The organism is Neorhizobium populisoli (genome assembly GCF_019430945.1).
Taxonomy (GTDB): domain Bacteria; phylum Pseudomonadota; class Alphaproteobacteria; order Rhizobiales; family Rhizobiaceae; genus Neorhizobium; species Neorhizobium populisoli.
Genome location: NZ_JAHYCB010000004.1, coordinates 173,015 through 288,357, shown reverse-complemented (window position 1 = coordinate 288,357; position 115,343 = coordinate 173,015). Strand labels below are relative to the sequence as shown.

At 60.9% G+C, this 115,343-nt stretch carries 95 protein-coding genes and 1 pseudogene (2 of these 96 running past the window's edge); 55 read left to right on the top strand and 41 right to left on the bottom strand.

Translation table 11 applies throughout. The annotated features are described in order from the left end of the window. The 3 genes from KX729_RS12475 to KX729_RS12465 form a co-directional block, all read right to left on the bottom strand. Positions 1–243 carry the 5' portion of a (2Fe-2S)-binding protein gene (locus KX729_RS12475; RefSeq protein ID WP_219742786.1) on the bottom strand. It extends 261 nt beyond the left edge of the window, so 243 of the gene's 504 nt are visible here — the first part of the coding sequence; it begins with the start codon at positions 241–243; its stop codon lies off the left edge, out of view. Positions 244–374: 131 nt separating this feature from the next. Beyond that, the gene (locus KX729_RS12470; RefSeq protein WP_219742785.1) at positions 375–1,310 is read right to left on the bottom strand and encodes an ABC transporter substrate-binding protein; all 936 of its coding nucleotides are present in this window, start codon (positions 1,308–1,310) and stop codon (positions 375–377) included. A gap of 14 nt (positions 1,311–1,324) precedes the next feature. Continuing rightward, positions 1,325–3,757, bottom strand: a complete 2,433-nt coding sequence (locus tag KX729_RS12465) for a xanthine dehydrogenase family protein molybdopterin-binding subunit (protein WP_219742784.1) — start codon at positions 3,755–3,757, stop codon at positions 1,325–1,327. Between the two features lie 250 nt (positions 3,758–4,007). Between KX729_RS12465 and KX729_RS12460 the strand changes: the two genes are divergently transcribed. The 5 genes from KX729_RS12460 (at position 4,008) to KX729_RS12440 (ending at position 12,020) form a co-directional block, all read left to right on the top strand. Beyond that, positions 4,008–5,654 carry a UbiD family decarboxylase gene (locus KX729_RS12460; RefSeq protein WP_219742783.1) on the top strand — a complete coding sequence of 549 codons (1,647 nt, stop codon included), beginning with the start codon at positions 4,008–4,010 and terminating at the stop codon, positions 5,652–5,654. Positions 5,655–5,760: 106 nt separating this feature from the next. Further along, positions 5,761–8,073, top strand: coding sequence for a xanthine dehydrogenase family protein molybdopterin-binding subunit (locus KX729_RS12455; protein WP_246617565.1), 2,313 nt, complete (start codon positions 5,761–5,763; stop codon positions 8,071–8,073). Between the two features lie 114 nt (positions 8,074–8,187). After that, a complete protein-coding gene (locus tag KX729_RS12450; RefSeq protein WP_219742782.1) occupies positions 8,188–8,871 on the top strand; it encodes a GntR family transcriptional regulator in 684 nt (227 codons plus the stop codon). Between the two features lie 229 nt (positions 8,872–9,100). Continuing rightward, positions 9,101–10,144, top strand: coding sequence for a Bug family tripartite tricarboxylate transporter substrate binding protein (locus tag KX729_RS12445; protein WP_219742781.1), 1,044 nt, complete (start codon positions 9,101–9,103; stop codon positions 10,142–10,144). A 103-nt stretch (positions 10,145–10,247) separates the two neighbouring features. Beyond that, entirely contained in the window at positions 10,248–12,020 is a 1,773-nt protein-coding gene (locus KX729_RS12440; protein ID WP_219742780.1) for a thiamine pyrophosphate-binding protein, read from the top strand. Positions 12,021–12,091: 71 nt separating this feature from the next. Here KX729_RS12440 and KX729_RS12435 read toward each other — a convergent pair whose 3' ends face one another. The 3 genes from KX729_RS12435 to KX729_RS12425 form a co-directional block, all read right to left on the bottom strand. Continuing rightward, a complete protein-coding gene (locus KX729_RS12435) occupies positions 12,092–12,634 on the bottom strand; it encodes a chromate transporter (RefSeq protein ID WP_219742779.1) in 543 nt (180 codons plus the stop codon). Next, entirely contained in the window at positions 12,627–13,205 is a 579-nt protein-coding gene (locus tag KX729_RS12430; RefSeq protein ID WP_219742778.1) for a chromate transporter, read from the bottom strand. The genes KX729_RS12435 and KX729_RS12430 overlap by 8 nt, the downstream gene beginning before the upstream one ends. A 206-nt stretch (positions 13,206–13,411) precedes the next feature. Further along, positions 13,412–15,100: a dihydroxyacetone kinase family protein gene (locus KX729_RS12425; protein ID WP_219742777.1), complete on the bottom strand. Its 1,689-nt coding sequence runs from the start codon at positions 15,098–15,100 to the stop codon at positions 13,412–13,414. A gap of 334 nt (positions 15,101–15,434) precedes the next feature. On the opposite strand from KX729_RS12425, the gene KX729_RS12420 reads away from it, so the two are divergent. The 7 genes from KX729_RS12420 to fhuB all read left to right on the top strand — a co-directional run bounded on the left by KX729_RS12420 (position 15,435) and on the right by fhuB (position 25,635). Further along, positions 15,435–16,847: a DHA2 family efflux MFS transporter permease subunit gene (locus KX729_RS12420; protein ID WP_219742776.1), complete on the top strand. Its 1,413-nt coding sequence runs from the start codon at positions 15,435–15,437 to the stop codon at positions 16,845–16,847. A 205-nt stretch (positions 16,848–17,052) separates the two neighbouring features. Next, the gene (locus KX729_RS12415) at positions 17,053–18,255 is read left to right on the top strand and encodes a glycine C-acetyltransferase (RefSeq protein WP_219742775.1); all 1,203 of its coding nucleotides are present in this window, start codon (positions 17,053–17,055) and stop codon (positions 18,253–18,255) included. Between the two features lie 79 nt (positions 18,256–18,334). Beyond that, positions 18,335–19,363 carry an L-threonine 3-dehydrogenase gene (gene tdh / locus KX729_RS12410; RefSeq protein WP_219742774.1) on the top strand — a complete coding sequence of 343 codons (1,029 nt, stop codon included), beginning with the start codon at positions 18,335–18,337 and terminating at the stop codon, positions 19,361–19,363. Between the two features lie 101 nt (positions 19,364–19,464). Next, the gene (locus tag KX729_RS12405) at positions 19,465–20,349 is read left to right on the top strand and encodes a helix-turn-helix domain-containing protein (protein ID WP_219742773.1); all 885 of its coding nucleotides are present in this window, start codon (positions 19,465–19,467) and stop codon (positions 20,347–20,349) included. A 177-nt stretch (positions 20,350–20,526) separates the two neighbouring features. Next, positions 20,527–22,713, top strand: coding sequence for a TonB-dependent siderophore receptor (locus tag KX729_RS12400; RefSeq protein WP_246617564.1), 2,187 nt, complete (start codon positions 20,527–20,529; stop codon positions 22,711–22,713). Between the two features lie 68 nt (positions 22,714–22,781). Beyond that, the gene (locus KX729_RS12395) at positions 22,782–23,660 is read left to right on the top strand and encodes an ABC transporter substrate-binding protein (RefSeq protein WP_312990958.1); all 879 of its coding nucleotides are present in this window, start codon (positions 22,782–22,784) and stop codon (positions 23,658–23,660) included. A 28-nt stretch (positions 23,661–23,688) separates the two neighbouring features. Further along, positions 23,689–25,635, top strand: a complete 1,947-nt coding sequence (gene fhuB / locus KX729_RS12390) for a Fe(3+)-hydroxamate ABC transporter permease FhuB (RefSeq protein WP_246617589.1) — start codon at positions 23,689–23,691, stop codon at positions 25,633–25,635. 4 nt (positions 25,636–25,639) lie between these two features. Here fhuB and KX729_RS12385 read toward each other — a convergent pair whose 3' ends face one another. Both KX729_RS12385 and KX729_RS12380 read right to left on the bottom strand, forming a co-directional pair. Continuing rightward, complete coding sequence (locus KX729_RS12385; RefSeq protein WP_219742770.1) at positions 25,640–26,053, bottom strand: DUF983 domain-containing protein; 414 nt, start codon at positions 26,051–26,053, stop codon at positions 25,640–25,642. 137 nt (positions 26,054–26,190) lie between these two features. Further along, positions 26,191–27,594, bottom strand: coding sequence for an aminotransferase-like domain-containing protein (locus KX729_RS12380; protein WP_219742769.1), 1,404 nt, complete (start codon positions 27,592–27,594; stop codon positions 26,191–26,193). 309 nt (positions 27,595–27,903) lie between these two features. On the opposite strand from KX729_RS12380, the gene KX729_RS12375 reads away from it, so the two are divergent. Further along, positions 27,904–28,902 (top strand): ABC transporter substrate-binding protein, encoded by a 999-nt coding sequence (locus KX729_RS12375; protein WP_219742768.1) that lies wholly within the window; start codon positions 27,904–27,906, stop codon positions 28,900–28,902. A 71-nt stretch (positions 28,903–28,973) separates the two neighbouring features. Further along, positions 28,974–29,861: an ABC transporter permease gene (locus KX729_RS12370; protein WP_219742767.1), complete on the top strand. Its 888-nt coding sequence runs from the start codon at positions 28,974–28,976 to the stop codon at positions 29,859–29,861. Positions 29,862–29,964: 103 nt separating this feature from the next. Here KX729_RS12370 and katG read toward each other — a convergent pair whose 3' ends face one another. Then, positions 29,965–32,142 (bottom strand): catalase/peroxidase HPI, encoded by a 2,178-nt coding sequence (gene katG, locus KX729_RS12365; RefSeq protein WP_219742766.1) that lies wholly within the window; start codon positions 32,140–32,142, stop codon positions 29,965–29,967. A 181-nt stretch (positions 32,143–32,323) separates the two neighbouring features. On the opposite strand from katG, the gene KX729_RS12360 reads away from it, so the two are divergent. From KX729_RS12360 to KX729_RS12325, 8 genes and pseudogenes are all read left to right on the top strand, one after another. Then, positions 32,324–33,238: a hydrogen peroxide-inducible genes activator gene (locus KX729_RS12360; RefSeq protein WP_219742765.1), complete on the top strand. Its 915-nt coding sequence runs from the start codon at positions 32,324–32,326 to the stop codon at positions 33,236–33,238. Between the two features lie 223 nt (positions 33,239–33,461). Beyond that, positions 33,462–34,808, top strand: coding sequence for an extracellular solute-binding protein (locus KX729_RS12355; protein ID WP_219742764.1), 1,347 nt, complete (start codon positions 33,462–33,464; stop codon positions 34,806–34,808). Between the two features lie 271 nt (positions 34,809–35,079). Then, a complete protein-coding gene (locus KX729_RS12350; protein WP_219742763.1) occupies positions 35,080–36,381 on the top strand; it encodes a carbohydrate ABC transporter permease in 1,302 nt (433 codons plus the stop codon). A 2-nt stretch (positions 36,382–36,383) separates the two neighbouring features. Then, positions 36,384–37,226, top strand: a complete 843-nt coding sequence (locus KX729_RS12345; protein WP_219742762.1) for a carbohydrate ABC transporter permease — start codon at positions 36,384–36,386, stop codon at positions 37,224–37,226. Continuing rightward, complete coding sequence (locus tag KX729_RS12340) at positions 37,226–38,281, top strand: ABC transporter ATP-binding protein (protein ID WP_219742761.1); 1,056 nt, start codon at positions 37,226–37,228, stop codon at positions 38,279–38,281. Before KX729_RS12345 ends, KX729_RS12340 begins: the two co-directional genes overlap by 1 nt. Further along, positions 38,278–39,012: pseudogene (locus KX729_RS12335) on the top strand (glycerophosphodiester phosphodiesterase); the annotation flags it as partial. The gene KX729_RS12340 and the pseudogene KX729_RS12335, both read left to right, overlap by 4 nt. Further along, on the top strand, positions 39,007–40,017 hold the full coding sequence (locus KX729_RS12330; RefSeq protein WP_219743120.1) for a LacI family DNA-binding transcriptional regulator: 1,011 nt from the start codon (positions 39,007–39,009) through the stop codon (positions 40,015–40,017). The pseudogene KX729_RS12335 and the gene KX729_RS12330, both read left to right, overlap by 6 nt. Beyond that, on the top strand, positions 40,018–40,830 hold the full coding sequence (locus KX729_RS12325) for an inositol monophosphatase family protein (RefSeq protein ID WP_219742760.1): 813 nt from the start codon (positions 40,018–40,020) through the stop codon (positions 40,828–40,830). A 21-nt stretch (positions 40,831–40,851) separates the two neighbouring features. Here KX729_RS12325 and KX729_RS12320 read toward each other — a convergent pair whose 3' ends face one another. From KX729_RS12320 to KX729_RS12280, 9 genes are all read right to left on the bottom strand, one after another. After that, positions 40,852–41,802 carry a hypothetical protein gene (locus tag KX729_RS12320; RefSeq protein WP_219742759.1) on the bottom strand — a complete coding sequence of 317 codons (951 nt, stop codon included), beginning with the start codon at positions 41,800–41,802 and terminating at the stop codon, positions 40,852–40,854. 285 nt (positions 41,803–42,087) lie between these two features. Then, entirely contained in the window at positions 42,088–42,621 is a 534-nt protein-coding gene (locus KX729_RS12315) for a 2,4'-dihydroxyacetophenone dioxygenase family protein (protein ID WP_219742758.1), read from the bottom strand. 24 nt (positions 42,622–42,645) lie between these two features. Then, positions 42,646–43,404 carry an SDR family NAD(P)-dependent oxidoreductase gene (locus KX729_RS12310; protein WP_219742757.1) on the bottom strand — a complete coding sequence of 253 codons (759 nt, stop codon included), beginning with the start codon at positions 43,402–43,404 and terminating at the stop codon, positions 42,646–42,648. Positions 43,405–43,614: 210 nt separating this feature from the next. After that, positions 43,615–45,066, bottom strand: coding sequence for an aldehyde dehydrogenase (locus KX729_RS12305; RefSeq protein WP_219742756.1), 1,452 nt, complete (start codon positions 45,064–45,066; stop codon positions 43,615–43,617). A 31-nt stretch (positions 45,067–45,097) separates the two neighbouring features. Then, entirely contained in the window at positions 45,098–45,811 is a 714-nt protein-coding gene (locus KX729_RS12300; protein WP_219742755.1) for an ABC transporter ATP-binding protein, read from the bottom strand. Further along, a complete protein-coding gene (locus KX729_RS12295; protein ID WP_219742754.1) occupies positions 45,804–46,532 on the bottom strand; it encodes an ABC transporter ATP-binding protein in 729 nt (242 codons plus the stop codon). Before KX729_RS12295 ends, KX729_RS12300 begins: the two co-directional genes overlap by 8 nt. After that, positions 46,529–47,476: a branched-chain amino acid ABC transporter permease gene (locus tag KX729_RS12290; RefSeq protein WP_219742753.1), complete on the bottom strand. Its 948-nt coding sequence runs from the start codon at positions 47,474–47,476 to the stop codon at positions 46,529–46,531. The genes KX729_RS12295 and KX729_RS12290 overlap by 4 nt, the downstream gene beginning before the upstream one ends. Then, complete coding sequence (locus KX729_RS12285; RefSeq protein ID WP_219742752.1) at positions 47,473–48,345, bottom strand: branched-chain amino acid ABC transporter permease; 873 nt, start codon at positions 48,343–48,345, stop codon at positions 47,473–47,475. Before KX729_RS12285 ends, KX729_RS12290 begins: the two co-directional genes overlap by 4 nt. 270 nt (positions 48,346–48,615) lie before the next feature. After that, complete coding sequence (locus KX729_RS12280; protein WP_219742751.1) at positions 48,616–49,857, bottom strand: amino acid ABC transporter substrate-binding protein; 1,242 nt, start codon at positions 49,855–49,857, stop codon at positions 48,616–48,618. A gap of 184 nt (positions 49,858–50,041) precedes the next feature. On the opposite strand from KX729_RS12280, the gene KX729_RS12275 reads away from it, so the two are divergent. Next, positions 50,042–50,941 (top strand): helix-turn-helix domain-containing protein, encoded by a 900-nt coding sequence (locus KX729_RS12275; RefSeq protein ID WP_219742750.1) that lies wholly within the window; start codon positions 50,042–50,044, stop codon positions 50,939–50,941. A gap of 3 nt (positions 50,942–50,944) precedes the next feature. Here the strand turns inward: KX729_RS12275 and KX729_RS12270 are convergent, their stop codons facing one another. Beyond that, positions 50,945–51,874 carry an MYG1 family protein gene (locus tag KX729_RS12270; protein WP_219742749.1) on the bottom strand — a complete coding sequence of 310 codons (930 nt, stop codon included), beginning with the start codon at positions 51,872–51,874 and terminating at the stop codon, positions 50,945–50,947. A 196-nt stretch (positions 51,875–52,070) separates the two neighbouring features. On the opposite strand from KX729_RS12270, the gene KX729_RS12265 reads away from it, so the two are divergent. Further along, positions 52,071–53,603 (top strand): S10 family peptidase, encoded by a 1,533-nt coding sequence (locus tag KX729_RS12265; protein ID WP_219742748.1) that lies wholly within the window; start codon positions 52,071–52,073, stop codon positions 53,601–53,603. Between the two features lie 16 nt (positions 53,604–53,619). Here KX729_RS12265 and KX729_RS12260 read toward each other — a convergent pair whose 3' ends face one another. Together KX729_RS12260 and KX729_RS12255 are read right to left on the bottom strand one after the other, a co-directional pair. After that, positions 53,620–53,859 carry a hypothetical protein gene (locus tag KX729_RS12260; protein WP_219742747.1) on the bottom strand — a complete coding sequence of 80 codons (240 nt, stop codon included), beginning with the start codon at positions 53,857–53,859 and terminating at the stop codon, positions 53,620–53,622. Next, positions 53,859–54,134 (bottom strand): hypothetical protein, encoded by a 276-nt coding sequence (locus tag KX729_RS12255; RefSeq protein ID WP_219742746.1) that lies wholly within the window; start codon positions 54,132–54,134, stop codon positions 53,859–53,861. Before KX729_RS12255 ends, KX729_RS12260 begins: the two co-directional genes overlap by 1 nt. 163 nt (positions 54,135–54,297) lie before the next feature. On the opposite strand from KX729_RS12255, the gene KX729_RS12250 reads away from it, so the two are divergent. The 3 genes from KX729_RS12250 to recX all read left to right on the top strand — a co-directional run bounded on the left by KX729_RS12250 (position 54,298) and on the right by recX (position 57,092). Beyond that, positions 54,298–55,551, top strand: a complete 1,254-nt coding sequence (locus KX729_RS12250; protein ID WP_219742745.1) for a sensor domain-containing diguanylate cyclase — start codon at positions 54,298–54,300, stop codon at positions 55,549–55,551. 131 nt (positions 55,552–55,682) lie between these two features. Next, complete coding sequence (locus KX729_RS12245) at positions 55,683–56,411, top strand: L,D-transpeptidase (protein ID WP_219742744.1); 729 nt, start codon at positions 55,683–55,685, stop codon at positions 56,409–56,411. Between the two features lie 126 nt (positions 56,412–56,537). Beyond that, positions 56,538–57,092 (top strand): recombination regulator RecX, encoded by a 555-nt coding sequence (gene recX / locus KX729_RS12240; protein WP_219742743.1) that lies wholly within the window; start codon positions 56,538–56,540, stop codon positions 57,090–57,092. Positions 57,093–57,120: 28 nt separating this feature from the next. On the opposite strand, the gene KX729_RS12235 is transcribed toward recX, so the two are convergent. The 6 genes from KX729_RS12235 to KX729_RS12210 form a co-directional block, all read right to left on the bottom strand. Beyond that, positions 57,121–57,588 carry a group III truncated hemoglobin gene (locus KX729_RS12235; protein WP_219742742.1) on the bottom strand — a complete coding sequence of 156 codons (468 nt, stop codon included), beginning with the start codon at positions 57,586–57,588 and terminating at the stop codon, positions 57,121–57,123. A 113-nt stretch (positions 57,589–57,701) separates the two neighbouring features. Further along, positions 57,702–59,099, bottom strand: coding sequence for a CehA/McbA family metallohydrolase (locus KX729_RS12230; protein ID WP_219742741.1), 1,398 nt, complete (start codon positions 59,097–59,099; stop codon positions 57,702–57,704). Positions 59,100–59,104: 5 nt separating this feature from the next. Then, a complete protein-coding gene (locus KX729_RS12225) occupies positions 59,105–60,205 on the bottom strand; it encodes an ABC transporter ATP-binding protein (RefSeq protein WP_219742740.1) in 1,101 nt (366 codons plus the stop codon). Between the two features lie 13 nt (positions 60,206–60,218). Beyond that, entirely contained in the window at positions 60,219–61,049 is an 831-nt protein-coding gene (locus tag KX729_RS12220; protein ID WP_219742739.1) for a carbohydrate ABC transporter permease, read from the bottom strand. Then, positions 61,049–61,957 (bottom strand): carbohydrate ABC transporter permease, encoded by a 909-nt coding sequence (locus KX729_RS12215; protein ID WP_219742738.1) that lies wholly within the window; start codon positions 61,955–61,957, stop codon positions 61,049–61,051. Before KX729_RS12215 ends, KX729_RS12220 begins: the two co-directional genes overlap by 1 nt. A gap of 73 nt (positions 61,958–62,030) precedes the next feature. Continuing rightward, complete coding sequence (locus KX729_RS12210; RefSeq protein WP_219742737.1) at positions 62,031–63,395, bottom strand: extracellular solute-binding protein; 1,365 nt, start codon at positions 63,393–63,395, stop codon at positions 62,031–62,033. A 273-nt stretch (positions 63,396–63,668) separates the two neighbouring features. On the opposite strand from KX729_RS12210, the gene KX729_RS12205 reads away from it, so the two are divergent. The 9 genes from KX729_RS12205 to KX729_RS12165 all read left to right on the top strand — a co-directional run bounded on the left by KX729_RS12205 (position 63,669) and on the right by KX729_RS12165 (position 74,830). Continuing rightward, complete coding sequence (locus tag KX729_RS12205) at positions 63,669–64,706, top strand: LacI family DNA-binding transcriptional regulator (protein ID WP_219742736.1); 1,038 nt, start codon at positions 63,669–63,671, stop codon at positions 64,704–64,706. 29 nt (positions 64,707–64,735) lie between these two features. Next, positions 64,736–66,664 (top strand): DUF5054 domain-containing protein, encoded by a 1,929-nt coding sequence (locus KX729_RS12200; RefSeq protein WP_219742735.1) that lies wholly within the window; start codon positions 64,736–64,738, stop codon positions 66,662–66,664. Between the two features lie 221 nt (positions 66,665–66,885). Continuing rightward, entirely contained in the window at positions 66,886–68,022 is a 1,137-nt protein-coding gene (locus KX729_RS12195; protein WP_219742734.1) for a transporter substrate-binding protein, read from the top strand. After that, positions 68,019–68,603: an ANTAR domain-containing response regulator gene (locus tag KX729_RS12190; protein ID WP_246617563.1), complete on the top strand. Its 585-nt coding sequence runs from the start codon at positions 68,019–68,021 to the stop codon at positions 68,601–68,603. The genes KX729_RS12195 and KX729_RS12190 overlap by 4 nt, the downstream gene beginning before the upstream one ends. Continuing rightward, the gene (locus KX729_RS12185) at positions 68,603–69,451 is read left to right on the top strand and encodes an ABC transporter permease (protein WP_219742733.1); all 849 of its coding nucleotides are present in this window, start codon (positions 68,603–68,605) and stop codon (positions 69,449–69,451) included. The genes KX729_RS12190 and KX729_RS12185 overlap by 1 nt, the downstream gene beginning before the upstream one ends. After that, positions 69,451–70,371 carry an ABC transporter permease gene (locus KX729_RS12180; RefSeq protein WP_219742732.1) on the top strand — a complete coding sequence of 307 codons (921 nt, stop codon included), beginning with the start codon at positions 69,451–69,453 and terminating at the stop codon, positions 70,369–70,371. Before KX729_RS12185 ends, KX729_RS12180 begins: the two co-directional genes overlap by 1 nt. 28 nt (positions 70,372–70,399) lie before the next feature. Beyond that, a complete protein-coding gene (locus tag KX729_RS12175; protein WP_219742731.1) occupies positions 70,400–72,016 on the top strand; it encodes an ABC transporter substrate-binding protein in 1,617 nt (538 codons plus the stop codon). 193 nt (positions 72,017–72,209) lie between these two features. After that, entirely contained in the window at positions 72,210–73,154 is a 945-nt protein-coding gene (locus KX729_RS12170; protein ID WP_219742730.1) for an acetamidase/formamidase family protein, read from the top strand. Continuing rightward, positions 73,151–74,830, top strand: a complete 1,680-nt coding sequence (locus tag KX729_RS12165) for an ABC transporter ATP-binding protein (protein ID WP_219742729.1) — start codon at positions 73,151–73,153, stop codon at positions 74,828–74,830. Before KX729_RS12170 ends, KX729_RS12165 begins: the two co-directional genes overlap by 4 nt. 66 nt (positions 74,831–74,896) lie before the next feature. On the opposite strand, the gene pcaF is transcribed toward KX729_RS12165, so the two are convergent. From pcaF to KX729_RS12150, 3 genes are all read right to left on the bottom strand, one after another. Beyond that, the gene (gene pcaF / locus KX729_RS12160; protein ID WP_219742728.1) at positions 74,897–76,102 is read right to left on the bottom strand and encodes a 3-oxoadipyl-CoA thiolase; all 1,206 of its coding nucleotides are present in this window, start codon (positions 76,100–76,102) and stop codon (positions 74,897–74,899) included. A gap of 66 nt (positions 76,103–76,168) precedes the next feature. After that, positions 76,169–76,858, bottom strand: a complete 690-nt coding sequence (locus KX729_RS12155) for a 3-oxoacid CoA-transferase subunit B (protein WP_219742727.1) — start codon at positions 76,856–76,858, stop codon at positions 76,169–76,171. Beyond that, a complete protein-coding gene (locus KX729_RS12150; protein ID WP_219742726.1) occupies positions 76,855–77,586 on the bottom strand; it encodes a 3-oxoacid CoA-transferase subunit A in 732 nt (243 codons plus the stop codon). The genes KX729_RS12155 and KX729_RS12150 overlap by 4 nt, the downstream gene beginning before the upstream one ends. Positions 77,587–77,869: 283 nt before the next feature. On the opposite strand from KX729_RS12150, the gene KX729_RS12145 reads away from it, so the two are divergent. Continuing rightward, positions 77,870–78,625, top strand: coding sequence for an IclR family transcriptional regulator (locus tag KX729_RS12145; protein WP_219742725.1), 756 nt, complete (start codon positions 77,870–77,872; stop codon positions 78,623–78,625). Positions 78,626–78,761: 136 nt separating this feature from the next. Here the strand turns inward: KX729_RS12145 and KX729_RS12140 are convergent, their stop codons facing one another. The 6 genes from KX729_RS12140 to KX729_RS12115 form a co-directional block, all read right to left on the bottom strand. After that, positions 78,762–79,334 carry an SMI1/KNR4 family protein gene (locus tag KX729_RS12140; RefSeq protein ID WP_219742724.1) on the bottom strand — a complete coding sequence of 191 codons (573 nt, stop codon included), beginning with the start codon at positions 79,332–79,334 and terminating at the stop codon, positions 78,762–78,764. Positions 79,335–79,345: 11 nt separating this feature from the next. Next, positions 79,346–83,938 carry a DNA/RNA non-specific endonuclease gene (locus KX729_RS12135; protein WP_219742723.1) on the bottom strand — a complete coding sequence of 1,531 codons (4,593 nt, stop codon included), beginning with the start codon at positions 83,936–83,938 and terminating at the stop codon, positions 79,346–79,348. Positions 83,939–83,973: 35 nt separating this feature from the next. Beyond that, positions 83,974–84,384, bottom strand: a complete 411-nt coding sequence (locus tag KX729_RS12130) for a PAAR-like domain-containing protein (protein ID WP_219742722.1) — start codon at positions 84,382–84,384, stop codon at positions 83,974–83,976. Then, on the bottom strand, positions 84,381–85,589 hold the full coding sequence (locus KX729_RS12125) for a DUF2169 family type VI secretion system accessory protein (RefSeq protein ID WP_219742721.1): 1,209 nt from the start codon (positions 85,587–85,589) through the stop codon (positions 84,381–84,383). The genes KX729_RS12130 and KX729_RS12125 overlap by 4 nt, the downstream gene beginning before the upstream one ends. Before the next feature lie 7 nt (positions 85,590–85,596). Continuing rightward, positions 85,597–87,870: a type VI secretion system tip protein TssI/VgrG gene (tssI, locus tag KX729_RS12120; protein ID WP_219742720.1), complete on the bottom strand. Its 2,274-nt coding sequence runs from the start codon at positions 87,868–87,870 to the stop codon at positions 85,597–85,599. Between the two features lie 777 nt (positions 87,871–88,647). Beyond that, entirely contained in the window at positions 88,648–90,768 is a 2,121-nt protein-coding gene (locus KX729_RS12115) for a carboxy terminal-processing peptidase (protein ID WP_219742719.1), read from the bottom strand. A gap of 419 nt (positions 90,769–91,187) precedes the next feature. Between KX729_RS12115 and repA the strand changes: the two genes are divergently transcribed. The 11 genes from repA to KX729_RS12060 all read left to right on the top strand — a co-directional run bounded on the left by repA (position 91,188) and on the right by KX729_RS12060 (position 103,552). Then, complete coding sequence (gene repA, locus KX729_RS12110; RefSeq protein ID WP_219742718.1) at positions 91,188–92,447, top strand: plasmid partitioning protein RepA; 1,260 nt, start codon at positions 91,188–91,190, stop codon at positions 92,445–92,447. Positions 92,448–92,500: 53 nt separating this feature from the next. Next, the gene (repB, locus tag KX729_RS12105; RefSeq protein WP_219742717.1) at positions 92,501–93,580 is read left to right on the top strand and encodes a plasmid partitioning protein RepB; all 1,080 of its coding nucleotides are present in this window, start codon (positions 92,501–92,503) and stop codon (positions 93,578–93,580) included. A 481-nt stretch (positions 93,581–94,061) separates the two neighbouring features. Beyond that, complete coding sequence (locus tag KX729_RS12100; RefSeq protein ID WP_219742716.1) at positions 94,062–95,231, top strand: ABC transporter substrate-binding protein; 1,170 nt, start codon at positions 94,062–94,064, stop codon at positions 95,229–95,231. Between the two features lie 168 nt (positions 95,232–95,399). Continuing rightward, entirely contained in the window at positions 95,400–95,912 is a 513-nt protein-coding gene (locus KX729_RS12095) for a P-loop nucleotide/nucleoside kinase family protein (RefSeq protein WP_219742715.1), read from the top strand. Positions 95,913–95,969: 57 nt separating this feature from the next. After that, entirely contained in the window at positions 95,970–97,175 is a 1,206-nt protein-coding gene (locus KX729_RS12090; protein WP_219742714.1) for a LysR family transcriptional regulator, read from the top strand. A gap of 398 nt (positions 97,176–97,573) precedes the next feature. Beyond that, the gene (locus tag KX729_RS12085) at positions 97,574–98,752 is read left to right on the top strand and encodes an ABC transporter substrate-binding protein (RefSeq protein ID WP_219742713.1); all 1,179 of its coding nucleotides are present in this window, start codon (positions 97,574–97,576) and stop codon (positions 98,750–98,752) included. A gap of 298 nt (positions 98,753–99,050) precedes the next feature. Continuing rightward, positions 99,051–99,908: a branched-chain amino acid ABC transporter permease gene (locus tag KX729_RS12080; protein ID WP_219742712.1), complete on the top strand. Its 858-nt coding sequence runs from the start codon at positions 99,051–99,053 to the stop codon at positions 99,906–99,908. Further along, entirely contained in the window at positions 99,905–100,945 is a 1,041-nt protein-coding gene (locus KX729_RS12075) for a branched-chain amino acid ABC transporter permease (RefSeq protein ID WP_219742711.1), read from the top strand. Before KX729_RS12080 ends, KX729_RS12075 begins: the two co-directional genes overlap by 4 nt. After that, the gene (locus KX729_RS12070) at positions 100,942–101,691 is read left to right on the top strand and encodes an ABC transporter ATP-binding protein (RefSeq protein WP_219742710.1); all 750 of its coding nucleotides are present in this window, start codon (positions 100,942–100,944) and stop codon (positions 101,689–101,691) included. The genes KX729_RS12075 and KX729_RS12070 overlap by 4 nt, the downstream gene beginning before the upstream one ends. After that, the gene (locus KX729_RS12065; protein WP_219742709.1) at positions 101,688–102,404 is read left to right on the top strand and encodes an ABC transporter ATP-binding protein; all 717 of its coding nucleotides are present in this window, start codon (positions 101,688–101,690) and stop codon (positions 102,402–102,404) included. The genes KX729_RS12070 and KX729_RS12065 overlap by 4 nt, the downstream gene beginning before the upstream one ends. A gap of 95 nt (positions 102,405–102,499) precedes the next feature. Next, positions 102,500–103,552 carry a DUF1963 domain-containing protein gene (locus KX729_RS12060; RefSeq protein ID WP_219742708.1) on the top strand — a complete coding sequence of 351 codons (1,053 nt, stop codon included), beginning with the start codon at positions 102,500–102,502 and terminating at the stop codon, positions 103,550–103,552. Positions 103,553–103,570: 18 nt separating this feature from the next. Here KX729_RS12060 and KX729_RS12055 read toward each other — a convergent pair whose 3' ends face one another. Then, positions 103,571–104,470, bottom strand: coding sequence for an alpha/beta fold hydrolase (locus tag KX729_RS12055; RefSeq protein ID WP_219742707.1), 900 nt, complete (start codon positions 104,468–104,470; stop codon positions 103,571–103,573). Positions 104,471–104,864: 394 nt separating this feature from the next. Between KX729_RS12055 and KX729_RS34250 the strand changes: the two genes are divergently transcribed. Next, positions 104,865–104,999 (top strand): hypothetical protein, encoded by a 135-nt coding sequence (locus KX729_RS34250; RefSeq protein WP_281423221.1) that lies wholly within the window; start codon positions 104,865–104,867, stop codon positions 104,997–104,999. Positions 105,000–105,118: 119 nt separating this feature from the next. On the opposite strand, the gene KX729_RS12050 is transcribed toward KX729_RS34250, so the two are convergent. From KX729_RS12050 to KX729_RS12040, 3 genes are read right to left on the bottom strand one after another with little or no spacing between them, the layout of a single operon-like run. After that, entirely contained in the window at positions 105,119–106,129 is a 1,011-nt protein-coding gene (locus KX729_RS12050) for a Bug family tripartite tricarboxylate transporter substrate binding protein (protein WP_219742706.1), read from the bottom strand. Between the two features lie 26 nt (positions 106,130–106,155). Continuing rightward, positions 106,156–107,010, bottom strand: a complete 855-nt coding sequence (locus tag KX729_RS12045) for an amidohydrolase family protein (RefSeq protein WP_219742705.1) — start codon at positions 107,008–107,010, stop codon at positions 106,156–106,158. Continuing rightward, on the bottom strand, positions 107,007–107,681 hold the full coding sequence (locus KX729_RS12040; protein ID WP_219742704.1) for a TetR/AcrR family transcriptional regulator: 675 nt from the start codon (positions 107,679–107,681) through the stop codon (positions 107,007–107,009). Before KX729_RS12040 ends, KX729_RS12045 begins: the two co-directional genes overlap by 4 nt. 134 nt (positions 107,682–107,815) lie before the next feature. Between KX729_RS12040 and KX729_RS12035 the strand changes: the two genes are divergently transcribed. From KX729_RS12035 to KX729_RS12015, 5 genes are all read left to right on the top strand, one after another. Then, positions 107,816–108,976, top strand: a complete 1,161-nt coding sequence (locus KX729_RS12035; RefSeq protein WP_219742703.1) for an iron-containing alcohol dehydrogenase — start codon at positions 107,816–107,818, stop codon at positions 108,974–108,976. 324 nt (positions 108,977–109,300) lie between these two features. After that, positions 109,301–109,810 carry an invasion associated locus B family protein gene (locus KX729_RS12030; RefSeq protein ID WP_246617562.1) on the top strand — a complete coding sequence of 170 codons (510 nt, stop codon included), beginning with the start codon at positions 109,301–109,303 and terminating at the stop codon, positions 109,808–109,810. Between the two features lie 64 nt (positions 109,811–109,874). Beyond that, positions 109,875–110,126, top strand: a complete 252-nt coding sequence (locus KX729_RS12025; protein ID WP_219742702.1) for a type II toxin-antitoxin system VapB family antitoxin — start codon at positions 109,875–109,877, stop codon at positions 110,124–110,126. Next, entirely contained in the window at positions 110,114–110,524 is a 411-nt protein-coding gene (locus tag KX729_RS12020; RefSeq protein WP_312990939.1) for a type II toxin-antitoxin system VapC family toxin, read from the top strand. The genes KX729_RS12025 and KX729_RS12020 overlap by 13 nt, the downstream gene beginning before the upstream one ends. A 651-nt stretch (positions 110,525–111,175) precedes the next feature. Next, positions 111,176–113,761, top strand: coding sequence for a response regulator (locus tag KX729_RS12015; RefSeq protein WP_246617587.1), 2,586 nt, complete (start codon positions 111,176–111,178; stop codon positions 113,759–113,761). Between the two features lie 47 nt (positions 113,762–113,808). Here the strand turns inward: KX729_RS12015 and KX729_RS12010 are convergent, their stop codons facing one another. Continuing rightward, positions 113,809–114,660: an oxidoreductase gene (locus KX729_RS12010; RefSeq protein ID WP_219742700.1), complete on the bottom strand. Its 852-nt coding sequence runs from the start codon at positions 114,658–114,660 to the stop codon at positions 113,809–113,811. Between the two features lie 119 nt (positions 114,661–114,779). Between KX729_RS12010 and KX729_RS12005 the strand changes: the two genes are divergently transcribed. Continuing rightward, positions 114,780–115,343, top strand: partial view of a LysR family transcriptional regulator gene (locus KX729_RS12005; protein WP_219742699.1) — the 5' portion only. Its footprint extends 324 nt past the window's final position; only the first 564 of its 888 coding nucleotides appear in the window; its start codon is at positions 114,780–114,782; its stop codon lies off the right edge, out of view.

The following is a 115,343-nucleotide window of genomic DNA, read 5'->3' as shown; positions in this document are numbered from 1 at the left end:
GCCGTCGGCAAGTCCTTCGATCGTCATGACCTGCGAACCGTCGGCGGCGACGGCGAGCACCGTACAGCTCTTCACGGCGCGGCCATCGAGATGCACCGTACAGGCACCGCACTGGGTCGTGTCGCAGCCCACATGCGTGCCGGTCAGGCCCACATGCTCGCGGATGAACTGCACGAGAAGGGTCCGGTCTTCCACATCCCGCGTCTCGGCCTTGCCGTTGATCGTGATCGTCACTCGGGACATCGGCCCCTCCTCTAAAATTCCAAATGATCCCGGCCGGTGTCTGGAGCATCTGTCAGTCCGCCGGCCGAGATATGTCAGGTTATGATATTCGCATCAGCAAGCTTGTCATCCATTGCGGAGGGCAGACAGCGTCATTTTCCCTGCTTGACCGCCTCGAAGAACGAGAGGTCGAGATATTTTTCGATATCGGTCAGCTGCTTGCCGCCCTTGCCATAACGCGAACGCAGGTCGAGCACCGCCTTCATGCCTTCAGGCAGGATGTCGGAACCCGGCGTCAGACCGGAGCGCGGCGACAGTAGGCTTGCCATGATCGAAGGGACGGCTGCCGGCTGGATATCCGGCATCTTGGACTGCAGCAGGGCGGCAGTCGCTTCCCGGTTGGCGTCGTGCAGCGTCCAGGCGAGGCCCTTCAGGTATGCGCGGATGAAGGCTTTCACCGTTTCCGGGTTTTCAGCGGCATAGGCCCGGCGGGCAGCAATCGCCCCCCCCTGATAGCTGTGGAAATGGTTCGACGAGACGTCGAGAACGTTGAAGCCCGAACGCTTGGCAATGCTGGTGAACGGCTCGATCGCCAGCGTTGCTGCATGTTCGCCGGCTTTCACCGACTGCCAGCGCTGCGGAGTAGCGCCGACGGCTGCGAAGGTGACGTCCTCGCGCTTCAGGCCGCTCTTGGTCATCATGTCGAACAGCACAAAGGCGAAGCCGGTTGTCAGCGCGTCGAGCGCGATCGAGCGGCCCTTCAGGTCCTCGTAGGTCTTGACCTCGGGGGCGGTGACGATCGCCAGTTCCAGCTGGGTGGCGCCCATCAGCACGACGTAATCCGGGTTGACGCCCTCGGCGGTCGCGCCCTGGCCTTCGCCGTAAGCGACGACGTTGTCGAAGGCGGTGAAAACGATGTCGAACTCGCCGGCAGCGGTCTTTTCGGCCTGCGCGACCGAGCTCGGAGTCAGCGTTACATCAACCTGCAGCTCTTCTTCGGCAAAGAAGCCCTGTTCCATCGCCGCAAAGGTCGGCAGGTTCGGAGCACCCGGAAACGCGATAACGCGTACGGTTTTCAAATCGCTCATACTATAACTCCTCCTCAGGACGCCTTGCGCCCGTTATTCATGGCCCGCCACACGGTGGCAGGCGTAACCGGCATCTGGATGTCTTTCACGCCGAATTCCGAAAGCGCGTCAACCACGGCATTGACGACGGTGGCGAGCGCCGGCGTCGTACCGCCTTCGCCGCCGGCCTTGATGCCGAGCGGGTTGGTCGGCGAAAACACTTCGGCGATCTCGCAGTTGAAGGTCGGCATCGTGTCGGAGCGCGGCATGCCATAGTCCATCAGCGAGCCGGCCAACGGTTGCCCGCTGTTCGGGTCGATGGCACAGAGCTCCCACATGGCCTGGCCCACCCCTTGCGCGATGCCGCCATGGGTCTGGCCGTGGACGATCAGCGGATTGATGCAGCGGCCGACATCGTCGATCGTCGTGTAACGAACGATCTGCACATGGCCGGTGTCGCGGTCGACTTCGACCTCGCAGACGGCAGCGCCGTTCGGGAAGACCGGCGTATGCATCTCGTTGTCGCGGATGACGCGCAGTTTGCCGTGGCTCGCCCTGGTGCGACGGCCGAGTTCGAAAATATCGATCGTCTGGTTGGAATTCTTCAGCTTGAAGACCGCGCCTTCGAACTCGATCTGGTCGGGTGTCGAGCCGAACAGCTCGGCGGCCCGCTTACGGCCTTCGGCCAGAAGATCGGCGGAGGCCATCGCCATGACAGTGCCGGCATGGCGCATCGAACGGCCGGAATGCGAACCGCCGCCGACGCTGACGATGTCCGTATCGCCGATGACGATCCAGACCTTCTCGACCGGCACCTGGATCATGTCGGCGACAACCTGGGCGAAGCTCGTCTCGTGGCCCTGACCGCTCGGCTGGGTGCCGATGATCACTTCGATATTGCCGTCTTCCTTGATCTCGATTTCGGCGCGCTCCTTCGGTGTGCCGATCGAGGATTCGACGTAATTGGCGAAACCGCGGCCAAGGATTTTGCCGCGTGTGGCGGCTTCGGCCTTGCGGGCGTCGAACATGTTCCATTCGGAAATTTCGAGCGCGCGGTCCATGTTCTTTTCGTATTCGCCGCTGTCGTAAACCGAGCCGACGGCATTGGTGTAAGGCATGGAAGACGGCGGCACGAGGTTCATGCGGCGCAGTTCGAGCTTGTCGAAACCGAGCTGGTCGGCTGCAAGCTCGCACATGCGCTCGATGACGAAGGTCACTTCCGGGCGGCCGGAGCTGCGATAGGCCTGGGTACACATCGTGTTGGAGAACACGGCGCGGGCGCGCAGCACCGCAAAAGGAATGTCGTAGGAGCCGGTGATCAGGCCCGAACCCTTGCTGAGAGGCGAAAGCGACACGGCGCGACCGCCGACATTCGAGAGATTGTCGGATCGCAGCGCCAGGAATTTGCCATCCTTGTTGAGGGCGAGCTCGGCCTTCACGACCAGATCGCGGCCCTGATAATCGGTCAGGAAAGACTCGGAGCGGGTCGCGGTGAACTTCACCGGCCGACCGATTTTGCGCGATGCCCAGAGAACCAGGCCGAATTCCACATAAACACGGTTACGGGTGCCGAAATTGCCGCCGACATCGAAGGAGAGGACGCGCAGATCCTTCGGCTCGATGCCGAGAACCTTGGAAAGCTCGTTCTTCTGACGCACGGCGCCACCGCTGCCGGCATAAAGCGTGTAGCGCTTGGTTTCCGGATCGTAGGAGCCGAGCGAAGCGCGTGGTTCCATGGTGACACCGGTGACGCGGTGGATGTGAAAGTCGCCCTTCACCACATGGTCGGCCGCTTCAAAGGCTCTGTTCGTGCCCTCGATATCGCCGAAGGTCGTATCGATAAAGACGTTGTCGGGAACTTCGTCCCAGATGGTCGGCGCACCCGGTGCTGCTGCCTTGGCCGTATCGGTGACGAAAGGCAGCTCTTCCCAGTCGACCATGACCTTTTCGGCGCCGTCGGCGGCCTGGGCCGCAGTCTCGGCAACGACGATCGCGACTGCTTCACCGACATGGCGGGCCTTGTCGGCCGGCAGGAGGAAATGCGGACCGGTAAAAGCGTGGCTGCCATCCTTTGCGCGCAACTTCATGTCGAAATTAGTGGAGGGAACCGGATTGTGCGGCACATCCTTGATGCCATCCGCGAGGATATCCTCGCCCGTCAGAACCAGAAGCACGCCTTCGCTCGCCAGCGCTTCCGTCTTGTCGACGCCGTTGATGCGGGCATGCGGATAGGGCGAGCGGACGATCGCCGCATAGGTCTGGCCCGGCAGCGAGAAGTCGTCGGAGAAGCGGCCCTTGCCGGTGATCAGGCGGCCGTCTTCCTTGCGCGGGATCGGCTTGCCGACATGCTTGAAAAGAGCTTCCTGCACCAGCTTCATTTCCGGCGAAAGCTCAGCCGACGCAGATTTCGGCTGCTTCAGCGGATGCACGATCGCACCCGGCGCGGCGGTCTTGAGCGGGCTGTTCATGGAACCTCTTCTCTTTGAATTCGCAGCGGTTTCTCCCATCCGCCGGCATGCCTCTGTATGTCGGTCGAGCACAGCGAGATCCTGTTGCTCTTCGTATTAATGTATGACAATATGGCAGCATATTGCAATCGAAAAGATCGACTTTGTATGACAAGGCGATTGCCGCTTCGATGCCGATGGTGAAGAAATGGCGCGGGGGTTTGCCGTTCTCCCCGAACGGAAGCTCGCGCCGGTTTGGGAGTGAACTTACATGACGACGTTTGCGCGCAAGGCGCCGCTCGATCTGCAGGAGCATCTGCAGCGGCTGGAGGCTCTCGGCCTCCTCACCAAGATCCAGGTTCCGATCGACAAGGACAGCGAACTGCATCCGCTGGCCCGCTGGCAGTTTCAGGGCGGCCTGCCGGACGAACAGCGCCGCGGCTTCCTATTCACCGACGTAAAGGGTGCAAAGGGCGAGAAATACGATATTCCGGTCGCCGTTGGCGTGCTGGCTGCTTCGCCGGCCATTTACGCGGCTGGTCTTGGCGTTTCCGAAGACGAGATCGGCGACGTCTGGGTCAATGCCATGGAGCATCCGATCGACCCGATCACGGTCACCGAAGCGCCCTGCCAGGAAGTCGTCATCACCGGCGATGAACTGAAGCAGGAAGGCAAGGGCCTCGGTTCCCTACCGGTTCCGATCTCGACACCCGGCTTCGACAGCGCGCCCTATTTCACCGCGACGCTCTGTGTCACCCGCGATCCGGAAAACGGCATCCGCAACATGGGCACCTATCGTGCGGCCTTGAAGGCGGAAGACCGTCTCGGCGTTCGCATGGCGAGCCGCCTTTCCGGCGCCGGCGGTTACCAGCACTGGCTGAAGTATCAGAAAATGGGCAAACCGATGCCCTGCGCCATCGTCATCGGCTGCGCGCCGGCCGTGCTTTTCACCGGCCCGCAGAAACTGCCGATCGACCAGGACGAACTCGGCGTCGCCGGCGGCCTGATCGGCGAGCCGATCCGCATCGTCAAGTGCAAGACGATCGATCTCGAAGTGCCGGCCGATGCGGAAATCGTCATCGAAGGCCTGATAGACCCGGTCTTGCTCGAGCCGGAAGGCCCGTTCGGCGAAAGCCACGGCCATGTGGCGCTTGAAGACTTCAACATGTCGATGACGGTCACCGCCATCACCCGCAAGGCAAAGCCGGTTCTCGTCTCGATCGTCTCCCAGGTCACGCCGAGCGAATCGAGCGTGCTGAAGCGCGTCGCCTATGAGCCGCTGTTCCTCAATCACCTGAAGAAGGTGTTGAACATCAAGGGCATCAAGCGGGTCGTGATGCATGAGCCGCTGACCAACATCCGCAAGGTGATCTTCCTGGAATTCGACCGTTCGGCGCCGCAGTCGGAAATCTGGCGCGGCCTGCAGGGGGCTGCCACGCTTCAGGCACAGTGCGGCAAGATCGTCATCGCCGTTTCCGACGATATCGACAGCCGTAACGCCGATGCCGTGTTCTGGTCGCTCGCCTACCGCGCCAACATGATCGACGACGTGCATATCACGCCCTATCGTTCCGGCGGCCACGGGCCGAAATCCGGTTCGAAGAGCGCTGAAGGCACGATGCTGATCGATGCGACGCTGAAGGCACCGATGCCGCCGCTGGCGCTGCCTGCCGAACCCTACATGGTCCGCGCGCGGCAGATCTGGGAAGACCTGCAGCTGCCGCGCATCAACCCGCAGCCGCCATGGCATGGTTATTCGCTGGGCGACTGGAGCGACGTCTGGACACAGTTTGCCGATGCCGCCGTGGCCGGCGACTGGCGCCAGACCGGCGAAAACACGCTTGCCCGCCGCCAGGGCGGCATGAAACCCGAAACGCCGGCTCGCGATATCGAGAACCCCAAGGGCGGCAAGAAATAAGACAGATCGCGGCGCGGATGGTTTGGAGGCTATCCGCGCCGCCGACATTTTGAAATTCCATTCATACCTATTCAAAACTTTTGCATGTGATGCCTGGGGAGAGACGATGCTGAAGATCGGCCAGTCGCAACTGCGTTTCGAGGATGACGCGCTGATCACCGGCCGCGGGCGCTACATGAACGACCTCGCCAGCAAGGGCGAGGCGGTGGCCGTTTTCGTCCGCTCCCAGACGGCTTCCGGCACGATAGCTTCGATCGATACCAGCTCCGCGCTCGATATGCCCGATGTCCTCGGCATCATCACTGGCTCCGACCTGAAGGCCGCCGGCCTGCAACCGATCCAGCCGCGTGGCAAACATCCCGGCCCGGACGGCGGCGAAATGCGCATTCCGGCCTTTTATCCGCTAGCGATCGATGCCGTGCGGTATGTCGGTGATCCGATCGCTGTCGTCGTCGCCGAGACCAAGGAAGCAGCACTTGCTGCCGCCGAAGCCGTGATGGTCGAGATCGACGAAAGGCCGGTGGTGATCGATCCGTTGGAAGCGGTCTCTCCGGATGCGCCGCTGGTTTGGGAAGAATTTCCCGACAACCGCTGCTTTACGTTCGAGAAGGGCGACAAGCCGGGTGTCGATGCAGCCATTGCATCTGCCCAGACCGTCGTGCGCCAGCGCTTGAGAATTTCCCGAGTCGTTGCAGCGCCGATCGAGACGCGCGGCGCCATCACTTCTTATGACGAGGCAACCGGCATCTACCGCCTCGAACTCGGCACCCAGGCGCCGCATCGCATTTCCGGCGACGTGGCGCCGATCCTCAATGTCACGCCGGACAAGCTGCATGTCGTAGCGTCGGATTGCGGCGGATCGTTCGGCATGAAGAATGCCGGATACCCTGAATATCCTGCCCTGCTCTTCGCCGCGAAACAGACCGGCCGGATGCTGCGCTGGACTTCCGACCGGCTGGAATCCTTCCAGTCGGATGCACATGCCCGCGACATGTGGGTTGATGCGGCGCTGGCGCTCGATACGGAAGGCAAATTCCTCGCATTGGACGTTCATGTCCGTGCCAATCTCGGCGCGTATCTCGGTCCGGCAACCGTACATCCGCCGGTCGCCAATCTCGGCGGCATTGCCGGCGTTTATCGCACGCCAAAAATCTACGCCAAGGTGGACGGCGTCTTCACCAATACCCAGCAGACTGCACCCTATCGCGGCGCCGGGAGGCCGGAGGCGACCTATATCATCGAACGCATGATCGACCTTGCCGCCTACGAGACCGGCATCGATCGTGCGGAACTTCGCCGCCGCAATCTCGTGCCGAAGGAAGCCATGCCCTGGTCGAGCGGCTTCATCTTCACCTACGATTCAGGTGACTTTCCCGGCGTGCTGGACAAGGCGCTGGAAATGGCGGACTGGGCTGGCTTTGAGACCCGTCGCGCCGAGTCTAAGGCGCGCGGAAAACTACGCGGCATCGGCATAGCCAATCCGATCGAGATCGCCGGCGGCCCAGCCGGCAAGCCGAACCCGGAATTTGCGCGCATGGAAATCTCGCCGGAGGGCAAGGTGCGTATCCACGTCGGCTCGATGGACAGCGGCCAGGGCCACAGCACCGTCTTCCGCCAGATCATCGCCGACAAGCTCGGTCTCGATACGCAGGCGATGGAAATGGTGACCGGCGATACCCGAGAAATCCCGCAGGGCACCGGCACGTTCGGCTCCCGCACGCTGGCCGCCGCCGGCGGCGCGATCTGGACCGCTGCCGATACGATCGTCGAAAAGCTGAAGGACAAAGCCGCCGAACGGCTGGAAGCCGACAAGGCGGATATCGTCTTCGAAACCGGCGAATACCGAATCGCCGGCACCGACCGCACCGTTTCGTTCGCCGAGATCGTTGGCGGCGAATCAGCTCCGGTTTCGGCCGAGAATTTCATCGCCAATGAAGGCGCGACTTTCCCGAACGGCTGCCATATCTGCGAAGTCGAGATCGATCCGGAAACCGGCCTCGTCGAACTGGCATCCTATTCTGTCGTCGACGATGTCGGGCGCATGGTCAATCCGCTGCTGGTCAAGGGCCAGATCACCGGTGGCGTGGCCCAGGGGCTTGGCCAGGCACTGATGGAAAATGCCGTCTATGACGCGGATTCCGGCCAGCTTCTGTCGGCCACCTTCATGGATTACGCCATGCCGCGGGCCCATGATATGCCGGGCGTGGCGATTGCCGGCTATGCAGTGCCGACCGGCCAGAACCCGCTCGGCGTTAAGGGTGCGGGTGAAGCGGGGACCGTCGGGGCGCTGTCTTCCATCATCAGTGCTGTCTCCGACGCACTTCGTCCATTCGGAATAAATCATATAGATATGCCTGCAACCCCCGAGCGGGTCTGGCGCTGTCTCGAAATGCAACGTAAGGAAAAGCTTGAGACGTAAGGTCGATATATTCCATCGAAGATATCGCCTAACGGACAGGTGACGTGGCGCAACTTTCTTTGTATGACAAGCGTCCGATCACATTCGTTTGAACGCCTGCCTTCGAGGAGACACATGGCCCATCCGCTTGCAGAGCCTCTCAATCCACTCGTGCACGAGCCTGCGCCCTTGCGGAACAAGATCATGACCTCGCTGCGGCGGGCGATCGAGACCGGCGCGCTGGAACCCGGCACCCGGCTTGTGGAAAAAGATCTTTGCGAACGGCTGAATGTCAGCCGCACCTCGCTGCGCGAAGCGCTTCGCCAGTTGCAGGCTGAAGGCATTCTGACTGACCTCAACAATCGCGGCCTGACCGTTGCCGCCGTCTCTCGCGGGGATGCGGAAAACATCTACCGCATCCGCGGCGTGCTGGAACCGCTGATCGTTGAGCAGTTCATCGAGAACGCGCCGGAGGAAGAGGTTCAGAGCCTCAAGGCACAGAGCGAAATCCTGAAAAAGGCCTATATGGGCAGCAATGCCGAGGATATCGTCGCCGCCAAGCGCGATTTCTACGATCGCATCTGCACCGGCGCCCGTAACCCGATCGCGTTCGATCTCCTGAAGAAGCTGACGCTGCTCACCTCGCCGCTGCGCCGCCGTTCGGTCGTCCGTAAGGACCGCCAGAGCCAGAGCATCAGTGAGATCGAGGCGATCGTTTCGGCGATCGTCAAGCGCGACAAGGCGGCTGCCAAAACAGCGGCCGAGAAACATGTCGCCAATTCCGCTGTCTCGGCATTCAGGGCTGCTGACGCCGGCTAAAGCCCGCTCGACAGATACCGATTACAGCGCCTGCGTCGAATCTCGCCGCAGGCGTTTTGCGTTTGGCGATCTCTCCTATCGAAATCAGAATTGAATTTTGTCAACAATGGCAGGCGTCCCGCTTTGCCTGTTGCATGCTCAAATTCTTTGTCATACAGTAGTACCATCATAGTATGTTACCAATCGGAGTTCCATGCCGGGAGGGCTGGCTCCAAGGGAGGGAGTTTCAATGCTGAAGTCGATTCGCCTGCTGACCGTCGTGGCGGCCACGGCCTGTGCCACGCTTTTTGCGGCTGCCTCCGCACAGGCCCAGTCCGCTGCCGATTTCTACAAGGGCAAGACCGTCACCATTCTGATCGGCCATCCGCCGGGCGGCTCCTACGACCTTTACGCCCAGCTGATCGCACAGCATTTCGGCAAGCAGATTCCCGGCAATCCGACCGTGATCGTGCAGGGCATGCCGGGCGGCGGCGGCTCGCTTGCGGCGGCTCATTTCTACACCAAGGCAGCCAAGGACGGCACGATCGTCGCGCTTCTGCCGGAATCGCTTGCGCAGGACCAGGTTCTCGACCCGAAGAAGAGCCGCTGGGACGTGTCCAAGATGCGCTTTATCGGCCGTGCTGCCGACGTGACCTCGGTCATGATGGCGCGCAAGGACTCGCCGGTTAAGTCGATCGAGGACTCGCTGAAGACCGAATCCAACGTTTCCTGCTCCGGCCGCACCACGTCCAGCGCCCAGACCGGCGCGGTTCTGAAAGCCCTGATCGGCTCCAAGTTCAACATGGTCTGCGGTTATGACAGCGCGACCGCCAGCGCGCTTGCCGTCTTCCGCGGCGAAGCCGACCTCACCAGCACCGTCTGGGCCAACTGGTCGGTCAACTACGCCCAGCAGCTCGCTGCCGGCGACGTTGTTCCGGTCGTCCAGTTCGCCGAACATCGTCTTGCAGACCTGCCGAACACCCCGACCGCTCTTGAGCTGACCAATGACCCGGCCAAGAAGCAGGCGATCGAATTCTTCGGCGCCGGTGGCGATGTCGGCCGCGCGCTGATGACCCCTCCGGGCACTCCGGAAGATCGCGTCGCAGCGCTCTCGACCGCATTCGACAATCTGATGAAGGACCAGGGCTTCCTGGCCGATGCAAAGGCCCGCACCATCCCGATCGCCCCGATGACCGGCAAGGAAGTCGATGCCATCATTCAGAAGATCGTCGGCACTTCGCCGGACGTGGTTGCCACGCTCCAGAAGGCGATCGACGACGGGTTCAACAAGTAACCAGACGATCACCGCGCGGCGCCAACGCCGCGCGGTTCTTTTTTGGCCTGCGGCCACTTTTCCCCATCACACATTCCCAGTCTAAAACTGAAGGAGTCCTCCCATGGACCACCAGGGCACGAAGCGTTTCGTCCCGGTTGAAACCGGTGCGCCTCAATATGGCAGCGACCTGATCGCCGCCGCGATCCGGGAACAGGGTTTCCCGTATATCTGCCTCAACCCGGGCGCCAGCTACCGTCACCTGCATGACAGCCTGGTCAACTATCTCGGCAACGAGAACCCGAAGATCCTGCTGTGCATGCATGAAGAGCACGCAATCGGCATCGCCCAGGGCTGGGCGAAGATCACCGACAGGCCGCTGGCTGCCGCCGTGCATTCCAATGTCGGCCTGATGCATGCGACCATGGGTATCTTCGACGCCTGGTGCGACCGCGTGCCGGTCGTCGTGATCGGCGCCACCGGCCCGCTCGACGCCACCAAGCGCCGTCCGTGGATCGAATGGATCCATTGCACGATTGACCAGGGCGGCCTCGTCCGCGACTTCACCAAATGGGACGACGAGCCTGCTTCTCCGGAAGCAGCGGTGGAATCCATCCGCCGTGCGACGATGCTGTCGAGCGTCCGCCCCTGCGGTCCGACCTATGTGAACCTCGACGTTTCCGTGCAGGAAATCGAGCTCGAAAAGGTCCCGGCCCTGCATGACATCTCCCGCTTCAAGGCTCCGGCCGATCCCGAGCCGCCGCGCCGCGATCTGGAAGCCGCCGTCGAAATCCTCGCCAAGGCGAAGTGCCCCGTCATACTCTGCGGCCGCACCACGCGCAGCGAAGAAGGCTGGGCCGAGCGCATCAAGCTTGCCGAACTTTTGGGCGCCAAGATTCTGACGCATGTGAAGCTCGCCACCAGCTTCCCGACCACCCATCCGCTGTTCATCGGCGAGACCGGCTGGAAGCTGTCGAAGAACCTACTGAAGCACCTGACGGAAGCCGATGCGATCCTGTCGCTCGACTGGCTCGATCCCGCCGGCACGATCAACCAGGTCTTCCCGGCCGGCACGCCGAGCGCGCCGATCATCAGCGTTTCGAACGACTTCAACATCCATCGCGGCTGGAACATGGATTACCAGGGCCTGCCGGCCGTGGATGTCAACATTCCAACCGTGCCGGAAACCGCCGTCTCCCGCCTGCTCGAGGCGTTGACCCCGCTCCTGCCGGCCCCGAAGAAGTACGAGAAGCGCCGGCTCGACGCAGAACCTTCGAAGACCTCCGGCGAAATCAGCCTGATGGACCTCGCCAGGGTACTGAACCGCGTGACGCGCGACATGGATATCTGCTTGACCTCGCGTCCGCTGGGCTGGCCGGTCAATGCCAACGAGCTGGAACACCCGCACGACTATCTCGGCCATAACGGCGGCGGCGGCGTCGGTTCCGGCCCGAGCATCGGCATCGGCGCAGCGCTGGCTCTGCGCGACATGAAGTCCCCGCGCGTACCGATCGCGATCGTCGGCGACGGCGACTTCACCATGGGCAATACCGCCCTCTGGAGCGCCGCTTCGCAAGGCATTCCGCTGCTCTATGTCATCTCCAACAACAACTCCTACTTCAACGACGAACACCATCAGGCAGCCGTCGCCGTCCAGCGGGGGCGCCCACCGGAAAACGCCTGGGTCGGCCAGCGTCTTCAGGATCCGGCTCCGGACCTGCTGATGATGGCAAAGGCTCAGGGCATCGATGGCGAAGAAAAGCCGGTCACCGACATTGCCGACCTCGCGGCTGCGCTGAAGCGCGGCATCGAGCAGGTCAAGGCCGGCAAGCCATGGGTGATCGACGTCCGCGTGCCGCCGGAATATTGCCGCGACCCGATGGTCGAGCTCGCGTAAGCAGCCTCAATAACTTCCCAGTGACTAAGCCCCGTTCGCAAAAGCGGGGCTCTTTTTTTTGCCTTAAGCTCTCAGGCGTGAAAACCCGGGCCGGCAATCATGAAAACCACGGCGCCGGCACAGAGAAGCAGGACCGGGCTGAATTTCGGCCGATAGAGCAGGATGCCCGCGGACGCTACGGCGATGATCCACATCAGCACGCCATTGCCGGCGATCTGGCCGATTGCAAGGATGCCGGCCATGATCAGACCGACACCCACCGGCGCCAGCCCGTTTTCCAGCGCCGCATGCCACGCATGGCCGCGATAGCGGTTCCAGACCCGGGCCACGCCGTAGCAGAGGATGGAAGACGGCACGAAAAGCGCCAACGTCGCGATGAGTGCGCCCACCCAGCCGTCCAGCCTCCAGCCGATCAGAGTGACCAGCATCGAGCCCGGACCGGGGGCAGCGCGCGAAATCGCGAACATTTCCACAAATTCGCGGCTGTCGACCCAGTTCTGCACCTCGACGGCCTGATGCTGCAGCGGTGCGAAAATGCTCGGCCCGCCGCCGAAAGACGACAGCGAAAATCCGACAAGGGTCAGGACGAGTGGCCAGAGAATGCCTTCACGCATCTTTGCTTTTCCTCGGCCATGCCGCTGCAACGGAAAGAATGCCGACACCGAAGACCACCGGCACAAGCGGCCAATGCAAGATACCGATCATCACGAAAGTAGCGAGAAGGGCGAGCCCGGAAGAAATGTTGCGCACGGCGGAACGGCCTCCCTTCCACACCGTCATCAGCAGCAGGCCGATGGCCGCCGCAGTCACGCCGTCGAGCGCCGAGGTCAGCCAGCCGAGCCCTGCCACCTGATTGTAAAGAGAGAAAAGACTGATCACCGCAAAGAAGGGCACCATCAGAAGGCCGCAGACCGCAACGCTGGCGCCGATGAAACCGCGCTTCAGGCCGACGCAGACGGCGAGGTTGGTGATATTGGCGCCCGGCAAAATCTGGCTCACGGCAAGCGCCGAAAGGAATTCCTCCTCAGTCATCCACGGCCGCATCAGCACGACCTCACGATAGACCCAACCGGACAGGCCGCCGCCGAAACTGAAGGCGCCGATACGGCAGAACACCCAGAACAGCGAAAGCAGAGGCATGGATACGCCCGCCTGCTCCCGCCGGCCTTCAGACTGCACATTCATGATTGTTCTTTCCACAGGCCGACCGATTCCGGCCGTATCTTAGCGATAGCGTAGCAACGTGAGTCCGGGAATAGTTTTCAGGCTTAAAGAGTTAGCATGCACACAGCCGTGAACGCCGGGAGCTGCTGCGACCTTCCCACGTGCCTCTCCGGCCAGCGCCGGAAGCCGAAGTCTCCCCGCTTCCAGCTGCCGGCGGATAGCTTGCCTCAGGGGCTTTCGAGCATGGCCTTCATCCATACGACAACGGCACCCGCGCCGGCATCCTGGAAGCCGATCGCCCGATCACCGAGATAGGCCGCCCGGCCGAGACGTGGCCTCATCGCGGCAGTAGCTTCAGCACCTTCCTCCGCGGCCTTAACCGCCGCCGCCCATGACGTCTTCAACGGCTGCCCAGCCTCGATTGCACTGGCGAACGCGTCCGCCGCGGGCTGCAGCGCGTCCAGCATCGTGCGGTCTCCCGGCTTTGCGCCACCCAGTTCAGAGACGGAAGCCACCGCTCTTGAAAACGCACGCGCCCAGGCGGCATTTTCGGGAGACGAAACGTCGAGTTCGCGCGCCGCCCGCAGCAGCGCCACGGCATAGAACGGACCGGAACTGCCGGCGATCGCCCGTCGCAGCGCATTGCCCATGGCGGTGAAGGCGATTGCCGGGTTTGCCCAGCTCTCTTCCGGCAGGCCGCGGATGGCGGCAGCACCGCGCGCCATGCTGATGCCGAGGTCGCCGTCTCCGGTCCGGCTGTCGAGTTCCGTCAGCATCGGCTCCTGCCGTTCAAGCGCCGAAGCGACCCCGAGCGCGACGGATTTCAGCGCTGCAGCCAGCGGGCCGTCAACCGCGCTTGGTGCGGCAGGCTCGGCAACGATGGAAGTCTCCAATATCTTTCGCGGAGCGATCCTGCCACCGCCCGGCCAGGCCGGCGCTTTCGCCTCGGCATCCAGCCGTTGGAGGCGTTTGTCGTCGACGGAAAGCAGCGACAGCGACATGCCCGGCATTTCCAACGCCGTCATGAAATTGCCGCTCCAGGCCCGCTCGACGACGATGCCGTGATCGCGCAGCCGCTGGAATGCATGTCGCGCGACGATCGCCAGCTCCATCGGCGGCGTGCCGCCAAGGCCGTTGACCAGAAGCGCCACCCGGCTTCCCGACGTCAGGCCACTATCGGTAATAAGCGTTTCCAGAATGGAATCGACGATCGCATCGGCCGGCTCCAGCGGCACCCGGCGCACCCCCTGCTCGCCGTGAATGCCGAGGCCGAGTTCCATTTCATCCTCGCCAAGCGAAAAGCCCGGCTTGCCTGCGGCCGGTACAATGCATGAGCCGAGCGCCACGCCCATGGTGACGACCGAAGCGGCGGCCGCACGGGCCTCGGCGACAACCTCTGCCAGACTGCAGCCGGCCGCGGCGGCGGCACCGGCAATCTTGTGCACCAGGATCGTACCTGCAATGCCGCGCCGCCGCGCAGGCTCGACGATATCTTTCAAGGCGGCATCATCGGCAACCACCACCACCTCGGTCGGAATTCCCTGTGCGGTCGCGAGCTCTGCGGCGAGACCGAAATTCAGTCGGTCGCCGGTATAGTTCTTGACGATCAACACCGCGCCCTTCGGCCCCGCAACTGCAACGATTGCCGCCAGCACCGCATCGACGCTCGGCGACGTAAAGACATCGCCCGAAATCGCTGCCGTCAACATGCCGTGCCCGACATAACCGGCATGCGCCGGTTCATGGCCAGCGCCACCGCCCGAAAGCACCGCCACGGGACGCTCGGAAATACCAGGCAACCCCGCCTGGGCGACCACGTCCTCGCTGGAGAGAAGGACTTGTGCCGGGTTGAGATCGACCAACCCCTCCAGCATTTCACGAACGACATTGCGCGGGTTGTTGATCAGCTTTTTCATGGGGTTATTCCTTCAGGCCTGAAGTTCATCGCCGTGGTCAACTTGCACCATCGAAGGACAAAAGGCGATTGCTGCGCCTCTCGATCATCCTCCCTCCAATCCATAACATCAGGACGGCGACGATTGCCACGTGGAAGTGGCACGGATGATGGCTCGATGTCACGCCACGATATTCGCCCACTCATCGGGTCCAATTATGTCATACAATATTTTCATCATACAAAACTTGATCGGGCCGGTGCAGTAGTTATAGCAAGGTCTGCCGCCAAGCATGCAAGGCACGGACCGAGCCCCTGCAGCGGCCGGAATGAAGAACTAAAAAGAGAACGATAAATTGGATACGCGCAAGACCGTGCCGCTGATCGTCGCATCGGCCCTCATCATGCAGCAGATCGACTCGACGGCGATCGCGACCGCACTGCCTTCCATCGCCGAGGCGCTCGGTGAACCGGCAGTCGTGCTACATTCCGCAATCACCATCTATCTGCTGTCGATCGGCGTGTTCCTGCCGATCAGCGGCTGGCTGGCCGATCGTTTTGGCGCCCGTCGCGTCTTCTGCTTCGCAGTCGGGCTTTTCACTTTCGCCTCGCTGCTTTGCGCGGCCTCCACGGGTCTCGGCATGCTGATCGCGGCCCGGGCGCTGCAGGGGTTTGGCGGCGCCCTCATGCTGCCGACAGCACGCCTCATCCTCGTGCGCTCCGTACCGCGCGAAGACCTGATCTCGGCCATGGTGCTGATGAGCATGCCGGCCGTTGTCGGGCCGGCGATCGGCCCGCTTTTCGGCGGTTTCATCACCGGCATCAGCTCATGGCGCTGGATATTCTGGATCAACCTGCCGGTCGGGATCGGCGCCATCGTGCTGACGATGATGTATATCGAGAAGGTGCCTGTCGTCGGCCGAACCTCGTTCGACTTTGTGGGCTTCACTCTGTCGGGAGCCGGCATCGGTGCATTGATCTTCGGGCTGGATTCCTTCGCCCGCGATCTCAACGCCCATGCGCTGATCCTGTCGCTCGGCGGACTGGCGGCACTCATGCTTTACGTCATGCATGCCCGCAGATCTCCGACACCGATCCTCGATCTGAGACTCTTTCGGCATCCCACCTTCCGCTCCAGCCTGACAGGCGGCTCGCTTTTCCGCATCAGTTTCGGCGCACTGCCTTTCATGCTGCCGCTGCTGATGCAGGAAGTGTTCGGCTATACACCGCTGCAATCAGGCGCGATCACCTTCGTCTCAACAATCGGCGCCTTCGGCATGCGAACCATGACGAAACGTATTCTGCGCCACCTCGGGTTTCGGAAGGTGCTTCTGTGGAACGCGCTGATCGCCAGCGCCTCGATGGCCCTCTGCGCCACCTTTACAGAACATACCGCTCCCGCAATCATGGTCATCGTCATCATGCTGGGCGGCGTGTTCCGCGCCCTGCAATTCACCGCACTCAGCACGCTGTCCTTCGCCGAAGTCGAAGATGACGAAATGAGCCATGCCACCTCACTTTCGCAGATGTCGCAGCGCATCGCCCAGAGCGTCGGCGTCGCGATCTCCGCCGTGCTGCTCCAATACTATTCCGGCAGCTCGGACATCCTCACCAATTTCGCCTTCTCGGTATCCTTCATCATCGTCGCGATCATCTCGGCTTCCTCCTGCGTCTCCTTCTTCCTGCTACCCCAAACCGCGGGAGACCTGTTGGCCGGCAGGCAGAAGAAGATCGAGGTACAAGAAGCTCAGGCCGATACCGAGGAATAACCATGCGATCCAGGTTTCTGGAAACCTGAGGGGATTTCGCGCGGATAGACGATCAATTTTCCCTCCAAATCGAAAAGCTCGCCATCAATTTGCTGCGCGGAAAGGATATTGGCTGCTTTGAAACACGCGATCAGCTTGCTGGAATTCCGCTTGACAATTTTCCGATATAGTGGATTTTCCATCATGCAGGAAATGAGATGGACCGATGAACACGAGTTTTCGCCAGCATATTGCCGCAACACTGACGCAGATCGAAGCCGACGGCCTTTACAAGAAGGAACGGCTGATCGCGAGCCCGCAGGGCGGCAAGGTGCAGATCGTCTCCGGCTCCGGCACGCGCCAGGTGATCAACCTCTGCGCCAACAACTATCTCGGCCTCGCCGACCATCCGGACATCATCGCAGCCGCCAAGCAGGCGATGGACGAGTTCGGCTTCGGCATGGCTTCGGTGCGCTTCATCTGCGGCACCCAGACGCTGCATCGCGATCTCGAAAAGACCATTGCCAACTATCTCGGCAAGGATGACGCGATCCTGTTTGCCGCCTGTTTCGATGCCAATGGCGGCGTTTTCGAGCCGCTGCTCGGTGCCGAGGATGCGATCATTTCCGACAGTCTCAACCACGCCTCGATCATCGACGGCGTGCGGCTGTCCAAGGCCAAGCGCTACCGCTTTGCCAACAGCGATATGAATGAGCTGGAAGACCGGCTGAAGGAAGCCGACAAGGATGGCGCCCGCTTCAAGCTGATCGTCACCGACGGCGTCTTCTCGATGGACGGTTATATCGCCAACCTGCCGGCGATCGCCGAGTTGGCCGATCGTTATGGCGCCCTCATCATGGTCGACGATTGCCACGCCACCGGCCATCTCGGCGAAAAAGGCCGCGGCACCCCGGCCCTGACCGGCGTCGGCAACCGCATCGACATCGTTACCGGCACACTCGGCAAAAGCCTCGGCGGCTCGATGGGCGGCTTCGTTGCCGCCGATCAGGCGATCATCGACCTGCTACGTCAGCGCGCCCGCCCGTATCTCTTCTCCAACAGTCTGGCACCGGCAGTGGCCGCGGGCTCGATCAAGGCGATCGAAATCGCCGAGGCCGCCGACGAACGCCGCCGGCAGGTGATGGCGCATGCGGCCCGCTTCCGCGCCGGCATCAGCCGCGCCGGCTTCGAGCTTCTGCCCGGCGAGACGCCGATCATTCCGGTCATGCTACACGATGCGCGGCGCGCGCAGGATATGGCAGCGGCGCTCGACGAACGCGGCGTTTATGTCGCCGGTTTCTTCTTCCCCGTCGTGCCGGTCGGCAAGGCCCGTATCCGCACCCAGATGTCGGCAGCCCTCAGCGAAGCCGACGTCGATTTCGCAATCGGCGCCTTCGAGGATGCCGGCCGCGCCCTGGGGATCATCTGAGCATTTCCAGCAAAAGTGTGAAGCGGTTCTGCGTTCGGAAATGGGTTAAAACAAAACTTAGTCCTGAAAGGACAAAACCATGAGAGCACTTGTGAAGGCAGCCGCCGCGCCGGGCCTCACCCTGGAAGATCGCCCGGTACCGGAAATCGGCGCCGACGAGGTTCTGATCAAGATCAACAAGACCGGCATCTGCGGCACCGACGTGCATATCTATGCCTGGGACGAGTGGGCGCAGAAGACCATTCCCGTGCCGATGGTCGTCGGTCATGAATATGCCGGCGAGATCGTCGAGACGGGCGCCAATGTCCGCAACCTGAAGATCGGCCAGCGCGTTTCCGGCGAAGGCCATGTGATCGGCATGAACAGCCGCGCCGCCCGCGGCGGCCGTTACCATCTCGATCCGGAAACCAAGGGTATCGGCGTAAACATTCCCGGCGCATTCGCCGAATATCTCTGCCTGCCGGCCTTCAACGTCGTGCCGCTGCCGGACGATATCGACGACGAGCTCGGCGCGATCCTCGATCCGCTCGGCAATGCCGTGCATACCGCACTATCCTTCGATCTTGTCGGCGAGGATGTGCTGATCACCGGTGCCGGCCCGATCGGCATCATGAGCGCCGCCGTTGCTCGGCACGTCGGCGCTCGCCACGTGGTCATCACCGACGTCAATCCGAAGCGACTGGCGCTTGCGGGTGAAGTCGCCGATGTCGTGCCGGTGGATGTGTCGAAGGAAGACCTAGCCAGCGTCAAGGCGAAGCTCGGCATGAAGGAGAATTTCGACATCGGTCTGGAAATGAGCGGCGCGCCACAAGCCTTCAACCAGATGGTCGATAACCTCGTCATGGGCGGCAAGATCGCCATGCTCGGCATTCCGTCGAAGCCCGCTCCGGTGGACTGGACCAAGGTCGTCTTCAAGATGCTGACGATCAAGGGCATTTATGGCCGCGAGATGTTCGAGACCTGGCACAAGATGCTGGCCATGCTGCAGAGCGGCCTAGACATCCGCAAGGTCATCACCCACCGACTGCCGATGAGCGAATACAATACCGGCTTCGATGCGATGATCAGCGGCAATTCCGGTAAGGTCGTTCTGGACTGGAAGAGCTGAAGACCCGTCTTTATTTGAGGGCTGCAATCCGTATTTTCCCGAGGATTGCCGTCCGGCGATAAACTTGATAAAATAAAGCAAGTTTATCGCCGGGACCACGCATGACCTTTCAGCCGCGAATGCAGAACAAGATCGAGGGCTTTTCCGTCATCGGGGGACTGCGTCGTCGCAACTGGAACGGCATTACCGCCGATCTCTGGGACGTCGAATGCGCCGCTTACGCCGGCGGTCACTATGTGGCGCGCGATCCGCGGCTCTTCATCCTGCTCGACCAGCGCGGCCGCGGCCGGCCGTCGGTGAAGCTCGCGCCGAAATCGAACGGGGCGCCGCAGGACAGCAGCGTCAGCCCGATTTCCTATATTCCGGCAGAAATGGACCTCTGGATCGATATTACCGAGGTCCAGTATGTCCGGCACCTCGATGTCCATTTCGATGCGGATGCGGTGAGCCGCAGGCTTCAGGAAGAGATCGATCCGCACAAGCTCAAGGATCCGAAGCTCTTGTTCTTCGACCGGCGCATCATGGGCCTTGCCGAATTGATCGCCGCCGAGATCGCCAATCCCGAGCCCCTGCACGATCTTTATGGGGATGGTCTGGCGCTTGCTCTGGTTATCGACGTGCTAAAACTGATGAAGACCGAACCGCGCAGGCGCGGGGCGCTGGCGCCATGGCAGGTCAGGCGCGTGACGGACTTCATCCGGGAGAACTGCATGCGCAATATCCGCCTGCAGGAACTCGCCGACCTTGCCGGACTGTCGCAATCGCATTTCAGCCATTCGTTCAAAGCCTCGACCGGCATGGCGCCGCACGACTGGCAGATGAACGAGCGGATGGAGCGAGCCAAGGCCCTGCTGGCCTGCGATTCGCAGCCGTTGACGGAAGTGGCCGTTGAAACCGGCTTTTCCGACCAGGCGCATTTCACCCGGGTGTTTAGAAAGCATGTCGGCACGACGCCTGCCCGCTGGCGCAAGACCCGTCGCGGCTGAGTACACAGGCCAAGTGATGCATTTTTGCAAAGATTTGCCCGGCAATTCGGATTTTGCCCAAAATCGTACAATCGTCGCAGATCGTGCCAAGCCGCAATGTTAAATCTGAGTTAATTGCTCATCTTATCGCACTGCCGCATCCAGGGGGAGCGGTCGGTGGCATCGTTTGAGTGGGGCATGACAATGATCAAGCACAGGGGCTTTTCGGCAAGGCTGGTTTTGAATGGGAGCGTGGCGATCGCAGCCTTGTGCGCCGTATGGTCCGCACAGGCGCAGGACGCCGCAACAACACTGCGGCCGATCGTTCTGGACGGCCAGGGCCAGGGCGAAATCGCAACCGGCCCAGTGAAGGGTTATGTTGCGAAGAAGTCCACGACGGGCTCCAAGTCCGACACCCCGATCCAGGAAATCCCGCAAGCTGTTTCGGTGATCGGCCGCGAAGAACTGGAAGATCGCGGCGTCGTCAACAAGGTGGACGAAGCGCTACGCTATACGCCCGGCGTCTCCACCCAGCCATTCGGCACCGATCCTGACACCGACTGGTATTACATTCGCGGCTTTGACGCGAGCCAGACCGGCGTCTATCTGGATGGCCTCAACCTGTTCGCCTACGGCTTCGGCAACTTCCAGGTCGATCCGTTCATGCTGGAACGTGTCGAAGTCCTCAAGGGCCCGGCTTCGGTTCTGTACGGCGGCGCGAATGCCGGCGGTATCGTCAACATGACCAGCAAGCGGCCGACCGACGAGCCCTATTATTACACCGAGGCCGGCATCAACACGGAAGGCAACGCCTTCGGCGGCTTCGATCTTTCCGACAAGGTCAATGAAGACGGCACGATGCGCTACCGGCTGACCGGCAAGCTCGCAGGCGGCGACGGATATACAGATTACACGAACGATTTCCGTGGCTTCATCATGCCGCAGCTGACCATCTCGCCCGACGAAGACACCAAGCTCACCGTCTGGGCCTCCTATTCCGGCCTGGATCAGGTGCATACCGGCAACGGCTTCCTGCCCTATGAAGGCACGGTCATCGACCGGCCGGGCGTCGGCAAGATCTCTCGCCGCTTCTTCCCCGGTGAACCGGACATCGATACCGGCCGCTATAACCAGACGATGATCGGCGCCGAACTAGAGCATCAATTCGAAGGCGGCTGGAAGCTGACGTCGAATTTCCGCTACGGTCATCTCGAGAAATACGAACACTTCGTCTACCCGTATCTCTGGGCTGGCCCGACCACGCTGCAGCGCATCGGCTTCGAAGGTGACACCACGGCAGATACCTTGGCCTGGGACAATCGCGTCGAAAACGAATTCGAACTCGGCGGCGCGACACACAAGATTATGGCTGGTATCGACTACCGATATTATCGCATCGACAACGTGCAAAACTCGATATTCGGCGCGGGCTTCCCACCTCAGCCGGTCGATGGCAGCATCGATGTATTGAATCCGGTCTATGGTCAGCCGCAGCCGACGATGTCGCCGCTCTATAACGAAGTGGTGACGATGAACCAGGTGGGCTTCTATGCCCAGGACCAGATCCGCTTCGGCGACGGCTGGCTGATGACGCTCAATGGCCGTTATGACTTCGTCCACACGGATTTCGATAACCAGCTCGCCCCGACCGGCAGCTTCAAGGATTCGGACGGCGCCTTCAGCGGCCGCGCCGGCCTGGCCTACGAATTCGACAATGGGCTGACGCCGTATGTCAGCGCGGCGACATTCTTCAATCCGCTGGTCGGCCGCGGCGCTCAGGGGCCACTGAAGCCAGAGGAAGGCGAACAATACGAAGCCGGCATCAAATACTCGCCGGACTTCATCAACGGGTCACTCACCGCCTCCGTCTTCCACATCAACAAGCGCAACAACACCGTCGCGATCGCCGCCCCGCCATGGACGGATCAGCTCGGCGCTGTGGAATCGCGTGGCGTCGAACTGGAAGGCAAGGTCAATATCGACGACAACTGGAAGCTTCTCGCCTCCTATGCCTATACCGACACCGAAGTCACCAAGAACGATCCCAACCCGCTTCTGGTCGGCAAATCGCTCTATGTCGTGCCGGAGCATTCGGCATCCGCCTGGGTGGACTATACCGTCACCGATGGCCCGCTTGACGGCCTGAGCCTCGGCGCCGGTCTTCGCTACAAGGGCGAGTCTTGGGCTGACGAAGCGAACACGAAGAAAGTACCAAACTCCACCGTCGTGGACGCGGCCATTCGATATAAAAAGGACGACTGGACGGCATCGCTCAACGTCACCAACCTGTTCGACAAGACCTATGTCGAAGCTTGCCGTGGCGAAGGAGCCTGCGGTTATGGCGACGCCCGCACCATCACCTTCAAGATCAGCAAGGTATGGTAGGCTACCTGATCGGATAATTTAGCAGGAAGGCCCGCGCCGGGCCTTCCTTTGTTATGAGATATTTAGACGTGACGCAATTTACCCGCAGGACAATGCTTTCCGGCGCTGCCGCCTGCCTTGCCATGCCGGGCCTCCTGCGCGCCCAAAATACGCCGCCAAGAGTTGCGACGCTCGATTGGGCATTTTTGGAAACACTAATGGCAATCGGCGCCAATGTGGTGGCTGCGACCGAGCTTCGGCAGTTCCGCCAAGTCGCGGTAAAGCCGGATGTTTCAGCGGGTACAGCAGATCTCGGCCTGCGCGGCACACCGAATTTCGAGGTGCTGCAATTTGCCCGACCCGACCTGATCTTTAACTCGAATTTCTATGCTTGGGCCGATCCGCTGATGGCGCTTATCGCGCCCGTCGAAAGCCATGCGATCTATAAGCCCGGTGAAAGCCCTTATCCGCTGGCGGAGCAGGCGATGCTGGCAATGGGTAGGCGACTTCAGCTCGACCATGCCCGCCGCTTCGTCGATGAGCTTTCGGGACGGCTTGATCGATACAAGACATTCCTAGCCAATGGTGATGGGCGGCCTGTCTTGCCGATCAATCTCGGCGATGCGCGCCATTACCGTGTTTTCGGATCGGACAGCATGTTCGGCGAAGTGCTGAAACGGCTCGGGCTGCAAAATGCCTGGCAGGGCGCCACCAGTTATTCAGCCATGGCGCCGGTCGGGATCGAGACCCTGGCGAGCATGCCGGACGCCTGGATCATTTTTATCCCGCCTCACCCACAAGATGCCTTTGACGCATTAACGCAGAGCGCTTTCTGGAAGGCTTTGCCAGCGGTTCGAGACAACCGCGTGCTGACGATCGGCTCGATCAATCCTTATGGCGCGCTGCCGGCCGCAAGCCGCTTTGCCGATTTTCTGGCGGAAGGATTTGCCCGTGTCCGGAACGGCTGACGCATTCATTCATCTACGCCGGCCATCGATGCCGGTATTTTACGCTGCGGCATTCGGCGCGGCCTGTGTGATCGCCTTCATCCTTCTGCTCGCCTTGCGGCCGCATATCCCGGCCGATCCGGCAACGGCCGAGATGCTTGACCGCATCCTGCTGTGGAATAGCCTCGCCCCCCGCGCCGTCATTGCGCTCGTCGCCGGTGCAGCCCTCGGTCTTGCCGGCGCGCTGCTGCAGCGGGTGCTGCGCAACCCGATCGCCGATGCTTCGACCCTCGGCATCGCGTCAGGTGCAGAACTGGCGCTGACGCTCGGGCTGACCTTCTCGCCGGTATTGATGGGCGCATCCCGCGAAGTTGTGGCCTTCGCAGGCGGTTTTGCGGCTGTCGCCATCGTGCTCGCGCTCAGTTGGCGGCGCGGGCTCGACCCGGTCACCGTTGCGATCTCCGGCATGATTGTCAGCCTGATCGCGGCCTCACTCAGCGTCACACTGGTGCTGTCCCGCGGCGAATACGCCATGTCGATCCATATCTGGGGTGCCGGTGCGCTGAGCCAGCAGGATTGGAGCGGCGTCCTTTCGCTCTCCCCACGCCTGCTAATCGGCGCCATCGCGGCTCTTTTGCTGATGCGACCGCTCAATATGCTCGCACTGGACGATTCCAGCGCACGAAGCCTTGGCGTGGCCCTTCAGGCGACACGGTTTGGCATTCTGCTTCTGGCCGTCTGGCTTTCTGCCTCGGTTACCGCAACCGTCGGCATTATCGGCTTTCTCGGCCTCGCTGCGCCAGCGGCGGCAAGATTGTGCGGAGCACGAACGACCGGCGAGATCATGTTCACGGCGCCTCTCACGGGTGCCGCTCTGCTCTTCCTTGCAGATTGCCTGACGCAGATACTGGGCCCGGGATTTTCCGACCTCGCACCGACCGGTGCCGCGACCGCCCTGCTCGGCGGCCCGCTTTTGCTGGCCCTATTGCCGCGTGTGCATGGTTTCTCACCGGTCACCGCGGCCTCTGAAGCCATTCTTCGGCAGATCCGAAAGCCGGCTACAGTCCTTATCCTGCTGGCCATCCTGTTCGCATTTGCCTTCATTGCAACACTTGTCATCGGTCCGACTGACCATGGCTGGAGCGCTGCAACCGGCCCGCTGTTCTTCGATCTTCTGCCATTTCGCCTTCCACGGATTCTCGCCGCGGGAGGTGCAGGCGCGATGCTCGCAGCATCCGGCTTCATCATGCAGCGTGTCACCGGTAATCCGATCGCCAGCCCTGAAGTGCTCGGCGTCTCGACCGGCGGAGGCGCGGGGTTAACGGTCGCACTCTTCCTGTTCGGATTTCCGTCGCCACCTGTCATGCTCGCCAGCATGGCGCTTGGTGCGCTCGCGGCCTTCATGGTGGTAATCGCCGTTTCCGGGCGGGCCGGGCTCGTCGCGGAACGGCTGCTGCTAGCCGGCATCGCCATCACCGCGTTTTCCATGGCGATCATCAGCATGGTGCTGGCGCAGGGTGATATGCGCAGCTTCGTTCTCCTGACCTGGATTTCCGGCTCGACCAACCGGGCCGGCAATTTCGAAGCCTTGACCGCAATGATCGCGCTCGTCGTGCTGGCTGCGCCGGTTTTCGGGATGGGGCGCTGGTTGAGCATATTGCCGCTCGGCGCGACAGTATCGAAAAGCCTCGGGCTCGGCGTTGCGGCATCCCGGCTGCTTCTCGCAACGATCGCGGCCCTGATGACGGCAATCGCGTCGTTTCTGGTCGGCCCCCTCAGCCTGACCGGGCTGATCGCCCCGCATCTCGCGCGGCTGATCGGTTTCCAGCAACCCCGGCACCAACTCGCCGCCGCGATGCTGATCGGCGCGGGCGTACTGATGGCCGCCGACTGGCTGTCGCGGGTGATAATCTACCCTTATCAGGTGCCCGTCGGCCTCTTCGCCGCCTTGATCGGCGGGCCCTATCTTCTCTGGCTGCTCGGCCGCAAGGCCTGACCGCTCAGGACGCAGGCTTGGTGTCGGCAGCAGGCGATGCAACAGCTCTGCGCACCAGCTTGCCTTCTTCGGCCTTGTAGAAATACTGGCTTGCCACCAGCCAGCCCTTCAGTGGCCGCAAGGGCGGTATGCAGGTCAGGAACATGAACGGCAGGGTGACCAGCAGATGCACCCACCAGGCCGCATGAAACTGCACTTCCAGCCAGACACCCAGGAAAACGCTCGGCACACAGGCAAAGCAGATGACGAAAAAAGCCGGACCGTCCGCCGGATCGGCAAACGAGTAATCCAGCCCACAGGCCTCACAGCTCGGACGCATGGTCAGGAAACCCTTGAACAAATGCCCCTGCCCGCAGCGCGGGCAACGCCCACGAATGCCGGTTTCCGTTGGCGAAAGCGGGGGCCACTCCGTATACATGACAACTTCCTCACAACAAACACATTCAAAGCCATTATTGAATGCATTCATTTAAATAAGGCTATGCATTCAATATGTCGATTAGCCAGAATGACGCAGTCAATCCGGGCAATGCGCCATTGATGCAATCTCATGGATTAGAAGAACGAGCCGGACATTTCCGGCGGGCCTTCCAAAGCATGGCCCATGAACTCCAGTGCCGCCTTGAGCTGCGATCTCGTGACCGGACCGCCGAGGCAGATGCGCGCGGCTTCCGGTGCAACACCCTCCACCGTGAAGGCGTCGCTCGGGACAACGCCGATCCCCGCGGCACGCATATGGCTGCCGAAGGTGGACCGGGTCCAGCCGTTGGTCAGCGGTAGCCAGATATTGAAGCTCAGCGGATCGCCGCGATAGTTGCCCTCAGGCAGGATTTGAGCGACTATCGACTGACGCACAGCCGCTTCGCTGCGGATGAAATCGAGAATGCCGTCAGCCGTGCCGTCCTCGATCCAGCGGGTCGCGAGTGCTGAGGAAAGCGGCGAGGCCATGACGCAGCCGGAGCGCATGGCGCTGGCAAAAGGCCAGGCGGATTTCGTATCCGGCGCCACCACATAAGCGAGCCGCAACCCGGCGCCGATACTTTTCGAAAGCCCGCCGATATACCAGGTCAGCTCGGGTGCCGACGCCGCCAGTGGCAGAGGACCATCCTTCGGAATAAAGCCATACGCATCATCCTCGACGATCGGCAGCCCGAATTTACGGGCAATCTCGCAGATTTGCCGCCGGCGGCCTTCGGGCATCGTCAATGTCAAAGGGTTCTGAAGGGTCGGATTGAGGTAGAGAGCCTTGGGTTTTGCGGCCTTGCAGATACTCTCCAAGGCCGAGGGAAGGATGCCCTCATCGTCCATCTCGACGCCGACAAGGTTCAAACGCAATTGCGCTGCGATCGACCGGGCGCCGGGATAGGTAATCCGTTCCGAAAGGATCGTCTCGCCCGGCTTGGCCAGGATGCCGAAGATTGCCAGCAATGCCGGATGCGCACCGGGCGTGAGGAAAACCCGATCGTGAGACGGAGAAAGCCCCCGCCGGAACAGCCAGACCGCGGCGGCCTCCTTGTCCATCGCCGCGCCGCCGAAGCCTTGGTAACGCAATAGCGAAACGAGGTCCGAAGACACTGCGGAAAGGCCATCCTGCATGCGCGCCACAAGTTCCGGATCATCCGGTTCCGGCGGCATGTTCATGGAGAAATCCACGACCTGCTTTCGGCGTGGATCGACACCTGCCCCGGCTTCCCTCGAGGGAGTTTTCTCGGTGTTTCGGCCGATCACGAATGTGCCGCGCCCGACATGGCTGACCACCAGTCCGCGTTTGCGGGCTTCGACATAACCGCGCGCCACCGTGGTGAAATCGATGTCGAGCTCTCGCGCAAGCTCCCGCTGGGGCGGCAGCCTGTCACCCACGGCAAGCACGCCGCTTTTCAGGTCGAGCGCGATCACATCGGCGATCGCCATGTAGCGGGGGCCGTCGCTGCGGCTGAGATCGGGCTTCCAGGGCTTCATGGGCGTTATCCGGCGTGACGAATTGGATTGACTGTATATTGTTGCTTTTCAACCCTGTCACGTGCAAAACTGCCGCAGGCCAGAAACTGGCCGCCACGCATTGATGGCCGCAAGCGCGCTCATAGGTAGTGCCATTCTCAAGCCGATGCAGCCGCGAGCATTTTTTATACATCGGGGCAGTTGCTCCATTAGCATGACGGAAAATGGCCCATACGCGCCGTAATTGAAACAGCGCATCCAAGAGACCCTGCAAAACTGTGCCGGAGCGAAGATTGGGCTCGATAACGGCGATAAAAAGGGAACTGGGAAATGAACAAGCTACTCGCCTCAACCGTCCTGGCTATCGGGATGTTCGGATTCGGCGCTGCCGCCAACGCGGCGTGCGGGGAGGTTACCATCGCGAGCATGAACTGGCAGAGCGCCGAAGTGCTGGCCAGCCTCGACAAATTCATCCTGACCAACGGCTACGGCTGCAGCGCCAACGTCATCGTCGGCGACACCGTTCCCACCATCACCTCCATGGTCGAAAAGGGCCAGCCGGATGTCGCGCCGGAAGGCTGGGTCGATCTTCTGCCGGAAGTCGTCAGCCGTGGCATTTCCGAAGGCAAGCTGGTCGGTGCCGCGGTGGCTCTGTCCGATGGCGCGGTTCAGGGCTGGTGGATCCCGAAATACGTTGCCGACGCCCATCCCGATATCAAGACCATTCAGGATGCCCTGAAGCACCCGGAACTTTTCCCGGATCCGGAAGACAAGAGCAAGGGCGCTGTCACCAACGGCCCGCAGGGCTGGGGCGGTACGGTTGCGACCACGCAGTTCTACAAGGCCTATGGAGCCGAGAAGGCCAAGTTCACCCTGGTCGATACCGGTTCTGCCGCCGGCCTCGACGGTTCGATCGCCAAGGCCTATGAGCGCAAGCAGGGTTGGATGGGGTATTACTGGGCGCCGACCGCGCTTCTCGGCAAGTATGAGATGGTGAAGCTCGGCCATGGCGTGCCGGCGGATGCCGCCGAATGGAAGCGTTGCAACACCGTTGCCGACTGCAAAGACCCGAAGCCTAACGACTGGCCGAAAGACAAGGTGCAGACGCTGGTGACCAAGAAGTTTGCCGACAAGGCGGGCGCCGACGTCATGGGTTATCTCAACAAGCGCTCCTGGAGCAATGCCACCGTCAACAAGCTGATGGCCTGGATGACCGACAATCAGTCCACCGGCGACGATGGTGCCAAATACTTCCTGAAGAACAACGCCGATCTCTGGACGCCTTGGGTCAGCCCGGAAGCGGCCACCAAGATCAAGGCCGCGCTCTGATCTCCTGAAAAGCAGACCCAACCCTTGTGCGACACAAGGGTTGGGATTTCCGTGCATGGATGGAGCGACAGATGGACTGGCTTACACGATTTCCTACCATGAATGACGACTCGTTGAGAGACCTGAAAAAGGCGATCGACGATGGTTTCCGCGCCTTTACCCGCGCCTACGGCGACGGTATCGAAACCTTCTTTTCGCCGTTGCAATTCTTTCTCATCCAAGCCGAACGGATCATGGTGCAGACGCCCTGGCCGGTCGTGATCGCAGTCGTCGCGCTGATCGCCTGGTTTGCCAGCCGCAACTGGAAGATCGTCGTCGGCTGTGCCGTCACGCTTCTCCTGATCGGCTATTTCGGCATGTGGGAAGACACGATGAAGACCATGTCGATGATCCTCGTCTGCACGGTTCTTTCGATCATCGTCGGACTGCCGATCGGCATCCTCATGTCGCGTTCGGAAAGGCTGCAGAACATCGTCAATCCGATCCTCGACGTGATGCAGACCATGCCGAGCTTCGTCTACCTCATTCCGGTCGTCATGCTGCTCGGCATCGGCAAGGTGCCGGGGCTGATCGCGGTGGTGATCTACGCCATCCCGCCGATGATCCGCCTTACCAATCTCGGCATAAGGCTGGTGGACAAGGAAGTGCTGGAGGCGGCCGACGCCTTCGGCTCTTCAAGCTGGCAGAAGCTTCGCGACGTGCAGATGCCGCTGGCGCTGCCGACGATCATGGCCGGCATCAACCAGACGATCATGATGGCGCTGGCCATGGTGGTCATCGCCTCGATGATCGGCGTTCAGGGCCTCGGCCAGCCGGTGCTGAAGGCGATCGCCAACCAGTATTTCACCCTCGGAATATTCAACGGCATGGCCATCGTCGGCATCGCCATCGTCTTCGACCGCATCAGCCAGGCCTATGGCCGCCGCCTGCAACGGCACATGGAGGCGGTTCACGGGTGATGACGGAGTCCGCCGGGGTTTTCTCCCTGCGATAGTTCAACGAAAAAGCCGGACGGTGTATCTCACACCGTCCGGCTTTCATTTCAGTTGCCCGCGATATCGATCAGACGAGATCGAAACGGTCGGCGTTCATGACCTTGTTCCAGGCGGCGACGAAGTCCTTCACGAACTTGTGCTTGGCGTCCGACTGACCATAGACTTCGGCAATGGCGCGAAGCTGCGCGTGCGAGCCGAAGATCAGGTCGACGCGGGTGCCGGTCCACTTGGGCGTGCCCGTCTTGCGGTCGCGGCCCTGGTAGACGCCCTTTTTACCTTCGACCGGAGCCCAGACCGTGCCCATGTCGAGCAGGTTGACGAAGAAGTCGTTGGTCAGGGTTTCCGGCGCGGTCGTGAAGACACCGTGTTCCGGCTGGCCGGCATTGAGCACGCGCAGACCACCGATCAGAACCGTCATCTGCGGCGCGGTCAGGGTCAGCAGCTGGGCGCGATCGACGAGAGCTTCCTCGGCCTTCATGAACTGGTGCTTCTTGTTGTTCACATAGTTGCGGAACGCATCAGCACGCGGCTCGAGCGGAGCGAAGGAAAGCGCGTCCGTCTGTTCCTGCGAGGCATCCATGCGGCCCGGCGTGAACGGCACAGCGACATCGGTTCCGGCAGCCTTGGCGGCCTTTTCGATACCGGCAGCGCCGGCGAGCACGATCAGGTCGGCAAGCGAGATCTTCTTGGCACCGAGACCATTGAAGCCAGCCTGGATGCCCTCAAGCACGCCGAGAACCTTGGCAAGCTGTTCCGGCTGGTTGGCTTCCCAATCCTTCTGCGGGCTGAGGCGGATACGGGCGCCGTTGGCACCGCCACGCTTGTCGGAACCACGGAAGGACGAGGCGGAGGCCCAGGCTGTGGAGACCAGTTCCTGAACCGAAAGGCCGGAGGCCAGAACCTTTTCCTTCAGGTTGGCGATATCCGCGTCATCGACCAGCGGGTGGTCGACGGCCGGGATGACATCCTGCCAGATCAGGTCTTCGGCCGGCACTTCCGAACCGAGGTAACGGGCCTTCGGACCCATGTCGCGGTGGGTCAGCTTGAACCAGGCGCGGGCAAAGGCGTCGGCGAACTGGTCCGGGTTTTCCATGAAGCGGCGCGAGATCTTCTCGTAGATCGGATCGACACGCAGCGCCAGGTCGGACGTCAGCATTTTCGGCTTGTGCTTTTTCTCCGGGTCGAACGCATCCGGAACCGTCGCACCTGCGCCTACCGCGACCCACTGATGTGCGCCGGCCGGGCTCTTTTCCAGTTCGTATTCATAACCGAACAGGTTCCAGAAGAAGTTGTTGCTCCATTTGGTCGGCGTCGTCGTCCAGGTGACTTCCAGGCCGCTGCCGATCGCATCCCGGCCGACGCCTGAGTTGAACTTGCTCGACCAGCCGAGTCCCTGTGCTTCCAGTTCGCCACCTTCCGGATCGATGCCGACGAAGGATGCGTCACCTGCGCCATGCGTCTTGCCGAAGGTGTGGCCGCCGGCGATCAACGCCACGGTTTCTTCGTCGTTCATTGCCATGCGGGCAAAGGTGTCGCGGATATCGCGGGCCGAGGCCAGCGGGTCCGGCGTACCGTTCGGACCTTCCGGGTTGACGTAGATGAGGCCCATCTGGACGGCGCCGAGCGGTTCCGCCAGCTCGCGTTCGCCGCTGTAACGCTCGTCACCGAGCCACGTGCCTTCCGGACCCCAGTAGAGCTCTTCCGGCTCCCAGACGTCCGCACGGCCGCCGGCGAAACCGAATGTCTTGAAGCCCATCGATTCCAGCGCGACATTGCCGGTCAGGATCATCAGGTCAGCCCAGGAGATCTTGTTGCCGTATTTCTGCTTGATCGGCCAGAGAAGGCGACGGGCCTTGTCGAGGTTGACGTTGTCCGGCCAGCTGTTGAGCGGCGCGAAACGCTGCTGGCCCATGCCTGCACCGCCACGGCCGTCGGTGACGCGATAGGTGCCGGCGCTGTGCCATGCCATGCGGACGAAGAGACCGCCATAGTGACCGAAATCGGCCGGCCACCAATCCTGGCTGTCGGTCATCAGCGCGGTCAGGTCTTTCTTCACCGCGTCGAGGTCAAGCGTCTTGAACTCTTCAGCATAGTTGAAGCCTTCGCCCATCGGATCGGAGCGGACGGAATGCCCATGGAGAATCTGAACATCGAGCTGGTTCGGCCACCAGTCGCGGTTACCTCTGCCCTTGGGCGTGTGTGCTACCGGACATTTGCCGGCGTTATCGCTTGATTTCGCATCCATGACGTTCTCCTTAATTGCTTTAAATGATCTACCGTCCCAAGAAGGCCTGTTCCGCAGCGTCCTATCAGGAGCCGTTTCAACGACTCCCGACCAACGCTCGCCCTCCCTTTAGAATCCTTCTTATCTGAAGCCTGCAATAAATTTAAGTTGGATTTACTGATCGCCGCGATAAGCTGAGATTATGAAAAATCTTACGCTGAAACAGCTACGGTATTTTGAAGCTCTGGCGCGCGACGGCCGGTTCCGCCGCGCAGCAGAAGCCTGTGCGATTTCGCAGCCCGCACTTTCGATGCAGATCAAGGAACTGGAAGAGCAGCTTGGCGGCAGTCTTTTCGAGCGAAGCGCCCGGGAGGTGAAACTGACCGCCTTCGGCCAACTTTTTGCATCAAGGGTACGGGACATTCTGCGCGCGGTCGACGAACTCGGCGATCTCGCCCGCGCCGCCCAAGACAGGTTCCTGACGCCGTTGCGCATCGGTATCATCCCGACCATCGCGCCCTATCTGCTGCCGGCCATCATTCGCGACCTGACCCGGACATTCGACGGCATCGACATCCAGGTGCGTGAAACGCTGACCTCCAAGCTGGTACATGACCTGGCCCAGGGCGGGTTGGACATGGCGATCGTCGCCCTGCCCGTTTCGGAGCCGTTTCTCACCGAACTCAAACTGTTCGAGGAGGAATTTGTCCTGGTGCGGCATCCGGACGACGATGGCAAGCCGGTTCCCGAGCGAGAGGCGTTGCGGGAAATGCGACTGCTTCTGCTTGAGGAAGGCCATTGTTTCCGCGATCAGGCCCTATCCTTCTGTCATGTTGGCGCGGCGCGTCCCCGCGAGGTGATGGAGGGCAGTTCGCTGTCCACTCTCGTGCAGATGGTGAGTGCCGGCATCGGTGTCACTCTGATCCCGGAAATGGCCGTATCAGTGGAGACGCGCTCGGCGCCTGTGTCGATCGCCCGGTTTACAGCGCCGCGGCCCTCCAGGACGATCGGCTTGGTCTGGCGCAACTCCACGCCACTGACAAAGCAATATGCTCTCATCGCAGACGTGATCCGCCAATCAGTGGCAGCAGTGCGCAGCCCTGTAGTAAGCGAATAAACGCCTTGGCGCTCTCTTGCAGCACAGCATCTGCACGTCCTGAAACGCGGCCTTAGCTCGTCACCAGAATAAATTTTGTACACGTGTACATTTTGTCATCGGCCTGTTATAGATCGCCCATAAGAACAGTCCCGCCGTGATGATTTACACGCCTCGACACGCAAGGGACGCATGAGTGCCAATGCCGTGGGAGGCAGCAATTTCACTCAAGGGGGAGTCAAAGATGACTATTCTGCCCATTCTGAAATCCGCCGTTCTGGCGACCGTTCTTCTCGCTTCTACCGCCGTCATCGCATCCGCCAAGGATGTTACCATCTCCGTCTGGTCCGGCGGTTCCGGCCCGAACGACAACTACCGCGTCGATGCGATCGAAATCGCTGCCGACATTCTGGAGCGCGAAGCCGCCATCCGTGGCGAACAGCTCAACATCATCGTCCAGAAGACGCCGTATAACGGCTGGGACGACTTCAAGCAGGCTCTGACGCTCGCTGCCGAAGCCAAGAAGGCTCCGAACATCGTCGCCACCGGCCATGAAGACATCGGCCCCTGGGCACAGTCGGGCCTGATCGTTCCGGTCGAGAACTATCTCGATCTGGATAGCTGGCCGCTCAACGACATCTACCCGAACCTGATGGAGATCTCCTCCTTCAACGGTACGGTCTACGGCATTCCGCAGGACGCCGAATCCCGCCCGATGTTCTTCTGGAAGCCCTATATGAAGGCGATCGGCTATACCGACGCCGACATCGAAGCGCTGCCGGCCAAGGTCGAGAAGGGCGAATACACGCTCAAGAACGTTCTCGAAGACGCCAAGAAGATGCAGGACAAGGGCCTCGTCCAGGCCGGTTACGGCTTCTATCCGCGCAACAGCAACGGCCCAGACTTCTGGCAGTTCTACACGTCCTTCGGCGGCGTGATGGAAGAAGAAGGCAAGCTGGTCTTCGACAAGGCCGCCATGCAGCGCACCTACCAGTATTTCGCCGATCTGGTGAAGGCCGGCGTCACCAAGAAGAACCACATCGGCCTGCCGGGCGACCAGTGGTGGAAGGAAGTCGCAACCGGCAAGGCCGGCATCTGGCACGGCGGCACCTGGCACTATGCCCGCCTCGTCAACCAGGAAGGCCTGAAGGACTTCTTCGGCAACGTTCAGTTCACGCTGATCCCGGCCGGCGAAGGCGGCAAAGCCAATACGCTGACCCACCCGCTCGTCTACCTCCTGACTTCAGGCCATACGGAAGAAGAGACCCAGATCGCTGCCGATCTCGTCAAGATCGCTTCCGAGCCGCGCATCAACGCGCTGCACGCCATCAAGTCGGCGCATCTCGGCATCTCGCCGTCTGAAACCAAGGTCGATCTCTACTCGTCCGACCGTTGGGCATCGGAAGCCACCGAGCGCCTTCTGCCGCATGCCAACGCCATGCCGAACAACGCTGATTTCGGCAAATACTGGACGATCATGTGGAAGAACCTCGAAGCGACCTGGACCGGCGCCAAGACGGCCGATACCGCCGTCAAGGATGCCGAAACCGAGCTGAAGTCGACGCTCGGCGCTTCGATCGTCATCCGCTGATCGGGTAATGGTCAACGGAGCGGGTCTCCCGCTCCGGCTCACGCAGGCGGCGTTTCGCTCCGCCGCCTGCTCTTCATTCGCAAGGTTGAATTGCGCGTAGCCCCTCATCCGCCTGCCGGCACCTTCTCCCCGTTCTCACGGGGAGAAGGAGAGTCGCCGCACCGGTCGCCGGTCCCCTCGCCCCGTTTACGGGGAGAGGGTGCGCCGAGCATAGCGGAGGCGGGGTGAGGGGCTGCCGCATATGCCAACGCCTGCTATCTTCGAGGCTTCCATGCGCACTTCACGAACGCTCGGCATGGTGATGATCGCACCCGCGGCGATCATGATCTTCCTGTTCTACCTGATGCCGGTCGTGCTGACCGCCATCTTCGCCATGACCAATATGAGCACCGCGACGGGGATTTCCGGCGGCGCCTGGCAGGTGACGGCGAGTGCAGTGAACCGCCTGAAGACAACCCTCCCCGAGCTTGCCAACGGCATTGCCGAACCGCGTTTCGTCATCGATGAAGACGGGTTGAAGGAGCTGGAAGCCCTGAAGCTGAAGCCCGGCTTCGCGACCGAACTGCGCGCCCAGCATATTGGCGGCGTCTATCCGTCGCGTCGCGAGGCAGAGCGCGATATAAAGGCGCTGAAGGACCGGCCGAACACCCGTGAGGTCAAGCAGATCTCCGACATCTTCAACCGTTCGGTCCTCAACACCCGTTTCGAAAGCAGAGACGCGCTGATGACGAGCCTCGACAAGCTCGGCTTCAAGCTGACGCCGGAACAGCAGCAGATCGTTTCCGACGCGACCTATACCGGCTGGGTCTGGACGAGCGAGAATTTCTCGACGATCGCCAATTCGCCGGACATGCTGCAGATTCTCATCAATACCGGCATCTATGTCGCGGTGACACTGACGCTGTTCAACGTCACCTACGCGCTCTTCCTCGCCGTCACCACGCATTACATGCCGTCGAACACAGCGTCCGTCTTCCGCGCCATCTGGCTTCTGCCGCGCATCACGCCCGTCGTCATCTATATCCTGCTCTGGAAATGGATGACCTGGGACAACGGATTCATCTCGCTGTTTCTGGCGCAATTCGGCGTGCCGCCGAAGAACTATCTGCTCGACAGCGCCTATAACGCCTGGTTCTTCGTCATCCTGATCAACGGCTTCATCGGCGCTTCGATGGGCATGCTGGTCTTTTCCTCGGCGATCAAGGCGATCCCACAGACGCAGTTCCATGCGAGCGAAGTGGACGGCGCCAGCCGCTGGCAGCAGATTCGCTATATCATCCTGCCGCAGCTCAGATGGCCGATCCTGTTCGTGACCTGCTACCAGACGCTGTCGCTGCTGGCGTCCTTCCAGGAAATCCACCTCTCGACCCGAGGCGGGCCGGGGAAGTCGACCGAGGTCTGGTCGCTCGCCGCATTCCACACTGCGCTCAACAACTATACCGGCAACCTGGAATATGGCCTCGGCGCCGCCATGGCGCTGGTCCTCGTCGTGGTCGGGCTCGTCCTGTCGCTCATCTATCTGCGCGTCTTCCGTTACGACACGCTGATCTCCAAGCCGCTGATCGAGGATTGAACATGTCTGAGAAAAGCAAAGCTTCCGCGAACTTTTCGAGCATCCCCGTCATCGCACTTCTCGGCCTGCTCAGCCTGCCGCTGGTGGTGATGTACGCCTACCTGATCCTCGACACCGTCACCAATTCCGAGCCGGGTTCGCTGGTGCCGAACGAGTTCACGCTTGAGCACTGGAAGTTCCTGTGGGAGACGCGGTCGGGCAAATCAAGCATCTGGCTGGTAACGCTCAACACCTTCATCTTCACCTGCTGCATCACAGGCGTGATCCTGCTCGTCTCGTCGATGGCGGGTTATGTTCTCTCCCGGCTCAACGTGCCGGCGCGCGGCTTCTTCCTCGCCGGCGTCATGGTGCTGCACGCCTTCCCGTCGGTGACGCTGATCATCTCGATCTTCATCGTGCTCCAGTATATCGGCCTCTACAATTCGCTGATCGGCGTCATTCTGGTGAAGGCGGCGATCGACATGCCGCTCGGAATCTGGCTGATGAAAGGCTTCTATGACACCGTGCCGTGGGAGATCGAGATGGCCGGCATCGTCGACGGCGCCTCGCGCTTCACGGTCTGGCGCCGGCTCGTCCTGCCGCAGATCAAGCCGGCGATCATGGCGCTCGGCCTGTTCTCCTTCCTCACCGGTTGGAGCGAATTCATCCTGCCGCAGGTGCTGGCACCCGGATCGCAGGTGCAGGTCCTCTCGGTCTATCTGGCGAGCCTGATTGCCGACGACAACAATTTCGATTTTGCCACCTTCAAGGCCGTCGGCGTCTTCTACGTCATCCCGGTCCTGATCCTTTACGTCTTCTTCCAGAAGCATCTCATGAACATCTATGGCGGAGGCACGAAGGGCTGATGCGTATCCTTCTCGACAAATTCTCGAAAAGCTTCGGCACGACTTCGGTCATCGAAGACATGAACCTCGAAGTCGGCTCCGGCGAGATGCTGGCGCTGCTCGGCCCTTCCGGTTGCGGCAAGTCGACGACGCTGTTTGCCATCTGCGGCATCCATCGCCCGACCGCCGGCCGCATCCTGTTCGGGGACCGGGACGTGACGAACCTGCCGAGCCAGGAGCGCAATGTCGGCGTCGTCTTCCAGTCCTATGCGCTTTATCCGCATATGACCGTCGAGGAAAATATCGGTTTTCCGCTGACGGTCCGGCGCGTGGCCGCATCCGACATCAAGAAGCAGGTCGCCGGGATCGCCGCGCTCGTCCACATCGACAACCTGCTCGACCGCAAGCCATCGCAACTTTCCGGCGGCCAGCAGCAGCGCGTGGCGCTTGCCCGCGCTCTGATCCGCCGCCCGGACGTGCTGCTCCTCGATGAACCGCTCGCCAATCTCGACGCGAAACTCCGCCTCGAAATGCGCTCGGAGATCCGCCGCCTGCAGAAGGAAACCGGCATTACCGCCATCCTCGTCACCCACGACCAGGTGGAAGCGATGTCGATGTGCGACCGGATCGCCATCATGAAGTCCGGTGAGATCGTCCAGGTCGCAACGCCGTCGCAGATGTACCAGGATCCGCGCACGGCCTTCGTCGCAGGCTTCCTCGGCAACCCGCCGATCTCCTTCCTGAAGGGCAAGGCGGCGCACGGAGCCTTCGTTTCCACCGATGGTAAGTTGCAGATGACGCTACCGGCATTGTCCGGTATCGCTGACGGCACGGCGCTGACTTTGGGGATTCGCCCGGAGCATTTCGGCACCGCAGGGAACGTGCCGGTCGAAGGCAAAGTGACATTCGCGGAAACGCAGGGCCGCGAAAACCTCTATGACGTGGTCCTGCCGGACGGCTCGGTCATCCGCTCCATCCAGCCTGTGCGCGACGACGTGACGCTCGGCGATCAGGTTCGCTGGGGTATCGACAGCAAGTCGGCCTTCGTTTTCGCCGAGGATGGGACCAGACTCTGATGCGCGATTTCTCTGCCTTCTTCCAGAAATACGGCTGGCCGGAACATAAGGGCCGCCTCCCCTTCTGTGTCGGCCACCGCGGTGCCAGCGGCCACGAGCGGGAAAACACCCTCGCCTCCTTCCGCCGCGCTGCCGAACTCGGCGCCGAAATGTGGGAGCTGGACACCCAGATGACCTCGGATGGCGTGGTCGTGGTGTCTCACGACGATCACTTGCTGCGGGTCTTCCAGCAGGACATCCACATCTCAAAAATGACCTTCGCGGAACTGCGCGCTACGGTGCCGGACGTGCCGAGCTTCGAAGAAGTCGCGGCGCTCGGCCGCGAAACAGGCTGCGGGCTTTATGTCGAACTGAAGCGTCCGGGCACCGGTCCGCTCTGCTGGCAGCATCTGCAAGACATGGAACAGCGCTTCGCCTGTCTCGGCTCCTTCGACACAGCTCAGGTGCGCGAATTGCGCGACATGGGCTGCGATTATCCGCTTTCCGTCTTGATCCGCGTCGCCCATGATCCACACAGGCTCGGCGAGGAATCCGGCGCCGATGTGCTGCATCTCTGCTGGGAAAAGGCGAGCGACACGCCGCAGGAATTTGTTACCGGCGAGCTGATGGAGCGCGCCTTCGCTGACGGCAAGGAAATCGTGCTCTGGCATGAAGAACGGCCGGATGTGCTGAAGGACATCATGGTCCTGCCGGTCCTCGGCATCTGCACCGACCTGCCGGACCTGATGCGCCAAAAGGAAGGCAATGGCTCCCGCGAACAGCGCCGCGTCACCTCCTTCGACGTCGCCCGCGCCGCCGGCGTTTCCCGCGCCGCCGTGTCCCGCGCTTTCACGCCGGATGCCAGCGTTTCGGAAAAGACGCGCCAGAAGGTCTATCAGGCCGCCAAGGAACTCGGTTACCGGGTGAACTATCTCGCCCGCAGCCTCACCAACAAGCGCTCCGATTTCGTCGGTCTCGTCGCCGCCGGTCTCGACAACCCGTTCCGCACCCAGCAGCTCGACCACCTCGCCCGCGCTCTGATCGCCCGCAATTACCGGCCGATCCTGCTGCCGACCTCCAAGGAGGCGGATAGCGCGACGGTCATCGGACAATTGCTGCATTACGCGGTTTCCGGCGTGATCATCACCTCGGACGCGCCACCCTCCTATATTTTCGAGGAATGCGCAGCGGAAGGCGTGCCGGTCGTGCTGGTCAACAAGGGCGAGGATTTTCCGTTTGTCGACCGCGTCGTTTCCGACGACCGGATGTCCGGATACCTGGCCGTCGACCATCTGCTCGAATCCGGCGCCAAGAAACTCGCCGTCATCGCCGGTGCCGCGGTTTCCTATTCGTCACGCCGACGTGCCGAAGCCTTTCAGGCCCGCTGTCAGACGCTCGGCATCGAACATTCCGTCATCCCGGTTGCCATCAACGACTATGTGCACGGTCACGACTCAGCCATGACGCTTGCGGAGATGGGCATAGACGGCGTCTTTTCCGTCAACGACTACATGGCCTGCGGCGTGCTCGATGGCCTTGCCAAAGCCGGCAAGGCTTATGGATCGGTCAAGGTCATCGGCCATGACGACATCCCCCAGGCAAGCTGGAGCGCCTACGACCTCACCACATTCGTACAGCCCTGCGACGTGCAGGCCGAACAGGTTATCGACCTGTTGACCAGCCGCATGTCCGAGCCGGATGCCGTCGCCCGGGTGGAGTTCACACCCGTGACGCTGATCAAGAGAAGAAGTGCATAAATGTCCGCATCCGCATTCGATCTTTCCGCCCTCACCGCCCGTGCCCAGGCGGCAATCGCCGTCGCCCGCCAGGTGGGCCGCGAAGCTGCTGCGTTCCGCGCCGAGGCTCTGCCGGATACCCTTGGCGTCGAGAACAAGGGGCTGCAGGATTTCGTCACCGTCGCCGACAAGCGTGCCGAACAGGCGATCCACCAGGCGCTGATCGGCCGCTTTCCGAACGATTCCTTCATGGGCGAAGAGGGCGGCGGCAATTCCGATGCAGCCGGCACCTGGGTGGTCGATCCGATCGACGGTACCACCAATTTCATCCGCGGCTTCCGCCATTGGGGCGTGTCGATCGCCTTCGTCTCGGGCGGCGAAATCCTGATCGGCGTCATCTACGATGCCGCGCAGGACAGGGTTTTCCACGCGATCCGCGGTGAAGGCGCGTTCAAGGAAGGCAGCCCGATTGCGGCCGCCCGGACAACCGATCCGAACCACGCCATCATCATCCTTGGCCATTCCCGCCGCACCAGTTTCGAGGATTATCTGTCGATATCACGCCGGCTTTACGAACGCGGCATCGACTACCGCCGCATGGGTGCTGCGGCAATCGGCCTGATCCGTGTCGCGGAAGGCGTTTCCGACCTTTATTACGAGCGCCACCTTTCCGCCTGGGACATGCTGGCCGGAGCGCTGATCGCCGCGGAAGCCGGCGCCATCGTTACCATTCCGCCGCTCGAAAGCCTGCTCGCAAACGGCGGCCCGGTCATCGCCAGCGCTCCGGGTCTTGCCGAAGAGTTTTCCTTCCTCAAGGAAATGGAAAGCCTCTAAACGAGGCTTTCTCCCTCTGGCTCACTTCTTCAGCCAGGGCGAAGCGCTGCTCCAGAAAATCACGTTCGCACCGAGATAATCCTCGGCGAACTTCTGGAATTCCTCCTTGGTGAAGGGTTTCTTCGTTTCCGGGTTCTTGTAGGTGAGCGTCGGCTCCTGCACCGCCATGCCGACATAGGCGAGCTTGCCCTTGTACCGGTTGAAGAACGGATAGGAATTCTTCATCTGCGCCTTGCGGCCGGGCACGATATCCGGCCCGCCGAGCCCGACATTGTTCTTCGCCGCATAATCGAACAGCCGGCTCATGTATTTGTGGTCGTTTTCCCATTCGCAGGGCCAGAAATTGACGTATTGCACCACCTGCGACTTGGAAAACGCCTTGCGGGCAAAGGCCAGATTTTCCATCTCGCCGGCAAAATAGGCGTCGCAGGTAAAGCCCGCCGGCGGGTTCTTGGTCGAAAGATCGATCGAGGTTTCCGGCAGGTTGACGCCATAGACGCGGCCATCGAACTTTTCCGCCAGCGCCGCCAGCAGCGCCTGATAACGCTCACGCGCCGCCGGGTTCCATTGCATCGCCACCCAGCCGTAACCGACGGGCTTGTTCTCACCCGGATTGTCGAATTGCGGCGCAAGCCCGCCGCCATAAACGTGATCGGTCATCAGATAATCCGGCACGTTCTTCGCCTTCGGCTGGAAGAACCGGTCCTGCACCTGGATGAACAGCTTCTTCTTCAGGCCTTGCACGGTCGCAAGATTGTTTTCGATCGCCGAGAAATCGTATCTACCCTTCTCGGGTTCGAGCTGGCGCCAGTTATAGACGATCTGCACGCCGCCAATATCCGAACGTTCGATCACCGCCCGATTGGCGTCGAGATTGCCGGAGCTCGTGTAGAGAAAATGTTCGGCCGCGGAAGCCGATTGAAAGGACATGATAAGGGTCAGAGCCGTGATCAGGCTGGCGGATTTCGTCATGGAATATCTCTGTCTGGAAATGACAATTGCTAGGACCGCGCCTGTCTTTCCGCCAAAATGGGCAGCTTGATGGCGACGAATCTCAATAGACCTCAACCAGAAAGTGAACTGTGCCAAAGGCGCACAGCAGAATGTCGATACATTATTACAAAACGTTAATTTGACGGGAACATTGGCCGGGTCCTTAGGTTCCGGCAGCCGCCATGATGGCGGTCAGAGGCTCGCGCCGCGGCGTATATTTGCGGAATGCGAGCCTCGTCTGAAATCCTGTTAAGCGCCAGAATCTCAGCGGAACAGCGTATCGATATAGTCGCGGCCGAGGCCGACCTTTTCATAATGGTCGCGACATAGCGCGATATAATTGTGGACATCGAAGAAGCCGTTCGGCTCGCCCTTTTCGTCCAGCCAGATAAGCGGCCCCTTCACCTGGAAGAAGACCTTCATCGGCTGGTCGCTTTCATAGGCCACCAGCGTATGCCCTTCGCCCGGCGTCTCGTAGACGAAATCGCCCGCCGTTGCCGTCCAGTCGTGCTCCAGATAACCCCATTTGCCGGAGATCGTGTAGGCGAACACCTCGTGCGGATGGTAATGGCGGTTCACCAGCCCGGCTTTCTTGGCCATCAGGATGTCGCACCACTTGTTCTGGGTCGGCGAAACCCAGAGCGGGCGAGAAGAGACCGTCTCGGTGAACGGCACATAATATCGCTCATCCTCGGTCGGTGCGTTGCTGACATAGACTTCCGGCAGCGCATCCGGCTGGAACACTTTGGTGATCGGCGCGATGTCCTTCCAGAATTCATTGCTTGCGAGTTCAGGCATGGTTTCCTCCTCCTTTTGATGTTTTCAGATGCTCATGCCGCCATCGACCATCAGCGTCGTGCCGGTGACGAAGCTCGACTGATCGGAGGCGAGATAGAGCACCGAGCGGGCGACTTCCTCCGCCGTGCCATGCCGGCCAAGCGGGATCATGGCGTTGAAGAAAGCCGTGCCATCGCCGCCGATCGCCTCGCCCAGTCCCTTTTCGACATTCAGTTGAAAACCATTGTCTATCGGACCGGGATGGATGGTGTTGACCCGGATTTTTCGCGGCGCCAGTTCCTTGGCAAGGCAGCGCATCAGGCCGATCTGCGCATGTTTGGCGGTAATATAGGCATAAACACCCGGATCGCCGCGCATGCCGGCGACGGATGAGGTAATGACGATCGAACCGCCGTCGCGCATGTATGGCACAGCATATTTGGCCGCCAGGAAGGCGCCCTTCACATGTACCTGCTGGACTTGGTCGAAAATATCCTCCGGGTAGTCCTCGATCGGTGCGACCGTGCCGAAATTGCCGGCGTTGGAAAACAGGATATCGATCGGGCCGAAACGCTCGACGGTCTTCGCGACATAGGCCTCGGCATCCAGCTTTCGTGATACGTCGGCGGCGACCAACAAGACACGATCCCGCGGCAGGGTTTCGGCAGCCTGCTCCAGCGCCCGCACGGAAAGATCGACGAGCGCGACATTGGCGCCCTCATCGAGGAAGAGCTTCGCTGCGGCAAGACCGAGACTGCCGGCGCCACCGGTGATGATGCAGGTCCTGTTGTCTAGAAGAGGCATGGGGCTCCATCGCTAAAATCTATTCCGTCATAGGTTTGCCCCTCATCCGCCCTGCCGGGCACCTTCTTCCCGTTTACATCGGGCGAAGGAGACTCGCGGCACTATCCGAGATTCCGCCACGGTCGGTAATGGAGAGAGCCGGTGCCGCATGTGTCCTTCTCCCTGCGAGCGGGGAGAAGGTCGCGGCAACCGGATGAGGGGCTGTCAGGCTCAGATCGGGTAGTGGATATGCCCATCCTGAATGGTGATCCACCTGAGTTCGGTGAACTCGGCAATGCCCGCCTTGCCGCCAAACCGCCCGTAACCGGACTCCTTCACGCCGCCGAACGGCATCTGCGCCTCGTCATGCACGGTCGGGCCATTGATGTGGCAAATGCCGGATTCGATGCGGCGGGCGACGCCCATGGCGCGGTTGATGTCCTTGCCGAAAACGGCGGCCGAAAGCCCGTATTCGGTATCGTTCGCCACCCGCACCGCCTCGTCCAGCGAGCCGACGCGGATAATCGACGCGACCGGGCCAAAACTTTCTTCGCCATAGATGCGCATCGCCGGCGTCACGCGGTCGAGCAGCGTCGCCTCGACGATCGTGCCCTCGACGCCACCACCGGCGGCCAGAACCGCGCCCTTGGAAACGGCATCACGAACCAACTGGTCTATCCGCTGCGCCGCCCGGCTATCCACCACCGAGCCGAGCGGTGTGTTGCCCTTGCGCGGATCGCCGGCCTTCAGCGTCTTCACCTTTTCGGTCATCGCGGTGACGAATTGATCGGCGATTTTCTCGTCGACGATCAGCCGCTCGGTCGACATGCAGATCTGGCCCTGGTTCATGTAAGCGCCAAAGGCGGCGGCGGCGACGGCCTCGTCGATATCCGCATCGTCCAGCACAATCAGCGGCGCCTTGCCGCCGAGTTCGAGAAGCGCCGGCTTCAGATGTCGGCCGGCGGTTTCCGCAATGATGCGGCCGACGCGGGTGGAGCCGGTGAAGTTGACGCGGCGCACGGCGGGATGGGCGATCAGCGCCTCGACGATCTCGCCCGCATCTTCCGGCGCATTGGAAATGGCGTTCAATACTCCCTCGGGAAGCCCTGCCTCGTGCAGCGCATCAACAATCAGGCGATGGGTGCGCGGGCAGATTTCGGAGGTCTTCATCACAACCGTATTGCCGCAGGCAAGCGGCATGGCGATGGAGCGAACGCCGAGAATGACCGGCGCATTCCACGGCGCCATGGAGAGGATGACGCCGACCGGCTGGCGCACCGCCATGGCAAGGCTTCCGGGGCGGTTGGAAGGGATGACCTCGCCGGAAATCTGCGTCGTCATCGAGGCCGCCTCGCGCAGCATGTCGGAGGCGAGCATGACGTTGAACATCGCCCAGCCGGCCGTCGCACCGGTTTCCGACGCCATGGCATCGACGAATTCCGGCGCCTTTTCCTGCAGCTTGTCAGCCGCCGCCATCAGGACTTTCCGGCGCGCGCCGGGTCCCATCGCCGACCATGCGGGAAACGCCTTGGCGGCAGCATTGGCCGCCTGGCGGGCATCCTCGACCGATGCTGCCGCGACAGTCGAAGCGACTTCGCCGGAAATCGGGTTCAGCCGCTCGAAACGGCGACCGTCGGTCGCTTCCACTTCCGTATTGTTGATCTTCAGGCCCAGCATGTTCATGGGTTTCTCCCTTCAGTTTGATTTCGTGACTCTAATGGGTAGCGCCGAGGAAGGCGCGCTGCACGGCGGCGTCTCCCAGCAGGGCTTCTGCGGTATTGTCTCCGCTGATCCGTCCGGCTTCCGCAAGATAGCCGCGATCGGCGATCGACAGGCTCATCTTGACGTTCTGCTCGACGATCAGCAGTGCCAGCCCCCGTTCGCGGATGCGACCGAGGCTCTTGAACAGTTCGCCAACCACGACCGGCGCCAGGCCGAGGCTCGGTTCGTCGAGCATCAGCAGATCCGGCTTCGACATCAGCGCCCGCCCGATCGCCACCATCTGCTGCTCGCCGCCCGACATGGTATTGACGTATTGCGCCCGCCGCTCCTTCAACTTCGGAAAGAGGTCGTAGACGAAGTCGCGGCTCTCCTTGGCGTGGTTACGGGCGCGCTTGGCATAGGCGCCGAGTGCCAGGTTCTCCTCGACCGTGAGGTCGCCAAACACGCCCCTTCCTTCGGGCACCAGCGCGATACCGGCTTCCACCACCTCATGCGCCGGCCGGCCGACGATCGCCCGGGTTTCGAACGAGATCGTCGTGCCGCCATCCGGCCGCGTGATACCAGCGATGGATTTCAGCAGTGAGGATTTGCCGGCCCCATTGGCGCCGAGAATGACCACCGTCTCACCCTTGCCCACCTTGAGCGAAACACGATTGAGCGCCACGTGACGACCGTAGTGCAGCGAAAGATCGGCCACTTCAAGCATGGACGTCTCCGAGGTAAGCGGTGATGACCTCACGGTCGGAAAGAGCCGTGGCCGTTGGGCCATCCGCGATCTTGCGGCCGGCATTCATGACGACGCAGCGACCGCAGAGCGCCCGGATAGCATCCATGACATGTTCGACCATCAGCACCGTGACACCGCGCGTCTGGATCGAGCGGATCAGCTCAATACCGGTCTTCAGCTCGGTGGGGTTGAGGCCTGCCAGCCATTCGTCGAGCAACAGCACTTCCGGCTCGGCAGCAAGCGCCCGGGCAAGCTCCATGCGCTTCTGATCGATATAGGTGAGGTCCTGCGCACTCTGGTCCGCCCGGTGGGCAAGGCCCACCTCATCGAGCCGCTGCAGGGCCTCTTTCCGGGCCGCCTCGCCCCAGAGCTTCCGCCGCCCGAAAGCGAGCGAGGCTATGACGTTCTCCGCCACAGTCAGCGAGGGAAGCCCGCGCACCAGCTGGAAAGTGCGGCCAATCCCCTTCAAGGCAATACGGTTGGGTGCCAGTCCGGAAATCATCTGGTCGCCGAGAGCGATCGTGCCGCCGGTCGGAGGCAGATGGCCGGAGATCATGTTCATGACCGTCGTCTTGCCGGAGCCGTTCGGCCCGAGCAGGCCGACCACTTCGCCCTGCGCCACCGAGAAGGAGACCGCGTTGACCGCGGTTAGGCCGCCGAAACGCTTGGTGAGGCCGTTGATTGTCAGAAGTTCGCTCATTCGGCCACCGCCGGCAGGTTTTCGGGCGTGGTACGGCGCCAGCGCTTCCAGTTCTCTTCCGCGAAGGCGAGCACGCCTCGGGGCAGGACGAAGACGATGGCGATGAAGACGAGGCCGAGAATAATGGAATAATGGTTGGGGAAATTGGCCGACAGCCATTCGAACAGCAGGAAAAGCGGCACCGCGCCGAGGATCGGCCCCATCAGCCGGTTCGCACCACCGAGCAGCGCCATGATCAGCGTCAGGAAGGAGATGGTCGGGTTGAAGGCGATTACGGGCTCGACATAGGTCCAGCGCGGCGCCTGGATCGCGCCGACCAGGGTGATGATGACCGACGAGATGGCGAAGAGCGCCAGTTTCACCCGAGCAATGTCGATGCCGCAATGGGCCGCCACCACTTCGTCGTCGCCGATCACTTTGAGCGCCAACCCGATGCGGCTTCTGCCGATCCACCAGGAGATTAGGAAGGTGATCGTAGCGAGCGCCAGCAGCTGCCAGTAGATGCCCTCCGGCGTTACCGGCAGGAAGATATAGCGGCCGAGCGTGCCGGCCATGTTCACCTCGTACCAGGTGACGAGCTGGCGGATGAGTTCTGCCAGGCCGAAGGTGAAGATGACGAAATAGACGCCGGCGAGCCTGAGCGTCGAGAAGCCGACGACCACGGCAACGCCGAGCCCGATTGCGCCGGCCGTGACCAGCAGCAGCGGATAGGGGATGGTTTCGCTGAACACCGCGACCGTGTAGGCGCCGATGCCGAAGAAGGCGACGGTGGCGAGCGAGACATAACGCGTCGGGCCGGAGAAAAGTGCCCAGGCGGTGGCGAGCGTCACATAGCCGAGCATGCCGATGCCGAGTGTCACGCCATAACTGTCTGCCACGAAAGGCACATATGCCAGCGCGGCGACCACGGCGAGGAAGATGGCCGGAGAAAGAAGACGGATCATCGCGCCACCCTTCCGAACAGGCCGGCCGGGCGCCAGAGCAGCACGGCGAGGAAGATGCCGTAGGTGGCGGCGAGCGTCAGGCCCGGGTCGACATAGGTTGCGACGAAGGTTTCGACGAGGCCGAGGATCAGGCCGGCCGACAGCGCGCCGATGAGATTGCCCACTCCGCCCATGATCACCACGATCAGCGCCTTCATGGTGAAGACGACGCCGGTGGTGGCGGTGAAGGTCTGGTACATCGAGATGACCACGCCGCCGGCCGCGGCCAGTCCGCCGCCGATGGCGAAAGCAAGCCTTGCGGCGCGGTTGACGTCGATACCGACGAGAGGCGCTGCAGCGGGATTGACGGCGACGGCCCGCAACGCGGTGCCCCAGAGAGTCCTGGTCAGCAGCAGATAAAGCCCGCCGCCGAACACGACAGCCATAACCAGTGCCAGCACGCGATTGGCGGCCAATGTGGTGCCGAAGATCGTCACCGGGTCGTTCAGATAGCTGTAGCTGGTAAAATTGGCGCCGAACGCGACGAGCATCACTCCCTGCATGACGAACAGCAGGCCAAAGGTCGCGAGGATGGAATCAATCTCCAGGCTCGCCTTGTCGCGGGCACGCTTGACGAGCGGGCTCATCATCACGCCATAGACCGCATAGCCGAGCGCGAAACCGGCGGGCACGGCGATAAGCAGGCCGGCGACCGGGTTCAGGCCGAGGCCGGAAAACATCACATAGGCAAGAAAGGCCGCCGCGATGATCATCTCGCCATAAGCGAGGTTCATGATGCGCGAAATGCCATATTGGAGCGTCAGCCCCATGGCGACCAGCGCGTAGGTTCCCCCGAGCACCAGCCCGGACAACAGGGCAGCGACAAGCATCAGGCCTCCTCCTTTATTCTTTGCGGGGCACGTTAAGAGTGCCGCTATTTTTTTGGCAGGACGGCAGACCTGCGTTTGCCGTGATCCGCCCCTCATCCGCCTGCCGGCACCTTCTCCCCGTAAACGGGGAGAAGGAAATATGCCGCACTGCCCTCCTTCCCATTGCCGTCGCATCGGGCACGTCCCCTCTCCCCGCCTGCGAGGAGAGGGTTAGGGTGAGGGGCAAAAGACGTAGCGGCCTAGAGGTCGCGGTGGCGACCAGTCCTCGGACTACTTCTTCTTCCACTCGCCCCGCGGCAGCATCACCTTGCTCACCCCGGCACGTTCCGTCGGCATGACGCCGACAAACTGGCCGTTCTGCCATTGCCCGGTCCACCACAGCTGACGCAGCTGATTGTCTTCGAACTTCGTCTCACCGAGCACCGTCTGAAACTTACCGGAAGCCAATTCGGCCGAGACTCCCGCCTTGTCGAGGCCCTTGCGCTTGATCGCCTCCTGCAGCATCTGCAGGCTGGCATAGGTGATGACGCTGCCCCAGTAATCCGGCGCGACCCCCGTCACCGCCTCGTGGCGTTTGCGGTAATTGGCATTCATCTGGTTGTTCGGGTCGATGCCGCCGAGGCTCATGATGCCGTTGGCGTTTTCGCCATTGTTCTTGCCATAGGCCGGGAAGCCGGTGCCGACGCCGAGATAAAGAACCTTCGGGCTGAAGCTCGCCACTTGCGACTGCTGGGTGAGCGCGAAGGTTTCCGGCGGATAAGAGAAGGCCACGAAGGCATCCGCGCCACTCACCTTGGCCTCGTTGATCATCGGCGAGAAATCGGACGTACCGGCCGGATAGGTCTTGTCATAGGAGACCTCGATGCCCGCTTCCTTGAAAGCCGGGCGCGCCGCGGTGACGAGGTCGATGCCGAAGCCGTCGGCAACGGAAATCATCGCCACCTTGCCGTTCACGACGCCGCTCTTCTTGGCATCAGCGAGGATCTTGGCAAGCGCCTTGGCGTAGTCATGGCCGCCGCCGAGCATCCAAAAACTTTTCTTCCAGCGCTTGACGAAATCCGGCGCCTTGTCGGTGACGGCCGAAACCGCGAGCTGCGGATAACCATGGCGGTCAAACAGGGGAGCAACAGCGAGGTTGAAGCCGGTGCCCCAGGGCACGAGGATGAAATCGACCTTGTCCTGCGTCGCAAGGCGCTCGACGGCGCGCACCACTTCCTCCGCAGAGGAGCGGTCGTCATATTCGATCACTTCGATCGGCAGTTTCTTGCCGTCCGGCATTTCCAGGCCGCCGGCATCGTTGACGTCCTTCACCCAGAGCTTGTAGTTCGGCAGCGTGGTAATGCCCGCGCCGCCTGCATTTCCACCGGTCTTCGAGATTGCGTAGCCGATCTTGACGGACTTGCGCTCCTGCGCCGCGGCGGTGCCGGCAAATCCGGTCATGACGCCTGCTGCGAGCATCGTGGTGGCAAGCGCCATCGTTCGCAGGACGCGCCTGCGCTGAAAGCTGTTCATGATTGTCCTCCCGGTCAAGGCCCGCTCCCGCTGGGCCGTTCATGCCGGTTCATGCCGCGAGGCTTATATTTCTCCTCCGCCGCGTGCATTTGCCGACGATTTCAGAATAGGCGCACAACCACGCCGTTGAAATAGACTTTTACAGGAGATACTTGTACTTTTCATGGATTGAGGAAAATCGGGAATGCCAAGCTTCGCACCGCCACAAAATGCTGCGCCGCACTTTGACATACACGCCCCGGCGCCAACCGAAGCACGGCTGTTTCGCGGCGCGCTGGGCGCGTCGGAATGGACATTTCGCGGAAAACGCAACCGCATCTTCCTGATCGCCTCCGGTTCCGGCCATATCAGGCTCGGGCGGCGCGAGGTGCCGCTATCCGGCCCGGCGATCATCTGGGCACCGGCCGGCGAAACGGGTTCGATCTTGTTCGAGGCCGGCTCGGAGGGTGCAGCCCTTGCCGTGCCGGATGTGACACTCGGCTCGGCCATGCCGACCGGCGCGGTGTTTGCCCAGGTGCGCGAGGCAATCGCCCGGCCGATCCTCGGCAACCGCCTCCCCGCACCCGATGCAAGACGAATGCTCGGGACGATTGCCACGATCGAACAGGAGTTGAAGGCCGATCAGCCGGGTGCTCAGGAGGTGATCCGCCACCACCTCGCCCTGCTTCTCCTCGCCATCTGGCGCCTCGCCGATCCGGTCAACGAACAGCCGCAGCCCTCGCCCCGCGCCATCGTGCGAGGCTTCGTGCATTTGGTGGAATTGCATATCCGTGACCATTGGACGATCCCGGACTATGCCAATGCATTGGGGGTCACCGCCGATCGCCTGAACACAGCAATCCGCCGTGCTACCGGCCGCACGCCGCAGGAGCTGATCCATGCCCGGCTGATGACGGAAGCGACCATGCTGCTCGACGGTTCGGCCCTACAGATCGCCGAGATCGCCGAAGCTCTCGGCTTCAAGGATGCCGCCTATTTCAGCCGCTTCTTCAAACGTATCGCTGGCCTCTCGCCGCGGGCGCATCGAGAGGGTGTGGCACTGAAAAAGATCAGGCCGGAAACGAGTTACGCGGCGTGGCCATGAGGGTCAGATGGATCGCCTTTCAGCGTCCACGACTGCCAAGCCGGCCAAAGCGAGCGCCGCATCCCGGGTTTTCGCGGCTGCGATAAAACGGCCATTGTGACAGAAACTGGCACCTTCGATCCCCGTTACCGTCTCGAGTTCACGCCCGCTCAACCCCGCCCAGGCAGCGGGAAGATCGGCGCGCAGCTCAAAACCCTCTTCCGCCCGCCGAATTCCTGTGAGGCACCAGTCGGTTTCACGGGGATGGACGACGAATAGCAGATGATCGGCGCCCGCTTTGACGATCGCCGCTCTGAACGGCATGCCGGTCGGCAGTTCGAGAACACGCCCGTCGCCAACGGAGGCTATCGCCGTCAACACCAATGCCTCCGCCCGCCTTTTTGCATGGATCACGCCGATCTTCGCTTCGACGAAGCTGCGGGCGATCCCCACTGCGGCATGGAATGCCCGGTCGGTCGCCTCGGGATCCTTCTCATCGAACACCGGCTTCAAGGTCTCGAGAAGGGATGGCAGGGTCAGGCCGGCCAACAAGCCGGCGCTGTCCGGGCTCAACGCGCCGTTGTCGACCAGGTCGATGGGCAACACGAAGCCGGCATCGAAAGCTGCATGCACGGGTTCCATGAATTCCGCCGGTACGGACAGAGCCGCCAGATAATCGCGACCGAAATGCTTCCAGACCAATCCGAACGAGCTGTAAGGCTGGCCATCGTCGCGCTGCGGCGCTCCGCGCTGATGATGATCGAAGATTCCCGAAGCCACGTCGTAAGTTCCGCCGACATCGTAGACGATGCGGTCGGCGCCTGCGGTGATCCACTCAGGCGCCCTGCTACGAACCAGTTGCGCTTCCGGGAAAAGCTGCATGAGGATGACGCTGGACAGGACTTCATCCGCATGAAAACCGCCGGAATGCGTAACGAGAAATTTCGGGCTCATGCCTGACCTTTTTGTTCGAAGATTCTTCAGCCGGCTGATAGCCAGTTTTGCATGTCTTCTCAATCCGCTCGATCACCCGACATGTCGCTTCCGCAATCAGCGTACGTCTTCGATCAACAGGACTTGAATTTTGCGGATCGGCTGGTCGCCCTACATAGGGTCTCAAGAGCTTGAGCTCGTCAGGGAGGAATCCGGTTTGTCGTTTCACAAAACCATCGCGTCTTTCGCCGTGCTGCTTGCACTTTCCGCCCCCGCCGTGGCGCAGCAGCGGGGCGGCGATGAAGGACGGGAGCGGCAGCGGCAACAGCCGTCCGAGCAAGCGGCTTCCGGCGGGCTTTTCAGCCTTATTCCGGCGGATTCGGCAACCGATCACGTCTTCAGATCGCAATCCGGCGACATGCCTTATACGGCAACTGCCGGTACGCTCGATCTTTTCGGGCAGGACGGCAATCGCACGGCAAAGATTTTCTATACCGCCTATATCGCCAAGGAGCGCAAGCCGGGGCGGCCGCTGACCTTTGCGTTCAACGGCGGACCGGGAGCGGCTTCCGCCTATCTGCATCTCGGCCTCGTCGGCCCGAAAATTCTCGAATTCGGCGCAAGCGGCGACAACGGCACGATGCCGGTGCTGAAGGACAATCCGGAAAGCTGGCTCGCATTCACCGATCTGATATTGATCGATCCGGTCGGCACCGGCTGGAGCCGGGCGGCCAGTAATGACGCTGCAGCAAGTTTCTACGGCGTTCGGCAGGATGCCGAGAGCCTTGCCAAGGCGATCGCGCTTTATGTTCAGAAGAACAACCGGCTGGATGCGCCAAAATACCTGCTGGGCGAAAGTTATGGCGGGTTCCGCGCCGCCAAGGTCGCGGTATCGATGAAGAATACGCAGGGCATGATCCCATCCGGGATCATCATGCTGTCGCCTTTGGTCGAAGGAAAGTTTCTCGCCAATTCCGACGATCCGGTCAGCGCCGCGTTGCAATTTTCGTCGCTCGCGGCTGCCGAGCTGGAGCGCAGGAATGCTTTCACGCCGGAGAAGCTGGCCGAGGCCGAACGATTCGCGATGACGGACTATCTCACCACGCTCGCCGGCCCTTCCCCGGCCGGGCAGGCGGCAGAGGGATTCTATACCCGGATTTCCGAACTGACCGGTATTCCCAAGGATGTCGTCGCCCGCACCCGCGGCTTCGTCGGCGACGTTTACGCCAAGCAGATGGCCGGCAAAGGCCGGGTTGTCAGCCCCTATGACGCATCTTATTCCGTTCCGGATGCCTATCCGGAAGATGCTTTCAACCGGAATGACGATCCGATCCTCGAAGGTTATACCCGCGCCTACGGCGCGGCCTTCGCGGCTTACGCCCGCAACGAGCTGAAATTCTCCAGTGACATGACCTATTCACTGCTGAATGAAGAGGTGAACCGGCGCTGGGAATGGAACGGCAGCCGTGGCGGGGATTCGCGCGCACTCGCCAGTGCCTCAACCGATATCCGCGACCTGCTCTCGGTCATTCCCGCCTTCCAGCTGATGATCGCCCATGGATACAGCGATGCGCTGACGCCCTACGGCGCGAGCCGTTACGTCATCGACCACCTGCCGCCGGAGCTTGCGGCTGGCCGGGCAGAGCTCAAGACCTATCGCGGCGGGCATATGTTCTACACCCGACCGGAATCTCGCCAGGGCTTTGCTGCGGATGTGAAGGCGTTCTACGAAAAGTCCGTCGCGGATTGAAGCCGATGGCTACCGACTACATCCGGTAAATCGCCGCAAGCTTTGAGAGGTCGGCGATTTTCAGCTCGGTTGCTTCCACATCTTCCCTCGGCGGCTTGAACCAGGTGCCGGCCTCGCGAATAGCGCTGGCATGTGGCTCCGGATAGCCTCCAAGCCCCAGCACCCACTGGCGCACGATTTCTCGTTCCATGCGGCCCGCAGCATAGCGGTCATGCATGGTCTTCGCCGAACTGATCAGGTCTTCAAGCCGCTTCATCAGTGTACCGAAGGCTCTTCGGCGGTCTCGCTGAAGAACGAACGAATGCCATCGCGCTCGACTGTCGCCAGGAATTCGTCGAAGGCTTCCCGATCCGTCGCGAAGGGCTCATCCCAGGTCGTGAGATCGTCTTCCTCGGTGACGACTTCCAGATTCCAGTCACCCTGTGTGCCGGCTGGGCGAAAGATATCGACAAGCACGGTCACGCCGTCATCTGTAAATTCGCCGGAAAGTTCGGAATGCTCGGTTTTCGGGACGTTGGTCTTCTTGGGCATCGGGTTTCCAGGTTGTCAGCGGCGACTCGAAGGCAACATTATCGACTTCAGATACACACATTTTATTCGAAAAGAGAGACAAGCAGACGACCTTTCAGTCGGAAGTTAATTTTTCGTCAAAGTCTTCCAAGCATCATTCGGCCTATTCCGGGAGGTAGCAGATATGACGATTGCACGCGTATTCGGCAAGCTTTCACCCGAGCAGATCATGCGGGAGGCGGAAAGGCTTGCCGCGCTTGAAAGCCTTGACATGCTGGACACGCCCCAGGACGAGGGCTTCGAGCGCTTTGTTCGGCTGATCCAGGAGATCTTCACCGTCGAGATCGGTCTCATCTCTTTCATGGACGCCCATCGGCAATGGTATAAATCCTGCGCCGGCTTCTCCATCAGCGAAGTACCGCGTGAGGAAACCTTCTGCCAGTATGTTGTGGCGTCCGAAGAGCCGATGATTGTGCAGGATGCCACGAAGGATCCGATATTTTCGCAGCATCCCGCCGTAACCGGCGATGCCCATGTCCGCTTTTATGCCGGGGTGCCGCTGAAGACGGCGGAAGGTCATGTTGTCGGCACCGTCTGCGCAATCGACAGGCGCGCCCGGTCGTTCAGCGCCCGCGACCTTAAAATCCTGGAGGAGCTCAGCGGCGCGGTCATGGATCGCCTGCTGCTGATGCAGTCCGCCGCAACAGACGGCCTCACGGGAGCGATGACGCGGCGTGCCTTTCGCGATGAAGCCGATCGCCAGCTTTCGATTGCGGCGCGTAATGCGCAAGGCCTGTCGTGCATCGTCCTCGATGTCGATCACTTCAAGCGGGTGAACGACACGAGCGGCCACGCGGCTGGCGATGTGGTCTTGAAAGCGGTCGCCGAGATCTGCCGGAAGAACCTGCGGACCGAAGACCTGTTCGGCCGGCTTGGAGGCGAGGAATTCGCACTCATCCTGCCCAAGATTGACCGTGAGGCCGCAATCGCGATCGCAGAAAGGCTGAGGGCGGCGCTGGAGGCCGAGACCATCATCATCGAGGACAAACCGCTCAAGGTGACAGCGAGTTTCGGCATCTCCGCGATCTCGATCGTCGGCAAGGACATCGAGACACTGCTCGCCCAGGCGGACGCCGCCATGTATCACGCCAAGAATGGCGGCCGGAATCGCTGTGTCTGCTGGACATCGGTCCAGTCGGAAAACACCGCCGGCACGCGCCGTCGCGTTCTGAAGGCAGGCTCGATCATCTTCAACAACCGCTGCTCGACGATCGATTGCACAATCAAGTCGCTTGGGGCAGACAGCGCCGCTCTGGTTCTTTCGAACTCTGCCGGCGTACCGCCGGAATTTGTTCTGGCGATCAAGGGCGAGGGTTTCGAGACGACGTGCAAGGTGATCGCCCAGGACCGCCAGAACCTTGAAGTGGTGTTCAAATAGCAACGCTCACGCGGCAAGAAACGACAATGCCGGTTATGTGATCCTGCGTGTGCCGCCCAGGACTTGCACGTGCTCCTGGTCGGTCGCTACATCCACCCTGCATTGATTTTCCAGAAAGATTCTGTCGCAAGATGACCAGCGAACATAAATTGTCGCGGCGCGCTTTCGTTTTGGGTTCGGTCTCGATGACCGCAGCCCTGGCGGGTTGCGCCACCACTTCCACCAAACCAGAGAACGTTCCCGTTCCCGCCCAGGTGAGCCGTCCGATCGTGCCGGCGTCCGAAGCCGAACTGCAGGCGCGCTACGCCGCGGTCGAAGACGCCGGCCATCTGATCCCGGCCGTGCCCTACGAGAAGATGGACCCGAAATATTACCGCCAGCGCGTCACCGACCCGACCGGCGAACTGCCGGGCACCGTCGTTGTCGATACGCCCGGCCGCTTCCTTTATGTCGTCGAGCCCGGCGGCACTGCGATGCGTTACGGCGTCGGCATCGGCCGTGACGGCTTTGCCTGGCAGGGCGAAGGCGTCATCCATTGGCGCCAGCCCTGGCCTCGCTGGAAGCCACCGTCGGACATGATCGCGCGGCAGCCTAACCTCGCGCGGTTTTCCGTCGAGAACGGCGGCATGGAGCCGGGCGTCAAGAACCCGCTCGGCGCCCGCGCGCTTTACATCTTCCAGAACGGCCAGGACACGCTTTACCGCCTGCACGGCTCGCCGGAATGGGCTTCGATCGGCAAGGCGACGTCCTCCGGCTGCGTGCGTCTGGTCAATCAGGATGTCATCGACCTCTATTCTCGGGTGCCCTACCACGCCCGCATCGTCGTGCATCAGGATGCGTTGAGGTCGGTTTCAGCATAAGAACCTCATGACGGCGTCGCTGGCCCGCCCGGCGATGCTGTCTTCCCGACTTCGTCTCTTGTAATGAAACCGAACGCCGCACCGAGCGAATCGGGCGAGGATTGGAGCCGAAGGATTACGCTCGACTTGGAAGACGAAACGCCGACATCTGATACGCCGACGCCGCGCATGTTTTCCTGGGCCCGCAATTCGGCGATCTACCGCCTGGAGCGGCGGATGCACACCGAAAAACAGCTATACGACGCGATTGCCCGCAAGGCCCGGCAGAAATTCGAAGGCATCAGCGACCTGCAGGTCAAGGCGCTTGCCGATTTCGCGGTGAAATTCGCCTATGACATCAAGGTGCTGGACGACGTCGCCTTTGCCGAAATCAGCACGCGCTCCGGCGTGCGTGGCGGCAAATCCAAACGGATGATCGCCCAGAAACTGTCGCAGAAGGGCATTGCCGTCGTCACTGTCGCAGAGGCCGTTGCCGATGCGGACGATTTCTATGCCGCCGTCGTCCTTGCCCGCAAGCGTGCCTTCGGCCCGTTTCGCAAAGTCGAGCTCGATGAAAAGCGGAAAGTGAAAGAGCTTTCAGCCTTTGCCCGCGCCGGCTTCGGCTTCCAGATCGGCAAGCGGGTTTTCGATATGACGCTGGAAGACGCCGAAGAGGCGCTCGATGCCGGCCGCCATCTTTGAACCCGCATTCGACGGTCAGCCGGACCCGTCAGGCCTGTTTTAATGCCGGATCGTCCATTGCCGGATTGTAGAAGAGCGACAGTGTCAGGCTTCGTGCAATCCGTTCCGCCGTGGCCATGAACCAGTCTTTCGCTTCCCGGCTTGGGGCGATGTCGTCCAGCGTTGCGGCAAACAGTTCCAGCCATTTTGGGAAAAGCTCGGCGGTCAGGTTGGAGACGCCGTGATGCGCCTGCACGGGCTTGCCGCCATAGGCGCCATTGCGGAAAGCGACAGCCGACCAGAAGCTCTTCATCTTTTCCATATGCTCCGGCCAGCGGCCGGAAAGCCGGGCGTCGAACACGGGACCGAGTTCGACATGCGCAAGCACGCGGCCGTAAAACGTCTCGACCAGAGTGCTTATGAAGGCCTGATCGATACCGATCGCCTTCATCTCGGCCTCAGCCCCTTCGCGTATCGCCGCAATATGGGCGGCGCGGCCCTGCAATTCAGTGTCCATCTCGAAACCCCGGTTCGACCGCATCAGCGGCCATACCCGATATAGGCCTCTCGGAAGCGTCTCCAAAGAACGAACTGCAGGTTGCGACGATGTGTCAGCACTGCTGCGAAGAACTAGTCGAGGTAGATCGGATTGCTGATCGCTCGCCGCAGCGGCTGGTTGGCCATGTCGACACCCTGCAATTGCCAGGGCAAAGAACGCCCTTGCAGCGCTGCCGAAAATTCCGCCATCAGCCGCTCGCGGCTCGCCGCTGCAATGATCTCGGCACGCAAAAAAGTCTTCGGACAGCCGGTGAACCGGCCCGTCCAGTCTTCCGCGCCGATCGTTTCAGTCGCAAGCACGCCGGTAGCGTCGATCCAGGCGAGCGTGTCGCCCTCCGCCCGCTTGGTCTGTGCCTCGGCGATCACCTCGCCCCGTGTCGTCGAGCCCATCGGCTCGCCGTTGGCGGTGAGAGCAAGATGCGGCCCGTTCGGGCTTTCCGTCACGTAACCGCGCCCGGCCTTCATCGCCGCAAGGATCGCATCTTCCGAAAGTTCGTAGAGCCATAGCACCGTCGTGGGGCGGGCGAGAACCAGCGGCCCTTCCGGCATCAGCCGCGCCGGCTGGTGGAAATCGCTGCCGCCAATGGCCGAAATCTTCAGGCCCGACGCAAGCCGCTCCTGATAGCGGCCGAGAGACACCCAGTTCCATGCCATCCAGTGCGATTGCCAGACTTCCATGCAGTCGATCTGCGGCAGGTCGTAATCCCACTGGATCGTCGGCTTGTCGTGATTGATCGAGAGCAGGCCGCCATGTTCGCGCACCAGCCGCGACAGCGTGTGGGCGTGTTCCGCCTTGGTCATGCGGAAATCGATCCAGTCATCGACGCCATAGACATTGGCGTGACCGACGGCGGTGGTCACCTCCATCGCCCGCACGAAAACCAGTTCCGGTGAGGAATGCGGATGGAAATAACGCCGCTGGGTGATCGTATTGTGATCGGCGATGGCGAGGAAATCGAGCCCCGCCTGTTTGGCCGCCGCATGCAGCAGTTCCGGCGAGCCTGCCGCGTCCGAATGGAATGTGTGGCAATGCAGATCGCCGCGATACCAGCCGGCACCGTGACGCACTGGGAAGGTGCGAGCCGGTGGGGGCAAGAGTTCGCGCGGCGCACTGTTGAAGACGACCGTGACCAGAACATCGGCACCGGATGACGGGACCTTGTAAAGGCCAAGCATGACCTTCCATATGCCGGCCTGGATTTCACCATGGATATAACCCGGCGTCGCGTCATCGGTCGCGACGAAGAAGCGGTCGCGCGCGCCACCGCTCCAGCCGCGAAAACCGGCCGCGGTCGGATAGTCGGTGGCGCGAGGATCGAGCATGCCGAGGTCGATGATGCAATCATCGGCCTTCGGATAACTCATCGCCACATCAATGCGCGTGGTGCCAGCTGGGATATCGACCGGCACGTAGAAATACGGATCGGCCGCCTGATCGGCGCGAGTCACGTGGACGTTGATCTCGACCATGCGTATTACTCGCCGATCTCAGGGATGCGCGCGCCGGTGTCATCGAACAGCGTTACATGGCGCGTATCGAAGGCGAGGGTCACGTGATCATCAGTGCGGATTTCATCGTCCGTGAAGATACGCGCAGTGACGCGGCCGCCATCGGCGCGTTCCATCGTAACGAGACTTTCCGGCCCCATGTTCTCGTTGGCGAACAACTTGCCGGTAATCGTGTTGGCATCGCCAGCCTCGGCCATCCGCAGATGCTCCGGGCGGACACCGAGCGTCATTTTGCCCTTGGCCGCAGCCTTGGCGATGTCATCCGACAAGGGAAGTCCCGTCAGCGTCAGCCCATCGGCACGCAACCGCAACTGCCCGCCATCGACCATTGCTTCCACCGGCACGAGGTTCATTGGCGGGTTGCCGACGAAATTCGCGACGAAGGTCGTGGCGGGACGCCGATAGATTTCGATCGGCGGCGCGAACTGCACGATGCGGCCCTTGTCCATCACTGCGATACGGGTCGCAAGCGCCATGGCCTCCGCCTGATCGTGGGTCACGTAGACGGCGGTCATCCCCATGTCGCGCTGCAGGTGGTTGAGAAAGCCGCGCGCTTCGAGGCGCAGCTTGGCGTCGAGGTTCGAAAGCGGCTCATCGAAGAGATAAACCTGGCTCGGATAGACCAGCGCGCGGGCAAGCGAGGTGCGCTGCTGCTGGCCGCCGGAAATCTGGCTCGGCAGGCGCTTCATCAGGTCGCCGATCTTCAGCACGTCCGCCACTTCCTTGGCGCGGGCATGGCGTTTGTCCTCGGCCTCGCCGCGCACCTTCAGCGGATAGGCGATGTTGTCGGCAAGATTCATATGCGGATAGAGCGCATAGTCCTGAAAGACCATGGAGATCTGCCGGTCCTTGGGGTGCAGATAGGTGACGTCCTTGCCACCAATCAGCACCTTGCCGCCGGAGGGCGTTTCCAGCCCGGCGATCATCCGCAGGCTGGTCGTCTTGCCGCAACCGGACGGGCCGAGCAGGCAGACGAACTCGCCATCGGCGATCGAGAAGCTGATATCCGGCACCGCGGTGAACGAGCCGAAGGTTTTGGAGACGTTCTGGAATTCAACTGAAGCCATGAGAAAAGTCCAATTACGACTTGATGCCGCCGAAGAACCGGAAGCCGAACTTCCAGTTCACGAACAGGTAAAGCACGATGACGGGCAGCGAGTAGATGAGCGAATAGGCGGCAAGCAGCGTGACGATCGGCGTGCCGGCCTCCGAATAGAAGGAGTAGATGGCGACTGAGGCCGGCATCAGCGTATCTTTGCGGAGCAGAATGAACGGGATCAGGAAGCTGCCCCAGATGTTCACGAAGGCCCAGACGACGACGACCACGATGCCCGGCCGGATCACCGGCAGCGCCACATCGAAGAAGGTCTGGATCGGCGAGGCGCCGGCCACCATCGCGCTTTCCTCGTAGGACTTCGGGATGGCGTCGATGAAATCGCGCAGGATGAACATCGCGGTCGGCAGCAGCCCGCCGGCAAAGACCAGGATGACGGCGAGATGCGTATCGATCAGGCCTATCGCCGAAATGATCAGGAAGATCGGCACCATGGCCGCCGAGCCGGACACGACGGAAGAAAAGAGCAACAGGATATAGGTAACCGCACGCTTGCCCGGAATGGAGGAGCGCGACAGCGCATAGGCAGCCAGCGTCGCCGCACCGCCGACGAGAATGACGCCACCGAAGGCCTGAATCAGGCTGTTCAACAGCGCGTGCATGGCAAAGCTGTTCTGGAACACCGTCACGAAGTTCGACAGCGTGAACGGCGATGGAATGGCAAGGCCGAGTTCCGCGCGCGCATTGAACGGCGCAAAAATGAACCAGACCAGCGGCAGCGCGAAGACCACGCCGACCAGCGAGGCGGCGACCGAGAAGATTGCGCGACGCATATAGATGCTGCGGGAGATCTGCATCACTCGGCCTCCGCTTTCTTCTTCTTGGCGATCTGCAGGTAGATGAGCGCGAAGGCGAGGTTGATCAGCATGATGACGACACCGACCGCCGCACCGCGACCGAATTCGAAATCCTTGAAGGCGACCCGATAGGTGTAGATCGACAGGAGCTCGGTTCGGTAAGACGGCCCGCCGTTGGTCAGGAGGAACGGCGTGAAGACGTTGAATGTCCACATGGTGATGAGGATGAGGTCCGTCACTACATGGCCGCGGATCAAAGGCAGCGCGATATCGCGGAGCTTCTGCCACGAACTCGCGCCGGCAACATCCGCCGCCTGGAAATAGCTTGGCGGGATGGACTGGAAGGCGGAGTTGAACAGCATCATCGAGAAGGCGGCGCCGCGCCAGGTGTTGAAGATCACGATCACCCAGAACGGCTGCTGCAGCAGCCAGTCGCCGGGCGGCAGGCCGAGCGAGCGCATGATCATGTTGAGCGTGCCGTTGTCGTAGTCGAGGAAAGCGAACCAGGCGAAGCCGATCACCACTTCCGGCAGGATCCAAGCGGCGATGACCGCCGTCTGCAGGAAATTCTTGAGCGTCGGCGAAACGGACTGGCTGAGCCAGGCGAGGATCAGCCCTAGCAATGCCTGCCCGATCAGCGCCGAAAAGATCACGAACTGCACCGTAAGGATCAGCGAAAAGCCGAACTGGCCGCGCGTGAAGAAGGTCGCGGGATTGAACAGGGTGAAATAGTTCTGCAGCCCGACGAAATCGGGATCGACGGCCGTGCGGCCGAGCAGCGTTCTGTTGGTGAAGGAAACGACGATCACCCAGAAGAACGGGATGATGACGAAAACGCCGACCAGCGCGGCGGCGGGAGCGAGAAACACCGCGCCCGCGCGCGTGGAAAGCAGAGAGAATTTTTTCATGCGCGATTACCCCGTGGCAGCGCCTGCCGCGACGCGGAGGCCGACTTCGCCGGCCTCCATTTGATGCTGACGATCAGAGACGGCTGATCGTGTTCTTTTCTCCGACGATCGCGGTGACCGCTTCCTTGTACTGCTTCATCGCAGCTTCCGGCGTCAGTTCGCCGGAAACGACGGCCTCGGTCATGCGCTGGATTTCGGCGGAGACCTTGTTGTAGTTGGCATCGTTCGGGCGAGCCGTCGTGAACGGCAGCAGCGTCTTGGCGGTCTCGGTCAGGAAAGGCGAGTTCGGGATCGCCACGTCATTGCGGATACGGATGGCCGGTTGGATTTCTTGGAAGGCGGTCAGCTGTTCCTGGCTGTTCATGAAGGAGAGCAGAGCCCAGGCCTCTTTCGGAGCGTCCGTGTGAGGATTGATGACGAAACCGGTACCGCCGGAGATCGTCACGAAATCCTGACCGCGCAGACCACGGCCCGGCTTTTCGGACGGCATCTTCTTCCAGGTCATGGTGTTGTCGCGGTCGGCTACCGCAAATTCCGCGCCCGGACGGGTGACGGAGCGGTAGAACCAGTCGCTTTCGATCAGCATCGCCGTCTTGCCATCGCGGAAGTTCGCGAAGGTGCGATTGCGACCGTCGCCCAGCATCTGAGCGCGCTGGTCACCCAGCTTGTCGTCGACATAAACCGTCTTGTAGAGCTTCAGCGTATCGAGAATGCCCTGGCTGGAAACGATATATTTGCCGCTTTCGTCGGTGACCTGTTCGCCGGTGCCGAGCAGTGCCATCCAGTAGCCCTGCATTGTAGTCGCCTCACCCATCGAGACGCCGGCATTGAGCTGCAGGGGGAAGCTTGCCGGATCGGCGGCTTTCAGCTTGCGGGCGGCATCGAGCAGTTCCGCCCAGGACTTCGGCTGCCAGCTGTCGGCATCGAGGCCGGCCTTCTTGAACAGGTCCTTGCGCACAAAAATCATGCGGGCATCGGTGCCGAGCGCGATGCCATAAGGCTTGCCCTGATAGCTCATCAGCGCCTTGGTGCCGTCGGAAATATGGCTCCAGCCATCCCACTTGGCGACGTCGGGACCGCCGATCTCATCGAGCGGCTTCAGAAGGCCACCTTGCACAAAGCTGGGGATCAGGAAGCCGTCGAAGCCCGAAACGTCAGCACCAGCACCGCTGGAAAAGTCCAGCGCGAGCTGCTGGGTCAGCTGTTCGTCAGCGCCGCCGAACTGCGTCAGCTTGACGGCAACGTCCTTGCCCTCGGCCTTCATCTTGGCAGTGAAGGCGGGAATAACCTTCTTCTCGATCCACTCCGCCATGCCGCTGTTGACGCCGCCGATGACGCAGCGGCAGGTGATGTTGAGTTCGGTCGCCGCCATGGCCTGGCTCGACAGCGCGATCGCCGCCGAGGCGCCCAGCAACAGAGAACGTATGCTCTTGCGCATGTGAATTCCTCCCAAAATTGGTCCGTGCCCGGACACGCTGGTGCGGTGCATCGCGGCTGCCGGAACCCTCCTCCAGACATGCCTCACCTCATCCAGCCCTTAGAGTGAACACGTTTTCATTTTTGTCAACTCCACTTGAGGGAGGCAAAACCGAATTTGACTCAAGAATGCGCAAATAATGCCTATATCCGCATATTCGCGCGGGCAATGCTTGACGCCTTTTCTTTATGGCCTCATTGTAAGTGAACACGTTTTCATTTTGATGATACAATCATGAGCGAACGAAACGACAGGAAAAGCGCCCGCGCCACAGCCGATCTCGTGGCACGCGAAGCGAATGTCTCACGCGTCGCAGTCTCGCGCGCCTTCAATCCGAATGCTTCGCTGAAGCCGGAAAAGCGCGACCGCATCCTGCAGATCGCCCGCGAACTGAACTATACGCCGGATATGGCGGCCCGCTCGCTCGTCACCCGCCGCTCACATCTGGTCGGCATGATCGTGCCGGATGTCTGTTCGCCCTGGGAGAGCCAGGAGATCGACACACTGACCACGGCGCTGCAGGCCGAAGGTTTCGCCACCCTGCTGTTCAAGGCAAAAGCCGATTTCAGCATGGACCATACGCTGCTCACCTATATGCGCGGTTTCAACCCGGACTCGGTCATCGCCTTCACCGAGAATGTCGAACCTGACGTGCTGACCGGTTTTCTAGACCGTGCCGTGCCGATCTACGTCATCTATGACGACGGCGCGCAATTCGCGGACAAGTCCTCCAGTCTCTACGACCGTCTGCTGGTGCGCCAGCGGGATGGCATCGAACAGGCGATCGCGCTGTTGCAGGGCTATGGCGTGCGCCGCGTCGCCTATCTCGGCGGCAAGCGGCAGTCGCTCGCCAACCGGGAGCGCGAGCGGATGATCACCGAAATCCTCGCCGAACGCGGCATGCAGCCCCCGACCGTCATCGACAGCGACTATACCTATGACACCGCCTATAGGGCTACGCTCGATCTCTTTCGGGTCGAGGATGGCGCCGATGCGATCTTCGCCGCCAACGACGTCGGCGCCTTCGGGGCGATTGATGCCTTGCGCCACGATCTTGGCCTTTCGGTACCGGGCGACGTCAAGGTCGTCGGCTTCGACGACATCCCACAGTCGCACTGGAAGGCCTACAATCTCACCACTGTCCGGATCGATCTCGAGGACCGCGTACGCGCCCTCGTGCGCCTCATCCTCCGGCGCCTCAGGAACCCCGAAGACGGCCCGTTGACGGAGACGCTCGGGACGCGGCTCGTCGTGCGCGGCACGGTGGGTTGAATGGAATTGATCGGCTGATTGAAATGGAAATGACAGAAAAACGCGTACATCTGGTCTTCAAGACCCATCTCGATATCGGGTTTACGGATCACGCAGAGAAGATCCGCAAACAATATCACGAGCGGTTCATTCCGCAGGCGATCGAGACCGGCGCGCATTTCTTCGCCGAGAACCCTGTCGAGCCGCGCTTCATCTGGACGACCGGCGCCTGGTTGATCTGGGATCACCTCAATTCGCGCTCGCCGGACGAGGTCAAACGCCTGGAACAGGCGATCGAGCGCGGCCTGATCCGCTGGCACGGCCTGCCCTATACGACCCATACGGAACTGATGTCGCCCGCACTTCTGCGCGCTGGCCTGTCCTATTCGCAGGAACTCGACCGCCGTTTCGGCAAGACGACGATCGCAGCCAAGATGACCGATGTGCCGGGCCATACGCTCGGTATGGTGCCGCTCTTGGCCGAAGCCGGCATCCGCTTCCTGCATCTCGGCGTCAATACCGCATCTCCGCCGCCGAATGTGCCGGATGTATTCCGCTGGCGGGCTCCGGATGGTGAGGAAATCGTCGTCATGTACCAGCGCTCCTATGGCGAGACCTATTTCCCGGACGGGATGAGCGACGCGCTGAGCTTTGCCCATACGAGCGACAATATCGGCCCGCAGAGCGTGGCGCAGACCGCCGACGTCTATCGCGAGATGCGCCACCTGGCGCCGGGAGCGGCCATCCGCGCTGCAACGCTGGAAGACTATGGCCAGCTTCTCTGGGATGCTCGCGAACGTTTCCCGGTCCTTGACATCGAGCTCGGGGACAGTTGGATTCACGGCAGCGCTACGGACCCGCAGAAGACAGCGCGTTTCCTTGCGCTTCAGCGCCTCTACGACAGGTTCGCAGCGGAGGACCTGACCCCAAACCGCCTCGCTTTCGGCCGTGGACTTGCCATGGTTGCCGAACATACATGCGGCGTGGACATCAAAACCTATCTGCGGGACGACAAGGCATGGTCGCGCAAGGATTTCGAGGCGGCCCGCGCAACGGATTATCGGTTCGCCTATTCTGAGGCCTCCTGGGCGGAACAGCGGGCCTATATCGATCAGGCTGTTTCGGCACTGGAAGGGGCAGATCGCAAGGCCGCAGATGAAGCCGTGGCCGCTCTGACGGTACCTGCTTCTCTCAAAATCAGCCGAAATTCCAAGACACTAACCGTGGGGGCATGGTCCGCCGATCTCGACCCCAAGACCGGCGACATAACCGCCATCGTCACTCCGACAGGCCGGAAGATCGCCGGTCACGACAGCTCCTTGATCGGTTACCGCTATGAAAGCTACGACGCCGCCGATATGGCCCGTCATATGGATACCTACCTGACACACCGGCAGGAATGGGCGATCCTCGACCACGACAAGCCGGGCCTTGAAGCATCCGGCGCAGGACTTTCGAAAATCTTTACGCCCTCTCTGGACGCAGCGGAAGGGGCAGCCGCAATCCTTTCGCTCCCCGATGAGGCGAGCACCCTCTTGGGAGCCGCGCCACTGGTTTCCCTGCGCTTGGCGGAAGATGGCGACGCGCTGCTTCTGACGCTCGTCATGCACGGCAAACCCGCCAACCGCATGCCGGAAGCGAGCTTCCTATCCTTTACTCCAGCTGAAACTTCGGACTGGAGCTTGAAGAAGATGGACCTGTGGCACGCCTCGGATCGAATCGCTGAAAGCGGCGGCGCCCAGCTTCAGGCCGTGAGCGCCGTAAAGGGTACATCGGCAGACGGCGTGTTGACGATCGAGCCGCTGGATACACCCCTTGTCGCGCCGCAGAGCTGCGATTTCATGACCTTCTGCACGACACGCCCGAGCTTCGCCAAAGGCATCCGCTTCAACCTGCACAATAATAAATGGGGCACCAATTTCCCGATGTGGTGCGAGGGAGATATCGTGGCCCGGTTCAGGATCGCCTATTCAGCATAAGCTTTAAAAGCAACGCCTGTTTGCCTCCCTAACCGATTGCAACCATATTCATATCTTGAGAGCAGGCTTGACAAGCCCCTCCTGCCTGTATTTTATTCAAGCACGCGGATTAGGCATTCCGCATTAAATGACTCCTATAGTCGCCGGGCAGTTTCGCCCCATGATGCCCCGCCCTTGCGGCGGGACCGCGTCATGGGGTTTTTGGTTTTTTGGGTATTCGAATGATTGAGCCGCTGAAAATCGGCATTCTTTATTCCAGGACAGGTCCTTACGGCGCGCTCGGACGCGACGCCTGGGATGCAGCGGAATTTGCCCTTTCGGAATATCGCGCCAATGGCGGCCGGCAGATCGAGTTCTGCTTTTTTGACCCACGCGCCGATCTTTCCGCCTATCTGGAAGGCGCCCGCAGCCTGATCCGCGACCAGGGTTGCCGTCACATCATCGGCACGATCACATCCTCGGCCCGCAAAGAAGTCATCCCGCTGGTGGAGAAACACGACGGGCTGCTATGGTATATGTGCCCGTTCGAAGGCTTCGAGGCGAACGAAAACGTCATTTATCTCGGCAGCTGCCCGAACCAGCATCTCATCCCGCTGTTCGATTACCTGATCCCGCGTCACGGCGCCCGGCCTTATCTCGCCGGTGCCAACTATGTCTGGGGCTGGGAAATGAACCGGCTGGCCCGCGAGCTCGTCGCCAATGCCGGCGGTGAAGTGCTCGGCGAACGTTATCTGCCGCTCGAAGAGACGGCGGTGGAACGCATCGTCGCCGACATTGCCGAGAAGCGACCGAGTTTCATCCTCAACAATTTCATCGGCCCGTCCAGCTATGCCTTCCTCGCCGCCATGCATGAATTGGGAAAGCGCGATCCGGCCTTCCTGCCGGAAAATTGCCCTATCGCCAGCTGCGACCTGACCGAATGCGAGCTGGATGATATCAAGGCCGGTGTAGCGATCGGCCAGCTTTCGGCTTTGCCCTATTTCGACAGCCTGAGCTCGGCCGAGAACCGCGCCTTCCAAGCCCGCCTGCGCACATGGCAGCCTGAGCCACGCAAAGTCTCCAGCATTTTCGCCAGCGCCTATGCCGCCGTCACGCTTTGCATTGCAGCAATCGAGGCTAGCGGCAGCGATGAGCCGGCGGCGGTTCGGCGGGAAATCGTCTCCCGCATCTGGCCGTCTGTGCTCGGCAATATTGCCTTCGATCCGGCCACCAATCACGCCGCCCTGCCCTTCCATCTCGGCCGGATCAATGCCGAAAACGGGTTTGACGTGATCGCCTCACGGCCGGCAATCGTTGCCGACCCTTATCTCGCCCGCGGCACCCAGAAGCCTACGCCGCATCTGAGGGTGGTGTCATGATCAGCCACACGCCCAATTTCACCGGCTGGAGCGCCGCCATCCTGCACCGGGAAGACAGCAATACCGAGCGACTGATGCGCCAGTTCGGCCTGCTCGGCATTCGCGCCACCCAGCAATGGTTGCCGCTCGCGGCCGCCGACTTGCCGGATATCGTTCTGGTCGATGCGGACCAGGGGTTCGACGATCTTCTGCCCTGGGAAAAGGAAAATCCGCCGAAGCCGGTCGTGGCACTGCTCGGCTCGGAAGCACCGGGCCGTATCGCCTGGGCGCTTGGCTGCGGCGCAGGCGCCATCATCGCCAAGCCGATCGCCACTTCCGCCGTTTATCCGGCACTGGTCATGGCGCTTTCGATCCACGAAGAGCGAAAAGCCGTCGCTGACAAGCTTCAGCATCTGGAAGAACGTGTCCGCCTTCGCCCCCTCGTGCATGCCGCCGTCGAGAAGTTGATGGCAGCCCGTAAGCTTGACGAGGAGGGCGCCTACCGCCTGTTGCGCGACTGCGCCATGCGTCGCCGCTTGCCGATGGAACAGATCGCCGCCTTTATTCTCGGCGGTGCTGAGCCTCTGCCGGAGGCAATCTGATGCATGTGTTGAAGTCACTCGTCCGCCAGCCCACCGCGCTGTTCGGGCTTGTCATCGTGCTGGCAGTCATCGTGCTGGCCGTTGCTGCCCCATGGATCGCGCCGTTCGATCCCGATAATCAGATGTTCGATGGCCTGTCGCTGGAAGGCGCGCCGCTGCCGCCCGGCGGTGATTTCCTGCTCGGCACTGATACGCTCGGCCGCGACCTCTTCTCCCGTTTGTTGTTCGGTGCACGCACATCGCTGATCATCGGCCTCGTGGCAAACGGAATCGCGGTCGGCATCGGCCTCCTCGTCGGCATCGTCGCCGGTTACCTGCGCGGTTTCCTCGGCACACTTCTGATGCGCTTCACCGACCTTATGATGGCCTTTCCGGCGCTGCTACTGGCGATCGTTCTCGCAGCACTCCTGAGGCCGAGCCTCTGGATCGTCGCGATGGTGATCGCCATGGTCAACTGGGTGCAGATCGCCCGCATCGTCTATACGGAGACGCGCGGCCTGGTGGAGCGGGATTTCATCATGGCCGAGCGTTCGCTCGGCGCCGGCCATGGTCGCATCCTGTTCCTGCACATCCTGCCGCATCTGATCCCGACGGCGATCGTCTGGGGCACGCTCGGCATCGCCACGACCGTGCTGCTCGAAGCGACGCTGTCCTTCCTCGGTATCGGCGTGCAGCCGCCGCAGCCGTCCTGGGGCAATATCATCTTCGAAAGCCAGAGCTACTTTCAGGCGGCACCCTGGCTGGTCTTTTTCCCCGGCGCGATCATCCTGCTCACCGCCCTTTCCTTCAATCTGGTCGGTGATGCGCTGCGCGACATTCTTGATCCGACACAGCGGGGGAGAGGCTGATGGCATTTCTCTTTTTCCGGCGTCTCGTGCAGATAGCGTTGATCCTGCTCGGCGTGGCCGCGATCACCTTCCTGCTGCTTTACGCGCTGCCGGCCGATCCGGCGCGAATGATCGCGGGCCGCAGCGCGACCGCGCAGACTGTCGCAAATATCCGCCGCGAACTTGGCCTCGACCAGCCGTTCCTCGTGCAGTTCTGGACCTACCTTACCAATCTGCTACAAGGCAATCTCGGCCGTTCCTACGCCCAGAAGACCGATGTTGCGACGCTGATTGTCGCCCGCCTGCCGGCGACGCTGACGCTGATGCTGGCCGGCATCGTCGTGGAAGTCATGCTCGGCCTTCTGCTCGGCACCATTGCCGCCGTTCGCCGCGGCGGAATAGTCGACCGGCTGGTGATGATGGCCTCCTTTGTCGGCGTTTCCGCACCGCAATTCGTCGTCGCACTGCTGCTTCTTTATGTCTTTGCAGCCACGCTCGGCTGGTTCCCGATGAGCGGTTACGGCACGTTCGCGCATGTGGTCCTGCCCGCATTGACGCTCGGCGTGCTCGGTGCCGGCTGGTATGCCCGCATGGTGCGCTCGGCGATGATCGACGTGCTGAACCAGGATTATGTGCGCACCGCCCGCGCCAAGGGGCTTTCCGCCCGCCGCATCATCTTCCGCCACGCGCTGCCGAACGCCATTCTGCCGATCATCGCCATGATCGGCATCGATATCGGCCAGTTCATGGGCGGTGTCGTGGTCGTCGAAGCCGTCTACGGCTGGCCGGGCATCGGCCAGCTGGCCTGGCAGGCGATCCAGCAGGTGGACATTCCGATCATCATGGGCGTGACGCTGACGTCTGCGCTCGCCATTGTTCTCGGCAACCTGCTTGCCGATCTCATTGCGCCGGTCATCGACCCGCGTATCCGCACCCGTTGACCGCAAACCAGAGAGAAGGGGAACTAAAATGTTCAAACGCTGGCTTCGACAGACGACTGTCGCGACCATGGTCGCGCTTGCACCGATGGCCGCCATGGCCCAATCCGTCACCCAGGGCGGCGATGTCGTCGTCACCTTCAAGGATGACGTCACCACGCTCGACCCGGCGATCGGTTACGACTGGAACAACTGGTCGATGATCAAGAGCCTCTTTTCCCGCCTGATGGACTATGAGCCGGGCACGTCCAAGCTCGTTCCGTCGCTGGCGGAAAGTTTTACCGTTTCGCCGGACGGCCTGACCTATACGTTCAAGCTCCGCAAGGGTGTAAAATTTTCGAACGGCCGCGAAATGGTCGCTTCCGACGTGAAATACTCTATCGAGCGCGCCGTCGATCCGAAGACGCAAGGACCGGGCGCCGGCTTCTTCGGTGCGATCAAGGGACATGAGGACCTGACGGCCGGCAAGGCAACCGGTCTCGAAGGCATTACCACGCCGGATGCCGGCACCGTCGTCTTCACCCTGTCGCGCCCCGACGCGACCTTCCTGCATGTGATGGCGATCAACTTCGCCTCCGTCGTGCCGAAGGAAGCGGTCGAGGCGGCCGGCGGCGATTTCGGCAAGAAGCCGGTCGGTTCGGGCACGTTCACGCTCAAGGAATGGACGATCGGCCAGCGGCTGGTGTTCGAGAAGAACCCGAACTACTACGTCAAGGACATGCCGCATGTCGACAAGTTCACCGTCGAAGTCGGCCAGGAGCCGCTGGTGGCGCTGCTGCGCCTGCAGAAGGGCGAGGTCGATATCGCCGGCGACGGCATTCCGCCGGCAAAGTTTCTGGAAATCAAGAACTCCGCCGACGGCGCCAAGATGATCGTCGACGGCGAGCAGCTGCACACCGGTTATGTGACGCTCAACACCAAGGTGAAGCCCTTCGACAACGTCAAGGTTCGCCAGGCGATGAACATGGCGATCAACAAGGATCGCATCACCCGTATCCTGAATGGCCGCGCAACGCCCGCCAACCAGCCGCTGCCGCCGGCAATGCCGGGTTACGACAAGGGCTTCAAGGGTTATGCCTATGACGTCGCGAAGGCTAAAGCCCTGCTTGCCGAAGCCGGCTTCCCGAACGGCTTCGAAACCGTGCTCTATTCGACCAATACCGATCCGCAGCCGCGTATCGCCCAGGCGATCCAGCAGGATCTTGCGGCAGTCGGCGTGAAGGCGGAAGTCCGGGCGCTCGCACAGGCGAACGTCATCGCGGCCGGCGGCACCGAAGGTGAAGCGCCGATGATCTGGTCGGGCGGCATGGCCTGGATCGCCGACTTCCCGGATGCGTCAAACTTCTACGGCCCGATCCTCGGCTGCGCCGGCGCGGTGCCGGGCGGCTGGAACTGGTCGTGGTACTGCAACAAGGACCTCGACGCCCGCGCGGTTGCGGCCGACTCGATGTCCGACCCGGCCAAGGGTGCGGAGCGCACCGCCGCCTGGGGCAAGGTCTTCACCGACATCATGGCCGATGCACCGTGGATCCCGGTCATCAACGAACGCCGCGTCGTGGCCAAGTCGATGCGCATGGGCGGTGGTGACAACATCTACATCGACCCGACCCGCGTCATCAATTACGACGCGATTTATGTGACGAAGTAAGCATTCCATTGGCGGCGGCCCCTCATACGGCTGCCGCCACCTTCTCCCCGCGCGCGGGGAGAAGGGATATGCCGCACCCATTACTTCCACCTCAACGTTGCGGAGATCACTAGTACCCTCTCCCCGCATGCGAGGAGAGGGGACTAGGGTGAGGGGCAGCAAACCGCAAGAACAGAAAACGAGGGAGACACCCATGTGCATCGCCTGCAGCCATACTATCCACCGCGCCCAGCATAATTTCGGCTGGAACCGCGATTTCGCGCCGGCCATTATCGCCAAGCCGGGCGAGACGATCCATTTCGAATGCCTCGATTCCTCCGGCGGCCAGCTCGGCCGTGATGCGACGCTTGACACGCTGAACAATCTCGATTTCGGCAAGATCAACCCGGTGTCCGGCCCTGTGTATGTCGAGGGCGCCATGCCGGGCGACGCATTGAAGGTGACGCTGCGCAAGTTCATTCCGTCCGGCATGGGCTGGACTGCCAATATTCCGGGCTTCGGCCTGCTGGCCGACCAGTTCAAGGACCCGGCGCTGCATGTCTGGTCCTATGATGCCAATAGCATGGTTCCGGCGCTTTTCGGCCCTGGCGGCCGCGTGCCGCTGAAGCCGTTTGCCGGCACGATCGGCTGCGCTCCGGCCGAACCCGGCACTCACTCCGTCGTGCCGCCGCGCCGCGTCGGTGGTAACATGGATATTCGCGACCTGACGGCCGGCGTGACGCTCTATCTGCCGATCGAGGTGGAGGGCGCGCTGTTTTCGATCGGCGATACCCACGCGGCCCAGGGCGACGGCGAAGTGTGCGGCACGGCGATCGAGAGCCAGATGAATGTCGAGGCGACGATCGATCTCGTGAAGGGTGCCAACCTGCAGACGCCGCGCTTTACCACGACGGAGCCGGTTACCCGCCATCTCGACGGCATGGGCTACGAAGTGACCACCGGTATCGGCCCGGACCTAATGACCGGAGCGCGCGAAAGCGTCATGCGGATGATCGATCTCTTGACCGCCGAACATGGCTTGAGCCCGGTCGATGCCTATATGCTCTGCTCGGTCTGCGGTGATCTTCGCATCAGCGAGATCGTCGACATGCCGAACTGGGTCGTGTCCTTCTACTTCCCTCGGATCGTTTTCGCGTGACCGGTCCTGTCGCCATCTCTCCGCCCATCCTCAGTGTCCGCGACCTCAATGTCGACGCGCGGACGCCCGAGGGGCGCAAGCCGGTGCTGCAGAACGTCTCCTTCGACCTTGCGGGCGGAGAGACGCTCTGTATCGCCGGTGAATCCGGGTCGGGCAAATCCGTCACGTCGCTGTCGATCATGGGACTGCTGCCGAAGGCATCGCTGAAGATCGCCTCTGGCAGCATCCTGCTCGGCGACCGCGACCTGACGAAATTCTCCGACCGGGCGATGCGCAGCGTGCGCGGCGGTGAGATCGCGATGATCTTCCAGGAACCGATGACCTCGCTCAACCCGGTCATCTCAATCGGCACGCAGCTGACCGAGGCGATCCGCGAGCATCAGGGGCGTGAAAACGCCGAGGCGGTCGCGCTGCAGATGCTGGATGCCGTCCACATCACCGAGCCGGCACGGCGGATGAAGCAGTTCCCGCACGAGCTTTCCGGCGGCATGCGGCAGCGGGTGATGATCGCCATGGCACTCTCCTGCCGGCCGAAAGTGTTGATCGCCGACGAGCCGACCACGGCGTTGGACGTGACAGTTCAGGCGCAGACGTTGAAGCTGATGCGGGAGCTGAAAAGCGAATTCGACACGTCTATTATCCTCATCACCCATGACATGGGCGTGGTGGCGGAAATGGCCGATCGCGTCGTGATCATGCAGAACGGCCGGATCGTCGAACAGGGCGATGCTGTCGAAATCTTCGCCCGGCCGAAGGAGAGCTATACGCAGCAGCTACTGGCAGCCGTTCCCCGCCTTGGTGCCCATGCGGGCACCAGCGGGCCGCCACGGATCACGCCGGTATCAAACGAGACCGCTGCGGCCGACCGTTCACCGATCCTGAACGTCCGCGGGCTGAATGTCAGCTACGGCAGCACGGCCGGAAAACTCTTCAAGGGCAAACCGCCGGTCAGCGCCGTGAAGAACGTGTCCTTCGACATCGCACCCGGCGAGACGCTGGGCCTTGTCGGAGAAAGCGGATCGGGCAAATCGACGACCGGCAAGGCGGTGCTCGGCCTCATTCCCTTCACCGGTCACGTGATGATCGACGGCCAGAAAATCGGGTCGCTCAGCCAACGGGAAATGCAGCCGGTGCGGCGTTCGGCACAGATGATCTTTCAGGATCCCTACGCTTCGCTCGATCCACGCATGGCGGTCGGCCGGGCGATTGCGGAACCGATGGTCATCCATGGCATTGCCGACCGGAGCGAGCGGGAAGACCGTGTGGCCGAACTGTTGCGCCGTGTCGGGTTGACGCCCGATGCCGCAACCCGTTATCCGCACGAATTTTCCGGCGGCCAGCGGCAGCGTATCTGCATCGCCCGCGCTTTGGCCCTCCATCCGAAACTGATCGTTGCGGATGAAAGCGTTGCGGCGCTTGACGTTTCGGTGCGGGCACGGGTGCTGGATCTGCTGCTCGAACTGCAGGAGACGATGAGGCTTTCCTACCTCTTCATCTCTCACGACATGGCCGTAGTTGAAAAGATGTCCCACAAGGTCGCGGTCATGCGCGACGGCTCGATCGTCGAAAGCGGCACGCGCCGGGAAATCTTCGAAAATCCGCAGCACAACTACACACGGGCGCTAATGGCTGCCGTTCCGATCCCTGATCCGCAAGTGCACCGACGGCTCGCGTGACTAAGAGCTCAAAAAGAAAGGCTCCCGATCGGGAGCCTTTCTTGGTTTCGCGAATAGACGATCGGATCAGACCCGTTCGAAGGCAACCGCAATGCCCTGGCCGACGCCGATGCACATCGTGGCAAGCGCATACTTGCCCTTGCCGAGCGACAGTTCGAGCGCCGCCGTACCGGAGATACGAGCACCGGACATGCCGAGCGGATGGCCGAGCGCAATCGCGCCGCCGTTGATGTTGACGCGGGCATCGTCATCGGCGATGCCGAGTTCGCGCAGCGTCGCGAGCCCCTGGGAGGCGAAGGCCTCGTTGAGCTCGACGACGTCCAGCTGGCTGACATTGAGGCCGACCATCGCGAGCAGCTTCTTCGAAGCCGGTGCCGGGCCGATACCCATGATGCGCGGCGGAACGCCGGCGGTCGCGCCGCCCATGACGCGGGCGATCGGGGTGAGGCCGTATTTCTTTGCCGCTGCTTCCGAGGCGATGATCAGGGCCGCAGCACCGTCGTTCACGCCCGATGCGTTGCCGGCGGTGACGGTGGCACCTTCCATCCTGTTGATGACGTTGAGCTTGGCGAGCGCTTCCATGCTGGTTGCGCGCGGATGCTCGTCCTTGCCAACCACGATCGGATCGCCCTTGCGCTGCGGAATGGTAACGGAGGTGATTTCCTTGTCCAGACGGCCGTTTGCCTGGGCAGCAGCGGCCTTGGCCTGACTGCGGACGGCGAAGGCGTCCTGGTCTTCTCGGGAAACCTTGTAGTCGATCGCAACATTGTCGCCGGTTTCCGGCATGGAATCGACGCCGTACTGCTTCTTCATCAACGGATTGATGAAGCGCCAGCCAATCGTCGTGTCGTGGATTTCGGCATTGCGCGAAAACGCGGTTTCCGCCTTCGGCATCACGAAAGGCGCCCGGCTCATGCTTTCGACACCACCGGCGATCATCAGCTCCGCCTCTCCGGCCTTGATGGCGCGGGCGGCAGTGATGACGGCATCCATGCCCGAACCGCAAAGGCGGTTCATGGTCGTGCCGGTGACAGAAACCGGCAGACCGGAGAGGAGGGCTGCCATGCGGGCGACGTTGCGGTTGTCTTCGCCGGCCTGGTTGGCGCAGCCGTAGATCACGTCGCTGACGGCTTCCCAATCGACATTGCTGTTGCGGGCCATCAGCGCCTTCAGCGGGATAGCGCCGAGATCGTCGGCACGGACGGAGGAAAGCGAACCGCCGAAACGGCCGATCGGGGTGCGGATGTAATCGCAGATGAATGCTTCGGTCATCTTATGTCTCTCACAAGCAATTCCAGGAAAAGTGTTTCACGGTTTTCCGTCCGGAATTGCGCCAAACTAAAGTGTCGGAACGACGAGATCGGCCACTGGGCCATCGACATGCAGTTTCGCACCGGTCATGGCCTGCAACTCGTCGATCGTCATCCCGGCCAGCTTTTCGCGCAGGACGAAATGCCTGTCCTTGATGTCGACCACCGCATGACTGGTGTAGATGCGAGTGATACAGCCAACGCCTGTCAGCGGAAAGGTACAAGCTTCAACTAATTTCGGGTCGCCGTTCTTGGTGACGTGTTCGGTGATGACGAAGACCTGCTTTGCGCCATGCACGAGGTCCATCGCACCGCCGACAGCCGGCACGCCCTTCGAGCCAACGCGCCAGTTGGCGAGGTCGCCGTTTTCCGCCACCTGCAGCGCACCGAGGATGGCGACATCCAGATGACCGCCGCGCACCATGGCAAAGCTATCCGCATGGTGGAAGAAGGCGGAGCCCGGCAGAAGCGTCACGGCCTTCTTGCCGGCATTGATCAGATCCCAGTCTTCTTCACCTGCCTTCGGAGATTCGCCGAAATTCAGGATGCCATTTTCGGTGTGAAAGATCGCCTGCCGGCCCGGCGGCTGGTAACGCGCCACCATTTCCGGAAAGCCGATGCCGAGGTTCACATAGGCGCCATCGACGATGTCCTGCGCCGCGCGCCAGGCGATCTGGGCGTTGGAAAGCTTGATGTCTTCGCGGGTATCGACGGTCATGCGTTTACTCCCTCATCGGCCGGAGCATAGGCGACACCCGCCCGGATGAGTTCTTCTTCCTGCTGCGGATTGGAAACCTGCACGACGCGATCGACGAAAATGCCGGGCGTCACGACCTGTTCCGGATCGATCTCGCCAGCCTTCACGATCTTCGAAACCTGCACGATCGTCTTGGCCGCGGCCATGCACATCAGCGGGTTAAAGTTACGAGCAGCCTTGTTGTAGGTGAGGTTGCCATAATTATCGCCGAGATGCGCCTTGACGATAGCGAAATCCGCCTTCAGCCAGCGTTCCTGTACGTATTTACGACCGTCGAATTCGCCGATCGCTTTTCCTTCGGCAAGCTCGGTTCCGTATGCGGTTGGCGTGTAGAAGGCCGGAATGCCGGCGCCGCCGGCGCGAATGCGCTCGGCAAGCGTGCCCTGCGGCACCAGTTCCAGCTCGATCTCGCCGGCCAGATATTTATCCGTGAAGGCGCGCGGATCGGACGACTTCGGGAAGGAGCAGATCATCTTTTTGACCATGCCTGCATCGATCATCGCCGCAATGCCAATACGGCCGTTGCCGGCATTGTTGTTGATGACGGTGAGGTTCTTCACCTTCCTGTCGATCAAAGCGTGAATGAGCTCGATCGGCGCGCCGGAGCCGCCAAAGCCGCCGATCATGACGGTGGCGCCGTCACCGATTTCGGAGACGGCTTCCGCCAGGCTCCCGATTGTCTTGTCCATAGGGGATTTCTCCTTCGTTCGATGCAACCGATATCTCTACAGAACGATCGCGCCTCCGACGAAATTGATAGATGGCCGGTAAGGCAACGGCAAGGCGATTGTGCGATATTTGACATTTGTTCGTATATCGCACAATATACTCTCATTGAAAGCTGATCCATGGAGCCCCCTCACCCGACCTCCGCTGCGCTCGGCCCTCCCTTCTCCCGTCGGGAAGAAGGTGGTTCGAAGGACCGGATGAGGGGGTCGCACGGATCGAACGTCACGACAATCAAGGGCCAACATGCAGGAAACAGATTTCGTCAGCGGCTTTGCAAGAGGCCTCAAGGTCATCGAGGCCTTCGGTGAAACCACGCCGAAGCTTGCGATTGCCGATGTGGCCAAGCTTACCGGCCTTGACCGGGCAACCGCCCGGCGCTGCCTGCTGACGCTCGCTGAGCTGGGGTATGCGGACTACGACGGCAAGTTCTTCGTGCTGACACCGAAGATCCTGCGTCTCGGACACGCCTATCTCTCTGCCACCCCCCTGCCCCATGTCGTGCAGCCTTTCCTCGACAAACTGTCGGAGGAGGTGCACCAGAGTGCATCAGCCAGCGTGCTGGACGGCACCGAAGTGGTCTATATCGCCCGCGCTTCACAGAAACGGGTCATGTCCATCAACCTGATGCCGGGAAGCCGCCTGCCGGCCTATTGCGCCTCAATGGGCCGGGTGCTGCTCGCCGCCATGCCGGAGGACGAGGCACGCACGCTTCTCAAGCAGTCCGTGCTGAAGGCATTTACGCCAGGCACAAAAACCGATCCTGCACTGCTGATGGAGGAGTTGTCACGCGTCCGGGAGCAGGGTTACGCAGTGATCGACCAGGAACTGGAACTCGGCCTGTGCTCGATCGCCGTTCCATTGGAGAATGACCGCGGCCGGGTGGTCGCAGCACTCAACATTGGCGCGCCGGCCGCAAGCGTTCCCGCCAGCGAGATGGCAGAACGCTATCTGGACCCCCTGAAAGGCGTCGCCCGGCTTTTGAAATCGCTGCTGCGTTGATTTCTGTCTACTCCAATCAGGCATGCGTGCCCGACTTATCGCACATCTTTCTCGTTATAGAGAAATGACGCAAATCATCGAGCGGACGCACTTTGAGGAGATACACCTGCGCTCCGAGGATCCGATAATGTAGCACTCATCCCTCCGCGGTCGCGCCTTCGAAGGTGCGTGGCAGCTTTTCATATCCCGAGCCGAGCAAGGTCTTGACATCGTCGGTCTGCGTTCTGCGGATGAACTCGATCAGGCTCGTTCCGGCGAAACGGATTGAGAGGCAGGCACGGTCGATGACGTAGAATTTAAACGCGCCGTCCTTGTCGCGTCGCCAGCACAGGTATTCGCCATTGATGCTGTTGCCGTAGAAACGCAGGTCGTCGAAAAAGCTGGCGACGTCCTGGCTTTCTTCGTCATAAGGCTCGAGGCAATCGAGATCGCCAACCTCGGCGCCGTCTTCCCGAAGTTGATCGACCAGCCAGTGAACCTGTTCGTGGAGAGCGTCTCCGCGAACGACAAGCCCGCCATGGCCGAACATGTTGAACGGCATTTCGATGACGAAAAGGCCGTTGGTCGTGCCATAACCGAATGTCTCGGCGAAAGTCTTGTAGGACGGCGGCAGCGCGCCGATCTCCGCCTCGACGGCGGAAATTTCCTCAGCCGTCGCCTTGCGGCTCACGTTCGAACGATCGAAAAGCTGGGTGACATCGTCGCTCATTTAGGGTCCTTTTACTTTCTGTTTTGGCGCAGACCATTCGGTACGAAGGTCGAAACCAGCATTTCGCCGGCAGAGGTTCTGGCGGTGATCGCCACCCCGGTCGGCGTCAGATTGCTACCATTATACATCGGTATCGCGACATAGGTGACGCTGCAATTCGGATTCTCGCGCAGGAACTTGCGAATCTTCCCTTCAATCCGACTCATCCCAGGATGGTTCGAGCCGTCCGTCAGCGTCACGAGATTGCGTGCGTCGCTGCCGGATCCGCCCAGCGTATCGGCCAGAAGGTGGCTTCGCTGCTGGAAATGAGGATCCCTACCGGAAAGGAATCCCGGTGGATCGAATGTCGGCGGCGACGATCCGGTGGGCCTGAGGTCTTTACTCGTCAGCGTGGCCCAGACCCCGGTCGGCCGGCCATGGCCGTCGAGCGGTCCGTAGAATGGCGAAAGACCCGCGGGGTCGACTTCGTTCAGCGGATTGTCGACATAGCCGTGCGGCCGTGGCCCACCGCGAATTCCCAGCGGATCCGGCGTTACATAGCAGGCGGCGAGGTTATCGTAATATCGGTACCTGTTGTAGGTCAGGCCCGCTTCATCGTCTTCCCACTGGCCCTGGAACCGGATCGGGCAGAACTGCGTCGCATCCAGCGTTTCCGGGTCCTCGACCTTCAGCGCGAGATTGCCTTGCGTGAACCAGCGGCCCGGCGCGTCGCCCGGCCCTGCTGTCCCTCCCGATGGTCCACGGTCGGATGCCAGCCACAGGGACGCGTCGCCGCCACCCGGCCGGTTGTCGTTGGCCACATGACCGGCCCATAGCCTGCGTATGCTGCCCCAGGTCGTATATTCGGCCGCCCAAAGCGCGATGCCGCTCTCGCTGAAAAGCTCGCGAGGCGAGCCGACGTGATCCGTAACCACATAGGACAGGCGATCGTCGCGGATCGAAACCGAGGGTTCAGCGAGGGAAAGCCCCTCCTCCGATCCGGCGGCCGCTTCCGGGTCAAGTTCCTGCCGAGCAAGCGGGCGGAACCCGCCCGGCTCGTAATGCCAATGGATCGCCCCGAGCGGCGCTCCGTCAGTGCCCAGAGGAATTTCCTCGGCAATATTATCGCCGTCCCAGAGATAAAGCGTTCCACCCGAGCGCGGCGACCGGACGTGCATGCGCTTGCTTTCGGATGTGGACAGGGTGCCTTCGCCGGTGGCAATCCGCTTCCATAGCCGCCGCCCAAACGGATCGTAGCCATATTGCCACCGCAGCCCCTCCGGCGTCTCGCATTCGACGAGCCTGTCTGCCCCGTCCCACCGATAGCGCCAGAGGCGTGGCCGGAAGCCGTTGCGCTCGACACGCCGCTCGATGACGCGACCGCGGACGTCCCAGCGAAACGACACCCGCTCACCATTCGGCCCGCGCGCCTCTTCCGGCCTTCCGCCCTTTGCCGTCAACCACTGCAGGAAGCCGGCGGAGGCCGGATCTTGTCCGCCGGTTCCGCCGGATGCCACAAGGTTCTGCGCCTTGTCGTACGTGAAGTCCTCGGCCCCGCCATCGCCGAACCGTGACTGGATGACCTGGCCATTGCCATCGTAATCGTAACGGGTTTCGCCCCATGTCACGTCCAGAACGGCAACCGGCTCGTAGCCCTGGCTCCACTGATAGGCCCTCGCGACCGCCGGCGTGAAGCCGAGTGCTGCTTCGTGCGGGGTCGGCGGCGACAAAGCCTGCTTGAGCGACGAACCAGCAATCTGACGGGTGACCTGCCCCATCCTGTCCCAGGCCTGATGCAGCACGAAGCCCGCTGTGCTTCGCCGTTCCATTTCCTGGCCGATCTGATCGCGGCGGAAATCCAGCGGCAGATGGTTGTCGATCGCAATCTGGGAAAGCGCTCCCATCGGGTCGTAAGCATAGGAGACCAGGCGCTCGCCGATCCGACGTTCGGTCCGGTTGCCGCAGCAGTCGTAAGCGCTGTCGATGCGCCGGCCATTGACAGTCTCAGCTGTGATACGGCCGAGCCCGTCTCGCTCGAAAGCAACCCCCGCCTGATGGTTCTGGGCGCCGACGATCAGGCCTCGCGAATCGTAGCGATAGGTCGATATCTGCGGCGTGGACGCACCCGGTTCAAAAACGGCCTCAGTGGTGCGCAGGCCGGTTCCGTCGAATTCGTACGCCGTGCGAGTGCCGTCAGCGAATTTTGCCTCAACCACCCGGTCAGCCGCGTCATGGGTATAGTTGATGACAAGGCCGCTGAAATCGGTTTCGCGGATAACGCGTCCAGCGCCGTCGCGCTCGAACGTCCACTTGAGACCCTTCTGGTTCTCGATGGCGATCAGCTGTGCGAGACCATCGTAGAAAAAGTGCAGCTTTCCGCCCTGCGGGTCTTCCATCTCGGTCAGGAGATTGCCGGGACCGTAACCATAGCGATAGACGACCGTTCGGCCGGCGCTGTCGGTGATGCGCGTCTCTGCCGTATCCCGGTCGATGTGCAGCGTGTGCGCCGCGCCGTCCGGGCGCACGATACGGCTCGGTCTCCAGAAATCATGGCCAGGCTGGTCGGGATATTCCAGCTTCGTCACTTCGCCAAGCGCATTGGTGATCGCGGTGATGCGATTGAACGTGTCATAGGAAAATTGTGTCTTGGCGCCGCGGAAATCCGTCTGCGCGATGAGATTGCCTCGGTCGTCATATTCACGAGTTTCGCGCAGGCCGTCATGTCGCATGATGCCGACCGGCTGGCCGCGGTCATTGTTGCTGATGTCGGTGCGTTGCGCTAACGCATCGACGATGCTGACGAGATTGCCTTTCTCGTCGTATTCATAGTCCCAGCTGCCACCGTCGTCGTCGATTGTGATCTCGAGATTGCCGTCTTCGTCCCAGTACAGGAACGTCTCACGACCGGCGGCATCGGTGATGGTCTTGATGTGGCCGTCGGGATCGTAGCGATATGCAGTGCGATTACCCTCGGCGTCGATCTCGGCGGCGACATAGCCGATATCGTCATATTCGGTGCGCTTGATATGGCCGAGCGCATTGGCCTCGGCGAAAACCGTGCCTTCATCATCAATATAGAATTTCTCGAGCTTGTCGGCGTCGCCACCAGGAAGATAAGTGGTGATGCGCAGCGCGTCGTCATAGGTGAAGCGATCGCCGTTGAACGGGCCGTTGGTCTCGACCGCGACGACACGACCGAGGTCGTCGTAGCTATGTCTGGCGCTGTAGCCGTGGCTGTAATCCTGCCGGACCTTCCTTCCGCGCGCGTCATAGGCGTAGATAACGGAGGTGCCGTAGACCGCGTCAGCCAGAATCATGTTGCCCGCGGTGTCGTAATTCCAGCGGGCGACCGTACGGGCATCCCCGCTCGCGCCCTCCAGGCTCGCCGCGATCCTCAGGTCGGCGGCGTTATAGCGAAACGAGACGCGCAGGCCCTCCGACGTGGCGATCGCTTCCAGCCTCCCATCGCCGTTGCGCGTAAACTCGACCTTGCTGCCGCCACGGGTTTCGATATGGGCGATCCGCCACCTGCCGTCTTCATATTTGTCGAAGTGGGTAAAAAGCCGTTCCTCCTTAAGGACGAGCTTGCGGTTTTCGCCAGCTGACAACTTGAGGGAGCGCACCGTATCTCCCTCCTCCCAATGGCTGGGCTTTGCGATCGGCCGGTCGAAATTGACGGGAAAGGCTTCTTCGTCGCGGTAACACAGACGCCCGTCCGCAAGCTGCACGATCGTCGCGTCCAGATTGCTGGCGCGCATGCGACCGAAAGGACCTTCCTCTTTCACCTCGAGTGAATAAACACTGCCTATGACGAGTGGGATGGCGCCGGGCAGAATAAAGGACGGATCGACATGCGCGGGAAAGCCGGTGGCGACCGAGATCGGATTGCCGCGCTTTGCGCAGCGTCCGTTGCGCCGCCGCTTTCGTCGTTCCCGTCGCTTGACGCGCTCTTCCTTCTTGGCCTGTTTCAGCCTGCGCAGCCGCTCCCTCAGCTTGCGCATGCGTTGCAGCCGTTTGCGCCATTTGAGGATCTTGCCGATGGGAATGATATCGACGACCGAGCCCGGGGCTAAAAACTCGCCGGTATCGACGACGCCGTCATTGATGGAATTGAGGATGCCACGGCTTTTGCCCGCCTCGAGGTCAGCAAGTCGTGACTTTAAATTGGTTATATATTCCGGACGCATAGTATGATTGCGGGCGATCTGCACCGGATCGTAGGTATTCTGCTTGAGGATGGCCTCCTCTCCCCGGATCTCCTCGCGCAGCATCTCCTTCTGCAGTTCCAACTCCTGGAACTGTTCTGGCGTGCCGTCGAAGTTGGAAAGCGAGTTGAGTTCCGACTGCGTTTCCGCAAGGTCCTGGTTAACCTCGTTCAGCTCGTTCTGCAGTTGCTGCTTTTCAGCGGGATCGGTCTCGTTGCGGATGGCCTGCTCAAGTTCGCGCTTCTCGGCTTCAAGATCCTTCTTTTCCTGCTGGGCTTCCTTCAGCAGCTGGTCGAGATCGACCCGCACTTTCGCGGGGGCATTAGCCACCTCTTCGCCTGTGGAACTGCCGTCCCGCGAGTTGACGTAGACCCGCCGGCCCATTCTCCAGGCAATCTGCGTTTCGCCACCATCAGGCATCTAAAGGCTCCAATACGAGAAGAACTACCGTTTGATTAGTAATATTCTTCGCCGTGGGTCTCTTTCGACCGAGGCGTTTCGACCCGGCCGGGACCCGGCCGGTTGATCTGTGCCGGATCACCGTGGCGAACCACCGCCCACCCTTCGGAAAAGACTGTCGGCGCACCGCGCTTGACCACGGCATGGCTCTTGTAACCCTTGACCACGACGCCCTTGCCGACGCCCGGCTCGTGACCCCAGACCATGCTGGTGCGCGTATTGACCTGAAAATCCTTCAGGCTGTTGTTGCGGACGGTGCGCGAGGTGCGCACTGCCGTATCGAGAAAGGCGATGGTGTTATAACCCACCGGCACCATTGCCGATCCCATTGGTGTCAAGCAGACATCCGGGGCGATCGAATGGATGAAATACGTCCCTTCCTTGCGCGCTGAAATTGGTACGCTCACGTTTCTCTCTCCAATTCCTTACAGTAGACGCCGCACGCGTCCGGGTGCGGCGCTTTCCTGACCGCGCCCGCAAGCGCCGCGAGTTCGGCCGTGTCAGTCTTGTCCGGAACGGCAAGCAGGATGGCTTCGGTAGTGTCCGGGTTGAACGGCATGCGCCAGGTCAGCTGAACCCGGCAATCAAACAGCTTTGCGGATGAAACAGACAGAAAGATCGTATCGAGATTCGGACGGATCGTCGCGATGTCGTAATCCCCAGCGTCGACCAGCATGGTGATCATCGGATCCGGCAAGGTTAGGGTAAACCGGGGCGTTCCCGGCCGCAGGTTCTCCAGGACGATCGTCAGATCGCCGGTCGGGAACTCGTTAAGGATAAGGCCTTCCGCGGCGGAATTGTTATAGGCGAAATCGTAGTCGGCAGGCCATTTCGGCGCCACAGTATCCAACCATTGCTGATCGAATGTGCCGCCGAGCTTGCGGCGCGGCAACCAAGCCGGCGGGATTGGCCCAAAACCCTCCGGCTTATAGTGGTGGGCGGCATCACGGATCGGATCGTTCAACGCCTCAATCTGCGGGGCAGGATAGCTGCCGGTCAGATCGCCTTGCTCCGGATCGAACCAGCCGCTGCCGACCGGGTTCTCTTCGAACGCTTCGATGATTGGATTGCCATGTTCGTCGAGACCCCGATCCTGTAGGCCGCCATAAGCCAGTTCATAGCGGATTGGCACTGACAGGGTTTCCTCCGGCTCTGACAGTTTCCAGCCCTTGAAAAACTTGCGGTGCGCCTGCCAATTCTTCTTCTGGTTCTCCGAAAGCCAACTTGGCCAGACCGGCATCCAGCGACGCGGTCCGGTGACGCGCAGCTGTTTCGATGCCAGCAGCCTTTCGCCTGAAAGCACGCTGACACCAGCCGTCCAACTGGAGCTTGCACGACCTTCGGGCGCAAAGGCGGTGGCGTCGACGATAATGTCGGCTCCTGGCTTGTAGGAGACGAGATCTGAAGGCTGCCTCAGCGAACTGACATTCACGTCGCCGTGACAGCGGTCGGTGAAACATAAGGGCTCCTGGTCGTCAGAGATTTTGCATCGTCCATCATCGTCGATATCGAATGCAGCCTTGACCAGGATCACGCCGAACTCCCGACCCTGATTGTCAGAGTTCGAGAAGGCGAGATGAGGGAATACCGTGGTGTTATAGAGTTCCGTCATGGCTCGCTCAGTTCAAATCGATAACTTTACCAATCTGCTGGAACGGGCCTTCGGCCTCGAAATGGAACTTCACACCCTTGATGATCACCGTCCCATCCTTCTTCATGATCATCGTCGATCTGCCAACTTCGATGACATATTCCTCCCCCACCACGAGCTTCTTGACCTTGCCGACATTCTCGATGGCCGTCTGTCCCACATTGGACACCTTGGTGGTGCCGATCTGCTCAACTTTTGCGACCCCGACCGTCGTGGACTGGAAGGATCCGACGATCGTGTTCATGATGCCCGAAAGCGGGAAAAGACTTGATGCGTCATTGCCGACGCCGCTTCCGGAGCCCGCAAGCCCCGTGCCGGCATCCGCGCGGGGACTTGGACCACCGACTACTCCTTGCCGGCTGCCTAGACCGCCGGCTCCGAGGAACCCGAGCGCCGACGACGCCAGCGTGCCGGCGAACGCTGCCAAGCCTGGACCGGCGCCAGCGCCCCCGGCAATTTGACCTGCTTGAGCGAGAAGCCCGGCTGTCTGTCCCGATAATCCCTGCACCGCGCCCATCAGCAATTGCGCCATCGGTCCGGTGCCGCCGACCACCGTATTCACCGATCCGCCGATCTCATGCTTCTGGTTGCCGGAGACTTCGACGGCCCGGTTGCCGCCGACCGCTGCAACCTCATGACGATCAACCCGCTTGACGCGATCGTTCAACACCCGCGTAGTCTGATCCTTCTGGGCGTGGAAGAACTGGTTCTCCTTGCCGGCCTCGTCCTCGAAGGTCATTTCGTTGAAGCCCTGCCCCTTGTGGGTGTTGGAGCGCAGCACCATGCGGGTCTTGTTCGCCGGGAGATCATAAGGAACAATGTTGGACGGGTTGTTGACCACGCCAGTTACCAGTGGCCGGTCCGGATCGCCATCGACATAGGCGACCATGACTTCCATGCCGATGCGCGGAATGATCTGCGCCCCCCAGGTGCCACCGCCCCAGGCTTGGCTGACCCGCACCCAGCACGTGTCCGTGCCATCCTTCTTGGCCTTGCGGTCCCAGGGAAACCACAGTTTGATGCGGCCATACTTGTCCGGGTGGATTTCTTCGCCGGCGGGACCTGCGACGATAGCTACCTGCGTTCCTTCGATGCGCGGCCGCTTCGTCTCCCGGTGCGGCGTCATCGGCACGCGCGAGGGAACCGCTTCGAACTCGTTGCTATATTCTGGCTCGTTCGAATTGGTCTCGTAGGAGCGGTCGACCACTGTCTGGGTCATCTTAATGACCACATGCTCCTCGTAGAAATGATCGGGATGTGCCACTTCGTAAGGGGTAAAGCGGCGGCCTGCTTCCAGAATGCGCGAGTTGGAAGCGCCGAAGACCCGGTCGTGATCAGCTTCGGACGCCTGCATGCGAAGCTTCTCGGCGCGTTCCGCTTCTTCCACCGACGATATGCGGGCGGGATATTCGTAAAGCTCGCGCTTGACCGCTTCCGGCATTTGCACAAGCGACGGCGTCATCGTGCCCGGCACCATCGACGGCGTCTCGAAGTTCCAGTCGGCGCCAGCCCGCTGTCCCGGCACATACGAGAAGAGCCGCTGCCAGTCGTTGATATGGTTGCGGTCGGAGGAGCCCTGCGCTAACCGGATCTTGCCCTCGCCTTGCGCCGAGGGCGACACTCCAAGCCATCCATTGGCCGTATCCGCGACGTGTAGCTTGTGCTTGCCGTCATCGTGGGAGAACCAGAAGAACAACCCATCTTCCTCGAAGCGTCTCAAAACATAGGCTAAATCGGTCTCGTTCCATTGCACGCTATAATGTTGTGCGGCGGGCGGTGTGATAACACCGGATGTATCGGGTGTCGGCAGGCCGTGCTCGGAGAACAGCATCTCGACGATTTGGATCGAAGTCTTGTCCATCCAGATGCGGCAGTCTGAGCGGCGCGATAGGAGCCACATCTGAGGCCGCAATACCATGGAATAGGATCTCAGCCCGCGGGTGATCGGCGGCCCTTCCTTGAGTTCCGTCACCAGCCCGTTGAATGGCCGGCGAACGGCCGATCCCTCTTCGCCGTTGCCCTGTTGCACCTCGACCGAGACATCCATCAGCCGGCCGATCAACTCCTCCGGCTTGACCACCGGCTGCTTGGAGCGGGCCGAAAGGCGAATCTCGAACAGCGACGAGACGCCTTCTTCGATTACCACTCTCTCCGGCAGTAACTGGTCCTCACCCAAGGGCGAGACGATCTTCAGGATTCGGCTTGCCTGGATAAAATCGGCGGCGGCGGAAGCATTATCCATGAGAGCCTCAATCTTTTAATCAAGAAGGGCACCAAAGGAACCGCTTGGGCGGAAACCGACTGGTGCGGGAAAATGGACGTCATGTTCGCGTCGGGAGATAGGTCCCTCACGCTGATGGTCAACCCTTAAGATCAGCGGTTGCTCGATCACTTCGCTCCTGCTTGGACCGATTGCGCCATGTTGTCAGCAAGCAAAGTATTTAAGGACGGCGCGATACGGTCGGTAGGGACGAACCTACTGTCACCTGCCAGCGAAACCATGAGACTCATCCTCCCAGCTAGATTCCGGTTTCACCATTTGATCGGTTCAGCCCGATCAGTGGCTACCTTGCGGTCACAGCGTATTTCAGCTTGCATCCGCGGCGGATTTGGCGATGGCATCAGCCACGTCAGGATACATAGAATGTCGGATTTTCATGACAATCAAATGTACGCGATAAGCCGGTGGAGACGGAGCGGCATGGTCGGGACGCGTGGCTAGTGCAGCGTTCGGCAATCCGGTCCAACGGGAAATCAACCCTGGACTTGCGATTCTTGATTGCAGCCAAAGCGAAAAGGACACAACTATAAATATGTTTTCGGCGCATCAAATGTGAGATGCGCCAATACCCACAACAATAAAGGAAACATAAGGCAGGAAGTACCAGGTGCAGCAACCGAAAGAGACAAGCTTCGCGGAAATGGGCAGACTTTGCAGCCAATACCATCCCCGCGAAGAAGGCTCCGCTACAAGAGCGGAATCTTTCCCGTATTCCTCTGGGCCTTTACCGATAGAAGACTATTCTCCCATCGTATTCTTTGACCGCTTTACGGTTGGGTTTGCGGTTCCCTGCAGCAAATCCGACTGATCCGCAACGATGGCCGCGGCCTCGTTGCGCAAGACGTCTTTAGCGTTCTTGCGGGCATTTTCCAGGGCGATATCGGCGCTCAAGCTGCGCTCGTCCGATTGCAGTCCGTCGTCATCTCCGCGAGAGGCATCGTCGTTGGCCTGCTCGCGCGCCTTGAGACGGCTGGTCATAGCGGCCATTTCGGCTTTGCGTTCAGCTTCGTTGAGTGAAATCGTGCGCTTCTCGCGCTGAGCCTTGAGTTCATTGGCATTTTCGACGAAGCGCCGGAAATCCGGATCACTGCCGGCTCGAACATCGTGACGGCTCTGCAATTGCGGGAGTGAGGCGGCGAGATTACCGGCAACCTTATATTTTGCGGGATTTATCTGCGTCCAGGGCAGCGCGTTGTCGAAGCTTGCCTCACCAAAGGTTTTCGGATCGGAGAGCGCCGGCAAGGAGATATCGGGCGTCACGCCGCGCAACTGTGTCGTGCCGCCATTGACGCGGAAAAACTGCGCGATGGTCAACTTCAGCTGGCCGAACTTCGGCTCGAGATTTTGAGCAATACGATCGAGGTTGACCACGGTCTGTACGCTACCCTTGCCAAAGCTCGGCTCCCCGATGATCACGCCCCGGCCATAGTCCTGTATGGCAGCAGCAAAAATCTCGGAAGCCGAGGCTGAGCCACGGTTGATGAGGACACCAACCGGCCCCTGCCAGGCCGGTTCGGGCAGATCGTCGCTTTCCACCTCGACCTTGCCTTCGCTGTTGCGTTGCTGAACTACCGGGCCTTTGCCGACAAAGAGGCCGGTCATGTCGATCGCTTCTGCAAGCGAGCCGCCGCCATTGTCGCGCAGATCGATGAGGACACCATCGACGTTCTCCTGCTTCAACTCACCGAGGAGTTTGGCAACGTCACGGCTCGCGCCCTTGTAGTCCTTGTCGCCCTTCTGGCGCGCCTCGAAATCCTCATAAAAAGCCGGAAGGGTGATCACGCCGATCTTGCGCGTGGCATCACCGTCTTTCACCGGAATGATGCTTTTCTTGGCCGCCTGCTTTTCAAGACTGACCTTATCCCGGACTAGGCGAATGACGCGGTGAGTTCCATTCTCCCCGGCGTCTGCCGGCAGGATATCCAGTCGGACGACGGAATCCTTCGCCCCGCGGATCATCTGAACGACCTCGTCCAGCCGGGTACCCAGCACTTCCTTGACGGCACCGTCATCACCTTGGGCGACACCGATAATACGGTCGCCGACGGCAAGCTTGCCGGATACTTGCGCCGGTCCACCCGGGACAAGTTCGCGGATGGTCGTATAGCCGTCGCGGTCCTGCAGCACCGCGCCGATACCGACGAGCGAAAGCTTCATCGAGATATCGAACTCGGCCGAAGCGGCGGCACCGAAATAGTCCGTGTGCGGATCGACGGAGGTCGTATAGGCCGCCATGAATGCCTGGAAGACGTCGTTGCTTTTGTAGGAATAAACCCGGTCGAGGATGGTCTGGTAGCGCTTGTCGAGCGTCTCCCGGATAGCTGCATCAGCCTTGCCTGCCAGCTTCAAGCGGAGCCAGTCGCTCTTGACGCGCTTGCGCCACAGCTCATTGCTTTCAGCCTCCGACTTCGCCCAAGGAGCGTCCTCGCGCACCACCGTATAATCTTCCTTCACGCTGAAATCGAAACTCTGCTTCAGTAGACCCTTCGCGTAAGTCATGCGGTCGACGATGCGCTGCGTATTGACATTGAAAATCGAGAACGGGATTTTAAGGTCTTCGCCGGCAATCGCGTCATCGATCTTCGTTCTATTGGCCATGAACTTGTCAATGTCGGACTGCATGAACAGCATCCGGTCCGGATCCAGGGACTTGATGAACCGGTCCATGACCTTGGCCGAAATCGCATCGTTGAGCGGTACCGGCTTGTAGGCATACCGCCCCAGAAACTGCGCGCTCAGATGCGCGGCCTGCCCCTGGGGCTGCTGCGGCGCCAGGACCGGGAGCGTCTTCGGCTCCTGAGCGTGCGCGGGCAATGCAACCGAGAGAATTAAGCCGAGGAAAGCATATTTTAGGCGCATTGAGCTTCGATCCCTTTGCCGCGCGAATGTTGTAACGTTAAACGTTGATCGACAATTATGGTATTTTGGCAGCCTGTTGGAAGAGTTGAACTCTTCTCCTCCTCATGATTTTACCGGAAGCTCACCCAATTCCGGCAAAAGGCTGTATTTTCTATGAGGGGCCTGCATCGAGCCTACATAAAACTGCCCGGGGGAAAGCAGTCGGAGGCGCTTCGGCTCTCGAAAGCGTCTTGACGTAATCGGCGAAATGCCGCGTCCTGTTTACGCAGGTCGGCATCCGATCGTTTGGCGAACGTTACCGGCCGCATCTTCTGTAAATTCGATTGAACAGCGTAAAAAGCGGCTCGCATCGCCCGATCGGTCAAGCCGGCTTCACATCGGACCTCTATTCTCTCTGTGAATGATCACAGGAGAACGGCATGCGCGACCTGGGGGACAAGAAAGGCATGACCGCTACAACACGCGACGGACGCGTTCTGGCGGAGGAGACGATCGCCCGCGATGCCCAGGCGCTCTCGGAGCAGCTGAAGGCAATGCGTGACCGGCTCTTTCCGCCGTCGTCGATGAAGTCTTTGCGCAGCTTTTCTTCGGGAGAGGCGGCGAAGCTGATCGGAGTATCGGATGGATATCTGCGGCAGCTTTCGCTGGCAGGAGAAGGGCCGCAACCGGAAACGGGTGTTGCCGGTCGACGCCTGTATTCACTGAAAGACATCAATGCCCTGCGCCAGCATCTTGCCGAACAGGCGTTTGCAAAAGGCAACCTTGCCAAGGCCCGTGCCTACCTGCCGCATCGGAATGCGGACATAGGCGAGCATCTGCAGGTCATCTCTGTAACCAACTTCAAAGGCGGTTCCGGCAAGACCACGTCGGCCGTGCACCTTGCCCAATATCTTGCCTTGACCGGCCACCGTGTCCTCGCCGTGGATCTCGATCCACAGGCGTCACTTTCCGCCCTGTTCGGCTATCAGCCGGAGCTCGATCTGGTCGGCAACGACACCCTATACGGCGCGATCCGTTACGATGCGGAGCAGCGGCCGCTTTCGGACATTATTCGCGGCACCTATTTTCCGGGCGTCGATCTTGTGCCCGGCAATATCGAGCTGCAGGAGTTCGAACATGTGACACCACAGGCGCTGGCGCGCCGGGAAAACGGAGAGGATTCCGGTCCTCTATTCTTCTCCCGCATTCAGGCGGCACTTCAATCCGTCGAATATGGCTATGATGTCATCGTCATCGATTGCCCACCGCAACTTGGCTATCTGACGCTTTCGGCGCTCTGTGCCTCGACATCGGTCATTGTCACTATTCATCCGCAGATGCTCGACGTTGCCTCGATGAACCAGTTCCTGTTCATGACGTCGGACCTGCTTTCCGTCGTGCGCGAGGCAGGCGGCACCCTGAACTTCGATTTCCTTCGTTATCTTGCAACCCGCTATGAACCGAATGACGGGCCGCAGGCGCAGATCGTCGGCTTCATGCGCTCTCTATTCGGGGAAAGGGTGCTGACGGCACCGATGCTGAAATCGACCGCCGTTTCCGATGCCGGGCTCACCAAGCAGACGCTTTATGAGGTCGGCCGAGAGAACTTTACCCGCTCCACCTATGATCGCGCCGTCGAGGCTATGAATGCGGTCAATGGAGAAATCGAAAAATTGATCCAAGTAGCGTGGGGTCGCTGATACGCTATACGCTGAAGATGTTTAATCGGCGGATGACAGGAAGGTTTTGAGCCATGGCCGGCAACCGGAAGAACGAATTGAAGGCACTCTTTGCGGGCGGACTTGCGCCTGCCGAGCCGGCCCGTGCCCCGGAAACGAAGGCGTCACCCGATACCGAGACAACAGAGCCGGTGCCTGCCGGAGACACTGGCGTCCTTCACCGCAATCCATCGGGCGCAGTCAAGGCTATGGGCCTTTCACTCGGCGCGATGACCCGCGAAGTGGAAGAGGCACGGGTGCTTCGCCAATCGATCAACGAAGGCGAACGCATCGTCAACATCCATCCGGATAAGATCGACGCTTCGTTCATCGAAGACCGCCTTCGGCTGGACAATCGCGACGACGAGGATTTTGCCGCGCTGATCGACAGTATTCGCGAAAACGGCCAGCAGGTGCCGGCACTTTTGCGGCCGCATCCGGACAAGAACGGTCGCTACGAGACGGCCTACGGTCATCGTCGCGTGCGCGCAGCGGCCCGTCTCGGCATTGAGGTAAGGGCAATCGTGCGCAACCTGTCCGACGACGAACTCGTGCTGGCACAGGGCAAGGAAAATACCGAGCGCCGCAATCTCACATTCATCGAGCGCGGACTTTTTGCAAAGAACCTGTCCCGACGCGGGTTCGACCGCAAGATCATCGGCGATGCGCTTGCCGTGCAGAAGAGCGAGCTTTCGCGCCTGATGGCGGTGGTCGAAAGCATCCCCGAAACGGTCATCCGCATGATCGGCCCGGCTCCCAAGGTCGGTCGTGACCGGTGGATGAAACTCGGCCAGATGCTTCAGAAGAAAAATGCCGAAGCGATTGCCAATGACGAGATGCACTACCAGCGCTTTCAGGCCGCAGCCACGGACCGGCGCTTCCAGCTTGTCTTCGATCGCCTGCTGCGCCGGGAAAAACCCGACACGCCGAAGCCGCTCGACCTGAGAGACAGCAGCGGCAGAATGTTCGCGCGCATCACCCGCGATCCGGAAGGACGCCCACGGAAGATCGAATTCGCAAAGCATGTCGATGCGGGCTTCATCGACGACACCATCTCATTGCTTGCGGATCGCTATGCCGCCTTTCTGGACGACAAGCAGCCCGGAAAGGAGTGATCCTACCGGCACAAGACCCAATGTATGCGGAGAACGGGTACGTGCAGCGCCGAGTGCTGCCAAAGGCGAATATTGACAGTATATGTATACAGATTTAAGCATGAGTGGGTGGTATCGGGGAGGCTGGGACAGCGGCGATTGGAAGGAGCATGTACGGTAATCGCCTTTTTACGAATACCTTTTTTCATTTCGGCAGACCGTCAGCGCGAAGGATTGCAATCAACATCGAGCAGTCCGAATATGTATACACGAATTCGTGAATCCAACATTTTCGGCCCGCCGGTATCGGACCGGTCCTGCAATCCGGGAACCGCCGTTAACGAAGGTATAAGATACCGGGATATCCAAGCGCTTCTACTGATTGACTGAAGGTGTGACTGTCTTCGATATAACCCTAAGGCTGTGATGGACCTTAACCGCACGGAGGAAGCGGTTCCGTCACGGGGAATTTAACCAATTCGTCTCTGGAGGAGGAAAGAGAATGATTACCAGAAGAACATTGATGGCGACCGCGGCGGTGGCATTCGGCACGCTTGCAGCCTTTTCGGCCGCAGCGCAGGAGACCGTGAAAATCGGTCTCGTACTGCCGATGACCGGCCCCTTCGCCTCGACCGGCCGGCAGGTGGAAGCCGGCGTCAAGGCCTATATGGCGCTTAACGGCGATACGGTCGCCGGCAAGAAGATCGAGATCGTGCTGCGCGATGACGCGAGCGTCGCCGATCAGACGCGCCGTATCGCCCAGGAACTCGTCGTCAACGATGGCGTCAAGATGCTGATGGGCTTCGGCCTCACCCCGCTCGCCATGTCGGTGGCGCCGGTTCTCAACCAGGCAAAGATTCCGGCAATCATCACATCGGCCACCACGTCCGCGATCATGCCGCAGTCGCCCTATTACGTCCGCACGTCGATGGGCGGGCCGCAGTCCGCCGTTCCGGTCGCCACATGGGCGGTACAGAACAACGTCAAGCGCGTCGTGACGCTGGTCTCCGACTATGGTCCAGGCATCGACATCGAGCAGGGCTTCACCAACCAATTCAAGAAGGAAGGCGGTACGATCGTCGAGGCCGTCCGCGTTCCGCTGGCAAATCCGGACTTCGCGCCGTTCCTGCAGCGCGTGCGTGACTCCAAGCCGGATGCGGTCTTCGTGTTCGTTCCGTCGGGCGTTGGTTCGCTGTTCATGAAGCAGTTCATCGAGCGCGGTCTCGCGGACGCCGGCATCAAGCTGATCGGCACCGGCGACATCACTGACGACGACCTCTTGAACGGCATCGGCCCGGCAGCCAAGGGCGTCATCACCGGTCACTTCTATTCGGCCCTACACGACAGCCCGGAAAACAAGGCTTTCGTCGCGCAGGTCAAGAAGGCCAGCAACAACATGCGCCCGAACTTCATGTCGGTCGGCGGTTATGATGCCATGACGCTCGCCTATATGGCGCTGAAGAAAACCAATGGCGATACCGACGGCACCAAGCTAGTCGAAGCCATGAAGGGTGCCTCCTGGACAAGCCCTCGCGGCCCGATCGCCATCGACCCGGCCACCCGCGACATCGTGCAGGACATCTATATGCGCGAAGTCAAGGAAGTAAACGGCGAACTCTACAACGTCGAATTCGCGACCTATCCGAAGATCAGGGATCCGAACGCGAAGTAAGCTCTGACAGGCACGCTTCTTCGGACTGATACAAGACCGTCGCAAAAGCCGGCTATTCAAGTCGGTGTTTGCGACGGTCTATTGATTCAGGGCCTTCTTCCGGCCTGTCATAATTCGGCGGCGGTTTGTAATTTGCCGCAAGCCTCCAATGTGTGGAAAGGCCAAGCGATGCTGATCATTCTCGGAGGCCTGCCCGGCAGCGGCAAGACGACCCTCGCAAGAGGGCTGGCTGCACGGATCGGCGCCGTACATGTCAAGGTCGATACGATAGAGCAGGCGATCCGCAATTCCGGCATCGGCGATGTCGGTCCAGCGGGTTATGTCGTGGCATACGCCATTGCAGCGGACAATCTCGCCGCCAACCGGGTCGTCGTGGCGGATTCGGTCAATGCTATCGAAATCAGCCGCAAGGCCTGGCAGGCGGTTGCGGCACGTAATGGCGTGAGGGCAATCCAGGTCGAAGTTACATGTTCCGATCCCAGGGAGCACCGCTTCAGGGTGGAGACCCGCGAGACCGATGTCGAAGGCCTGATCAAACCAAGCTGGCAAGCCGTGACCAACCGGACCTGGGAAGACTGGGACGACAGTACCGTTGTCATAGACACCGCAGGCAAGAACGTCTCCGAAGTTGTCGAGGAAGTTCTGATGGCGCTGCAGGATCATTTTCCCGGCCGGTTTTGATCGGCTTATAGATCGGGACAGTACAAGGGCGAGCCGGTATGTTAGGATCGCCACATCATGAATTCCCGGCCTGACGATCCCACCCCGACCATCCTTCACCACAGCCTGCGCCACCTGCGGGCCTTTCTCGCGGTTGTCGAAAGCGGTTCAGTCACGCGCGCCGCAGAAATATGTTTCGTTTCCCAGCCTGCCGTCACGCAAGCTCTTTCCAAGATCGAGAAAACCGCTGGACTGCCGCTTTTTTCCCGCACGCCGCAGAAGATATTCGCGAATGCCGCAGGCGAAACACTTGCCCGGCGCGTCACTCGCGCTTTCGGTTATCTCGATCCGGCACTCGCCGAACTTTCACCGCGGCTGACGATAACGGCAACAACTGCGCAACTGAAATCGCTGATCGCGGTGCGGGAGACCGAAAGCTTCACGCTTGCCGCCAGAAAGCTTGGCCTCAGTCAGCCGGCAGTCTATCGCGCCGTGGGGCAACTGGAAGAAGAGGCGGCGCGGCCTCTGTTCGAACGCACCTCTTACGGCATTGTCGCGACCCGTCCCGCGCAGGCACTGGCGCAGGCCGCCAAACTGGCCTTTCTTGAACTGGAGCAGGCTGACGCCGACATGGCAGAACTGACATCGGCCGAAATCGGCCGGATCGTCATCGGGGCGACACCGCTTGCGAAATCCTATGTGCTGCCGAAGGCGATTGCTGCCTTCCGCAAGCAGCGTCCCAACCTGCCACTGCAGATCAACGAAGGCCCGTATCCGGATCTGCTGCTAGCGCTCCGCCGCGGCGAGATCGACTTCCTGCTCGGCGCGCTGCGGGTCCCTGCGCCCGTCAGCGATGTGGAGCAGCGGGTATTGTTCTACGACACGATCGTTCTCGTCGCCGGCAATAACCACCCGCTGGCGGCACGGGCGAAGATTACCGGAGAGGAACTTGCCGCCTATCCATGGGTGGTCGCACATGCCGGTACGCCGATCCGCCGGTATTTCGAAAGCGTATTTGGGGATGCCGGCACTTCAGCGCCGAAGAGCATCGTCGAAACCGGTTCGCTCATCCTGATGCGCGAGCTTCTCGACAGCAGCGATCATCTGGGCTGCACGTCACGCCTGCAGGCGGAGGCGGAAATCGCCCGTGGGCTTATGGCGGCCCTTCCCTTCGATCTCTCCCATACCTCGCGGCCGATCGGTGTAACTTCACGCAAGGACTGGTTGCCGACAGCCGCGCAGCAGGCTTTTATCGATCTTCTGCCCACCCGCCCAGATGGCTGAGCTGGAACTATATTATAACCAGAACTTATGCCTCCGGCAGACGAACTGATAAACGTTCGTCGAAACTGCGGTTTATAGGAGAGAACAGAGATCGACGTCGGCGGGAGGCATATCGTCCGGAAACGGGAAACGGTGATATGTCCGGGCCACGGGAGTTGAGGCACGGATGAAGCGGCAGCGTTTCGCCATATCGCCAAGAAAACCGGAAATGGCGAAGATCACGGAAACTGACGAAAAAATGAAGATAGTGGGAGACCAAACTATCTCGTACCGTTGACTGTCGTGTATACATTCTGGATATAGCTTACCTATCGTGACGGGTCCAGGAGGCGGCGTCATCACGACGCGTCGACGGGAACGGCTCATAATAAATTCGTACCCTTGAGGAGGAGACAGACATGCTCAAGAGAAGAACCCTGATCGCAGCGGCGAGCGTTGCCCTTTGCGGCCTCGCAGCCATTCCGGCTTATGCCCAGGAAACCATCAAGGTCGGCCTCATCCTGCCGATGACCGGCCCATTCGCATCGACCGGCCGCCAGGTTTCGGCAGGCGCCAAGACTTTTATCGCCACGCATGGCGATACCGTCGCAGGCAAGAAGATCGAACTCGTCATTCGCGACGACGCCGGCACTGCCGACCAGACCCGCCGCATCGCCCAGGAACTCGTCGTCAATGACGGCGCCAAGGTGCTCGCCGGCTTCGGCCTCACCCCGCTCGCCATGGCCGTCGGCCCGGTTGCGACGCAGGCGAAGATCCCGACCGTCGTCATGGCTGCCGGCACCGCCTCGATTACCAAGGCGTCTGAATACATCACCCGCACCTCCGGCACCCTGCCGCAGTATTCGCTGCCGGTCGGCACCTGGGCTGCCCAGAACGGCATCAAGAAGGTCGTGACCCTGGTTTCCGACTACGGTCCGGGCATCGACGCCGAGAAGTGGTTCTCCAAGGAATTCAAGGCGAAGGGTGGCGAGATCACCGAAGCCGTTCGCGTGCCGCTGGCAAACCCCGATTTCGCGCCCTTCCTGCAGCGCGTCCGTGACGCCAAGCCGGATGCCGTCTTCGTGTTCCTGCCTTCGGGCGCCGGCGCGCTGTTCATGAAGCAGTTCGCCGATCGCGGCCTGACCGAGGCCGGCGTCAAGCTGATCGCCACCGGCGACGTGACCGATGACGATATCCTGAACTCGATGGGCAAGCCGGCTCTCGGCACCATCACCGGCCACTTCTACGCCACGGCGCATGACAGCCCGGAAAACAAGGCTTATGTCGCCGCCTTCAAGAAGGGCAACCCGGACATGCGCCCGAACTTCATGTCGGTCGGCGGTTACGACGGCATGGCGCTGATCTACGCCGCTCTGGAAAAGACCAAGGGCGACCCGACCGGCCCGGCCTTCATGGCTGCCGTCAAGGGCCTTTCCTGGGTCAGCCCGCGCGGCCCGGTCTCCATCGATCCGGAAACCCGCGACATCATCCAGAACATCTATATGCGCGAAGTGAAGGATGTTGGCGGCGAGCTGCACAATGTCGAGTTCGCGACCTTCAAGGATCTGAAGGATCCGGAGAAGGCGGAAGCGAAGTAAAGAACGGTCGGGCGGCAAAATCTAAGCTCGCCTTTCAGTGAGCCTCGAAGTCTGCCGCCCCCTCACCCGGCCTCCGCTTTGCTCGGCCACCCTCTCCCCAAGGGGAGAGGAGGAACGGAAGCGTTGCCGCGTCCTTCCCTTCTCCCCAGCGGGGAGAAAGTGCCCGAAGGGCGGATGAGGGGGTTCCGGGCGAGAGGCATCATCAAGATGTGTTGCCCCTTGAGCCCATCCCCATTCCCGGCGACAATACCCTCGTGATCGTAACCGCTTGAAACTCAGGCCCTAGAGAAGACCACGCATGCTGACCATCCTCTTCGACGGCATAGCTTACGGCATGTTGCTGTTCATCCTGGCCTGCGGGCTGACGGTGACGCTCGGCCTGATGAACTTCATCAACCTGGCGCATGGCGCCTTCGCGATGGCCGGCGGGTATGTCACCGTCATCATGATGAACCGTTACGGCATCTCGTTCTACTGGTGTCTGCCGGCGGCCTTCCTTGTGTCGGCTGCAATCGGCCTTATTCTTGAGCGCACGCTTTATCAGTGGCTTTATCAGGCGCCGCATCTGGACCAGGTCCTGTTCTCGATCGGCATCGTCTTCATGGCGATCGCCGCGACTGACTATTTCATGGGCGGCCAGCAGCAGCTGATCAATCTGCCGCCGGAGCTTTCCGGCCGGATGGATGTGTTCGGCGTCGGCGTCGGCCGCTACCGGCTGTTCACGATCATCCTCTGCGCGATACTCGCTGTCGTCCTGCAGCTCATCCTGTCAAAAACCCGGTTCGGCAGCCGGCTGCGTGCTGCGGTCGATGACCGCCGCGTCGCCATAGGTCTGGGGATCAATGTGCCGGTCGTCTTCGCGCTGACATTCGCCTTCGGCTCCGGCCTTGCCGGTCTCGGCGGTGCGATGGGTGCGGAAATCCTCGGCCTCGACCCGAATTTTCCGTTGAAGTTCATGATCTACTTCCTGATCGTCGTTTCGGTCGGCGGCACGTCGACCGTTTCCGGCCCGTTCCTTGCCGCCATGCTGCTCGGCATCGCCGACGTGGCGGGCAAATATTACGTGCCGGCGATCGGTCCCTTCGTCATCTACGGCCTGATGATCATCATGCTGATCCTGCGTCCGAACGGACTTTTCACGAGGGGCGGACGATGAGTGCAGTTCAACAGGATACCAACGTGACGGCCCCCTCTTCCACCGCCACTGCAGAGGCTCGCGCCGCCAAGCTAATGAAACGCCGCAGCCGGATTCGCTTCTTCGAGATCATCGTCTGGATCGCTGCGATCGCCGCCTATTTCGTGCTGCCGTCGAAAATGCTGATCCTGACGGAAATCGCCATCCTGGCGCTGTTTGCCGTCTCGCTCGATCTGGTGCTCGGTTTTGCCGGCATCGTCTCGCTCGGCCACACCGCCTTTTTTGGCCTCGGAGCCTATGTCGCCGGCCTGATGGCCATGCATTTCGTCGCCGAACCGGTGACGGGCCTGATTGTTGCCGGCATAGTTTCCGGCGTGCTCGGCTTGTTGACCAGCTTCCTCATCCTGCGCGGCTCGGACCTGACGCGCCTGATGACGACGCTCGGCATCGGCCTGATGATGGCAGAAGTGGCAAACCAGATGGCCTGGCTGACCGGCGGCGCAGATGGCCTCTCCGGCTTCTCGCCGGGGCCTGTTCTCGGCCTCTTCGAATTCGACCTGTTCGGCAAAGTGGGTTACGTCTACTGCATCGCCGTGCTGTTCGTCTCGACGATGATCATGCGCCGCATCGCCTTCTCGCCTTTCGGCATGTCGCTGAAGGCGATCAAGGGCAATGCGATGCGTTCCGCGATGATCGCCGTGCCGGCCCGAAAGCGTATCGTTACGGTCTACACGATCGCTGCAGTCTTCGCCGGTGTGGCGGGTGCGCTGCTTACCCAGACCACCAGCTTCGTCTCACCCGACGTGCTCGCCTTCCACCGTTCGGCCGACGTGCTGCTCGTGCTCGTCATCGGCGGTACCGGTTATCTTTATGGCGGTATTTTCGGCGCGGTGTTCTTCACGCTGATCAAGGACTGGCTGTCGGTGATCACCCCGCAATACTGGATGTTCTATATCGGCATGCTGCTGGTCATCCTGGTGCTGATCGGCCGCGAGCGGCTGGCCCGCTGGGTGGAATACCTGCCGGAACGCTTCTCGAAGAAGGAGGACGGGCAATGAGCGAAATCGTTCTCGAAACCAAAAACCTGAAGCGCCGCTTCGGTGCCTTCCTTGCCACCAACGATGTCAGCATCAAGGTAGAACGCGGTGCCCGCCACGCGCTGATCGGCCCGAATGGCGCCGGCAAAACGACGCTGATCAACCTCCTGACCGGCGTCCTGCCGCCCTCCGAAGGTCAGGTCTTCCTGGAAGGCGAGGACATTACCTCGCTCGCCGCCTTCAAGCGCGTCAAACGCGGCCTGACCCGCACCTTCCAGATCAACCAGCTGTTCAACGATTTCACGCCGCTGGAAACCGTGGCGCTGGCGATCGCCGAGCGGGAGGGCGTCGGCCACAATCTCTGGAAGTCCGTCGCAGGTTACGACCAGATCGTCAATGAAGCGGCCGCTCTGCTCGCCCGCTTCGGCCTCGCATCCGCAATGGGCGAGCGCACGGTGATCCTCCCCTATGGCAAGCAGCGCCTGCTGGAAATCGCCGTTGCCTTTGCCGCCAAGCCCCGCGTGCTGCTGCTCGACGAACCGGCCGCCGGCGTGCCGGAAGATGAAAGGCATGAAGTTCTGCAGATCGTTTCCGACCTGCCTGCAGACGTGACGGTGCTGCTGATCGAGCACGACATGGATCTCGTCTTCTCCTTCGCCAACCGCATCTCGGTCCTCGTCGCCGGTGCGCTCTTCGTCGAAGGCACGGTGGCGGAAATCTCCACCGACCCGCGTGTCAAAGCCGTCTATCTCGGAGAAAATGCATGACCCCGGTATTGCAGACCGAGAAACTGGTGGCCGGTTATGGCGAGGCAAGCGTGCTGGCCGGCATCAGCCTGACCATTCCGGAAGGCCGCACGCTGGCATTGCTCGGCCGCAATGGCACGGGCAAGACGACCTTCGTCAATACGCTCGCCGGCGTCACCACCCACCATTCGGGCTCGATCCACCTGATGGGCAAGGACGTGACCAAGCTTCGCCCCGACCGCCGCGCCGCGTCCGGCATCGGCTGGGTGCCGCAGGAGCGCAACATATTCAAATCGCTGACGGTGGAGGAAAACCTCACCGCCATCGCCCGCCCGGGTGTGTGGACCGTCGAGCGCGTCTACGGCATGTTCCCGCGCCTCAAGGAACGCCGCAAGAACCTCGGCAACCAGCTTTCCGGCGGCGAACAGCAGATGCTGGCCGTCGGCCGCGCTCTGATGGTCAATCCGAAGCTGTTGCTGCTCGACGAGCCGACCGAGGGCCTTGCGCCCATTATCGTCGATGAACTGCTGATCGCCATCCAGCGGATCACCCAGGGCGAAGGCATGTCGGCGATCATCATCGAGCAAAAGGCCAAGAAGGTCCTGCCGCTCACCGACGATGCCGTCATCCTCGATCGCGGTGCCGTGGTCTGGCAGGGCGCGAGTGCCGATCTTTTGGCGGACGAAAGCATCATCGGCCAGCACCTGACGGTGGAGAAAGGTGCGCGGCATTAGGCCGCTTGCTCGCCCCGCCCGGCAAGTCAGACGGCCCTTGCCTCCCGCCGCCGCCACAATAAATCCCTCATGTCCGATATGATACGAGGGATTTGATGTTCGATACGCCGTTGGAAGCACGCGAGTTCATCGAGGAACGCGTTGATGCCGATCAGGTCGATATGCTGGTGGCTAGCCTAAAGCCGGTCATCTCGTTTTCGCGGAAGGATGTGGACAGAAAGGGTGGAAGCCGCATCGGCGGGGCGCCCGATCTGCCGCCGGGCATGGCATGGCCGCGCCGCCCATTGCCGTCCAATCTGGACGAGATCGCCAATCGCGGTAATGCCGAGGCTGCCGTCGAAGTCAAAGCTCACCTCGCAGCAGGCATGCCCTATGCGTTTTTCGTGCAAGTCGATCTTGCCGAGGCCGGCGCACTCGGATCGGTCGCAGTTCCCTTGCCGGATCACGGCCGGTTGCTGTTCTTCTATGACCTGATAGCAGGCCCTTACGACACGGGTGCTGAGTCGGCGCGGGTGATTTGGGACGAAAGTCCTGCCGAGACGCTTATCGGACAAGAGATGCCGGACGATCTGAGGGCCGCAACCACCGATCATCGTAGGGAAATGAACGAAATCCATGCCCGATATGGCCAGGGTCCGGAAACACGCGACACGAATGCGCCAGAGCCCGGAACGCCCTATGGCGGCCCCACCCAGCCCGTAGCGCCCAAGACCGCTTTACAACTTTTGCCGCCGTTCAGCCTCGAATTCGAGACGACAGGCGCGCTGGCTACCACTTATACGGCCTCGTCGTCGGAGAATTCCGACGACGAAGAGTTCAAGATGGCCTATGATGAACTTTTTTATGACCTGCCGGACGGCAATCCACCGAACCAGCTTCTAGGAGCGCCGGTACCCGTGCAGGACGACCCGCGTTACGATGCGGTTGTCGTAACCGAATTCGGCAAGCAGCATTTATCGCGCGACGAATGGCAGAAAAACCGGGCGGCAGTTTTCAAGAAGGCCCGGGACTGGCAGTTGCTGTTGCAGATCGACATTCCCAAGTGGATGCAGGAGAATGGCGAAGGAACCGTCTATTTCCTCATCCGCAGGAGCGATCTCGAAAAGCGCGACTTCAGCCGCGTCGTCGCAGTCTATCAGCAGACGTAAACCGGGGCCGCACCGGCTTCAGGCGATGGCGCCGCGTTGCGCCGTTCGATCGATGGTGTCGATAACCCTACCATAAAGGGCGGCCGGCAAATCGTGCCCCATTCCCTCGACCAGCATAAGTTCGGCGCCTGAAATTGACGAAGCCGTATCCTCCCCGCAGGTTGGCAGGATCAACGGATCGTCCTTCCCGTGGATGACGAGTGTCGGCGCGGTAATCGTTACAAGCCGCGCGCGGCGGTCGCCGGCGACCGCCATAGCGGCGATCTGGCGGGCCGTGCCTGCGGGGTCATAAGCCCGCCTCGCCTCTTCCAGGACGAGCGCGCGATGCGCCTCCTCGTCGAAGGCAAACCCCGGGCCGGCGATGCGGCGGGCGAAGGCGAGGCTGCTTGCCAGAAAGCCCATCTCGTCGTCGCGCGGATCGGGGGAAGGCCGCATCATCAGGCCCATGACATCCGGCCCGGCTTGCGGCAGCGCCGGATTGCCGGTGCTCGACATGATGGATGTCAGCGACAGGATCCGGTCAGGGTATTCGCTCGTCATGATCTGGGCGATCATCCCGCCCATCGAGCGGCCGACCACGTGAGCGCGATCGATCGACAACGCATCGAGGAGACCGACCGCATCCGCCGCCATGTCGTCGAGCGTATAGGGCACTTCCGGCCGCTGCCCGGACATGAGAGTAGCAACCAAGGCACCGAAATCCGGCGGCACCAGTTGTGCAAGATGAGTCGATAGGCCGGCATCACGATTGTCGAAACGGATGACGCGATATCCGCGCGATGCGAGCTCGATGCAGAACGGATCGGTCCAGCGGATCATCTGCGTGCCGAAACCGGCAATCAGGAGAATTGCCGGATCACCTTCTCGTCCAAAGGCTTCATGGGCGATCTGTATGCCGTTCACATCTGCGATATTCATGGCCGAACACCACAAGGGCTGAAATCTGGACGCGCAATCATAAAAATGACTTCCGAAATGTCGGGTAAAATTTCCAGCCTCCGGGTATCACATTCAAACTCAAAACCATATGACGATGAAAGGTGCCAACCTGAGGCCGGCAGGCACCGGATACTCGAACTCATCTCATATTATCATTGCTGCGTCGCAAATTACTCCTCGCGCTGCAATATTTATTTGCTGCAGCACAGCAACGCCGTCAGCCAGCTGACAGATGTCAAGTTAGCCGAACAATTCGCAGACAAGATGATTTACGCAATTATCTCTTCGATAAGGCTCGTTATTCTCAGAAATTTAGACTTTTGCGCCTAATCTCTGACTGTAGAACGGGCAAGGCCTCCTCAAGGAGAGAGATATGGCAAAAGTTCTGAACACCACTTCATCGGTCACCAGTTCTGTCTGGCATCTGTTCGCCGACAGTATCGGCCGCGCAATGACCAATCTTTCGGAGAATATTCGCGAACTCCAGGACTATAAGTTCGAAGAATAAGATTGACCGCCGCCTCTGTGAAGGGTCCGATAATCCTCGGCAGCAAAGCTGCGCCATGATAGGCGCGCCTCACAACAGGCGGCAGTTACCCGCCGCCCGTCTTTCCTTTGATTGCGTCCTTACTGCTTTGGAATTCCGGCCTTCTCAATCACCGCCGACCACTTGGTGATGTCGTCGGCCAGTCGCTTGCCGATTTCCTCAGGCGTGCTGGAACGCGCCTCGACGCCAAGATCGGCAAAGCGCTTCTTGAGCGCCGGATCGGCCAGGACCTCGACAAGCGCGGCGTTCAACACCTTGATTGCTTCCGGCGGTGTACCCTTGGGCGCAAAGATCGCATTCCACGATGTTACGTCAAAATCCTTGACGCCGGCCTCCGTGGCGGTCGGCACATTCGGCAGCAGGCTGGAGCGAACCGGGCCTGACGCGGCAATCGCAATCGCCTGGTTCTGCTGTAGCGCAGCATTGAGGGCCGTCTGACTGTCAACAATGACATCGAGTTCGCCACCGAGCAGGGCCACCTGCAGATCCGGCGTCGCCTTGTAAGGCACGATGGTGAAATCGACGCCCGAGGCCGATTTGAACAGTTCTGCCGCAAGGTTCTGCGTGCTGCCGACATTGATCGTACCGACATTCAGTGCGCCGGGCTTGGCCTTGGCGGCCTCCAGCACGTCCTTCAGCGTTTTGAACTTGCCGCCAGCCTTGGTGACGAAGACGAAATCGAAATAGGCAAGGCTCGAGACCGGCACGAATTCCTTGACCGGATCAAACTGCAGCTTCTTGAACAGCGGCACGCTGATTGCCGTGCCATTGGAGAAGAGAGCCAGAGTATAGCCGTCCGCTTCAGCATTCAGTGCAGCACGCGCCGCAGTGGCGCCACCGGCGCCCGGCTGGTTCATTATGACGATCTGCCGGCCCAGTTTCTTACCGAGAGAGTCGGCCACGACACGGGCAGTGATATCGGCAATGCCGCCCGGTCCGAACGGCAGGACGAGGGTGATATCGCGTGACGGATATTTGTCCTGCGCGCCGGCGGCACCCGGTAAAGCGAGCGCCAAAGCGATGGCGACCGAAGCCACAAGCGCTCCCCGACGGCGGATGGGGCCCGCCGCCTTAAATATGTTGAACCTCATGTTCTCCTCCTCCTTGAGAGTTATGACTAATTGTTGAAACCGTAGAGACGGGCAGGATTTTTCACGAGCAGGCATTGCTGCTCTTCCGCCGTCAGCGAAAAACGGGCGACGAGATCGACCAGATCGGCCTCATCTACCGGTTCTTTCAGGTTGGGATGCGGGAAATCCGTGCCCCAAAGCGTCCGTTCAGGGCTCGTTTCGACGAGCGCTCGCGCAAACGGAACCGCCGCATCAAACGGAAAGCTGGAAATGCGCTCCGAACCACAAACCTTGACCCAGCCGTTTTCGAGCCGGGCCAGATCGAGCAATGTCTGAAAGGCCGGCTGGTCTGTGCCAAGCTTGGTGTCTATTCGCCCCATATGGTCGATGACGAATGGAAGCGGCAAACCGCGCACGATATCCGCCATTGGCATGATATCCGCCGCGTCGAAATGCAGGACCACATGCCAACCGCGCCCCCTGATGCGATCGATGACGCGGTTGAACGCGTCCATATCCGGCGCGCCGCCGAGATGCCGGACGAAGTTGAAACGAACACCTCTGACGCCGCCGTCATCGAGCTCCTGGAAGGCGCGATCGTCGAACGTATCGTCTACCACTGCGACGCCGCGATAGTTCTGCGGACGCCAGGCGATCGCATCCAGCATGGCGCGGTTATCGGTGCCATGGCAGCTCGCCTGGACGATCACCGCCCGATCAATACCGAGACGCTCATGCAGAGCAGCAAGAGCCTCCTTCGGCGCGTCTTCAGGCGTATAGCGGCGGCTCGGCGCATAAGGAAAGACGCTGCCCGGACCAAAGACATGGCAATGGGCATCGCAACTGCCGGCCGGCAGGACGAAAGCCGGCTTGCGGCGATGGGTGGGGCTCTGATCGTTCATGCTGTCTTTTCCTGTTTGATCATGTCAGCGGCAGCCCCGGTATCGGCAGCAAGGCTTCTGAAACTGGCGTAGCTCGCCTCCACCAGCTGGCCGACGGCTGCTTCTCGGTCTTCACCATTGACCGCGCCGCCGGAAAGGCGGCTGACCCGTTCCGGATTGATAAGGGCGTAATAAAGCCCGCCGAGCAGAAACTGGCTGCGCCAGACAAGCCCTTCGCGCGAAGCGCCGGGCACGCATTCGGCAATGGCCTCGATGAAGGCCCGGCTGGTCTCATCGAAGGCATCGGCGATGATCGCCTGCGCATCCGGATTGCCCTCTGCGGAGAGAACGGCACGCATGCGCGTGAATTCGGCACCGCCACCATCACTTTCCGAAGACGAGATGAAAGCCGGCACGATATAGGCCCGGATGATCGCCATCAGGCGCTCGTCCGGATTGCTGATGCGGCGCGCCTCGCCGAGCAACTCGCGACGGCGCGCATTCATCGGCTGGGTATGCCGTTCGTATATTTCCTTGAGAAGGTTGGCCTTGGAGCCGAAATGATAGGTGAGGCTACCGACATTGGCTTCCGCGGCCTTGGCGATGTCGCGCAGGGACACGGCGTGATAACCGCGGCCCGCAAACAGGGTGACGGCGTTTTTCAGCAGGGCTTCGCGGATGCTCGGTCGCATAGGATGTATGTTCAATTGTTATTACTATTTGTACAAATGTACAAATTGATCCTGTGAGTCAACCGCGGTTTGCAGAAATCACTCAAGCGGCCCAAGAATGTAATTCACATCCATCCGAGGGAGGCCGGCCGCGTATGCAGGATTTCGTATTCAATACAACACCTTCAGTGATCTTTCGGGCTGGTGCTGCAAGAGAATTGGCAAAACACGCCAGCGCAAAGCTTGGTCCCTCCGTGTTATTCGTCACCGACCCCGGCCTTCGGAAACTCGGGCTTGCCGATGCCGCGCTGGCTTCGCTTCAGGACGCCGGCATCAAGACAACCGTCTATGCGGAGGTCGAAGCAGATCCGTCTCTTGCAACGCTCGAGAAAGCGGTCGAGGCAGGCCGGGCAGCAGGTGCAACGGGTGTCGTCGGTTTCGGCGGTGGTTCATCGCTCGACGTGGCAAAGCTGGCGGCGCTGCTGATCGAATCCGATGAAGACATCGAAACCATTTGGGGTATTGGCAATGCGAAAGGCCCTCGCCTGCCATTGGTCCTCATTCCGACAACCGCCGGCACCGGGTCGGAAGTGACGCCCATTTCGATCATCACCGTCGGCGAGGAGGAAAAGCGCGGGATATCATCGCCATTCAACCTTCCGGACATTGCCCTGCTCGATCCCGAGCTGACGATCGGCCTGCCTCCAGCCATCACGGCAGCGACCGGCATAGATGCGATGGTACACGCGATCGAGGCCTATGCCTCGAAAAACGCCAACAACAATCCGCTCTCGAAAATGCTGGCAAAACAGGCGCTTCAGCTGCTCGGTGCGAATATCGAGACGGTGGTATCCGATGGTGGCAATATCGAAGCACGCGGCTCCATGCTGCTCGGTTCCATGCTGGCGGGGCAGGCTTTCGCCAATTCCCCTGTTGCAGCCGTCCACGCTCTTGCCTACCCGATCGGCGGCACATTTCACGTGCCGCACGGGCTTTCCAATGCTCTGGTCCTGCCGCATGTGCTGCGTTTCAATGCTCCTTTCGCCGGGCAGCTCTATACGGAAATCGCGGCGGATACGTTTCCGCATCTGGCAGGCAATGGCGGAAGCCAGGCTTTAACAGCAGCGTTCATCGATGAACTGGCCGCACTCGCCGCTAGGCTCGGCCTGCCTCTGCGTTTACGCGATGTCGGCATTCCGGAAAGCGCCCTGCCGAAACTTGCTGCCGATGCGATGAAGCAGCAACGGCTGCTGGTCAACAACCCGCGCGAGCTGTCGGAAGCAGATGCACTCGCCATCTATCGCACTGCGTGGTGAAACGGCGCAGCACTTACCCGATCGAATAAGAGATCGAAAATCGGCGTCAACGACGCTTCATGACCACAATTACGGCAACCTGACATGATTGTGACCGACCTGTGAGCGTGACGGTATCGGAAGCGTCATTCGCCCGATAGGACAAGCCGAAGGCGCTCACAACGGTTCACGGCACCGCCTCATTTCGGTCCGACCGGTGTCCCGTTCCGACGCAAATGTGTTTCGAATTAACTTTACCGTAACCGGCAAATTTTCCAATGGGACTATCTTCGTGGCCGGTTTGACGGCCGCACTCCCTCGCCAGTTCTGACCTAGGAGGCAAGATTGTCCACCAAGCTTTTAGCCCTGTCCGTTTTCACTCTATCCGCATTGACCGTTCCAGCCCTTGCTCAGCCGAGCCCAAGTCCGGCAATGGTACGCAAGTTCAACGACTGGGGTCTCTATTCCTACAAGGCGAGCGGCGCGACAAACTGCTATGTGCTCACAACCCCGCAACAGGCAAGGCCTGCAGAAGTCAGCCATGGCGACAACTATTTTCTCGTCGCGCCCAACCCCTCCGGCTCCGGGTATTATCCCCAGGCGATAATGGGCTATGATCTCAGAAGCGGTTCGCAGATGGTCGTCACCATCGATGGCCGGAACTTCATCATGATGCCGAAGGGCAATTCTGGCTGGACGGCAGAGGCAAGCAGCGATGCGGCCATGATCAACGCCATGAAGTCCGGCAGCAACATGACGCTGCAGGCGACATCCCAACGCGGCACCGAAACGAGCTATACCTTCTCCCTTTCGGGCATCACCGCCGCACTCGATCAAGCCGGCAGTTGCAACTGAGCCGTTTTCCTCGCTTTGTCATGACAGGCATGTTATCTGTCATGACAATATGGAGGCCAAGACCATGAACTTGCAGATACGCGATCCCCGTGCTCGCAAGCTTGCCGAGCAGCTGGCAGCAGAATTGAATATCACGATGACCGAAGCTGTTGTGGAGGCGCTTGAGGAGAAAATGCAGCGCCTTGAGAAACAGCGGGCCACAAAAACACCTTTGGCTGAACGGCACTCAGATTTCGCGGCCCGTTTCCAAGCTCTAGGCCAAGGCGAAGGCAGGGTGATGAGCAAGGATGAAATCGATGAAATGTGGGGGCACTAGTGTTCATCGACACATCGGCTATCGTGGCCATCCTTGCGTCAGAGGTCGACGGCCCCGAATTTTCCAGGCGTATGCAGGAGGCTGAGACGCTCGTGACCAGTCCTCTGGTCGTACTTGAGGCCACGATGGTTCTATCGACCCGTCGAATTGCGGACCCGCTGGCAACCGAGCGGCTGATCTTGGATTTCCTCGCAGATAGCAATGTCGCCATCATCCCGATCGAAGAAGCTGATGGCCGGATTGCCGTTCAGGCGTTCCGCCATTTCGGCAAGGGCCGGGGCCATCCGGCACAGCTCAACCTCGCCGATTGCCTCTCTTATGCCTGTGCGAAAAACCGCGGCCTGCCCCTGCTCTACAAGGGCAATGATTTCGCCCATACGGACTTTGCCAACCGATAAAATACCCACCCTCACCTATGGCTTTTTTGCGGCAGCGCCCTAGTTGACGATTGTCAAAAACGGCTGTCCCAGGTGAATGTTCTCATGTAAGACGGCATACATGAGCTTGTCGCCGCCGAAAGCCCGATGATGAATAATCCGACTGCCGAGACCGCCTTTCTTTCTCATTCCGGCGAAATGGCGCGTCTCATTGCGACCTTTGATTGGGCGGCGACTTCGCTTGGCCCGATTGGCGGCTGGCAGCAAAGCTTGAAAACCTCGATCTCGCTGATGCTGCAATCGCCGGTGCCGATCGTTTCGCTGTGGCTTGATGACGGCGTGATGATTTACAACGACGCCTATTCGGAATTTGCCGGGCGGCGTCATCCGGGCATTTTGGGTTCCAAGGTCCGTGAAGGCTGGCCCGAAGTCGCCGACTTCAACGACAATGTCATGAAGGTCTGCTTCGCGGGCGGCACTCTCGATTACTACGATCAGGAAATGATCCTCGACCGTTCCGGCGTGCCGGATTCGGCCTTTATGAACCTCTATTATTCGCCCGTTTATAACGAGGCCGGCCAGGCTTTCGGCGTGATGGCGATCGTCGTCGAGAACACCGCCAAGGTGCGCGCGGAACGGCGCCTGCAGGGTGAACGCGAACGGCTGGGCCAGATGTTCGAGCAGGCGCCTGGCTTCATGGCCATGGTCAGCGGCCCCGATCATGTGTTCGAGATGGCCAATGGCGCCTATATGCGCCTCGTCGGCAGGCGCGACCTGGTCGGGCGCTCGATACGCGAAGCACTTCCTGAAGTCGTGGAGCAGGGCTTTGCCGACATCCTTGACGGGGTCCGCACCGGAGGCGAGTCCTATGTCGGACAAGCCACGCCGGTATTGCTTGCCCGCCGCCCCGGCCTTCCCCCGGAAGAGCGCTTCGTCGATTATATCTTTCAGCCGATCTTCGATGAAGCCCGGCGCACAGCTGGCATCTTTATCCAAGGTAACGACGTCACCGACCAGAAGCGCGCCGAGCTCGCGCTCCTGAAGGAAACGCGACATCTCGAAGTGCTGAACCGGCTGGGTGCCGATCTCTCGGCAGAACTCGATCTCGAAAAGGTGGTACAGATGACCACCGATGCCGGGGTAGAGCTGACGGGCGCCCAGTTCGGCGCGTTCTTCTACAATGTCGAAAACGATGCGGGCGAGAGCTATATGCTCTACGCACTCTCAGGCGTTCCACGCTCCGCTTTCGAAAACTTTCCGATGCCCCGCAATACGGCAGTGTTTTCACCGACTTTTGCCGGCCACGGCGTGATCCGCTCGAACGACATTCTGGTCGATCCGCGTTATGGCAAGAGCGAACCGCATTTCGGCATGCCGGCCGGACATCTTCCCGTGCGCAGCTATCTCGCCGTGCCTGTAACGTCGCGCTCCGGCGAGGTCATCGGCGGTCTTTTCTTCGGCCATGCGCAGCCCGGCCAGTTCCGCGAGGAGCATGAACGGCTGGTGGTCGGTGCGGCTGGCCAGGTAGCAATCGCCATCGACAACGCCCGGCTTTTCCGATCCGCAGAAAACGAGATCGGCGAACGCCAACGTGCGGAAGAAGCCCTGCAGACACTGAATGCCGGGCTGGAGCAGCGTATTGGCACCGAAATCTCCGAGCGCATGAAAACGGAGGAAGCCCTCCGCCAGTCCCAGAAAATGGAAGCGCTCGGCCAGCTGACAGGTGGTGTTGCGCATGACTTCAACAACCTGCTGCAGGTCATTTCCGGCAATCTGCAGCTGCTTGCCAAGGATGTCTCGGTCAATCCGCGTGCCAGCCGCCGCGTCGATAATGCACTGGCAGGCGTGCAGCGAGGGTCGAAGCTCGCAAGCCAGTTGCTCGCTTTTGGCCGCCGCCAGCCGCTGGAACCGAAAGTCGTCAATATCGGCCGCTTCCTGACGGGCATGGAAGAGTTGCTGCGACGCACGCTCGGCGAAGACATCGAAATCGAAACGATCCGCTCCGGTGGATTGTGGAATGTACTGGTCGATCCGACCCAGATCGAAAACGCTCTTCTCAACCTCGCCATCAACGCCCGCGACGCGATGGAAGGTGGCGGCAAGCTGACGATCGAAGCCGGTAACGCGTTTCTCGACGACAACTACGTGCGCCAGCACGCCGACGTTCCCGCCGGCCAATACGTCATGCTCGCTGTGACCGATACCGGTACCGGCATGCCGACGGATGTGATCGAACAGGTGTTCGAGCCATTCTTCTCGACCAAACCGGTTGGCAAGGGCACAGGCCTTGGCCTCTCCATGGTCTATGGTTTCGTCAAGCAGTCTGGCGGACACATCAAGATCTATAGCGAGGTGGGCCAGGGCACGACGGTAAAGATCTATTTCCCGCGCGTTCAACGCAGCGAAGATCTGGTCACCGATGCTGATTTCGGCCCTGTCACCGGCGGCTCCGAAACCATTCTGGTCGCGGAGGACGACGAGCAGGTCCGGGCAACTGTCGTCGAAATGCTCGGCGACCTTGGTTATGCTGTCCTGAAGGCGAAGGATGCTGCGGGAGCACTGAGCGTCATCGAGAGCGGCGTGCCTGTCGACCTTCTGTTCACTGACGTCGTGATGCCCGGCACGCTGAAAAGCACCGAACTTGCGCGCCACGCTCGGGAACGTCTGCCTGATATCGCCGTGCTCTTCACCTCAGGCTATACGGAAAACTCGATCGTGCATGGCGGCCGGCTCGATCCCGGCGTCGAGCTTCTCTCGAAACCTTATACGCGCGAGGCACTGGCCAGAAAAATACGCCATGTGCTCAACAACCAGCAGCACCGCAATCGCGTGCGGGCGTCGCTCGCAGCCAAACCTGTTTTGGCAGTTCAGGGCGAAGACCGGTCTTCACGGCAAATCTACGAGGTTCTGCTGGTAGAGGACGATTTCCTCATCCGCATGAGCACCGCTGATTTGCTGACGGAGCTTGGACATGCCGTTTCAGAAGCAGCAACGGCCGAGGAAGCGCTGGTCATGATGCAGCAGCGCCGTTTTGAGGTCGTCGTTACCGATCTTGGACTTCCCGGCCTCTCCGGCGGCGAATTCGCGCATGAGGCGCGAAGGATCGCGCCGGATATCGGCATCGTCTTCGCGACCGGCAACGACCGCATTCCGGACGACGCAGCAATCGAAGGCGGCATCCTGCTCAAAAAACCCTATGGCAGTGAGGAAATCGCTGCCGCATTTCAGGCGATTACGGCACAGAGGGCAGCAAGGTAATCGACGGAATGGCCGGGAACAGGATATCCCGGCCATTCCGTATCGGGTCATTCGGCAGTTGCGTTCGCTTCGGCCGGGAAATCGGTGGAAACGGCCAGTTCCCGCCATGCGGCAAGCTCCTCGGCCACAAAAGCATTCTTCGCTTCGATCGCCTCCACCGTATCGGATCCGAACGGCATACGCAGTGGCGGGTTGGCTGCATCGGCAACCACCATCAGCGCCTTGGCAAGACGTCGCGGGTCGCCCGGCTGATTGTGGTTCATCGTGACCATCGCCTCCCGCAAAGCGCCAGTCGTCTCGGCATAGTCCTCGATAATCGTCGGGCTGGTCGACAGCGAATTCTGATCCAGGAAATCGGTCCGGAAATACCCTGGCTCGACGATAGTCACCTTGATACCGAGCGGTTCGACCTCCATGGCGAGCCCCTCTGAAATGCCTTCGACCGCAAACTTGGTCGAGGCATAGACACCCCAGCCCATATAGCTCCGATATCCACCGATCGAAGATATGTTGATGATATGACCAGCACGCTGGCGGCGAAGATGCGGCAGCACGGCACGGGTAACGGCGAGCAGGCCAAAGACGTTGGTGCGATAAACGGCTTCGACCTCGCGGCCGGAGATTTCTTCGGTCGCACCGAGAACGCCGAAGCCCGCGTTATTGACCAGAATATCGATCCGGCCGAAATGCTCGACGGCCTGCTTTGCCGCTTCAACGGCCTGCGCCTCGTCGGTGACGTCGAGCGCGACGGCCAGCAGGTTCGGGCGGTCGCCGAGAACGTCGATAACTGCCTTCGGCTTTCGCGCCGTTGCAACGACATTATCGCCACGCTCAAGGGCCTGCTTCGCGATAAGGGCACCAAAGCCGCGCGACGCCCCGGTAATGAACCACGTTTTCATGACGGTATTCCTTTCTTTAATGGCATGCCCCAGTGGCTTGCCCTGAAAAGAAACCTAATCCGCATTATCTGATGAAAAAATCTCTGGTTTTTTGATAAACTGATGAGTAATTTTCAGTAATGAACAATGTCAAACCGACCGATTTGTCCAGCTTTCTCGTCGTCGCCCGTCAGGCGAGTTTCCGACGCGCAGCCGATGAACTCGGAGTAACACCCTCCGCGCTCAGCCACACGATCCGGAATATTGAGGAGCGCCTTGGGCTGCGTCTTCTCAATCGGACGACACGCAGCGTTGCGCTGACCGAAGCAGGCCAGCGATTGTTCGATCGCCTGCAGCCGGCATTTCGCGATATCGACGACGCGCTTGACGATCTCAACGCGCTGCGCGGACGACCTGTGGGATCGTTGCGCCTCAATGCCTCGCGAATTTCCGCGCAGTTGCTCCTCCTGCCTGTCGTCACCGAATTTCTTCGGGAGAACCCAGAGGTCCAGGTGGAGATCGTTGTCGATGACGGTTTCGTCGACATGGTCTCCGGCGGCTTCGATGCCGGTATTCGTTTCGGCGAGTCCGTTGCCAAGGACATGATCGCGGTGCCGATCGGGCCGCGGCAGCGCTCCGCCGTCATCGCCTCACCCGCATTCTTCGAAAAATATCCTAAGCCTCAGGTTCCGGGTGATCTAATC

Coding starts and splice junctions, on each gene's coding strand:
- KX729_RS12210 (WP_219742737.1), bottom strand. CDS start 63,395: ATGCGCAAGAGCATACGTTCTCTGTTGCTGGGCGCCTCGGCGGCGATC.
- KX729_RS12190 (WP_246617563.1), top strand. CDS start 68,019: ATGATCAGCCACACGCCCAATTTCACCGGCTGGAGCGCCGCCATCCTG.
- KX729_RS12430 (WP_219742778.1), bottom strand. CDS start 13,205: ATGAATGTGCAGTCTGAAGGCCGGCGGGAGCAGGCGGGCGTATCCATG.
- KX729_RS12035 (WP_219742703.1), top strand. CDS start 107,816: ATGCAGGATTTCGTATTCAATACAACACCTTCAGTGATCTTTCGGGCT.
- KX729_RS12195 (WP_219742734.1), top strand. CDS start 66,886: ATGATTGAGCCGCTGAAAATCGGCATTCTTTATTCCAGGACAGGTCCT.
- KX729_RS12250 (WP_219742745.1), top strand. CDS start 54,298: ATGACGATTGCACGCGTATTCGGCAAGCTTTCACCCGAGCAGATCATG.
- KX729_RS34250 (WP_281423221.1), top strand. CDS start 104,865: ATGGCAAAAGTTCTGAACACCACTTCATCGGTCACCAGTTCTGTCTGG.
- KX729_RS12275 (WP_219742750.1), top strand. CDS start 50,042: ATGCCAAGCTTCGCACCGCCACAAAATGCTGCGCCGCACTTTGACATA.
- KX729_RS12230 (WP_219742741.1), bottom strand. CDS start 59,099: ATGGTCGAGATCAACGTCCACGTGACTCGCGCCGATCAGGCGGCCGAT.
- KX729_RS12460 (WP_219742783.1), top strand. CDS start 4,008: ATGACGACGTTTGCGCGCAAGGCGCCGCTCGATCTGCAGGAGCATCTG.
- KX729_RS12425 (WP_219742777.1), bottom strand. CDS start 15,100: ATGAAAAAGCTGATCAACAACCCGCGCAATGTCGTTCGTGAAATGCTG.
- KX729_RS12300 (WP_219742755.1), bottom strand. CDS start 45,811: ATGCTTGAAGTGGCCGATCTTTCGCTGCACTACGGTCGTCACGTGGCG.
- KX729_RS12125 (WP_219742721.1), bottom strand. CDS start 85,589: ATGACGGAACTCTATAACACCACGGTATTCCCTCATCTCGCCTTCTCG.
- KX729_RS12185 (WP_219742733.1), top strand. CDS start 68,603: ATGCATGTGTTGAAGTCACTCGTCCGCCAGCCCACCGCGCTGTTCGGG.
- KX729_RS12375 (WP_219742768.1), top strand. CDS start 27,904: ATGAACAAGCTACTCGCCTCAACCGTCCTGGCTATCGGGATGTTCGGA.
- KX729_RS12150 (WP_219742726.1), bottom strand. CDS start 77,586: ATGGACAAGACAATCGGGAGCCTGGCGGAAGCCGTCTCCGAAATCGGT.
- KX729_RS12180 (WP_219742732.1), top strand. CDS start 69,451: ATGGCATTTCTCTTTTTCCGGCGTCTCGTGCAGATAGCGTTGATCCTG.
- KX729_RS12450 (WP_219742782.1), top strand. CDS start 8,188: ATGGCCCATCCGCTTGCAGAGCCTCTCAATCCACTCGTGCACGAGCCT.
- KX729_RS12015 (WP_246617587.1), top strand. CDS start 111,176: ATGTTCGAGCAGGCGCCTGGCTTCATGGCCATGGTCAGCGGCCCCGAT.
- katG (WP_219742766.1), bottom strand. CDS start 32,142: ATGGATGCGAAATCAAGCGATAACGCCGGCAAATGTCCGGTAGCACAC.
- KX729_RS12445 (WP_219742781.1), top strand. CDS start 9,101: ATGCTGAAGTCGATTCGCCTGCTGACCGTCGTGGCGGCCACGGCCTGT.
- KX729_RS12405 (WP_219742773.1), top strand. CDS start 19,465: ATGACCTTTCAGCCGCGAATGCAGAACAAGATCGAGGGCTTTTCCGTC.
- KX729_RS12215 (WP_219742738.1), bottom strand. CDS start 61,957: ATGAAAAAATTCTCTCTGCTTTCCACGCGCGCGGGCGCGGTGTTTCTC.
- repA (WP_219742718.1), top strand. CDS start 91,188: ATGCGCGACCTGGGGGACAAGAAAGGCATGACCGCTACAACACGCGAC.
- KX729_RS12200 (WP_219742735.1), top strand. CDS start 64,736: ATGACAGAAAAACGCGTACATCTGGTCTTCAAGACCCATCTCGATATC.
- KX729_RS12455 (WP_246617565.1), top strand. CDS start 5,761: ATGCTGAAGATCGGCCAGTCGCAACTGCGTTTCGAGGATGACGCGCTG.
- tssI (WP_219742720.1), bottom strand. CDS start 87,870: ATGGATAATGCTTCCGCCGCCGCCGATTTTATCCAGGCAAGCCGAATC.
- KX729_RS12050 (WP_219742706.1), bottom strand. CDS start 106,129: ATGAGGTTCAACATATTTAAGGCGGCGGGCCCCATCCGCCGTCGGGGA.
- KX729_RS12325 (WP_219742760.1), top strand. CDS start 40,018: ATGTCCGCATCCGCATTCGATCTTTCCGCCCTCACCGCCCGTGCCCAG.
- KX729_RS12010 (WP_219742700.1), bottom strand. CDS start 114,660: ATGAAAACGTGGTTCATTACCGGGGCGTCGCGCGGCTTTGGTGCCCTT.
- KX729_RS12380 (WP_219742769.1), bottom strand. CDS start 27,594: ATGAAGCCCTGGAAGCCCGATCTCAGCCGCAGCGACGGCCCCCGCTAC.
- KX729_RS12290 (WP_219742753.1), bottom strand. CDS start 47,476: ATGATCCGTCTTCTTTCTCCGGCCATCTTCCTCGCCGTGGTCGCCGCG.
- KX729_RS12060 (WP_219742708.1), top strand. CDS start 102,500: ATGTTCGATACGCCGTTGGAAGCACGCGAGTTCATCGAGGAACGCGTT.
- KX729_RS12100 (WP_219742716.1), top strand. CDS start 94,062: ATGATTACCAGAAGAACATTGATGGCGACCGCGGCGGTGGCATTCGGC.
- KX729_RS12345 (WP_219742762.1), top strand. CDS start 36,384: ATGTCTGAGAAAAGCAAAGCTTCCGCGAACTTTTCGAGCATCCCCGTC.
- KX729_RS12305 (WP_219742756.1), bottom strand. CDS start 45,066: ATGAACATGCTGGGCCTGAAGATCAACAATACGGAAGTGGAAGCGACC.
- KX729_RS12435 (WP_219742779.1), bottom strand. CDS start 12,634: ATGCGTGAAGGCATTCTCTGGCCACTCGTCCTGACCCTTGTCGGATTT.
- KX729_RS12255 (WP_219742746.1), bottom strand. CDS start 54,134: ATGCCCAAGAAGACCAACGTCCCGAAAACCGAGCATTCCGAACTTTCC.
- KX729_RS12340 (WP_219742761.1), top strand. CDS start 37,226: ATGCGTATCCTTCTCGACAAATTCTCGAAAAGCTTCGGCACGACTTCG.
- KX729_RS12170 (WP_219742730.1), top strand. CDS start 72,210: ATGTGCATCGCCTGCAGCCATACTATCCACCGCGCCCAGCATAATTTC.
- tdh (WP_219742774.1), top strand. CDS start 18,335: ATGAGAGCACTTGTGAAGGCAGCCGCCGCGCCGGGCCTCACCCTGGAA.
- KX729_RS12245 (WP_219742744.1), top strand. CDS start 55,683: ATGACCAGCGAACATAAATTGTCGCGGCGCGCTTTCGTTTTGGGTTCG.
- KX729_RS12235 (WP_219742742.1), bottom strand. CDS start 57,588: ATGGACACTGAATTGCAGGGCCGCGCCGCCCATATTGCGGCGATACGC.
- pcaF (WP_219742728.1), bottom strand. CDS start 76,102: ATGACCGAAGCATTCATCTGCGATTACATCCGCACCCCGATCGGCCGT.
- KX729_RS12225 (WP_219742740.1), bottom strand. CDS start 60,205: ATGGCTTCAGTTGAATTCCAGAACGTCTCCAAAACCTTCGGCTCGTTC.
- KX729_RS12025 (WP_219742702.1), top strand. CDS start 109,875: ATGAACTTGCAGATACGCGATCCCCGTGCTCGCAAGCTTGCCGAGCAG.
- KX729_RS12465 (WP_219742784.1), bottom strand. CDS start 3,757: ATGAACAGCCCGCTCAAGACCGCCGCGCCGGGTGCGATCGTGCATCCG.
- KX729_RS12415 (WP_219742775.1), top strand. CDS start 17,053: ATGAACACGAGTTTTCGCCAGCATATTGCCGCAACACTGACGCAGATC.
- KX729_RS12140 (WP_219742724.1), bottom strand. CDS start 79,334: ATGAGCGACGATGTCACCCAGCTTTTCGATCGTTCGAACGTGAGCCGC.
- KX729_RS12470 (WP_219742785.1), bottom strand. CDS start 1,310: ATGAGCGATTTGAAAACCGTACGCGTTATCGCGTTTCCGGGTGCTCCG.
- KX729_RS12155 (WP_219742727.1), bottom strand. CDS start 76,858: ATGACCGTCGATACCCGCGAAGACATCAAGCTTTCCAACGCCCAGATC.
- KX729_RS12260 (WP_219742747.1), bottom strand. CDS start 53,859: ATGAAGCGGCTTGAAGACCTGATCAGTTCGGCGAAGACCATGCATGAC.
- KX729_RS12400 (WP_246617564.1), top strand. CDS start 20,527: ATGACAATGATCAAGCACAGGGGCTTTTCGGCAAGGCTGGTTTTGAAT.
- KX729_RS12320 (WP_219742759.1), bottom strand. CDS start 41,802: ATGACGAAATCCGCCAGCCTGATCACGGCTCTGACCCTTATCATGTCC.
- KX729_RS12385 (WP_219742770.1), bottom strand. CDS start 26,053: ATGTATACGGAGTGGCCCCCGCTTTCGCCAACGGAAACCGGCATTCGT.
- KX729_RS12330 (WP_219743120.1), top strand. CDS start 39,007: ATGCGCCAAAAGGAAGGCAATGGCTCCCGCGAACAGCGCCGCGTCACC.
- KX729_RS12355 (WP_219742764.1), top strand. CDS start 33,462: ATGACTATTCTGCCCATTCTGAAATCCGCCGTTCTGGCGACCGTTCTT.
- KX729_RS12270 (WP_219742749.1), bottom strand. CDS start 51,874: ATGAGCCCGAAATTTCTCGTTACGCATTCCGGCGGTTTTCATGCGGAT.
- KX729_RS12045 (WP_219742705.1), bottom strand. CDS start 107,010: ATGAACGATCAGAGCCCCACCCATCGCCGCAAGCCGGCTTTCGTCCTG.
- repB (WP_219742717.1), top strand. CDS start 92,501: ATGGCCGGCAACCGGAAGAACGAATTGAAGGCACTCTTTGCGGGCGGA.
- KX729_RS12070 (WP_219742710.1), top strand. CDS start 100,942: ATGAGCGAAATCGTTCTCGAAACCAAAAACCTGAAGCGCCGCTTCGGT.
- KX729_RS12205 (WP_219742736.1), top strand. CDS start 63,669: ATGAGCGAACGAAACGACAGGAAAAGCGCCCGCGCCACAGCCGATCTC.
- KX729_RS12040 (WP_219742704.1), bottom strand. CDS start 107,681: ATGCGACCGAGCATCCGCGAAGCCCTGCTGAAAAACGCCGTCACCCTG.
- KX729_RS12090 (WP_219742714.1), top strand. CDS start 95,970: ATGAATTCCCGGCCTGACGATCCCACCCCGACCATCCTTCACCACAGC.
- KX729_RS12145 (WP_219742725.1), top strand. CDS start 77,870: ATGCAGGAAACAGATTTCGTCAGCGGCTTTGCAAGAGGCCTCAAGGTC.
- KX729_RS12080 (WP_219742712.1), top strand. CDS start 99,051: ATGCTGACCATCCTCTTCGACGGCATAGCTTACGGCATGTTGCTGTTC.
- KX729_RS12360 (WP_219742765.1), top strand. CDS start 32,324: ATGAAAAATCTTACGCTGAAACAGCTACGGTATTTTGAAGCTCTGGCG.
- KX729_RS12175 (WP_219742731.1), top strand. CDS start 70,400: ATGTTCAAACGCTGGCTTCGACAGACGACTGTCGCGACCATGGTCGCG.
- KX729_RS12220 (WP_219742739.1), bottom strand. CDS start 61,049: ATGCAGATCTCCCGCAGCATCTATATGCGTCGCGCAATCTTCTCGGTC.
- KX729_RS12440 (WP_219742780.1), top strand. CDS start 10,248: ATGGACCACCAGGGCACGAAGCGTTTCGTCCCGGTTGAAACCGGTGCG.
- KX729_RS12075 (WP_219742711.1), top strand. CDS start 99,905: ATGAGTGCAGTTCAACAGGATACCAACGTGACGGCCCCCTCTTCCACC.
- KX729_RS12310 (WP_219742757.1), bottom strand. CDS start 43,404: ATGCCTCTTCTAGACAACAGGACCTGCATCATCACCGGTGGCGCCGGC.
- KX729_RS12295 (WP_219742754.1), bottom strand. CDS start 46,532: ATGAGCGAACTTCTGACAATCAACGGCCTCACCAAGCGTTTCGGCGGC.
- KX729_RS12285 (WP_219742752.1), bottom strand. CDS start 48,345: ATGCTTGTCGCTGCCCTGTTGTCCGGGCTGGTGCTCGGGGGAACCTAC.
- KX729_RS12085 (WP_219742713.1), top strand. CDS start 97,574: ATGCTCAAGAGAAGAACCCTGATCGCAGCGGCGAGCGTTGCCCTTTGC.
- KX729_RS12095 (WP_219742715.1), top strand. CDS start 95,400: ATGCTGATCATTCTCGGAGGCCTGCCCGGCAGCGGCAAGACGACCCTC.
- KX729_RS12315 (WP_219742758.1), bottom strand. CDS start 42,621: ATGCCTGAACTCGCAAGCAATGAATTCTGGAAGGACATCGCGCCGATC.
- KX729_RS12350 (WP_219742763.1), top strand. CDS start 35,080: ATGCGCACTTCACGAACGCTCGGCATGGTGATGATCGCACCCGCGGCG.
- KX729_RS12065 (WP_219742709.1), top strand. CDS start 101,688: ATGACCCCGGTATTGCAGACCGAGAAACTGGTGGCCGGTTATGGCGAG.
- fhuB (WP_246617589.1), top strand. CDS start 23,689: ATGCCGGTATTTTACGCTGCGGCATTCGGCGCGGCCTGTGTGATCGCC.
- KX729_RS12115 (WP_219742719.1), bottom strand. CDS start 90,768: ATGCGCCTAAAATATGCTTTCCTCGGCTTAATTCTCTCGGTTGCATTG.
- KX729_RS12135 (WP_219742723.1), bottom strand. CDS start 83,938: ATGCCTGATGGTGGCGAAACGCAGATTGCCTGGAGAATGGGCCGGCGG.
- KX729_RS12370 (WP_219742767.1), top strand. CDS start 28,974: ATGGACTGGCTTACACGATTTCCTACCATGAATGACGACTCGTTGAGA.
- KX729_RS12055 (WP_219742707.1), bottom strand. CDS start 104,470: ATGAATATCGCAGATGTGAACGGCATACAGATCGCCCATGAAGCCTTT.
- KX729_RS12280 (WP_219742751.1), bottom strand. CDS start 49,857: ATGAACAGCTTTCAGCGCAGGCGCGTCCTGCGAACGATGGCGCTTGCC.